Here is a 92,311-nt window from a genome sequence, read left to right on the forward strand (position 1 = left end):
AGGCGTCGACGGCGTGTTCAGCGACTTCCCAGCCATGGCCGTCGCTGCTCGGAGTTGAGCCCTAGGCCGCAGCGTCGCCGAACTGTAAGGCGGCGAGGCGCGAATAGAGCCCGCCCTTGGCGGCGAGCTCGGCGTGGGTCCCTTGTTCGACCACCTTGCCGCCGTCCATGACCACGATGCGGTCGGCCTTGAGTACAGTGGCCAACCGGTGGGCGATGACCAGGGTGGTGTGGCCGACCATGGCGCCTTCCAGCGCCCGTTGGACCAGTTGCTCGTTCTCGGCGTCCAAAGCGCTGGTGGCCTCGTCGAGCAGCAGGATCGGCGTTTCGCGGATCAGGGCGCGGGCGATGGCCAGACGCTGGCGCTGACCGCCCGACAGACTGCGGGCGCGGTCGCCCAGCGGGGTCTCGAAGCCCTGCGGCAGGGCGTCGAGGAAGCCCTCGGCCTGGGCCGCGCAAGCGACGGCGCGAATGGAATCAAGGTCGGCGTCCGGACGCCCGAAGCGGATGTTTTCTGCGGCCGAACCGGAGAACAGCGGCGAGTCCTGCGACACTAGCGCCATGCGAGCCCGCACCTCCGCAGGATCGGCGTCACGCAGATCCACGCCGTCCAGGCGGATCGTCCCGCTCTGCGGGTCATAGAACCGCAGCAGCAACCGGAAGACGGTGCTCTTGCCCGAGCCCGACGGCCCGACCAGGGCCACCCGCTCGCCGGGCGCGACCTTCAGGGAGAAGCCGCTGAGCGCCAGAGCGTCGGGGCGGCCTGGATAGGCGAAGTCGACACGCTCGAACTCGATCTCGCCGCGCGCCGGAACCGGCAGCGCCTTGGGCGCCGCAGGAGCTGCGATAGTGGGCCTGGCGGCCAAAAGCTCGGAGATCCGCTCCATGGCCCCAGCGGCCTTCTGGACGTCACCCCAGGTCTCGCCCAGGGCGCCCACCGAACCAGCGGCCATCACCGAGAGGAAGGCGAACTGGAACAGCGCGCCCCAGGTCATCTCGCCGCGCAGGCCGGCATGGACGCCGAGCCAGAAAATCACCACCACGCCGCCGAAGACGAGGCCGATGACCAGGGCCGTCATGATCGCCCGCGCGGTCATCCGGCGCAGAGAGGTCTGGAACGAGCTTTCGACCGCCTCGCCGAACCGCGCAGCGCCAGCGTCCTCGCGCCCGAAGGCCTGGACGGTCTCAAGCGCGTCAAGAGTCTCGCCGGCATGGCCGACGGCGGCGGCGAACTGATCCTGGGTCGACATGGTCAGCTTGCGGACCCGCTTGCCGAACAAGAACAGCGGCGCCAGCACGAACGGGAAGATGCCCAGCACCAGGCCGGTCAGGCTGGGGCTGACGATGACCAGCAGGATCAGCGCGCCGATCAGCGTCAGCAGATTGCGCAGCGCCACAGAGATAGAGGTAGAGAGGAGGCTCTCGACGATCTGGATGTCGGTGGTCAGGCGCGACAGCACCTCGCCCGTGCGCGTCTTTAAGAAGAAGGTCGGATCGAGGGTCAGGATGTGGGCGTAGGCCGCCTTGCGCAGGTCGGCGGTGATCCGCTCCCCCAGCTTGGTGACGAAGAAGTAGCGCAGGGCGCTGGAGGCCGCGAGCGCCAGGGCCACACCGCCGATGAGCCAGAACCAGGGATCGACCGTCGCCGCGCTGGCCTTGGGGTCGGTCAGGTGGTCGACCAGCAGCCGCACGGCGCCGGAGAGACCCAGGGTGGAAGCGGTCGCGGTTAGCAGGAAGAGGCCCGCCCAGGCGGCGTCGCCCTTGTGCATGGCCAGGAACGGCATCAGGCGGCCGAGCGCCTTGACGTTCCGGCTGCGCGCCCGGCGATCGGCCGCTTCGCTCAAATCCTGGGCCATTGCGGCGCCCGCGCTGGGGCGACCGGGGGCGGGGGCCTCGTGGGCCAGATCACTCATATAAACTAGCGCCCTTGCTCTTCCCGCGCCTTTTCCTGTATACGCGCGGCTTCCTCGCGTCCGCCATCCGTGGCGCCGCGATATATTCCTGCCGCTCCTTTACGTCGGTTGCCCTTTCGATGAAACAAGACACCCACCCCGACTATCACTTCATCACCGTGGTGATGACCGACGGCACGAGCTATCAGACGCGCTCGACCTTCGGCAAAGAAGGCGCGACGCTGAACCTGGATATAGATCCGAAGACGCACCCGGCGTGGACCGGCGGCAACCAGCACATGCTGGACCGTGGTGGTCGCGTGTCGCGCTTCAACGCCAAGTTCGGCGGCTTCACCCGCAAGTAGGACCTGCCCTGCGCGTTCGTCGCGCAGCAGGTCCTTGCGAGCAGCTACAAAAACGCCGCGTCCCGTGCGCGGCGTTTTTTGCTGTGGGTGGATGACGCCCTAGCGGCCTACTCGGCGCGCTCAGTGCGAACGAAACCCTGACAAGCGCTTGGCGCTTGCCGGGATGACACCCTGATGACGGACGCCGCTAGGCCTCAGCGGCCGAAGGCGGCCTGCAATCGGTCAAATTGGGACAGCACCGGGTTCGGGATCTCGATGGTGGTGTCCTCGACATACATCCGGCGGTCGAGGTGGCGGACGCGCTCATAGAGACGCTCTGACCGGTCTAGCAGGGCCAGCAGGCCCACCGGCAAATCTTCGGTGGTGGGACCGCGGCAGACGTCTTCGGCGCCCAATCGGTACCGGTCCTCGCAGGCGCCTTCCGGGGGCATGTCGCCTTCGCGCACCGCGCGCTGGACCAGCAGCCAGGAGGCCACCTGCATCAGGCGGGTGGTGAGGCGCATGCTTTCACCGGCATAGGCCAGGGCCGCATTGCGCGACAAAAGCTTCGACTCTTGGCGGCCGGAGCCGTCGAGATAGCCCGCGGTCTCTTCCACAAGGTCCATGCCCTCCTGGAAGGTCCTGTCGAACAATTCAGACCGCGCGAAGTCCTGGATCACATCGGCTCGCCAGGCGCCCGCAGGGGCAAATCCATCGGTCATCAAAGCACTGAGCCTCTAATAGCTTCGCCCGCTTGGTATGCGGCGCTCGGACCGGTGGGTGTGCAACCCCCGTGCCAAACCTAAACATCGGTTATCCATGATCCGCGTTTACGTTCGGTTATCCGTATACGCAGGTCAGCTTGGCCTTGAGAATAGCGCGTCGGCTTCGGCGCGGCCCGCGCGCTTACGCTCAATCTGGGCACGACACCTGGCGATCTCGGCCTCCAAAGCCTCGATACGCTCCTCCAACTCCACAACGGCGTAGAGTTCGAGATCCTCGCGCATCGCCTCCGTGAGACGCTGACCGCGTCCAACGCGGGTTTCCACCGGTTCTTCCATCAAGAGCCTCCCTTTGCCGGGCGTCCTTCGACGTCTATCTGAGCACTGAGAAACTTTACCCGCAAAACGACCGGAGGGCACACCCGTGAGCGACACCATGACCGCCATCACTGTGGAGGGCGGGCGAGGACCTGCGGAAAACCTGAAGGCGGCCACGATCCCCCGCCCAGTTCCCGGTCCCGGCCAAATCCTGATCAAGGTCCATGCGGCCGGCGTGAACCGTCCCGACCTGGCGCAGCGCATCGGCGCCTATCCGCCGCCGCCCGGCGCGCCCGATACACTGGGCCTGGAAGTCGCCGGCGAGGTTCTGGTCGCCGCCGGCCGCTGGAAGGTCGGCGACAAGGTCTGCGCCCTGCTCGGCGGCGGCGGCTATGCGGAGTATGCCGTGTGCGACTCCCGTCACGCCCTGCCGATCCCCGAGGGCATGGACTATGTGCAGGCCGCCGCCCTGCCCGAGACCGTCTTCACGGTCTTCGCCAACGTATTCGAGCACGGCAGCCTGAAGAGCGGCGAGATCCTGATGGTCCACGGCGCGACGTCCGGGATCGGGACGACGGCGATCCAGATGGCCAAGGCCGCTGGCGCGAAGGTTATCGCCACCAGCCGGGGCGCCGGCAAGGCCGCCGAAGCCCTGAAGCTCGGGGCCGATGTCAGCGTTGACGTGACCACGCAGGACTTCACCGCAATCGCCAAGGCGCAAGGCGGCGTCGATGTGATTCTGGACATGGTCGGGGGCGACTATTTCGCCAAGGGCCTGGATTCGATCCGCACCGGCGGCCGTATCGTCTACATCGCCACCCAGGCCGGCGGCGAAGTCGCCCTGCCGATCTTTAAGCTGATGCTCAAGCGCGCCCTGGTCACCGGCTCGACCCTGCGTCCCCGCGACGCCGACGAAAAGGCGCGACTGGCCGCCGCCATCGAAGCCCAGGTCTGGCCCTGGATCGCGGCCGGCAAGCTGACGCCCCAGATCGACAAGACCTTCCCCCTGACTGAAGCGGCCGCCGCCCACGCCTATCTCGAGGGCGGAAGCCACGTCGGCAAGGTGATGCTGATCGCCGAATGATCAGGCGCTCCTCCCCTCGGGGAGGAGCCGCCACGGCCTACTTCGCCTGCGCGGCCTCGAACGCCGCCAGGCGCTCGTCGGCCAGGCGTTGGCGCTCGGCGCGCATTTCGGGGTCCCAGGAATTGCGCGGCCCCACGAACAGGCCGCCGTCCACCATCAGGTGCGTGCCGGTGACGAAAGCGCTTTCGTCCGAAGCGAAGAACAGCGCCGCATGGGCGATGTCCTCGGGCAGGCCGGGCTTTTCGATCGGCTGAGTGTTCGGCGCACTCTGAGCCATGGTCTGCTTGACCATTCCAGCCATGCCTGCCGGCACCCGATCTGGCGGGGTGAAGATGTTGGTCAGGATCAGGCCTGGGCAAATGGCGTTCACCCGGATCCGGTCGCGCGCCAGATCGGCGGCCGCGACGCGCGTCAGGTGGATGACGCCGGCCTTGGCCACCGAATAGGCGATCGGCCCATACCCGGCCTGGGTTCCGGCGATTGAGGCGGTGTTGACGATGGATCCGCCACCGCGCGCCTTCATGTGCGGAATCGCATAGCGGATGCCAAGCGCCACCGAGCGCAGCAGCAGGTTCTGGGTCTGGTCCCAGCCCTCGCCGGTCATGTCCTCCATGCGGCTCGGCGTCCCGCCGGCCCCGGCGTTGTTGAAGAGGATGTCGAGCCCGCCAAATCGAGCCACCGCGCCGCTCATCAGCGCCTCGATCTGACGCTCGTCCATCACGTCGCAATGTTGATAGGCGACCGCGCCGTCGAACCGCGCCGCCAGCGCCGCGCCGGCCTCGTCGTCGATATCACCGACAAAGACCTTGGCGCCCTGCGCCACGAACACTTCGACCGCGCCCAGCCCAATTCCTGAGCACCCACCGGTGATCACCGCCACCTTGTTCTTCAGCCGACCCAAAAGACGCTCCTCACCTGGTGCGCCTCAACGAGGCGTTGCGCAAACCATCCCCTAGCGCCCCGCCCCGCGCAACGCGGATTTCGAACAACGGGTAGGTTCCGTCGCGTCGACAAGGCTCCGCGCCACCGTCCCATTTCAATAAAATGCAGGTCCGTCAAAAATTATTGACGCCGCCACCGTCGTACCACAAGTTCGAATAAACGCAGGATAGCGTTAGACGACAGGCAAAACGGGGAGGCACGAAGAACATGAATCGTAGAATCAAGTTGTTGTTGTCGAGCGCAATCGTGGCGTGCGTCGCGGGGACTGCAGCCTCGGCGCAGACCCAAGGTTCGAATATGATCGAGGAATTGGTGGTCACCGCGCAGAAGCGCGAAGAGAGCCTCCAGGACGTTCCGGTTGCAGTTTCCGCCTTCACTGACGAGACCCGCGACATCGTCGGCATCCGCTCAATCCAGGACTTCGCGACCTTTACGCCGGGTCTATCTTTCAACGCCGGCAGCGACCGGATGAGCCTGCGCGGCGTCGGTCGCCTGACCAATGTGCTGGGATCGGACCCCGGCGTGGCGGTCTATGCCGACGGCTTCTACACCGCCTCCAACAGCGAGGCGGCGAAGAGCACCCTGTTCGTGGACCGCGTCGAGATCCTGCGCGGACCGCAAGGCACGCTCTATGGCCGCAACTCGATCGGCGGCGCGATCAATGTCATCTCCAAGCGCCCGGACGACACCTTTGGCGGCGAGGTTCGCGCCAGCATCGGGAACTACGACTTCAAGCAGGTCGAGGCATCAGTCTCCATCCCGCTCTCCGAGGGCCTGCGCACCAAGCTGGGCGGCCTGTGGACCAAGCAGGACGACGGCTACTTCAAGAACGTGGCCGGCGGGCCGAGCGAAGGCGGCGTCACAGACGACACCTGGTTCGAGGTTCAGGTCGAGGCCGACCTCGGCGACAACGCCACCGCCTGGATCCGCTACTCGACCTCAAGCTGGGACCAGCGTGGCCGCACCAGCAACATGGTCAGCCCCTACTACAACACCACCAGTCCAATCTTCCTGGACGGCGACCCTAGGGGGCCGAACGCTTTCATGCGCCCGGAAGGCCTCTTCCCCTCCTCGCTCTATCTCTACAACACGCCCAATCCGGGGGTGGACGACCACCGCGAGTTCTCGACCAACACCCCATCATCGCGAAAGCTGGACGACCAGCACCAGTTGGTCGCCGAGCTATCGTGGAACCTGGGCTGGGCGGCGCTGAAATACATCGGGGGCTACAACCAGTACACCTTCACCCAGGTCACCGATTATGACGCCACCGCGCGGATCTCGTACCCAACCCCGATCGTCGGGACGACGGTGTTCCCGAGCATCACGGCCGAATATATCGAGGACAAGAAGTTCTGGAGCAACGAACTCAACCTGAGCTCCATCCACGATGGTCCCCTCCAGTGGATCGCCGGCCTCTACTATTACCGCGAGAAATTCCGTCAGCCGATCACGCTCTATGCGCCGTTCCAGGCGCAGATCGAGACGCCGCGCATCGGAGCCGCGACCACGCCCGGGTACCTCTTCCTGCCGGCCGCCCCGAACCCGGACCGCATCGTCTTCCTGAGCTTCGGTGATCTGGACACCAAGGCCACCGCCGCCTTCGGCCAGATCGACTACGCCTTCAACGACAGCTTCAAGGTCACCGCGGGCCTGCGCTACTCCAAGGATGAGAAGGACGCGCTGGAGACTTCGCGGCTGGTCTATTTCAACCCGCTCACCCTCGGCGCGCTGGGCGGCTCGATCGACGTCACCGCGGCCTCGGGCGGCAGGGGACCGGCTTCGCGCAATCTGAGCGGTGAGTGGGACGCCTGGAGCGGTACGCTGGGGGCCGAATGGTCGCCGGACACCAGCACCATGGCCTATGCGAAGTACAGCCGCGGCTACAAGTCGGGCGGGTTCAACCTCGGCGCTCTGGCCGAACGCCCCTCCGTCGAACCCGAGACCCTCGACGCCTACGAGATCGGCGTGAAGAAGAACTTCGGGACAACCCTGCAGACCAACGCCGCCGTCTTCTACTACCAGTATGAGGGCGCCCAGGTGCCGGTCACCGTGGTGCGAAACGCGGTGAACCAGCAGGAATTCATCAATATCGCGGAGTCGGAGTCGATAGGCGCAGAGCTGGAAGTGGTCTGGGCGCCCATCGATCAGATCCGGGTGATGCTGAACTACAGCTACCTGGACGCCACGATCGAAAAGGCCTGCTGCATCGTCAACTCCGCCGATCTGCTGGCCACCGACGTCAACGCCAATCCGTCTGGCCCGCTGATCGCCGGGCGCCAGGCCCAGGACCTGTCGGGCAATCGCCTGCCCTCCTCGCCCAAGAACAAGCTGGCGCTGAACGGCACCTACCGCTTCGACTTCGAGCCAGGCTCCCTGACGTTCTCGGGGACCTATTCCTGGAAGGACAAGGTCAGCTACGGCATCTTCGACTACTCGCCAGAGATCGCCCCGTCGCAGGATCAACTCGACCTGCGCGCCATCTGGGTCGGCGCCGGCGGCCGCTACACGGTGATCGGCTACGTCCGGAACGTGTTCGACGATGAGTTGCTGGACGGCATCGAGACGGGCCCGGAGAACGGCGGCTCGCTGCGAACCCTCTACATGACCCCGCCCCGGACGTTCGGAATCGAGTTGCAATACCGCTTCTAGGTTTCGCCATCCACGAGAGGGGCGCGCAGGCCACAAGGCTCGCGCGCCCTTTTTCTTGCCTGCGGAATGTTTCGGGAACACCGACCCGAAACCTCGGACCCACCCCAACGCCTTGCCGGCCAACGGGCAAATTATGTCAGGATCGTAAGATCAAAGCCGTTGACGGTGGGGAACCTGTCCCTCACGATTTAGCCAATTCATGTTCGGCCACGCCAAGTCTTCAAGGCTCTGGTCTGGCCGAAGCGATAATAATGACTGCGCAGCATTTTTCGCGCGGCGGGAGGATTTGGTGGCTGACGGCTTTCACATGCCGATTCCGAGGGGCGCACATACGCCCTGCGCCACCGTACTGACTCACCCATTCGAACCCGCCGGACTCCGGCGCACCTGGCCGACACTCGATTTTGGACGCGGCCAGACGAGATTGATTTCCCATCGGAGCCCTTCATGACCGCGACGGCCACCGCCGCCGACCGACCGCCCTTGGCGCTTTCGACCAAGCTCCTCTACGCCGTGGGCTCCACGGCCAGCGCTATCAAGCTCCGGTCCCTCGGGACCTTCCTGATGATCTTCTACAATCAGGTCGTGGGCCTGGCGCCGCAGACGGTCACCCTGGTGCTGATGATCGCCCTGATCTTCGACGCCCTGATCGATCCGTTGGTCGGACAGATCTCCGACAATTTCAAATCCAAGCTCGGCCGGCGCCACCCGTTCATGTACGCCGCAGCGGTCCCCTTCTCGCTGGCCTTCTTCCTGCTCTGGAACCCACCCCAGGGCTGGTCTGAGCAAGCCCTGTTCTTCTACCTGCTGGTCTGCCTGCTGACCCTGCGCTTCTGCGACACCTTCTTTGAACTGCCGCACAGCGCCCTCGCCCCTGAATTGGCCAAGAGCTACGATGATCGCACCAAGCTGATCTCGCTGCGGATGCTGTTCGGCGTGGTCGGCGGCCTGGGCATGACGATCCTCGCCTATCAGGTGTTCCTCAAAGAGAACCCTGATGGCAGCGGCGGCGTTCTCGCCCGGGACGGCTACTTCCTCTACTCGCTGACCGCCGCGGTGCTGATCTTCACCACGATCTTGCTCTCCACTCGCGGGACCCAGAGCCAGATCCCGTATCTGCGCGCCGCCCCCACCCGCAAGATCACCTTCAAGGCCATGGTCCGCGAGGTGTCCCAGACCCTCAACAACCGAGCCTTCGTCGTCGCCGCCCTGACCGGAATGTTCGTCGCCGTCGCCACCGGCGCCCGCAACGGCCTGGAGATCTATTTCGGTCTCTACTTCTGGGAGCTGACCCAGGGCCAATTGGCGGCTCTCGTCACCGTCAGCGTGCTTGGCGGCGCGATCGGCATGGTCGCCTCGCCTCATGTCGCCCGGCGGATGGGCAAGAAGTACGGCGCGATCTTCATGTACACGAGCGCCCTGACCATCGGGGTCGCCCCGATCGTCCTGCGCCTGATGGGATGGATGCCAGCCAACGGCACGCCCGAACTGTTCGCGATCCTGATGGTCGAGACCCTGATCAACACCGCTTTCGCGGGGGGCACCGCCGTGCTGCTGGTCTCGATGGTCGCCGACGTAATCGAGGACGCAGAGGTCAAGACCGGCCGGCGCTCCGAGGGTCTGCTGATGAGCGCCGACAACCTCGTCAAGAAAATGGTCTCCGGCGTCGGCGTGTTCATCTCCGGCACGATCCTGGCCTTCATCGGCTTCCCGGAGGGGGCCAAACGGGGCCAGGTCGATCCTGAGATCATCCAGGCCATGGGCCTGATCTATCTGCCGACGATCGGGGTGCTGTTCGCCCTGGGTATCGCGTGCCTGTTCGCCTTCAACATCGACAAGGCCAAGCACGAGGACAATCTCCGTCGCCTGGGCGAGCTGGCTGACGCCGGCGAGGCCGCAGGCGTGCTGGATGGCGAAGACGCCAGCGCAACGACCCGCGTGGGCGGAAACGCCACGCCCCTTGGTTCCAAAGCTTAAAAGGCCGCCGACATGACTGCGACCGACGCCGCCGGCCTGCCGCCGCGCCCGCCCATCACGTTCAAGACCAAGGCCCTCTACGGTCTTGGCGCTTCAGCCAGCATCATCAAGCAGCGGGGCATCACCACCTTCCTGCTGCTGTTCTACAATCAGGTCGTCGGCCTGCCGCCGACGATGGTGTCGACGGCGATCATGCTCGCCCTGGTTTTCGACGCCTTCGTCGATCCGCTGGTCGGCCAGATCTCCGACAACACCCGTAGCCGCTGGGGTCGTCGCCACCCGTTCATGTACGCCGCGGCTCTGCCGGTCTCGCTGGCCTTCTACCTGATCTGGAACCCGCCGATCGGATGGGAGAACGAGGCGCTGTTCTTCTACATGCTGGTCTGTCTGCTCACGATCCGGCTGTTCGACACCTTCTTCGAACTCCCCTCGTCCGCCCTGCTGGCCGAGCTGACCCAGGACTACAACGAGCGCACCAGCATCATTTCCATCCGCTCGTTCTGCGGCGTCGCCGGCGGGCTGATCATGCAGTTGCTGGTCTACCAGGTCTTCCTCAAGAAGAACCCGGACGGCACCGGCGGGCTGCTGGAACGTGGCGGCTGGGAGACCTATTCGATCGTCGGTGCGATCACGATCTTCACGATCATCCTGATCTCGTCCACCGCGACCCACCACCAGATCCCCTATCTGCGGCAACCGCCGGCGCGGAAGATCACCATCCCGGCCATGCTGCGCGAAGTCGGCGCCACCTTGAACAACCGCTCGTTCGTGGTGTTGGCCATCTCCGGCATGTTCATGAACGTGTCGCTGGGCCTGAAGACCGCGCTGGAGCTCTACTTCAACCTCTACTTCTGGGGCCTGACCCAGGGCCAGCTCGCGATCATGACCGTGACCGGCGTGCTCGCCAGCATCGTCGGCGTCACCCTGGCCCCGATCATCGCCGGCAAGATCGGCAAGCGCTACGCGGCCATCACCATGTTCTTCGGCGCGGTGATCGCCCTGCTGCTGCCTATCGGCCTGCGCATCATCGGTGTCATGCCCGCCAACGGCACCAACCTGCTGTTCGGCATCCTGATCATCGACTTCATGGCCAACGGCATCATGGCGATCATGACCGGCGTCATGCTGCAATCGATGATCGCCGACGTCGTGGAGGACAGCGAGGTCAAGACCGGTCGGCGCTCGGAAGGGCTGCTGTTCTAGGCCGACAACCTGTTCAAGAAGATCGTCTCCGGCGTCGGCGTTGGCGTCTCGGGCGTGCTGCTGACCTATGTGGCCTTCCCGCAAGGCGCCAAGCCCAACGAAGTCGATCCGGACATGCTGCGCAATCTGGCGCTCATCTACCTGCCGACGATCGGCGCGTTCTACGCCGTCGCGATCGCCTGTCTGTTCGCCTACAAGATCGACAAGTCGGTCCACGAAGAGAACCTTCGCATCCTGCAGGAAGGCGTTCTGGAAGCCCGCACCACCGACGCCCAGATCGAAACGGGCACGCCGGCGGCCTCCGGACCGGCCGGCGATCTCAGCCCGGTGACCCCAAGACCCTAGCGGGTCGGAGAACCTTGCTCATCGAACCTCTTGCCATCGTCGAATTCATACCGAATATTCGAACGATGGGAGATTGAGGCGCAGACCTCAGCCCCGACTCGCCTGGGGAGGATGAGATGAGCAAGGCCAGCGCGGCGAACGCCGCCGATGGATCGAGCACGCGGCTCAGCGTTCGTTCCAAAACCTTCTATGGCATCGGGTCGGTGGCCTTCGGGGTCTCGACCCTGGGCCTCTCCTCGGCTGTGCTCCAACCCTATCTCAACCGGGTGATCGGCCTGCCGGCGCTCTGGGTAGGCACGGCCATCATGCTGACCCTGATGCTCGACGCCGTCATCGACCCGGCGGTGGGGCAATGGTCGGACAAGCTGCGGACCAAGTGGGGCCGGCGCCATCCCTTCATGTACGCCGCCGCGCCGCTGGTGGCCGCCGCCTGTATCGGCTTCTGGAACGCTCCGGCGGACTGGCCGAAGGAGGCGCTCGGCCTCTATCTGATCGGCATGCTGGTTTTGTTGCGGCTCTGCGTCAGTCTCTACGAGGTGCCAAGCCAGGCGCTCGCCCCTGAGCTGACCAGCGACTACCATCAGCGCACCAGCCTGTTCAGCTATCGGTTCTTCTTCGGGGTGATCGGCGGCTTTGGCATGAACGTGGTGCTCTACCAGTTCTTCCTCAGCCCGCAGAACGGGGGGATCCTCAACCGCGAGGCCTACGGCCACTACGGCATACTGGCCGCGGTGGTCATGGCGATCTCGATCCTCGTCTCGGCCATCGGAACTCATCACCACATTCCACGGCTGGCCGTTCCGCCCCAACGCCAGGTCAAACTCTCGCAATTGCTGCGCGAGATCGGCGGCACCCTGTCCAACCGCTCGCTCGTCGTGGTGATGATCTCCGGTCTCTGCTCGGGGATCGCCACCGGCATGACCGGCGCGCTCAGCCAGTACTTCTATCTGGAGTTCTGGGGCCTGACGGCCTCGCACATCTCCTACCTCGCCCTGGCCTCGGTGCTGGCCTCGTTCGCCGGCATCGCCATCACCGGGCCGGCCTCTCGGGCCTGGGGCAAGAAGCACGCAATGATCGGTCTGTTTGGCGTGGCCACCACCACCGCAGCCTTGCCGATCCTGCTGCGGCTGCTCGGCCTGATGCCGCTCAACAGCTCGCCCTGGGTGTTCACGATCCTCTGGATCGACGCCTTCATCGCCACCACCCTGGCCATCGGCGGCTTCATCATCATCTCCTCGATGATCGCCGACGTGGTAGAGGACGCGGCCGTGGCCACCGGCGTTCGCTCCGAAGGCCTGCTGTTCGCCGCCAACGGCCTATTGCCCAAGTTCACCGCCGGCATCGGCGTGTTCCTCAGCGGCGTCCTGCTGACCGTCGTCGCCTTCCCGATCGACGCCGCCGCCGGATCGGCGCCCCCGGAGGTGATGCGCCATCTGGCGCTGATCTACCTGCCCCTGACCTTCACCGTGAACGCCCTCTCGATCCTGGTCCTGCTGTTCTACAAGATCGACAAGGACACCCATGAGCGGAACGTCGCCACGCTGGACGCGGCCGCCAGCCTCGCCGAGTAGGGAGCGCGAAACCTTCCACTTCCCTAGGCTAGCCTGTCGCGTCTACAAATCAGGAAATCACCCCGAGGAAACGCCGTGGCCGAAGCCGTACCCAAAGCTCAAACATCGGGGAAACTCAGCGTTCCCACCAAGCTTTTCTACGGGGTTGGATCCGTCGCCTTCGGGGTGAAGGACCAAGGCTTTTCCTATCTCCTGCTGATTTTCTACAATCAGGTGGTCGGCCTGCCCTCGGCGACCGTCGGCCTGGCGATCATGATCGCCCTGATCGCCGACAGTTTCCTCGACCCGATCATGGGGCAGGTCTCCGACAACTGGCGCTCCAGGTGGGGCCGCCGCCACCCGTTCATGTACGCCGCCGCCATACCGGTGGCGGTCTCCTACCTGCTGCTCTGGAACCCGCCGCTGAACTGGTCGCATGAGGCGCTGTTCGTCTACCTGATCGTGGTGGCGATCATCATCCGCAGCTTCATCACCATGTACGAGATCCCATCGGCCGCCCTGGCCCCGGAGCTGACCAGCGACTACGACGAGCGGACCAAGGTGCTGGCCTATCGGCACTTCTTCGCCTGGTTCGGCGGGCTGACCATGACGGTCCTGGCGCTGAAGGTCTTCCTGACGCCCGACGCCGAAAACCCGATCGGCCAGCTCAATCGACACGGCTACCAGACCTACGCCTATGTCGCCTCGGCCGTCATGCTGGCCGCCATCGTGATCTCGTCGGTCGGCACCCACCGCCACATCGCCCGCTTCAAGATGCCGCCCCAGCGCAAGGTCTCCGTTGGCCAGCTCGCCAAGGAGATGTTCGGCACCCTGACGCACAAATCGTTCCTGGTGCTGATGGGGGCGGGCCTGTTCAACGCCATGGCCGGCGGCTTGGTGCTGTCGCTGAACCTCTACTTCAACACCTATTTCTGGCAGCTCCCATCGGGCCAGATCGCCATCCTGGCGATGGGCAATTTCATTTCGGCGGCCCTGGCCTTCGCGATCGCGGCCCCGCTGTCCAGGAAAATGGGCAAGAAGGCGGCGGCGCAGACCACCAAGATCCTGGCCTTCACGATCGCCATCATCCCCATCGGCCTGCGGCTGCTGGGCGTGTTCCCGGACAATGGCGAGGGCGCGGTGCTGCCGCTGCTGTTCGTCCAGACCGTGTTCTCGACAGGCTTCACCATCACCTCGGCGATCCTGATCTCCTCGATGATCGCCGACGTGGTCGAGGATTCCGAATTGCGCACCGGTCGCCGCTCGGAGGGCCTATTCTTCTCCGCCGCCGCCTTCATCTCCAAGGCGGTCTCAGGCGTCGGGATCTTCGCGTCCAGCATGATCCTGCTGGCCATCGGCTTCCCGCAGGACGCCAAGCCCGGCCAGGTCGGCCAGGAGGTCGTCAACAATCTGGGGCTTGTGTACCTAGTGGTCCTGGCGGCGCTCTACGGCGCGGCCATCCTCTGCGTCTCGCTCTATCGCATCACCCGCGAGGGCCACGAAGAGAGCCTGCGCAAGCTCGCCGCCCAGGCCGAACTGGTCGAAGGCGGCGACGGTCCCGAGCGGATCGGCTGATGCAAGTTCGGCGCGCCGGGTCCCGGCGCGCCGCTCTGCTATTTCGAGATCCGAAGCGAGTTGATGTCCTGGGCGATCGCCCGGAACGCTACCTTCAACTGCGTGCCGTTGGCCGGCATGTAGACGTACTCGGCCGAGGTCGCGCAGTCGTTCATCAGCTTCTTGACCTTGGCGTCGCTGCCGACATTGAACCCGACCGTGTAGATAAACACGCCCTTTTCCTTGATATTCTTGCAGAGCTTGTCGGCCTGGGCGAACGGATCGCCGTTGGTCGCCGAGCATTTGATGTGGTCGGAAGCGTTGCCGCTACCGCTGCCGGCGTCCGAAGCGATGACACCCTTGCAGTAGGGTGTATTGAAAGCGCCGTCGGTCATCAGGATAACCACCTTCAGCGTCTGGGGCTTGTTGTAGGGCGCCGGCACGCTATCAGCGCTCACGGCGTTGACGAACGAACCCCACTCCGGCGACACCATGTACCAGCCCCACGCTAGGCCAATCTGGCCGGCTGTTGAGCTTGAATCGGTCAGACCGTCGATCCGCTGTTTCAGCAAATCCTTACTGGAGGTCAGCGGCATGATCGCCGCCGACGAACAGGGGTTATTGAGATTACTGGGCGGCTGATAGAGGCGTCCGACACCCGCCACGCCGGGTCCCGCATCCGTATAGGCCTCGCTCCCAACCCGTTCGCTTACGCAGTTGGTGCTTGCGAATAGCTTACGCGCATTATTCGAGGCGCTGACGAAGCTGTATTGCTTGCAGCCCTCTTGCAGACACTGTGATGCAGCGCTGGACCCCAGGGTGCCGCTCAACGCACCGGTCACGCCGTCGAGCGAGAACTTGTTGTCAGCGCGCCAAGTGACGACATATTCGGCATCAAGAGAGACCTTGCTGCCGTTGCTGGGGGTGATGCTCTTTCCGGTGCTGGCGAGCAAAACACGATCCCCCGTCACGAGAGCATGAGGTGTGCTCGTCGTGACCTCTACACGCGTACCATTCAGCGCGATGGAACTGATCTTGACCGGCCCGACCAGCACGCCGCGGGCGGCGTCAGCGAGGGAGCCGACGTTTACGCCGACGGCGTAGGGCACCAAGGCGACCTTGGTGTAGTACGGCTTCTGTTGATCCTTGATGACCAGGGTGACTAGGTCGTTGGCGGCGGTGCGCAGGTTGGCCATGTTGGCTGACATCGAGCCGGTCGTATCCAGCACCAGGGCGACTTCGACGTTGTTCGAGTTGCGCAGGACTTCGGAATTGGCCGTAAGGTCGGCCCGCTCCCAAAGCTTTGGCCCGACGCCCGGCGCCTCGATCTGGGCGGTGCCCACGACGGTGATCTTGTCGGCCGCGAGCTTGAAGTCGGACGAAACCAGCTTCTGCCCTTCAGGCAGCCTGAGGTTGGACACGAGAGCCGCCTGCCCGACCGTCTTCAGTTCGGCGTCGGTCATCTTGTCCGACCGCGCGGCGTATAGCGTCGCGGTGTCCAGCGCGTCCTGAAGCTCCGCCCGCTGGGTGGTGGTCAGATAGACATCGACCAGGCCCAGAGCCGCGGGCGCCAACAGCACCAAGCCGACCGCGAAGAACACGGCGGTCGCGCCACGCTCGTCACGCAAGCCAGCCTTCAACTTGACCTGCAGCTGCGCCTTCAGGCGCGACAGGAGTCGCTCCGATGGAATGTCTTTATATTGCACGCCCGGCCCCCTTTTGAGGAATCCCGGGGAGCTTGGCAGAGCACGGTAAAGGAAGCGGCGCCAGACAGGGTTAAGGCAGAGCTTATTCGGGGTCTGGCGCCGTCACGACTTTACCAGCCGCAGTTTTCGCCCTTGTTCTGGACCGTCAGCCAAGCATTCAGCGGCTGGAAGTAATCGGCCACAGCGCTGGCGTCGACGGTCTTCTCGCCGGTGAAGGTGGCGAGCGCCTCAGGCCAGGGCTTCGAGGCGCCCATTTCCAGCATGGCGTTGAACTTCTGCCCCATCTCCTTCTCGCCATAGACCGAGCAGCGATGCAGCGGTCCCTTCCAGCCGATCTGCTGGCAGGCCGCGCGGTGGAACTGGAACTGGTAGATGTGAGCCAGGAAGTAGCGCGTGTAGGGCGTGTTGCCGGGCACGTGGTACTTCGCCCCCGGATCGAAGGCGTCGGCCGGTCGGTCCCCGGGAGGAGCCAGGCCCTGGTACTTCAAACGCAGTTTCCACCAGGCGTCGTTGTAGTGGTCCGGCGTGACCTCGCCGGAGAACACCTCCCAGCGCCAGCGATCGACCATCAGGCCGAACGGCAGGAAGGCGATCTTGTCGAGCGCCATCTTCATCAGGAACGGAATGTCCTCGTCGGCGCCCGGAGCCTGATCGATCAGCCCGATCTGCTGGAGATAGGTCGGGGTCAGGGCTGACAATCCGACGAAATCGCCGATCGCTTCGTGGAAGCCATCGTTCGCACCGTTCTTGAACAGGAACGGCTGATCCTTGTAGGCGCGCTGGTAGTAGTTGTGCCCAAGCTCGTGGTGGACGGTGTAGAAGTCTTCGCCGTTGACCTTGGTGCACATCTTGATGCGGATGTCGTCGCGGTCATCGATGTTCCAGGCCGAGGCGTGGCAGACGACTTCGCGATCGCGCGGACGGGTGATCATCGAGCGCGCCCAGAAGGTCTCCGGCAACGGGCTCATCCCCACCGACGAATAGAAGTTCTCGCCGGTCTTCACCATCTTGATCGGGTCATAGCCCTTGGCGACCAGCAGCTTGTCGAGGCTGTAGCTGGAGGCCGCGCCCTTGGGCTGCACCACGTCATAGATGTTGCCCCACTGCTGAGCCCACATATTGCCCAGCAGGTCGGCGCGGATCGGACCGGTACGCTTCTGCACGGCGTCGCCGTACTTGTCGTTGAGCTGGCCGCGTACATAGCAGTGCAGGTTCTTGTAGAACGGCTCGACTTGCTTCCACAGGCGGTCAGTCTCTGCGGCGAAGGCGTCGGGATCCATGTCATAGTTTGACCGCCACAGCGCGCCGGTGTCCTTGAACCCCAGGCCGCGGGCGCCTTCGTTGGAAAGCGCGGCGAATTTCACGTAGTCCGGTTTGATCGGCTTGGCGATCGAGTGCCAACCCTCCCACACCGCCTTCAGCTCGGCCGGGTCGCGACTATCGGCCAGGATGTCCTCGGCGTCGTTCAAGGTCAGGGTCTTGCCCTTGTGCTGGAACTTGCCGCTGGAATAGGTCGAATCCATGCGGGTGGTCAGGGTCGCCAGTTCGGCCGCCGCGCCGGGTCGGTCAGGGGCCGGCGAGACCAGATAGAGCTTCAGCAGCTTCAGCTTACGAGCGGTGACCGGATCAACCGCCACGCCGTTATACTTGGCCGCCTGCATCGCATAGCGCGTGACCAGTTCGTTCTGTTCGCTGGTCGCCTTGGCTTCCAGCCACTGGGTGTCCTCGGTGATATTGGTGGCGCGCACCCAGGACGAGCGATTGACGTAGGGGCTGAAGGCCGCCAACTCGGCCTCGGCCTTATCGACGAACGCCTTGGCCTCTGCGGCCGTTGGCTTGGAGCCTTGGGCGGATGCCGGCCCAAAGGCCAGCAGAGCGACCGCCGTAGCGGCCAGCAATTGGGATTTCATAATCAGAAACGTCCCTGAGCGGAGAATGCGGCATGCGCCGCGCTGGCCGCAGAGGAGCGCCAGCTTGATCCACCGTCAAGGTTCGTGGTTAGGCGCGGGCCTCCGAGGCCGCCATGCGAATCGCGCTCTCAACCGCCGCCTGGGCGGCCGATTGACTTAGATCGAGGCCCTGGGCGACGGTTTCGCCCTCCTCGTCGAAGATCCGCCAAGTCCAGCCGGATTCGGCGTGGGCCAGGGAGTAGGCGAACGGAAAATCCGTCATAAACGCCTCCACAAATCTATGCTGCAATGCGGCATGTCGGTTCAATGACAACCACAACGCCCACCTGAGTCAAGCGTTGCGGAAAGTGCGCCGCAACACGAAAAAGTTGATCGGAGCCTATCGGGACCCTTCGCGCTAATAGTCAGGCGAGCGCCGATGGAGGAATTTCGATGTCAGATCAACCGCCTGCGGACCACCTGAAGGCTCAGGGCCGGGCGCTGGTCCGCGAAGCCGCCCTGGTCGCGGGCAAGTGGATTCCAGCCGGCGACGACGCCATCAAAGTCCACAGCCCCGCTGACGGGTCTCTGCTGGGGCGCGTGCCCAAGTTGTCCGCCGCGCAGGTCGATCAGGCGATCGACGCCGCAGCAGGCGCCTTCCCTGCCTGGGCCCGGACCAAGGGCAAGGCGCGAGGCGACATCCTGGCTCGCTGGGCAGACTTGGTCACACAGAATGAGGATGGCCTTGCGGCCCTGATCTCGCTGGAGAACGGCAAGCCGTGGAAAGAGGCGCTCGACGAAGTGCGCTACGCCAACTCGTTCATCCGTTGGTTCGCGGGCATGGCCGAACGGCTGGACGGCAAGGCCATCGAGAGCCCGAACGGCGAGGACCTGATCCTGGCCTTCCGCGAACCCGTTGGCCCGGTGGCCGCCATCACGCCCTGGAACTTCCCCGCCGCCATGATCACCCGCAAGGCGGCCGCCGCCTTTTGCGCCGGTTGCCCCGTGGTGCTGAAGCCGGCCTCGGCGACGCCCTTCACAGGCCTGGCCTTGGCGGCCCTGGCGCTGGAAGCCGGGATCCCGGCCGAGTGCTTCTCGGTGGTCAGCGGCGGACAGGACGTGGTCGGCGGACGTCTGACCGGGTCCGAACTGATCCGCAAACTCTCATTCACCGGCTCGACCTCGGTCGGCCGCAAGCTGGCGGCCCAGTGCGCTCCGACGCTCAAGCGGATGTCGATGGAACTGGGCGGCGCCGCGCCCCTGCTGGTGTTCGACGACGCGGACCTTGAAGTGGCGGTGAGCGGCACGGTGGCCGGCAAGTTCAGGGCCGGCGGCCAGACCTGCGTCTGCCCCAACCGGGTCTACGTCCAGGCCGGGATCAAGGACGCCTATCTCGAAGCGCTGACCATGCGAGTGGCCGCGCTGAAGGTCGGCGATCCCTTTGCGCCCGACACCGAGATCGGACCGCTGATCGACGAGAAGGGCGTGACAAAGGTTGAAGACCACATCGCCCGCACGGTGGCGGCCGGGGGCAAGGTCCTGACGGGCGGTCAACGAATGACCGGCAGCTACTTCCAACCCACGGTGATCGCCGGGGGTGACGACGAGTTGTTCTGCCACGAGGAAACCTTTGGCCCGCTGGTCCCCGTCTTCACCTTCGACACTGAGGAACAGGCGATCTCCCGCGCCAACGCCTCGGAATTCGGCCTGGCGGCGTTCCTGTTCTCCGACGACCTGAACCGCGCCATGCGGGTCGGACGCGCCATCGAGTCCGGCATAGTCGGGATCAATTCGGGCCTGATCTCCAACGCCGCCAACCCCTTCGGCGGCGTGAAGCAGTCGGGGTTTGGGCGCGAAGGCTCGACCTATGGGATCGACGACTATCTGCAGGCGAAGGCCCTAACCCTGGCGCTGCGCTGACACACCCCCCTTCGGTTCGTCATGGCCGGCCTCTTGAGCCGGCCATCCATAGACACCGCGGTTGAGGTTTGCCGTGATAGGCGACGTGTATGGATCCCCGGGACAAGAGCCCGAGGATGACGAGCGGAGGGGAAGAGGCGCGGCGCCCGATATCGCCACCATCAATTGACGCCTCGGCCCCTTTCGCGTCCCTTGCGACATTCTGCCAGTCGAGAGGGGCCTTATGCCGAGCGACGAGACGCCGACCGTGGGCTCACAAACGCCCCGCCATAACTGGTGGACCAAGATCCGCGCCAGCCGGGTCTCAGGACTGCTGGCGGCCGGCCTTCTGGTTGCGGCGTTCGGCGGCGGCGTACTGGCGGCCAAGGGCTTCGATGGTCTCTCGTTTGGCAAGCCGGAAGCCAGCGCCAAGCTGGAGCCCGGCGCACAAGGCTGGTCGTTGTTCGGCAAGCCGCGCGCGGCCGGCGCCGCCCGTCGCGGCATTCCCAAACCTGAAGGCTTCGCCGTCTGGCGCCACCGCATCGACACCAGCCGCGCCGAGCCGCAGGCCTGCGTCGAGCTGACCCGGCCGCTCGATCCTTCAAAGTCCTACGCCGACTTCGTGCTGGTCTCACCCGACCTCGGCTCCAGCCCCGCTGTCTCGGTAAAGGGCGCGGAGCTCTGCGTGGCCGGGACCGGCTTCACCGACCGCCGCGTCACCCTGCTGAAGGGCTTGCCCGCCAAGGGCGGCGAGACCCTGGCCGCCAACGCCGACATCGACTTCACCTTCGGCGAGAAGCCGCCCTATGTCGGCTTCGCCGGCGAGGGCGTGATCCTGCCGCGCGAGGACGCCGACGGCATCGGCATCGAGACCGTCAATGTCAGCCGCCTGCAGGTCGAGGTCTGGCGCGTCGTGGACCGTAACTTGGTCCGCAAGTCGATCAGCGCCCCCGATCCGACCGGCGAGGGCCAGTATCCCGACGACTACGGCTCCGACAGCCCGGATGACGAAGGCCGCGTAGTCTGGAAGGGCGAGCTCCCGGTCACCGCACAGGGCGCCGGCGAGCGCACCACCACCGTCTTCCCGCTCGGCGCAGTGCTGAAGGAAATGAAACCCGGCGCCTATGTCATCAAGGTCCGCGACGGCTCCGGCGGCCGGGCGATCAAGACCGGAGATAACGACGGCTATGACCCCAATCCGCCGGCCCAGGCCCGGCGCTGGGTGGTGTTCACCGACATGGCGCTGCTGGCCTACGACGGTTCGGAGGCGCTGGACGTCGTGGTCCGCTCGCTGAAGACCGCCAAGGTCATGCCCGGCGTCCGTGTGGCGCTGGTGGCCCGCAACGGTGAGGACCTGGCTGAGGCCCGCAGCGACGCCCAGGGGCGCGTGCGGTTCGACCGTCCGTTGCTCGACGGCGAGGGCGCGGCCGACGCCAAGATGGTGATGGCCTACGGCGCCGACGGTGACCTGGCGGTGCTGGACCTGGACCGCGCGCCGGTCGATCTGTCGAAGCAGGGCGTCGGCGGGCGCGCCGATGAAGCCAGCGGCACGTCGGGTCGATCGGTCGGCTCGGCCGTTGACGGCTACCTCTACACCGACCGCGGCATCTATCGCCCCGGCGAGACCGTCCACCTGAACGCTCTGCTCCGCGACCGTGAGGCCAAGGCGGTCAAGGACCGCAAGGGCGTGATCGTCGTCCGCCGCCCCTCGGGCGTGGAATTCAAGCGCTACGCCTTCGACAAGGCGCCGCTGGGCGCGATCGCCACCGACATCGCCCTGCCCAAGAGCGCCCCGCGCGGCCGCTGGAGCGCGCGGTTGGAAATCGACGGCCTGGACAAGCCCGCCGGCGATATCTCTTTCGCGGTCGAAGACTTCGCACCCCAGCGTCTTGCGGTCACCGCCGTCGGCCAAGAGCAGGTCCCGCTGAAGGGCGGTGAGACCCGCAAGATCGACGTCACCGCCCGCTTCCTCTACGGCGCGGCCGGCGCGGGTTTGCAAACCCAGGGCGAGGCGCGGCTGCGCGTCGATCCCAACCCCTTCCCGCAGTTCGAAGGCTACCAGTGGGGCGACCAGCGCCAGCCGTTCGAGGAGAAATTCCTCGAACTCGGCCAGACCGTCACCGACGGCGACGGCCGCGCGATCCTGGCGCTGTCGTCGGAGGAAGCCGGCGATACGCCCCAGCCGCTGCTGGCCGTCTTCACCGCCAGTGTATTCGAGCCCGGCGGGCGGCCGGTCCGCGAAGGGCTGAACCTCAAGGTCCGCACCAAGCCGGTCTATCTGGGCGCCAAGATCGACCAGGGCGACGCCCCCGCCGGCGGTGACCCCACGATCTCGGTGGACCTGATCGCCGCCAACGCGACCGGCCAGCGCGTCGCCGCCAACGGCGTCACCTACAATCTGATCGCCGAGAACTGGGACTATGACTGGTTCCAGCAGGACGGCCGCTGGCAATGGCGACGCACCAGCCGCGACGTGGTCGTGGCGCGCGGCACGATAAACATCGCTGCGGGCCAACCCGCGCGCATCTCGCGCCGGCTCGGCTGGGGCGACTATCGCCTGGAGTTGACCGGTGCGGGCGGCGCCAAGAGCGTCATCCGCTTCGCCTCCGGCTGGGGTTCGCCCGCCAAGGACGTCGAGGCGCCGGACTTCGTTCGCGTCAGCGCCGGAACCAAGACCTACGCCCAAGGCGACACCGTCGAGATCACCCTGAAGCCGCCATATGCCGGCGAGGCGCAGATCGCTGTCGCCACCGACCGGTTGATCGACTTCAAGACCGTTACCGTCGGCAAGGACGGCGCGACCGTGCGCCTCAAGACCAGCGCCGCCTGGGGCGGCGGGGCCTATGTGCTGGTCAGCGTCGTGCAGCCGCGCGATCCCGTCGCCTCGCCCAAGCCGCGCCGTGCGCTCGGCCTCGTCTACGTGCCGCTCGATCCCAAGGATCGGAAGCTGAGCGTCGAGCTGAACACCCCCGCCAAGGTCGACTCCAAGGCGATGCTGGAGATCCCGATCACCATCAAGGGCGCCGGCTTTGGCGGCCGCGCGCGGGTGACCCTGGCGGCCGTCGACGAGGGCATCCTGCAGCTCACCAAGTTCCAGAGCCCCGATCCGGTGAAATGGTACTTCGGCAAGCGGGCCCTGACGCTCAACTACCGCGACGATTATGGCCGCCTGCTCGATCCCAATCTGGGAGCCCCGGCCAATGTGAACTTCGGCGCGGACGGCATCGGCGGCGAGGGTCTGACGGTCACACCGATCAAGACCGTCGCCCTGTGGTCGGGCGTTGTCGAGACCGGCATGGACGGCAAGGCGGTGATCAAGCTGCCAGCGCCAGAGTTCAACGGCGAACTGCGGCTGATGGCGGTGGCCTGGACCGACACCGCAGTCGGCTCAGCCTCCAAGCCGCTGACCGTGCGAGAGCCGGTGGTGACGGACCTCTCCCTGCCCCGCTTCCTGGCCCCGGGCGACAAGGCCTTCGCGACCCTGGAACTCCACAACCTGGAGGGCAGGGTCGGCTCCTACATCGCCGAACTGACCTCGCAGGGCGGCGTCATCGCGCCGTTCCGCAAGGCCTTCGAACTGGCGCTCGGGCAGCGGATCGCCGAGCGGATCGCCTTCAACGCCCCCAATCGCGCCGGCATCGGCAAGATCGGCTTCAAGGTCACCGGCCCCGGCTTCACCACCGCCCGCGACTATCCAATCCAGACGCGGCTGGGCTGGAGCCCGATCACCCGCACGACCTTTGAACTGCAACAGCCGGGCGCGGCCTATACCCCCGCGCCGGGCCTGCTGGCCGGGCTGGCGGCCGGCGACACCACACTGCAAGTCAGCTACTCGCCGTTCCGCGGGTTCGATCCTGGCCCCATCGCCGTGGCGCTGTCGCGCTATCCGTTCGGTTGCACAGAACAGACGGTATCGGCCGCCTATCCGCTCCTCTACGCAGCCGAGGTCTCCAGCGACCCCAAGGTCAAGCGGTCCTCGGCGGCGCTGGGCGGCGCGGTCGGGCGGCTGCTGGATCGGCAGACCTTGGATGGGGCCTTCGGCCTCTGGCGGGTCGGGGACGGCGAGGCCGACCCCTGGCTCGGCGCCTATGTCACCGACTTCATGCTCGAGGCGCAGAAGGCCGGCGCCCCGGTGCCGCAGGAGGCCATCGACCGGGCGCTGTCGGCCATGCGCCAAGTTTCGCGACCGGAGGGCTGGGCCTCGGTGTCCTATCGCATGGAATATCCGCAGTGGTGGGCCGGCTCGCCCGAAGCCTCCAAGAAGGCGACAGAGCGGATGCGCAGCCGCGCCTCGGCCTATGCGCTCTATGTGCTGGCCAAGGGCGGACGCGGCGATCTGGCCCGCCTGCGCTGGTGGCACGACGTGCAGATGAAGAACGAGGCCTCGCCGCTGGCCAAGGCCCAGGTCGGCGCAGGCCTCGCCCTCATGGGCGACAAGGCGCGCGCCCGCTCAGCCATGCGTCAGGCCGCTCGCTCGCTCGGCTTCCGGGACGACAGCGACTGGTATCAAAGCCCGTTGCGCGACGTGGCCGCCGTTGTGGCCCTGGCCTATGAGGCCGGCGACGTCGAACTGGCCCGCAGCCTCCAGACCCGTCTGGAAAACGCCGTGAAGGATCCAGATTCCCTCAACACCCAGGAACAAGCGCGCCTGCTGCAGGCCGCCCACTGGATGCTGAAGGCGGCCGGCGCCATCAAGATCGACGCCAAGGGGGCCATCCCGCTGGGCGCGACCGGCGGCGCCCCCCGCTGGGCGGTCGGCAAGCTGGCCGAGGCTCAGTTCGTGAACGCCGGCAAGGGCGCGCTCTGGCGGATGGTCACGGTCACCGGCACGCCGGTGGTTGCGCCGGCGGCTGAGGAAAACGGCCTCTCGCTCTCCAAGCGGCTGGTCGGCTTCTCGGGCGGATCGGTGGATGCCGCCAGCCTGACCCAGGGCGACCGGGTGATCGTGGTGGTGTCGGGCCGTTCGGCTCAGGCGCGGACCATGGCGTTGGTGGTGGACGACCCGCTGCCGGCCGGCTTCGAAATCGAGACCGTGCTCGGTCCCGACGACGCCCAGAGCGGGCCGTTCAAGTTCCTGGGTGAGCTATCCAGCGCCGACGTCCAAGAGGCGCGAGACGACCGCTACGTCGCCTCGATGGACCTTGCCGGCAAGTCCAGCTTCACCTTCGCCTATGTTGCGCGAGCGGTGACGCCGGGCGACTTCCTCCTGCCCGGCGCCCAGGCCCACGACATGTACCGCCCAAGCCTGAACGCCCGCACCGCCGCCGACCGCACGGTGATCGCGCCCGGGCTATGAGGAGACTCTGGTCGCTTTCCTCCCCTGCGCAGCGGGGGAGGGGGACCGCGCGCAGCGTGGTGGAGGGGGCGGCCCCAGGCGCCGAGCCCGGTCTCGCCCCCGCCACCGCTTCGCGGTCCCCCTCCCCCATAAATGCGGGAGGAAAAACTCGCGTCATCACCCTCAGCCTGATCGGCCTGCTCTCGGCGCAGGTGGCGGCGTTTGCGCTGGACGCACTGCTCCCGCCCGACATGACGCGGGCCGAACGCTCGTCGCCCGTGACCCTCGATCGGCGGGGCGCCTGGCTGCGCGCTTTGCCGGTGGAAGATGGCCGCTGGCGAATCCGCGCCGATCTGGACCGCACCGACGCCACCTTCACCAAGCGCCTGATCAAGATCGAGGACGGCCGCTTCTGGCTGCACCCCGGCGTCGATCCCTTGGCTGTCGTCCGGGCCGCCGGATCGGCCGTGGCTTCCGGCCGGGTGAGTTCAGGCGCCTCGACCCTGACCATGCAGACCGCGCGCCTGCTCGAACCCCGCCCCCGGACCTTGCCCGCCAAGCTGATCGAAATAGTCCGCGCCGTGCAGCTTGAGGCGCGCCTCTCCAAGCGCGAGATCCTGGCGCTCTATCTGACGCTGGCGCCCTATGGCGGCAATCTGGAGGGGGTGCGGGCCGCCAGTCTCTCCTACTTCGGCCATGAGCCTGAAACACTGACGGCCGGCGAACAGGCTCTGCTGATCGCCCTGCCGCAGTCGCCGGAGGCCCGCAGGCCAGACCGTCGCCCTGAGGCCGCCCGCGCCGCACGCCAGCAGGTGCTCGACAAGATGGTCCGCATGGGCGCCCTGACCGAGGTCGACGCCGCCGAGGCGCAGGAGGAGCCGCTGCCCGGCCGCGCGCCCTTCCCGGCCCTGGCCTGGCACGTCGCCGGCGAGTTGGCGCGCGCCGCGCCCGACCACCAGGCCTCGGTCGTCTCGACCATAGATGCTGGCCTGCAAACGCGCCTGGAACCGCTCGCCGCCCAGGTCGCCCGCGCCCAAGGGCCGGAAGCCACCGCCGCGATCCTGGTCGTCGAGATCGAAGGCCGCGCCGTCCGCGCCGCCGTCGGCTCCGGCGGGTTGCAGCGCCCAGGCGGCTGGATCGACATGACCCGCGCCGTGCGCTCGCCGGGCTCGGCGCTGAAGCCGTTCATTTATGGCTTTGCGTTCGACGACGGCATCGCTGCGCCCGACACCCAGATCGAGGACGCCGCCCGCCGGTTCGGCGACTATCAGCCCGCGAACTTCGACCGTGTGTTTCGCGGCAAGGTCACTGCGCGCGAGGCCCTGACCAACTCGCTGAACGTCCCGGCCGTGGAACTGCTGGACAAGGTCGGTCCCGGCGCCTTCGAGGCGCGCTTCGATGCAGTCGGCGTCAATCTGGTTCGCCCCAAGGCCCAGACCCGCTCGGCAGGCTTGGCGCTCGCCCTCGGCGGGGTTGGGATCACCATGCGCGATCTAGCGGTGCTCTACGCCGCGCTCGGCGATGGCGGAGTCGCCAAGCCGCTGGCCTGGACGGAAGATCAGGCCGAGCACCGCCGTCGCCAGGGCGGACGCCGGCTGATGCGGGCTGAAGCGGCGACCCAGGTGCTGGATATCCTGCGCGAGACCCCGCCACCCGCCGGATCGACCCCCGCCGCCCTGACCAAGGGACGGCCGGTCATGGCCTTCAAGACCGGCACCTCCTACGGCTTCCGCGACGCCGTGGCCGCCGGGGTGGTGGGTCCCTATGTGATCGTGGTGTGGACCGGCCGTGCGGATGGCGGCGCGCGCGGTGGGCTGACCGGTCGCGACGCCGCCCTGCCGCTGCTGTTTGACACCGCCGACCTGATCGACGCCCCGCCCTCGGCTCCGCGCCCGATCGCGCCGCGCGCCGCGCCTGAAGCGCTCGCCAAGCTGGAGCAACGCAACGAGGGCCCCCGGCTGATCTTCCCGCCGAACGGTTCGAGCGTGCAGGTCGAGGCCTTCGGCCCCACCTCGCGGGGGCTGGCGCTGGCGGCCGGCGGCGAGAACCTGTCGTGGTATGTGGCCGGGGAGCCGCTGGCCCCCGATCCGGTCAGCGGGCGGGTGATCTGGCGACCCAAGGGGCCGGGATTCTACCGGATCACCGTCGTCGACGGTGAGGGCCGCAAGGCGACGGCCAGGGTGCGGATCAAGGGATAGAGAAGAAAGACCCCTCACCCGGCCTCTCCCCAACGGGGAGAGGAGAAGAGACATTCCTCTCCCCCGGGAGAGGTTAGGTGAGGGGGCGGCGCGCAGCGACGCTTAGCCGCCTCAGCTCTCGTCGATGATCTTTTCCAACGCCTTAGGTCCGGAGATCGCGCAGTTCATGTCCGTGACCAGTCCGTTGGCGATCGAATAGACCCAGCCGTGGACGCACAGGTCCTGGCCCCGCGCCCAGGCGTCCTGGACGAAGACGTCGGAGGCGACGTTGCGCACCTGGCGTATGACATTCAGCTCGATCAGCCGGTCGAGACGCTCATGGTCATGCAGCGACTCGAGCTCGACGCGGTTCTCGGCATAGACCTCGCGGATCGGGTGCAGCCAGTGATCGACCAGGCCGCGGCGCTTGCCGTCCACGGCGGCGGCCACGCCCCCGCAGCCATAGTGGCCCACCACCATGATGTGCTTCACCTTCAGCACGTCGACCGCGAACTGCAGCACCGACAGGTAGTTGGCGTCCTGCGGCGGGGCGAGGTTGGCGACGTTGCGGTGAACGAACAGCTCGCCGGGATCGAGGTTGACGATCTCGTTGGCCGGCACGCGGCTGTCGGAACAGCCGATCCAGAGATATTCCGGGCTCTGCTGAGCGACCAGTCGCTTGAAGAACCCCGGATCGACGGAGAGCTTTCCGGCCGCCCAGATGCGGTTGTTCTCTTTCAGGTCTTCAAGCATGGACGGCGTCCGGTTGATTGTCGGGTTGGGCGGCGATGAAGGCGGGATGCTGGGCGGCGTGATCGGCGACCGCGCGGATCGCCGGGAACGGCGTCAGATCCACATTGTAGCGGCCGGCCGAATAGACCTGCGGGATCAGGCAACAGTCGGCGATGGTGGGTTGATCGCCGAAGGCGAAGCCCTGGCCATGCCTTGCGACCATCGGTTCCAGCGCTGTGAAGCCATCGACGATCCAGCGCTGGCTCCACGCCTCGCGGCCGGGCGCATCGACGCCCAGGTCGGTCAGCGCCTTCTGAATGCGCATATTGTTCAGCGGATGGATGTCGCTGGCGATGATGGCGGCCATGGCCCGCACGGTCGCGCGGTCAAAGACGTCTTTCGGCAGCAAGGCCGGCTCGGGATGAACGTCCTCCAGCCATTCCAGGATGGCCAGGCTCTGGGTCAGGACCCTGCCATCGGCCTCCAGCGCCGGCGTCAGATGCTGGGCGTTCCTGGTCGCGACATAGTCGGCGGCGTGTTGCTCGCCCTTCAGCAGGTTGACCCCGACATAGCTGTAGTCGAGCCCCTTGAGCTGGAGCCCGATCCGGACGCGATAGGGCGCGGTGGCGCGCCAGTATGAGTGCAGCGTGAGGGTCATGCGCTCACCGTGAAGGTCAGCTCTCCCACGCCCTCGATCTCGCCCGTGACGACATCGCCGGGTTCAAGAGGACCAACGCCCTCAGGCGTGCCGGTGAAGATCAGATCGCCCGGCGCAAGGGTCCAGAGCTTGGAAGCCTCGGCGATAATTTCGGCGACGTTCCAGATCATGTCGGAGACCTCGCCCTGCTGACGAAGTTCGCCGTTGACCGAGATCGCGATGCGGCCCTGCGGCGGCGCGCCGTCCCATTTGCGGATCGCCGAGATCGGGGCCGAGGCGTCGAAGCCCTTGGCAGCATCCCAGGGATGGCCCTTGTCCTTGGCGGCGTTCTGCAGGTCGCGGCGGGTAAGGTCCACGCCGACCGCATAGCCGTAGACGAGGTCAAGCGCCTGATCGACGGCGATGTCGCGACCTCCGCCCTTCAACGCCACCACGAGTTCGATCTCATGATGCAGGTTGCTGGTTAGCGGAGGATAGGGCGCCGGCCGGCCGGGCTGAACGATCGCATCGGCGGGCTTGGCGAAGAAGAATGGCGGGTCGCGGTCATCGCCCCCCATTTCCTTGCGGTGAGCGGCGTAGTTGCGGCCCACACAGAGGATTCGCCGAATGGGGAAAACAGCGGCCTCCCCCTCGACGGGCGCGGTTGTGGGCGCGGGCGGCGGCAGGACGTAGGCGGTCATAACTGCCGCCATACGCCCGGAGGTTCATTCTGTGAACCCCCGCCGCCGCCCCTTAGGGCCCCGCGCCTACTTCGTGGCGTCGCGAAGGGTCTTGGCGTGGTCGAAATGCTGCTGAACCACCGGCGCGGTGGAAGCCGCGAAGGCCTTGATCGCCGGGACGTCGCCGTCCTGGGCGTAGCGTTGCATCAGGTTCAGCGCGCTCTGGTGAGCATCGACCTGATTTTCCATATAGGCCTTATCGAAATTGGCGGCCTTCTTGAGGTCGTCGAGCTTGGCCTGCAGGTCGGCGGGCAGAACCGTCACGACCACCAGGGTCGTTTGGCCCGCGTCAGCAATGGCCTTCTTGAGCGCGGCGGTGGACTTGGTATGCGCCGCGACCATGTCGGCGGCGAACTTCTTCACCTCGGCGTTCTTGGACGTGGCCTGGGCCAGCTTGGCGGCCTCGATCTCGAACAGGTCGCTGGCCGACGCCTTCTCGACGAAGACCGGAGCGGAGGCCTCATCTGCCGGGGTGGCGATGGTGGCGGCGGGATTGGCGTCTGGCGTCGCAGCCTGTTCCGCGGGCGTCGCGGCGCCCTTGGTCTCGGTCTTCTGGCCGCAGGCGGCGAGCGAAAGGGCGGCGATGGCCGCGCCTGCGATCAACAGGGGACGAGTCATGGGTTACTCCTGGCATTGACATACGAAGGGTCACGCGGCTCCAAACAAGCTGCGCACGTCTCCAAACTCACGGATGCGTGATGAGTTCCGGGGAGGGTGAAAACGTGACCGAAGCCAACAGCGCCGCCGCGCCAGCCAACGAAGGCCCCCTGAAAGGCCTGCGGGTGATCGAGATGGGCACCCTGATCGCCGGCCCCTTCTGCGGCCAGATCCTCGGCGATTTCGGCGCGGACGTGATCAAGATCGAAGACCCAAAGGTCGGGGACCCAATGCGCCAGTGGGGCCGCAGCCTGCCCAAGGGCTTGTCGCCCTGGTGGCCGGTGATCGGCCGCAACAAGAAATCGGTCGGCCTGAACCTGCGCACGCCCGAGGGCCGCGCCATCGCCGAGACCCTGATCGACGGGGCCGACGTGCTGATCGAGAACTTCCGACCCGGCACCATGGAAAAGTGGGGCATGAGCTATGAGGCCCTGGCCGCCCGCAACCCGCGCCTGATCATGGCCCGCGTCTCCGGCTTTGGTCAGACCGGCCCCTATGCCAGCCGCGCGGGCTATGGCCTGATCGGCGAGGCGATGGGCGGACTGCGGCACGTCACCGGCGAGCCGGACCGCCCCCCGGCCCGCGCCGGCATCTCCATCGGCGACAGCCTGACCGCCATGCATGCCGTCATGGGCATCACCATGGCGATGCATGCCCGCGAGCGCACCGGCCGCGGCCAGGTCGTCGACGCGGCCCTCTATGAGAGCGTGCTGGCGGTGATGGAGAACTTGGTCACCGAATACGACCTGACCGGCTATGTCCGCGAGCGCTCAGGCTCGGTCCTGCCCGGCATCGCGCCATCCAACGTCTATCCGTGCGCAAACGACGAGATGATCCTGATCGGCGGAAATGGCGACACGGTCTATGCTCGGCTGTGCGAGACCATGGGGCGGCCGGAATTGGCGAGCGATCCCAAGTTCGTCGATCACGCTGCGCGCGGCGCCAATCAAACCGAACTCGACCAGATCATCAGCGGCTGGACCAGGACCCAGTCTCTGGACGCCCTGCTGGAACTGTTGGAAGCCAAGGGCATCCCGGCCGGCCGTATCTTCCGCGCGCCCGACATGCTGGAGCACGAACAGTTCAAGGCTCGCGAGTCGATCGTCGAGACCGACCATCCGGTGTTCGGCAAGATCAAGATGCAGAACGCCTTCCCGAAAATGTCCGAAACCCCCGGCGCGGTCCGTTGGCCCGGGCCGGGCCTGGGCCAGCATACCGACGAGGTGCTGGCCGGCGCCGGCCTCACATCCGAGGCGATCGCCGAGCTGCGCGCCAAGGGAGTCGTCTAGGCGTCAGGCAACGCCGCGCCGAGCCTGGTGTTCGGTGCTCATTCCCGCCCCTTCAGAACTCTCGGCGTTCGTCGCTGCGCGGATCGGCCACTCTGGCCGCGGCGTAGATTTCGCCACGGCGGGCGATCTCGCGCCAGGGTTTGGCCTTGTTCAGCGCCACATCCAGGCTCGGCGCGGCCCGGTCGAGATCGGCGACCACGACGCCCGAACTCCCGTCGCCCGGACACCGCGCCAGCCAGCGTCCGTGCGGGCCGATGACGCCCGACGCCATCGCGCGGCTGCATTGGGCCGGGACGCTGACCCCGAACCAGCAATTGGTGGCCGCGGCATAGGCCTGGGCCATGACGCCAAACATCGGATCTTCGGAAAAGCTCGAGAACAGCACGACGTCGGCCCCGCGCGCGGCGTAGTCGAGAAACAGCTCCGGGAAATTGATCTCGATGCAGAGCGACAGGCCAAACGAGAACCCGCCCACTGGGAAGATGACGGGTTCCAGCCCCGGCGCGTACCAGCCGGTGACCTCTGTATTGGAGAGCCGCCGCTTGTCGTACCTAGTCGCCAGGGCGCCCTGGTCATCGATGACATAGAGGCTGTTGTGGGGACGATTGGGCGCGCCGAGCCGGTGGTTGGCGCCGGCCACCACCCAGATCGAAAGTTCGTCGGCCAGCGCCGCGGTCTCTTCAAGCTCGGCCTTCAAACCGGCCCAGTCGACAGCCCAGCCGGCCAATCTCAGCTTGCCCTCACCGGACGGATAGCCGGAGACCGCGCCCTCGGGGAATTGCACGAGTTGGGCGCCCATATCGGCCGCTTGGCGCATCAACCGGCGAACCTCGCGGCCGTTGGCGTGGTGATCAAGGCCGACCTGACTCTGGCCGACGGCGATACGCAGAATCTGGTTCATGCCCCTCCCAATCCTGGGCGAGGTTTCTGGGTGGATCGCGCGCTGTCAATGCGAAGACCAGTTGACCGCCAAGGCCCCGGCGCCGCCCATGGGGAAAACCAAGAGGAACCGCCCCCATGCCCATCGCCGCCGTCAACGGCCTTTCGCTCTATTTCGAACGGGCGGGGTCGGGTGAGCCGCTGCTGTTCATCTCCGGCACTGGCGGGGACCTGCGCAACAAGCCCAACCAGTTCGACGGGCCGCTGGGCAAGGCGTTCGACATGATCTCCTACGACCAACGAGGTCTGGGGCGTTCCGACAAGCCAGATCGCCGATACACCATGGCCGACTATGCCGACGACGCCGCCGCCCTGATGGACAGCCAGGGGTGGGATCACGCTCATGTGGTCGGGGTCTCGTTTGGCGGCATGGTCGCCCAGGAGCTCGCCCTGCGGCATCCAGCCAAGATTCGTCGGCTGGTGTTGGCCTGCACCTCTCCGGGCGGCGCGGGGGGCTCGTCGTTCGCCTTCCACGAAATCGGTCACCTGGCCGGCGAGGCCCGGGCCAAATACCTGACGCCCATCTCCGACACGCGCCGTGATGAAGCGTGGGCCGCCGCCAATCCGGACGCCTACGCCAAGCTGATCGCGATGACCGCCGCCGACCCGTTCGCCGGTGAACCCGGCCGCCGTGAAGGCGCCGAACGCCAGTTGGAGGCCCGGGCCGATCACGACACCTGGGAGCGCCTGCCGCAGATCACCGCGCCCACCCTGGTCGTCGGCGGCCGCTATGACGGCATCGCCAAACCCGAGAGCCTGGAACTGATGGCCGGCCGTATCCCCGCCGCCGAACTGCGCTTCTTCGAGGGTGGTCACATGTTCATGCTGCAGGATCGCGCCGCGGTCCCGGCGATGATCGAGTTTCTGAACCGTTAGGTTTTGGCCAGGATGCCTGCGACGGCGGCGGCGACCTGGGTGACGTCGTAGGGTTTGCGGATCACCGGAGCGTCAAAGCCCAGCGGAGCGCCGCCAGCCTCGCCATAGCCGGTGGCGAACACGAAGGGCACGCCGCGCGCGGCTAGGGCCTCGGCCACTGGCGTCACCGATAGGCCATTGAGATTTGCGTCCAACACGGCGGCGTCGATCGGCCCGTCGAGCAGGCTCATGGCTTCGGCCAGCTCATAGGCGGGGCCTACGATTTCGGCTCCGGCCTCGGCAAGCCCGGTCTCGAGCTCCAGCGCCAGCAGGACCGCATCTTCGACAATCAGCACCCGCGCGCCGCGCAGGTCGGTGGAACCGCTGATCACGGGCGCCGGCGGCAGCCGCTCCGGCGTCGGCGCCTCAGGCATCAGCTCTGGGCTGTCGACCACCGCTGCAGGCCCGGCCCGCAACCGCACGCAAACCCCAGCTCTCCGGTACTCGACATCCGCCTCGCCGTTGAGTTCACGGCCGGTGACCTGGCTGAGCAAGGTCGTACCGAACCCGCGATGCACCGGCAGGGAAACCGGCGGCCCGCCGCTTTCGGTCCAGAACAGTTCAAACCCGCCATCGGCGATCCGCGTCCAGCGAACATCGACCCGGCCGTTCTCGACCGAGAGCGCTCCGTACTTCACCGCGTTCGTCGCCAGTTCGTGCAGCGCCAGCGACAAGGCGTTGGCTGCGCGGGGCGTCAGGAAGAGCTCTGGCCCTTCCCAGCGGGTCTGGCCGGGCGCGATGCCGCCCAACTCCGCCGCCGCCAAATGCGCCACCGCCGCCCCGCGCCAGCGCGCGGCAGTCAGCAGTTCGTTGGCCGAGGCCATGGATTTCAGGCGGCCTGCGAAGGTCTTGAGGAAACTGTCGAGCGACGTGGTCCGCTTGGCGGTTTGCTGGGCCAGGGCCTGCACCGCCGCCAGCACGTTTTTGACCCGGTGATCCAGCTCGAGCATCAGGGCGCCGCGGCGATCCTCGTCGGCACGGCGATTACTGATGTCCTGGGTCACGCCGCAGATGCGCAACGGGCGGCCGTTCTCGTCGCTGACCAGAATGCCCGACGACCTGACCCAGACGACGCGCCCGTCGCTCTCGCGGACGCGGCGATACTCGACCTCGAAACGGCCCTCGGCGCGTATGGCCGCTTCCATCAACTTTCGGGTCTTGTCGCGGTCTTCAGGATGGACGCCGCGATAAAGGACCTCGCCCCGCTCGGCGGCGATCTCGCCGGCGGGCAAACCGGTGATTTCGGCCATGCGCTCGCTGACGTGCAGGACGTCGGCGACCATATCCCAGTCGTACTCGCCCAGGCGTGCTGATTGCAGCGCTAACTGCAGGCGCTCACGGTCCAGGTTCGGTTCAGCGGCGGGCGTCGCCATGGCGTGACCATAAAGCCGGGTTCGAGTCAGAGCGACAGGAACCACAAGTTGTATGCCTTCTTTTGATTGACGCATCCCAAACGGCTTTCCGCATCACCTGGAACCGCCTATTGTCTCTGACGTTCCGGCAATGCTCACATGCCACACTCAAGGCCCCCTTGAGCCCGCCCGCAGTACTGGAGAGACTGAAATGGCCACCAACGCCGCCGATTACAAAGACGAAGCCAAGGCTGCCGCCAATTCGGTCGCCGAATCCGCTCAAAAGCTGTCGAGCGAAGCGCAACGCAGCTTCAACGACGCCGCCAAGCGTTTCGAAAAGGTCGTCAGCGAGGGTCTTGACCAAATTCGCGCCCAGTCGCGCACCTATGCCGACAACGCCGGCGAACATCTCGATGAAGCTCAACGCTATGTGGTCGAACGCGTGAAGGAAAAGCCCTTGGTGGCTGCCGGCGCCGCGCTCGGCGTTGGTCTGTTGGTCGGTATCTTGCTGGCCAGCGGCCGTAACCGTTGATCCTGAAGAAGACGATCTATTACGCCGTCGCCGTCGCCGCGCTCGCCGCGGCGGCGACTGTTTGTGTGGTGTTCTTGGCGCTCGCGCTTTACGCCGCGCTCGTCCCGAACATCGGACCGGCATGGTCGGCCGCGGCCGTGGCTGCTGCCGCCCTCGCGGTGATGGCGATCCTGTCGGCTGTTCTGCTCGGAAAGCCGCATCATCCGCCGGGGCAACAACCCCAGGAGCCTGACCTGACCATGCGGGTTTTCGAACTCGCGAGGGACAAACCTTGGGTCGCGCTTGGCGCCCTTGGAGCGCTCGGCGCGGCGGCCGCCGTGGCGATGAAAAACCCAAAAATCACCAGCGCGGTGATAACGACCTTGATCGCCAGCCGCGTCGCCAAGAAATAGAGAACTAAACCGGATGCTCGGGGTTTCAATGGGACTGCGGGCTTCGGCCCCACTCCTATCCCCCAGGAACGTCCTATGTTTGAATTGCCAGATCTCGCCTATGACCACGCCGCTCTGGAGCCGGTGATCTCCAAGGCGACGATGCATCTGCATCACGACAAGCACCACAAGCGCTATGTCGACGTCACCAACCAGATCCTTGAGGAAAAGGGCCAGAAGCCCGCCAGCCTCGAAGACGTGGTTCGCGAGACCGCCGGCAAGGCCGACGCCAAGAAGCTATTCAACAACGCCGCCCAATCCTGGAACCACGCTTTCTTCTGGGCCTGCATGACCCCGACGAAGCAGACGCCGGACGGTGACTTGGCCAAGGCTATCGACCGCGATTTCGGCGGCCTCGATAAGCTGAAGGAAGAGTTCGTGAAGGCCGGCGTCGCCCATTTCGGTTCGGGCTGGGTCTGGCTGGCGGCCGAGGGTGGCGCGCTGAAGATCATCGACACCCATGACGGCGAAGACCTGCTGCCGAACAAGGGCCAGACGCCGCTGATCGTCTGCGACCTGTGGGAGCACGCCTACTATCTGGACCACAAGAACGACCGCGAGGCTTTCCTGAAGGCTTGGTTTGACGCCCTGGCCAACTGGTCCTTCGCCGCCGACCAGTATGCGGCCGCTCAAGGCACGGGCGAAGCCTGGCGCTACCCGCTCCCGGCCTAGACCTGCGGAACTGCTTAGCCGTCAAGACGTTCTAAATACCGGATACAAATTCGGAGTAACGACATGCTCGGCTGGGCCTTGACTTTCCTGGTGGTCGCTCTGATCGCCGGTGTACTTGGTTTTACGTCCATTGCGGGCGCCGCGATGGGCGTAGCCAAGATTCTCTTCTTCGTCTTCCTCGTGCTGTTCGTGGTTTCCCTCGTCATGCACATGGTTCGAGGGCGCGGCGCCTTATAGCGCGACGTCCAAGACGTGAGACTGCAACGCCCGCCCTTCACTAGGGCGGGCGTTTTAGCATCTGCGGTCCAGCGACCAGGTCCGATAGGGCGTGTAGTGCGAGCGTTCCCACGCCTGGGCGATGACCCGGATCTCAGCGTCATCGGCTTCGATGATATTAAATCCTGCCGGCACGCCTCGCTCGCGCACCGACAAGGTCCCAGCACCCACCGCATAGGTCTTGCCGTCCCCGAACGGATAGGGCCAGGCGAACGGCGCGTGGATATGCCCGGACAACACCAGGTCGACGCGGCACTCGGCCATGGCCTGAGCCGCAGCGCTTCCGCCCCAAACCTTCGCGGTCATTGGACCGCCGATCATCTCAGTCAGCGGGTGATGGCAGACCAGGATCTTCAGCTTTCCATCGGCTGCGCCGCACAGCCAATCGGTGGCCTCGCGAGTTTGCCGACGCGATATCTGCCCCTTTGACCAGTTCGCGCGAGGCTGGACGCCGCGGGCGGTGTTCAGCCCTCGCACCAGGAAACCATCGGCGATATGGGTCTGGGCCTCCGCCGGTCCGATCATTCTGCTGAAGCGGGCGAACGGGGTGAAGAACCGCTCCCACCAGGCCAGGTACGGTGCGTCGTGATTACCGGGGCAGACCAACATCGGGCCCGGCACGGTCTTCAGCCACGCAGCGGCCGCCTCGAACTCTCCCACCGCCCCGAACTGGGTCAGGTCGCCGGAGACGATGGTGAGGTCAAAGCCCCCCGCCCTGATCATCTCAGCAGCGGCCGCGACGGCGGCGACATTCTCGCCCCCGAAATGGATGTCGGACAGATGGGCGATCCTGATCACGCCGCCGGCTCCGGCGGCGGGGCAAGAATCCGAGCGACCTTCGGACGCCATTCGACCTTGGCCGTCGAAGCCAGCCGCACGGGTTCGCCATCCAGAACCGCAGGGATCCTTCCCGCCGACCAGACGCCCGCCGTCTGGCAGGGATGCGTCTCGACGGAAGGATCGACCCGCCAATCCGACACCAAGGCGTTCAGACCGATGCGGGCGGCGTCCATCACGCTCTTGGGATCGATCACCGCAGCCTCCAGCGCCTGATCGGTATCAGACATGATCTTGGAGGCCAGCGGGCACAGGAACGCCAAGGCTTCGGCCTTGCCCCTCGGCCCGCCGTCGAGGGCGTAGCGCAGGCGGCCGGAAAAGGCCCGTGCCCAGGCCCGCTGTGAGCGCCGCCAAGCCAGGGTCAGCCGTCGCTCACGCACCGCTTCACGCGCCGGCGCCCAGAGCGCCGGCGAACCGAGGATCGCCGCGACCAGGAAATTGCGGCCATCGATCCGCCCACCCCCGATGGGGCGTTCGCGCCCCGTCTCCAGCGCGCCGCGCAGAGCATCCTGCCAGGGCGTCACGCCATAGACCGCATAGGGCAGCATATTCATCGTCCCGCCCGGCAAGGGCGCGATGACCGGACCGTCCGGTCCCGCCATCTCGGCGGCCGTGCGAGCTGTCCCATCGCCGGCCAGGATGATCAGCAGATCGGGATCGGCGTCGACGGCGTCGCGCAGGCAGCGGGTCAGGTCGCCGCTCTCGGGAGCGCAAACGTTCGATTTCAGTCCAAGCTCGGACAAAAGAGCCCGCATTTCGTCAGGGGCCTGAGCCGACACGCTGCCCGAGGCGGTGTTCACCACCACTTCGACGCGGGAAATTTTGGGCTTCACATCCATGACCGTCAGCCCGCCGTTCGTCGGGCCGACCGCCACACGCAGCCTTCGGCCCCGAGTTGATCGCGCAGGGCTGGGCCCAGATGGCGACGTTGGGGCATGGTGGGTACTCCGGTTTACTTGTCCTGCCTAACGGTGAAGCCTGAATGGGGTTCCGATCGGAACTGGCCCTCAAGCAGTGCGTTGGCTCCGACGGGATATGTTCAAGGAGAGCCCATATGCTCAAGGCCCTTTCGCTTAAGCCGTTGATCGCCATAGCCGGCGCTGGTCTGTTGGCCGCCGCCTGCACCACCACGGGGAACGTGGAACGCAACGCCGCAGGCGGAGCCGCGCTCGGCGCGCTGGCCGGTGCTGTGATCGGCAACAACGTTGGCGGCGGCGACGCAGGAACCGGGGCTGCTATCGGCGCGGCGCTCGGCGGCGGCGCCGGCGCGGTTCGCGGCTGCCGCCAGGACGGCGGTTGCGGGGCTCAGCCCAGCGCCAACCATCGCCAATACTACGATGAAAGAGCCGGTCGATATTACTACTACGACTCCGGTTCGGGACGGTATTTCTGGGAAGACGGCAGCCCGCGCTGAGGGCTCTGTCTAGACTAGCTTAGCTTGGGCGGTCGGTTATGCTGACCGCCCTTTCCATTATCGCTTGGGGCTTGAAGACTATGGGGCTTGGAATGAGGACTTCGACGATCATCGCAGTCGCGATTGGCGCCGGCCTGGCCGTCTCCGGCTGCGCGACTTCCAGCAATACCCGCGACCAGATCGTCAAGGCGCCGGCCGCCTGCGAAGACGTGACCGTGCAGATTTACTTCGAGCCCGAAAGCTCTGAAGTCACCAGCGAAGGCCAGGCGGTGCTGAACCAAGCCTCGCTTCAAGCTAAGTCCTGCAAGATCGAGCGAGTTCGCGTCATGGGCCTCGCCGACGCCGTCGGCGCCCCGGCTGCAAATCTCGAGATCTCCAAGAAGCGCGCCGCGGCCGTGACCCGTTCGCTGAACTCGACCGGCCTGCCCACCCCGGAATTCGATCTTGCCGCGGCGGGTCAGACCGGCGCCGTCACCGCCGAAGGCGATGCGCGCCTCATGCGTCGCCGGGCCGACGTCACCATCGAGTTGAGCAACCCCTAGGCTCTAGGACTACTAAAAGAAAAGGCGGGCCCAGCGGGTCCGCCTGTTTGAGTCTGCATCATCGAGAAAAGGGGGTGCGGAGGCAGCAGACCGGCCTGGAGGCCGGCCTCAAGTCGGGGGGGGCGTCGCCGCCTCCGCAATCCTTAAACCCGCCCCCATTCCAATCGTTCCCGTAGCGCGCGAAAATTTTTCGCGTCTATTTCGTGTCGGCGTCGATGACCGGCATGGCGTTGAATTCCGCAAGCGTCAGAGGCGTGGAAAGTCCGGCGCCGTCCACTCGAAGCGATGCATAGGAGAGGCTGCGCGGGCCGCCGGGGCGGGGGCCTTTGGGTCGGACCAACACCTGGGCCGGCGAGCCGTCACGCCGAAGCGTCACCCGCTCCACTTCACCCAGCACCACTCCGCCACGCCCAGTGACAGTGCGCCCCACCAATTCACCCGCAGTCATTCCGCCCTGTGCGGTGTTGACCCCGTGGGCGGACGCCGAAGGAGCCTGGGCCTGCGCCGGCAGAGCGGCGGCTGAAGCGAACAGGGCGGCAGTGAACATAGCGATCATCGAACGAGTCATGCCCCTAAGATAGGGGATCCCTCCCCTCAACCGAAGCCCACGCATGCAGATGTGTTCCCACGCCCGAATGGGAACAGCCGCGAAGCCGACACGTTAGCCACTTGCGGGTCCGTTGCCCGTCTTGTCAGGGGCGAAGACCGTGATCGGCACGCATGACGACCCACACAGCCTGATCATTTCATCCGGTGACCGACCGGTGCGCCGACGCTGGATTGCGTTGGCGGTTATCCTATCGGTCGCGTTGGCTGGCGCGTTGCTGGGCCAGATGTCGGTGGTGCGCAATGACGCGTCCCGACCGACGCCGCCCGGCCCGTTCAGCCAGCTCCCCCACTAACTTCAGGAGGCGACATCCATGGCCATTCTCTCGCGCTACACTTCCCGCTCAACGCTCAACGCCACGAGCGCCCGGCAAGGGCGCTTCGGCGTTCATATGTTCTGGGTACTGGTGGTGTCGACTGCCCTGGCCGCACTCGCCCTGTTTGGAGCTTGGTCGTGGCGCGCCGACGACCTAGCCTCCACCGCCCCCAACAACGCGCGTCAGCCCGCTGACGCCGCCGCTTTCAATATGGGCGACCCGGCGGCCCAACAGACCACTTCATCGCCGAACACTCCGCCCAGCTAGACCAGCCTGGTCGGACATACAAAAGCGGCCGCCCCATCAGGCGGCCGCTTTTTCGTGGGCGTCGAACGAAGCGCCTAGAGCACAGACTGCCCTTTGACCGCCCGGACCACGAAGCTGACCACCAGCAGGACCAGGAAGATCACAAAGAGGACCTTGGCCACGGTCGCGGCGAAGCCGGCCAGGCCCATGAAGCCCAGAAAGCCGGCCAACAAGGCGAGGACGGCGAACAACAGAGCCCAACCCAGCATCAAATTCTCCCGCAAATGAAAACGCCGCGCCGGGATCGACGCGGCGCTTCAAGAACGCGAGGTGATCGCCGCCGTTCCGGCTAGGCCGCCTTGCGGGTGTTACGCGGGTGGAAGAACAGCGCTTGGCCGATCGCCGCCTTCACCGTTTCCGGCTGGAACGGCTTGGTGATCAGGAAGGTCGGCTCGGGCCGCTCCCCGGTCAGCAGGCGCTCGGGGAAGGCGGTGATGAAGATCACCGGCACGTCGAAGCGGGCCAGGATGTCCTTAACCGCGTCGATTCCGGACGAACCGTCGGCGAGTTGGATATCGGCGAGAACCAGACCTGGAGTCTTACGAGCCACCGCATCGACCGCTTCGGTGCGCGTCGCGGCGATATCGACCACGGTATGGCCAAGCTCGGTGACCAGCGCCTCGATATCGGCGGCGATGACCGGCTCATCCTCGATGATCAGCACATCAGTGGCGAGCTCAGCGTCGATCTCGGACTGGGCCTCAGCGATCAGGCGTTCGACTTCCGGGAAATCGACGCCCAGGATCTGAGCGGCCTCCGACGGCGTGAAACCCTCAAGCGCGGTGAGCAGGAAGGCCTGGCGGGAGCGCGGCGCGATGCGCATCAAGCGGCGGCTGGCGTCATCGACCCCGCCGTCATCATCGCCTGGCGCTTCGAGTTGTGCGCCGGTCGAAAGCCAGATCGCGTGGAAGACGTGATAGAGCGCGACCCGCGGGGTGAGGCTGTCCTCAAGGACCCGGTCACCGGCGGCGACAGCTTCCAATGCAACGCGAACATAGTGGTCGCCGGTCGTCTGGTCGCCCGTTAGCGCGCGCGCATAGCGACGCACATAGGGCAGATGCGGCGCCAGTCGGGCAAGAAGACTCAAGGTAAAACCCCTCCCTAGGAGATGAAAATTTTACGCCCACAGGGGAACGTTCCCCCACGGGGGCGCATCATGTGCTCCAAACGTCGCCTTTGGGAACCGGTTCCCTCAGAAACTGGTTTTCCCCATGCTATATGTGGGATCATGGAACCCTGGGTGGGATGAGGCGTTGACGGGCCACGATAACGAACCGAGGGGGCGGGCTCCGCGAAAGCCGGGCGCTGATGCCATGATAGAACAACGAGCCACTGAAGATCGGCGCCATGCGCCGGCGGCGCTGGACGAAGCCCGGCTGCGCCAGCAGGCGATCGGCGTGCGGCTGCGTCAAATGTTCGATGAGGTCGTCAGCGAGCCCGTCCCGGACGAGTTCCTCGCCATCCTTCGTCAAGCCGACAAGAAGACCGCGGAGAATGGCTGATGGCGGGCGACAGCAAGGCCCGGCCGCCAACAGATCCCGCGGTTGACGAAGCTTTCAAGCGCGAGCTGGTCAAGCTCATCCCGCATCTTCGCGCCTTCGCCAGGACTCTGGCCGGCGAGCCGGCTGGGGCCGACGATCTGGCCCAAGATGCAATGATGAAGGCCTGGGACGCTCGCGCCAGCTTCCAGATGGGGACCAACATGAAGGCCTGGACCTTCATGATCCTGCGCAACCAGTTCTATTCCGAAAAGCGTCGTTCCTGGCGCCAGACCCAGCTTGACCAGGAAGCCGCCGAACGCACCCTGGTCGCGGTGGATGATCCGGAAGCTCCGGTGGCGCTAGACGAGCTTCGCCTGAGCCTGGCTCAACTGCCCCCCGAGCAACGCGAGGCCCTGATCCTCGTGGGCGCTGGCGGCTTCGCCTACGAAGAAGCCGCAGACATTTGCGGCTGCGCCGTTGGCACCGTGAAAAGCCGCGTGAGCCGGGCGCGTCGCGCGCTCCACGCTATTTTGGAAGACGGCTCATACGAGCGGGACGGGAGCGCGGCGGGAGACGCCATGAGCTCGATTCTCGCCGACGCGGAGCGGCTGAGTACCGTTCGTTAGGCTGAGAGGATGCATGTCTCGCCTTGGGGTTCCCTATCTACCATCCGGGTCCGGCTAACCGCGGCGCTGGCCGCCGCACTTTTGCCGGTCTTGGTGCTTGGCGTTGTACAGTCGGGAATCGCCTTCCGGCGCGAAAGCGTCCAACTCCGCGAAGAACTGGCCGCAGCGTCTGAGCGCAGCGCCGCCACCGCCCGCGCGCGGATGGAAGCGGCCGACATCCTGCTCGAAACCCTGGCTCCCGGTTCCGTCGGCTTTAATTGCGCCCAGCGCCTCGCCGAGGTGACCGCGCGGATTCCCGGCTATTCGAACCTCATCCGCTTTGATCGGCGCGGTCGGGTGGCCTGCGCCGCTGGCAATGTGCCGGGCGACCCCATCCGCGCCACTCGGCCCTGGTTCCAGAGCCTGGCCGCCGGCGACAGCCTGGTGATCACCCGCGACCCCGGCGCCGCCTACGCCAACGTCCCGGCCCTGCTGGCCGCCGTGCCGGCCACCGACGCCCGTGTCGGCTTCGACGGCGCACTGGTGGCGGTGATTTCGCTGGAAAGTCTTGCCCCACGCACGGCTGACCGCTCGCTGCCCAAAGGCGCGGAGGTGGCGCTGGTCGACGGCGCCGGCGGCTATATCAACGCCACCGACAAGGAGGCATTCCCCGACCTGCCCGCCGATTGGCGCGAAAAGGCGCAAAAGCAGGGTTCGCTGGTCTGGTACGACCGCGACCTGCGCGGCAAGCAGCGGGTATTCTCGGCAGCGCCCCTGGTCGGCGACCAGCTTTATGTCGTGCTGTCGGCGCAGTCGGGCGGCCTGTTCTCGTGGGCCACGCTCAATCCACTGACCAGCATCGTCTTCCCGATCCTGACCTTCATCCTGGCGCTGGTGGCGGTGTCGGTCGTCACCGAGCGAGTGGTCATCCGCTGGATCGCCTATCTGCAGCGGATCGCCGCGCTTTACGCCCGCGGCCGCCTGAGCGTGCGGCCGGTTCACGCCGACCGCGCACCGCCCGAGATCCGCGATCTGGCCGAGACGTTGGAAGACATGGCGGACGCCATTGTCGGTCGCGACGCCTCGCTGCGCGACTCCCTGGCGCAGAAGGACGACCTGATGCGTGAGATCCACCACCGGGTGAAGAACAACCTTCAGGTCATCTCGTCCCTGCTCAGCATGCAGCAGAGGGCGCTGTCGGATCCGGCCGCCCGCGCGGCCATGTCGGATACGCGCCAGCGGATCACCGCGCTCGCACTTATCTATCGCGCCCTTTATCAGGGACCGGACCTGAAGCGGGTCGATCTACGCGCCTTCCTGGAAGAACTGACCGCGCAGCTGATCTCCGCCGAGGCGGTTCAGGGCGCGCACGTGCGCACCGAGATTCATGTCGATGATCTGGTGATCGACCCCGACCGGCTGGCGCCGCTGGCCCTGTTCGCGGTCGAGGCGGTCACCAACGCCCAGAAGCACGCTTTCGCCGGCAAGGGGGGCACGCTGAGCGTGAACTTCAAGGTGCAGGGCGACGAGGCGACGCTGGAGATCAGTGACGACGGAAACGCTCCCGAAGACGCCCTGAGCACCTCCGGCGTCGGCCGTACCCTGATGACCGCCTTCGGTCGTCAGCTCCGTGGCCGGGCCGAGGTCGTGCGGAACGAAAAGGGCGGCATCACCGCTCGCCTGGTCTTCCCGACGCCAACGGCTGAAATGGCCGTGAAACGAGCGGCCGCTGTGGGGAACCAGGCCGCAGCATAGTCGTTACGGTGCAGCAAGTTTCACCATCCCTCCAAAGAGAGAGAACGCTCATGCGCAAGCTCGTTATTCTGGCCGTACTGGCCGCAAGCCTTTCGGTCACCGCCTGCAACACCGTTTCCGGCGCAGGTAAGGACGTGAAGGCCGCAGGCGCCGCGGTTACCGACACCGCCGAAGACGCCAAGCGCTAAACATTTTAGATCTGGTGAGCCCCGCTTCGGCGGGGCTCTACTTTTTGAACTACGCCGCGACCCTGAAATCTGGGTTGCGCGCGTAGATGCCCGGGCGCCCCTCCAGCGGCTGGAACGCTTCGCCCAAACTGCCGGCGGTCTCATTGGAGCCCAGGAACAGATAACCCTCCGGGCTTAGCGCCCGCGCCAGATTTTCCAGCAGGCGCATCCTCATCGGCTCGATCAGGGCCGATAGCACATATCGGCAAAAAATCACGTCGAAGCGACCGGCGGTCGATAGATCGGCGACCAGGTTAATCCGCCGCCAGCGCACCATTTGGCGCAGGCGAGGCGAAATTCCCCACATCTCATCAGCCTGTTCGAAATACCTCACCAGATGGCGGATCGGCAGGCCGCGCTGAACTTCGAACTGCGTATAGAGACCGCTTTGCGCTTTCTCGAGTTGCCGCTCGCTGAGATCAGAGCCGAACAGCTCGACCTTCAGCCCCGGCAGACGAGCGCGCTCGTCCTCGATGATCATGGCCAGGGAGTAGACCTCCTGGCCCGAAGCGCATGCCGCCGACCAGAGCCGGACCGGCTGGCCGTCGCGCCGCTTTGCGAGCGTCGGCAGAACCTCGTCGCGGAACAAGGTGAACGGCTCGCGATCACGGAAGAACGAGGTTTCCGCATGGGCCATGGCCTCGACGATCGTCCAGGCCAATCTATCCTCGCGACGGGCGCGCAAGGCCTGCAGCAGGTCGTCGATGGAGCCGAAGCCTTCCCGGCGGGCCACAGGCCCGAGCCGGCTTTCCAGCAGATAGACCTTCTCGACATCCACCCGAATGCCCGCACGCGCCGCGCAGAGCTGCGCCACCAGTTCGCGATCCTCGGATTTCATACCAGGCCGACCTCGGCGAACTTGGCCACCAGGATGTCGCCGTCGAATGGTTTCATGATGTACTCGTCCGCGCCGCTGGCGAGCGCTTCGCGGATCCGCTCCACGTCATTCTCCACCGTGCAGAACACCACCCTGGGCGCATCGCCGCCGGGCTCCTCGCGAAGTTGCTTGAGAAATTCGAGCCCGGTCATGACCGGCATATTCCAATCCAGCAACACGGCGTCGGGCATTTCGGTGCGACACCAGGCAAGCGCCTCCAGCCCGTCGGAAGCCTCGGCGATATAGAAGCCGATATCCTCCAGGACGCGGCGCGCGACCTTGCGGATCACGCGGCTGTCATCGACGACGAGGCAGGTCTTCAAAAGGCTGGGTCTCCTCCGTGCGCTTCTCGCGCAGGGTTGGTTAAGGAGCGGTTTGACGCGGCGAAAATTCTTGGGGCCGTACGACTGCTGGCGACACTTTCAGAATTTGTCGATTGAGGCCCCATCCTGCGCGCCTACGGTCAGCCCCTGGTTTTCGAAGAGAGGCTCTCCATGATCGACCTCCACTACTGGCCGACGCCGAACGGAAAGAAGGTCACCATCCTGCTGGAGGAGCTCGGACTCCCCTACCAGATCGTTCCGGTGAACATCGGCAAGGGCGACCAGTTCACCGACGGGTTCCTGCAGATCGGCCCCAACAACCGAATGCCGGCGATGGTCGACAACGAGCCTGCTGACGGCGGCCCGCCGATCAGCGTCTTCGAGTCCGGCGCCATCATGCTGTACCTCGCCGAAAAGGCCGGCCGCTTCCTGCCGACGGACATTCGCGGCAAGTACGAGGTCACCCAATGGGTGATCTGGCAAATGGCCAATCAGGGTCCGAAATTCGGCGAGCGCGGGCATTTCAGCCGGGTTCCCGCCGGCCAGGGCGACCAGTCCTATGCGCAGCGCCGCTTCAACGACGAGGTTCACCGCCTCTACGGTGTGCTGAACAACCGCCTCTATGATCGCCGCTATATCGCCGGCGACGACTATTCGATCGCCGACATGATCTCCTACCCCTGGACCGCCAGCTGGGAGATGCAGGGCATCGACATGGGAGAGTTCAAATACTTCAAGCGCTGGTGGGACGAAATGTCGGCGCGGCCGGGCGTCCAGCGCGGCATGGCCGTCGTCGCCGGGCCCCCGGAAGACCCCGCCACCGTCAGCCCCGAGGAACAGGAGCGCCGCCGCAAGCTGCTCTACAATCAGCGCGCCCGCCCCGCGCCGGCTACTTAGGATTTGGCAAAGCCGTCATCGCCGACGAGCGGCGATGACGGCTGTCGCCTAAACCAGTTCCGCCGGCTTGATCCCAAGCTCCTTCAGCAAGGGCTCGGCATAGTCGACGCGGCCGGTCAGGGTCTTGGGATCCCCCGAGGCCAGCTGGTACACGGCCTCCGAAATGAACTCGATCGGCTGCACCCGGTCCTTGGTGGCCTCGTTGATCAAGCCATGCACCGCGACGCCGGGCGTATCGACCAGCCCAGGCGAGACGACATTGACCGCGATCCCGTCATCATAGACCTCGGAGGCCAAGCCGGTGCTGAACCGCTCCAGAGCGGCCTTGCACATGCCGTAGACCGTCCCGCCACGGCCGCCGCGATAGGGCTTTTGCGGGTGGATGCCGGCCGGCGAGGATATGTTGACGATCCAGCCCTGCTTGCGCGCGCGCATGCCCGGCAGCACCAGCTGCGACAGGTGGAAGGGCGCATAGACCTGCACCTCCATCATCAGCTTGAAGCGCTTCTCGGGAAACTCCTCGACCGGGATAAAATAGGTGATGGCGGCGTTGTTGATCAGGATATCGATGGGGCCGAACGTGGCCTCGGCTTCCTCGACCAGACGCTCACGCTCGCTGGCTTGGGCCAGATCGGCCTTGATGAAAGCGGCATGGCCGCCGGCCTTTCGGATGCGCTCGACGGTGTCGTGAAGCGTGCCGGGCAACCGGCTCTCGCCGCTTTCGGCGGTCCGGGCGGACACCACCACCTTGGCGCCCTCCATCGCCAGGCGCGCGGCGATGGATTCGCCGATGCCTCGGCTAGCGCCGGTAACCAGGGCGACGCGGCCCTTCAACGGCCCATCAGCATTGATGCGGGCTTCGCTCATCTCAAATCTCCCTAATGAAAGTCTTTGTTTTTAATTGGAATGGGCCGCCTGGCCCCTATTCGGCCGGCTCCCTTAGTCTGGAAACCGTACCGGCGCTCGCCCCTGCGGGCCAAGCGTCCACGGTCACGCGCCGCATATGGCGACGCTGGCCGGGATAGTCGTTGAGCGCGAAATGCCAGACCGAGCGGTTGTCCCAGAAGGCGACCGAACCGGCGGTCCAGGCGAACCTGCAGGTAAAGGCTTCATAGCGGGAATGCTCGAACAGGAAGTCGAGCAGCGCCTTGCTCTCGCGCTTGCTCCAGCCCTCGATCCGCATTGTGAAAGCGGGATTCACATAGAGCGCCTTGCGGCCGGTCTCCGGGTGGACCTTGACGATGGGGTGGATGAACTCCCCTACCGCGCCCTCAGCCTCGACCACCTTCATGGTCTTGCGCTCCTGGGCCGAGTGGCCTTGGGATGAATACTCCCGCCCCGCCGAATGGACGCCGTTGAGCGTCTCCAGCGTCGCCTTCAGGCCTGGCGACAGCGCGTCATAGGCGGCCGCCTGGCTAGCGAACAGCGTGTCGCCGCCCCACTCCGGAATCTCGACCGCATAGAGGATCGACCCGATCGACGGCTTTTCGAGGAAGCTCATGTCGGAGTGCCAGCCGCCGCCGAAATTGACGCGGTCCTCGGGCTCCTTGACGATCTCCATCACCTCCGGATGGCCTTCCATGCCGGCCACATATGGATGGATGTTCAGCGGTCCGAAGCGCCGGCCGAAGGCCAGTTGCTGCTCAGGCGAAAGGTGCTGGTCGCGGAAGAACACCACCTGATGCTCGACAAAGGCCTGGCGGATTTGGGCGATGACCTCGTCCGGCAGGTTCGCGCCGAGATCGACTCCGGAAATCTCAGCGCCGAGGGCGCCGGCCACCTTGCGGATCTTCAGAGCGGACATCGTCTCATCTCCCTTGGCTGCCATGATCAAACATCGCATCGGCGCAAAGGGCGAGTCAGAAGCTCTCATTTCGGTTGCAGCAAATCCCACCGGTTTCCATAGAGGTCCTCGAACACCGCCACCGTCGCATAGACCTCGCGGCGCGGCGCCTCGAGAAACTTCACCCCCGCCGCGCTCATCCGCGCATGGTCGCCGTCGAAATCGTCGGTGTGCAGGAAGAAGCCGACCCGGCCTCCCGTCTGGTCGCCGATCCGCGCGGCCTGGACGTCGCCGACCGCCTTGGCCAACAAAAGCCCACCCTGGGATCCAGGCGGCGTCACCACCACCCAGCGTTTACCGCCCCCCATGTCGTCGTCACGGGTGAGGATGAAGCCAAGCTTATCGACATAGAAGCCGATCGCCTCGTCATAGTCGCGCACGACAAGGGTGCTGAGAGCGAGACTCTGGGTCATTCGGTTACCGTTGTGGTCTGGACGGGGCGGCTGCTCAAGGTAGAGTGCGCCGCATATTAGGGGGAGTTCTCAATGCGTATTGTTCCGGCTTCAATCGCCGCCGCCGTCCTCAGCATGGCCGCGGTCAGCCCGGTGCTGGCCCAGACCGCTGCGCCAGCCAAGATTTCAGTCATTCACGCCGGCGCTTTGCTGGACAAGCCAGGCCAGGCGCCGCGCGGCGCCTCGACCATCGTGGTTCGCAACGGCAAGATCGAGTCCGTGCGCGATGGCTTCGTGACCCCGGAAGCCGCCGGCGTCGCCGGCGCCCCCGTGCTCGACCTGCGCGACCAGTTCGTGCTGCCGGGCCTGATCGACATGCACGTCCATATCTTCAGCGACGACGATAAGGTGCGCGGGCGCATGGAAGCCCCGACCCGCGATTACGAAGACAACATGGTCATCGGCATCGATAATGCTCGCCGTACGCTGGAAGCCGGTTTCACCACCATCCGCGACCTGGGTAGCGACATCCATGCCGTCACCGCCCTGCGCGACGGCATCAATTCCGGCCTGTTGACCGGCCCGACCATCGTTCCGGCCGGACGGATGATCTCGATCAACGGCGGCCATGGCGACGGTTCGAACAACTTGAACCGCGAACTGGCCCACATCGCCCACGAGAACTCGGAAAACCTCTGCAGCGGCGCTGACGACTGCCGACGCGCCGTGCGCTCGCAGATCTCGCAGGGCGCCGAGGTGATCAAGTTCGGCGCGACCGGCGGGGTGCTGTCCAATGTCGCCGGGGGCCTCGGCCAACAGCTCTTCGACGACGAGATGAAGGCCATCGTCGACACCGCCCACATGTTCGGCCGCAAGGTCGCCGCCCACGCCCATGGCAAGGAAGGCATCGACGCAGCCCTGCGCGCCGGCGTCGATTCCATCGAACACGCGACCTATACCGACGACGCCACCCTGGCCCTGTTCAAGAAGACCGGCGCCTATCTGGTGCCGACCATGCTCGCCCCGCAGGCGGCGGTGAACCAGGGCCGCGCCGGCTCGCGCTCGGCTAACTCGCTCGCCAAGGCCGAGGAAGCCAACAAGGTCGCGTTCGCCAACCACGTCATCCAGTACAAGTCCGGCGTGAAGATCGCCTTCGGCACCGACACCGGCGTCTCGGCGCACGGTGACAACGGTCAGGAGTTCAAGCTGATGGTCGACGCCGGCATGAGCCCGGCCGACGCCATCAAGACCGCCACGGTCAACGCCGCCGATCTGCTCGGCCGGTCCTCGACCCTGGGCACCCTGGAGCCAGGCAAGGACGCCGACATCGTCGCCGTCGCCAAAAGCCCGCTGAGCGACGTCACTCAGCTGGAACATCCGACCTTCGTGATGCATCGCGGCGTCGTCGCCAAGCAGGACGGCCAGCGTCAGGCCTTCCCGCCCAACGTCAACCCGTAGACGATACGCGTAAAAGTTGCCATCGCGCCCAACTAGGCTAGGTTTCAGAAAACCTAGCTTGGGAGGGCTAGATGGAGCTGATGTTCCAACCGATCCGTAAATATGCGGACTTCTCGGGACGAGCCCGCCGCAAGGAGTTCTGGCTCTTCGCGCTGCTCATCTTCCTGATCGAGATCGTCTTCATGGCGCTGATCAGCGCCGTCGGCGGCCAAGACCTGCTCATGGGCTACCCCGCCTCGGCCAACGTGCCGATGAGCGGGCCGCTCATGGCGGTGGCCCTGCTTCATTTCGCTGTAATGCTGGCGCTGCTGGTTCCCAGCCTGGCCGTGACCTTCCGCCGGCTGCACGACACCAACCGCAAGGGTTGGTGGATCCTGCTGGGCTTCATCCCGCTGATCGGGCAGCTAGTGCTGTTTATCTTCTATCTGCTGGACGGCACGCCAGGCCCGAACCGCTTCGGACCGGACCCCAAGGGGCGCTCGTCTTCCTAGGCCGGGACCGTCGCGGCGAAGGTCACCCGCTCGTCGCCGACGTCGGCGAAGATCCGCCCGCCGGCGTCCGTGGTGAACAGGTGGACATAGTAGGCCTGCACCCAGTGGCCGTGCAGGCCATCGCCCAGGCCTTCGCCGGCCAGGCCGCGCAGGACTTCGGGGCGTAGCCGCGCGCGCGGGCCGACGGCCTCCACGGCGATGGCGATCGACGCGCCTTCAGCGACGGCGCGGATGGTGGCGGTTCCGCCGGTCGGCAGCGCCGCGCCGCCCATCTGAGCCAGGTTCATCAGCAGGCGCGCGGCCGGTTTGTTCACCGCGCTCGCATCAACCTGCCAGTCGAGCTGGGCGCGCATGTGGTTGAAGACGCCCTGGGCCAGCTTGTGCAACTCGCGGGGGTCGAACGTCTCGGCCGAGGCCGAGGCCCCGAAAGCCACCCGCGTGAACGACAGCAGGTCGGTCAGCTTGCGCGCCGAACCCGCGATCAGGTTCATCGCGTCTTCCTTCATGTCCTGGGCGCTGGGATCGTCCAGCAGGTCCAGGCCCGAGACGATGGCGCTGGCCGGACTGATGAAGTCGTGACACATGCGCGCGGCCAAGAAGGCCGCCACCTCTGCGGTGCGCGGCAGGGCCGCCGGGGTCGTCTCTGGTGTGTCGCCGTCCATCATCGCCTGCAACTTGGCCTGATTTGGCGCTTTGGCAAACGCGCCCCAGCACTCTAAGGAACCGGGCATGAACGGTCCCGACCCCTTCCTCGAGCCCGGCGTGCTGGTCAAGCACCCGAGCCAGGACGATTGGGGACTGGGTCAGGTGCAGACGGTGGCGGGACACAAGGTGACGGTGAACTTCGAAAACGCAGGCAAACAGGTGATCGACGCCAACGTCGTGCGCCTGACTTTCATCGGCGAAGATCCGCGAGGCGCGCGATGAGCCGCGACATCGGCGCGGCCCTGGCCGACATCTGCGAAGAAGCCAGCGCCCTGATTCTGCCCCTCTGGCGCACAGGCCTGACGGTCTTCTCCAAGGCTGATGAAAGCCCGGTGACCGAAGCCGACCGCCGGGGCGAAATCCTCATCGTCGAGCGCCTGACCGCCATGTTCCCCGACATTCCGATCGTGTCTGAAGAAGACGCCAGCGAGTTCGGCACGCCTGACGCCATCGGGCCGCGCTTTTTCCTGGTCGATCCCGTCGATGGCACCAAGGCCTTCGTGCGCGGCGATCCCAACTTCACCGTAAATATCGGCCTGATCGAAAACGGCCGCCCTGTCGCGGGCGCCGTGACTGCGCCGGCCTCGGACGAAACCTGGTTCACCCAAGGCGGCCAGGCGATGAAACGCCAGATCGGCGGCGCGGCCGAGCCTGTCACCGTGCGTCCGTGGCCTAAGGGAGCGGCGGTCGCTCTGGTCAGCCACACGATGTCAGAAGAGACCGCGAAGAAGCTTGCGGACCAATATGGCTTCGACCTGCGCGAACCGATGGATTCCTCGATCAAGTTCTGCCGCTTGGCCGAAGGCGCGGCCGACATCTACCCGCGCCATGGACCCACCATGGAGTGGGATATCGCTGCCGGACATGCGGTGCTTCAAGCCGCGGGTGGCCAACTGAAGACGCCTGAGGGCGAGGATTTCGTCTACGGCAAGGCTGATGCGGGCTTCCGCAACGGGTGGTTCGTGGCGCGCGGCGGCTAGACCGCTCGCAAGTCCAACGGGGGCGGAGCGGCAGGCGCCGAAGCCTGCACCGTCCCCAGCGCATCCTGGGCGTAAAGAGCCTGCTGGCCCGCGCCGATGAATAGGTAACCGGCGAACCCGAGGACAAAAGCGAACACCCCGATCCACATGAACGGGCGGACGATGTCGAACACGCTGAACTGAGCCATGGACTTTCCTGGAACTGGCCGGAAGGACCTAAGGTGAACAGCGCAAACCGCCGGGGGTTGCGAGCCTCGCGCGACAAAGTTCGCGGTTTTATCGACCAGGGCGGTTCGGCGACAAGTTGCGACCAAATAGCCACACTCGCCACACTTGCGACTAATTCGCATTGCCAGCCCTAAACCATGTAACTAATAGCGCCTCTCAGTTTCATTCTCATCGAGGCGGGATATTCTCGTGGACAATCGACGGACGAGCGGCGTGCGCGCCTACGCTCGCAAAGCGCTGACCCCAGCCGCAGTGGCCGGCGTCGCGGGGCTGGCCTTCGCGCCGCAACTGGCTCTGGCGGACGACGCAGCGGCCGACGCCGCGACCGAAGTCTCCGGCGTCCAGGTCGAGGGCAAGGCCGCCCTGCAGCCCACCTCGCCGAAGTACACCTCGCAACTGCTCGACACCCCGCGCAACGTGACCGTGGTTCCGCGCGTGATCATCGAGCAGACGGCGGCGACCTCGCTGCAGGATATTCTGCAGACCTCGCCGGGCATCACCTTCGGCGCCGGCGAAGGCGGCCAGCCGCTCGCCGACCGCCCGTTCATCCGCGGCCAGGCCTCGGGCAACAACATCTTCGTCGACGGCGTGCGCGACTCTGGCGGACAGGTCCGCGAGGTCTTCAACCTGGAACAGATCGAAGTCATCAAGGGTCCGGACTCGGCCTACAATGGCCGCGGCTCGGGCGGCGGCAGCATCAACCTGACGACCAAGCGCCCGAAGCTGGAAGAGCAGATCGACGTCTCGGCCCAGGTCGGCACCGACAGTTATCTGCGCGGCGCCATCGACGCCAACCTGCCCATCGGCGAAACCAGCGCCATCCGCATCAACCTGATGGGATCGCAGGGCGACATCCCCGGCCGCAACGCCGTCGATTTCGACCGTTGGGGCGCGGCCATCGCCGCCGGCATCGGCATCGGCACCGATACCCGCGTGACGTTCAGCTACTACCACCTGACCGCCAACAACATGCCGGACTACGGCGTGCCGCTGTACACCAAGACGCCCGGCGCCCCGCGCGCCAACGCCAGCGGCGTCCTGAATGTGCCGCGCGACTCGTTCTACGGCCTCACGGCGCGCGACTTCCAAAAGTCCGAAGCCGACATCGCCACCCTGATCACCGAGCACGATATCAACGACGCGATCACGTTCCGAAACGTGTTCCGCTATTCCAAGACCCTGAACGATTACCTGGTCACCAACCCCGGCGACGGCGGCGTGGCTCAGTTCGTAGCCGGCGAGTGGTGGATGAAGCGCGGGACCAAGTCGCGCTGGAACCAGACCACGACGGTCGCCAACGTCACCGACTTCTATGGCAAGTTCACCACCGGCGGCATCGAGCACAGCTATGATGTGGGCCTGGAGCTGTCGCGCGAGACCAACCGCAACGCCTCCTACCTGATCTACACGACGGCCGGTTCGGCCTGCCCGACGGGCTTCACGAACAACGTCACCGCCGCCGGCGTCGGCGATTGCACCCGCGTCTTCGCGCCGAACCCCAGCGATCCGTGGCAAGGCGTGGTCAATCGTCCTGACGCCTCGGTCAACTATACCCAGACGGTCGGCGTCTACGCCTTCGACACCATCTCGTTCGGCGACAAGTGGTTGCTGAACCTCGGCATCCGCCATGACGAATACTCGGTCAAAGGCCTCGATGTCGCGGTGACCAGCGCCCTGGGCGTGCAGACCGGTACGACCCTGACGCCGCGCAAGGGCGACTGGAGCTTCACGAACTATCAGGTCGGTCTGGTCTACAAGCCGACCCCGAACGGCAGCGTCTACGCCTCCTACGGCACCTCCTCGACGCCGCCGACCATCAGCGGCGGCGATCAGAACGGCAGCTCCGGCAACGGCAGCGGCAACCTGATCAACGTGCTGCTGGACCCGGAAGAAGTCACCTCGGCCGAAATCGGCGTGAAGTGGGCCTTCTTCCACGAGCGCCTCTCCACCTCGGCGGCGCTGTTCCACATGACCCGCGAAAACGCGCAGGTCCTGGTCGACACCGGCATCTACGCCCAGGTCGGCGAGACCATGGTTCAAGGCCTCGAAATCGGCGTCACCGGACGGGTCACCCCCGCCTGGATGGTGTTCGGCGGCTATACCTACATGGACAGCGAACTGGTCCGCGGCGCGTTCAACGGCGTCAACCAAGGTGATCGCCTGGCCAATACGCCGGAGCACTCCTTCAGCCTGTTCACCACCTACGACCTGACCGACGCCTTCAGCTTCGGCGGCGGCGCCTACTACGTCTCCGACAGCTACGGCGGCAACCAAGGCGGCGCAGGTGGCGGGGCCAATGCGGTCTTCGCCCCGGCCTACTGGCGCTTCGACGCCTATGCGTCCTACCGCTTCACCGACACGCTCAATCTTCAGCTCAATGTGAAGAACGTCACAGACGAGGACTACATCGCCCGCACGAACGGTGTTCACCACGCTGATTACGGCCCCGGCCGTCAGGCGATCCTCACCCTCAACGTCCGCTTCTAACCTCCCCCCAGAGGAACGGACGCAAGGCCTCGCCCCCCCAGGGCGAGGCCTTTTCCTTTGGGAGCGCCCGCGCCTAAGGTCATCGCCATGATGCTTCACATCCCCCAGGTGCTCTCCAAGCCGGCCGTCGCCGAGCTGCGCGCCCTGATCGACGCCGCTGACTGGATCGACGGCAACGCCACCTCCGGCTCGCAATCGGCGCTGGCGAAACGCAACGAGCAACTTCCGGAAGGCTCAGAGGCGGCCAGGCTCGCCGGCGAGCGCGTACTGGACGCCCTGGCCCGGAGCCCGCTCTTCGTCACCGCCGCCCTGCCGCAAACGGTGTTCCCACCGCTGTTCAATCGCTATGGCGGCGGCCAAGCCTTCGGGACCCATATCGACAATGCGGTACGCCAGACCCGGACCGGAGACCTGCGCATCCGCAGCGACCTCTCGGCCACCCTCTTCCTGAGCGAGCCCGAGGACTATGACGGCGGCGAGCTGCTGGTCGAGGACACCTACGGCGTTCACGAGGTCAAGCTCGCGGCGGGCGACCTCATCCTCTATCCGGCCTCCAGCCTGCATCAGGTGACGCCAGTCACGCGGGGCGTTCGCACCGCCAGCTTCTTCTGGATCCAGAGCATGGTGCGCGAGGACGCCCGCCGCGCCCTGCTGTTCCAGATGGACATCGCCATCCAGCAACTGGCCGGCAAGGTCGGCGCCGGGGCGCCCGAACTGGTCTCGCTGACCGGGACCTATCACAACCTGCTGCGGATGTGGGCCGAGGTCTGAGGGCTTGCCTTTGCCGTGGCGCGCCGAGAAGGTGCGCCGCAAATGGAGGAAGCCCCAATGGCCTATGAAACGATCACCTACGAGACGCGCGGCCAGATCGGGATCCTCACCCTCAATCGCCCCGACAAGCTGAACGCCATTTCCGCCGGACTGCGACGCGATCTGGAGGCGGGACTGATCGCCGCCCAGGCCGACGACGGCGTTCGGGCGCTTGTGCTGACCGGGGCCGGACGCGGCTTCTGTTCGGGCGCCGACCTGACCGGCCCAGCCCCGGAACGCGACGGCCCGCCCTCGCAGAACGAGCGCCTGGACGAAGAAGCCTGGATGGGCCGCTGGGCGCGTCTGTTGCACGACTTCGACAAGCCGCTGATCGGCGCGATCAACGGCGTTTGCGCCGGGGCCGGCATGAGCTGGGCCCTAGCGTGCGACGTCCGCATCGGTTCCGAGCACGCGCGCTTCAAGACCACCTTCGCCGAGCGCGCGATTTCGCCCGACTCCGGCCTTTCGTTCCTGCTGCCGCGGATCGTCGGCTACGCCAGCGCCGCGGACCTCGTCTTCACTAGCCGCATGGTGCTGGCCGACGAGGCGCTGAAGCTTGGCCTGCTCAACCGCCTGACCGCTCACGAGACCCTGCTGGACGACGCGGTCGCCTATGGCGAACAGATGGCCCAATGGCCGCCGCTGGCCATCCGGATGGCTAAGAAGGTATTGCAGGCCGGCATGGAGACCGATCTCCAGACGGCCGTAAAGTACGAATCCGTCGGCCTGACCCACGCCCGCCGCGCGGTGAACGACGTCAAGGAATCGGCCGCCTCGTTCCGTGAGAAGCGCAAAGGCGTCTACACGGGCACCTAATTTGGGGCCATAAGGCCCAAACATCCCTTAGGAGACGCGCCATGGCCCTCGACACCGGTGATCAACCCAAGACCTTCAACTGGGAAGACCCGCTCGACCTGGCCTCGCGCCTGACCGAAGAAGAGCGGATGGTCTGGGAGTCGGCCAGAGCCTACGCCCGTGAGAAGCTGCTGCCGCGGGTGGTCTCGGCCTATGCCGACGAGCGGTTCGACCGTGAGATCATGAGCGAGATGGGCGCGCTGGGCTTCCTCGGCGCGACCCTGCCCGAGCAGTACGGCGGGGCCGGGGTCAGCCATGTCGCCTATGGCCTGATCGCCCGCGAGATCGAGGCGATCGACTCTGGCTATCGCTCGGCGATGAGCGTGCAGTCCTCGCTGGTGATGTACCCGATCTACGCCTTCGGCTCCGAAGAGCAGAAGATGAAGTACCTGCCGGGAATGGCGCGCGGCGAGATCGTCGGCTGCTTTGGCCTGACCGAGGCCGACGGCGGTTCCGACCCGGCCTCGATGCGCACGGTCGCCAAGAAGGTCGAGGGCGGCTACGTCCTGAACGGCTCGAAGATGTGGATCACCAATTCACCGATCGCCGATGTGGCGTTGGTCTGGGCCAAGCTGGACGGCGTGATCCGCGGCTTCCTGGTCGATCGCGGCTCCGAGGGCCTGACCACGCCGAAGATCCAGAACAAGCTCTCGTTGCGCGCCTCCGTCACCGGCGAGATCGCCCTGGCCGATGTGTTCGTGCCGGAAAATCAGATGCTGCCGGGCGTCACCGGCCTGCGCGGGCCGTTCTCCTGCCTCAACAAGGCCCGGTACGGCATTTCCTGGGGCGCGATGGGCGCGGCCGAGTTCTGCCTGCACGCCAGCCGCGAATACACCCTGACCCGCAAGGTGTTCGGCAAGCCGCTGGCCGCGCGCCAGTTGGTGCAGAAGAAGCTGGCCGACATGCAGACCGAGATCGCGCTCGGCTTCGAGGGCGCACTGGCGCTAGGCCGCCTGCTCGACCAGGGCGCCTGGGTCCCCGAGGCCATCAGCCTGATGAAGCGCAACAACTGCGGCAAGGCCCTGGCCATCGCTCGCGAGGCCCGCGACATACACGGCGGCAACGGCATTTCCGGCGACTATCACGTGATGCGCCACGCCGCGAACCTGGAGACCGTCAACACCTACGAAGGCGCTCACGACGTCCACGCCCTCATTCTCGGGCGCGCCATCACCGGCGAAAACGCCTTCTAGGCTGCGCGCGCAAGTATAGGGACCACAACTAAAGCGACATAAAAGTCGCGCCCCGAACTTTACGTTTACCGACCCACGTTACATTTCGTGTGAACCAAGGGGACGGGGCGATGACGGCGACGCAGCCGCCGCAGGAAACGACGACGACCATCGCGTGGCTGTTCGAGAACAGCCGCGAGGTGATGTTTGTCATCGGGGCGGACAAGCGCTTCAAGCTGGTGAACCCCGCCTTCGAGCGGGAAACCGGCTGGAACGAGGCTGAGGTCATCGGTCAGCTCGCGCGCGACTTCCTGCACCCCGACGAGGATTCCGACGTCGACGCCCACGTGGCGCGTCTGCGGGAAAACGGTTTCAGCGACAACGTCTCGCGCGTTCGCACAAAGGACGGCGCCTGGCGATGGTATGAGGGCCGAGCCCAACTGACCGACGACGGCCAGGTCATCGGCGTGATGCGCGACGCCACCCATGAGCGCGAACGCGACGCAAAGCTCGCCGAGGCCGAGCGCACCACCCGGATGCTGTGCCAGGCCGCCGGCATCGGGGCCTGGACCTACGAGCCCGAGAACGACGAGGTCGTCTGGTCCCCTGATATGCTCGCCCTCACGGGCTACGCCGTCGGTGAAATCTCCACCATGGCGCAGATCGCGGCCATCCTGCATCCCGACGACGACGTTCGGGTCCGCGCTGCGCTGATGGCCGGCATCATCAGGGGCGAACCGCAATCCCTTGAGCACCGGCTGAAGAACAAGTCCGGGTATTGGTCGCACTGGCGCCTCACCTTCCGCACCGAGCCGCGGCCCTGCGGCGAATACGCCCTGATAGGCGTTCATCAGGACATCACCGAGTTGGTGGAAGCGCGGGACGCCGCCGTGCGCGGCGAGCAGCAGATCCTGCAATTGATCGAAAGTTCGCCCTTCGCCGTGGCGATGTTCGACAAGCAACTGCGCTGCATGGTGGTCAGCGAAAGCTGGCGCCAGGCTTTCAGCCGCTCGGAAGACGATCCGATCGGGCGTCCGCTGGCCGGGGTGTTCCCAACCGCGCCCAAGCGCCTTCTGGGCGCCCAGACCCGCGCCCTCGCCGGAGAGGTGGTCACGTCGAAAGAAGACCGCTTCACCGACGGCCAGGGCCGCAAGCGGTGGGTCCGCTGGGAAGCCCGTCCGTGGCGCGACGCCGCGGGCAAGGTCCAGGGCGTGATCTGCTATGTCGATGACATCTCGGCCCTGGCCGAGGCACGTCGCCAAGCCCAGGAGAACGCTCGCCGGCTGAAGATGGCCCTGACCGCCGCCGACGCGGGCGTCTACGAGATCGACCACGCCAACAAGACTTTCTGGGCCAGCCCCGAGTTCAAGAAACTGGTCGGCCAGGAAAAGGCCGACTACGACAGCGCCCTGAACCTCAGCTATCCCCGCTTCCACCCAGACGACCTGGAGGAAGTCCGCAAGGCCTTCAATCAGCTTAGCGAGGGGGAGCGGGCCGCCGGCGAAGCGTTCGAGGCGCGCGCGATCAGTGACGCTGGCCAGGAACGCTGGATCCGCGTCTTCCATCACCTGACCACCGATCGCAAAGGCCGCTGGCTGCGGGGCGTCGGTCTCGTTCAGGACTTCGACCAGCGCAAGCGCCAGGAGCTGGCGCTGATCTCCGCGCAAAGGGCGGCCCAGTCGGCCGGCGAGGCCAAGACCGCCTTCCTCGCCAATATGAGCCACGAAATCCGCACGCCGATGAACGGGGTGATGGGCGTGCTGCACCTGCTGAAGACCGAGACCCTGTCCGAGGACGGTCGCGGCATGCTGGAGGAGGCGCTCTCCTGCGGTCAGATGCTGGCCGAGCTGCTGAACGACGTCATCGACTTCTCGAAGATCGAAGCTGGCCACCTGGAGATGAACCCAGAGCCGCTGGATCCTCGGGCGCTGATCGAGGGCGTCGCGCGCCTGCTGCGGCCACAGGCCGACGCCAAGAACCTGGAACTGATCGTCGAGGCCGAGCCGGATGTCGGCTGGGTGGTTTCCGATCCGGTCCGCCTGCGCCAGGCCCTGTTCAACCTGGTCGGCAACGCCGTAAAATTCACCCTCAAAGGCCAGGTGACCGTCCGCGCCCACCTGCGCCAGCGGGAAGCCGGACAAATGCTGCGGCTGGAGATCGCCGACACCGGGGTAGGAATTCCCGAGGTCGTGCAGCCGCGCATCTTCACGCGGTTCGACCAGGGCGACGCCTCGACCACACGCCGCTTTGGCGGATCGGGGCTGGGCCTTTCGATCACCCAGCGGCTCGCCGAAATGATGGGCGGGACCGTTGGCTTCGCCTCGACCGAGGGACTGGGCTCTGTCTTCTGGCTGGAGGTCGCCGCCCAAAGCAGCGAGCCCAGGCTGGCCGAGCCGAGCGCCCATGAAGGTTGGCTCGACGGAATGAAGATCCTGGTGGTCGAGGACAACCCCACCAACCGAATGATCGCCTCCAAGCTGCTGCAGAACCTGGGCGCGGGGGTCGAGACCGCGGCGGATGGATTGCTCGGCGTCGAGGCGGCCACCGGCGGGAGCTTCGACCTGATCCTGATGGATGTTCAGATGCCGGGCATCGACGGCATGGAGGCGGCCCGCCGCATCCGCGCACTGGGCGGCTCTGTCGCGGCCACCCCCATTGTCGCCCTGACGGCCAACGTCCTGTCGCACCAGCGCCAAGCCTATCTTGAGGCCGGCATGGATGGCGTGGTGGGCAAGCCGATCTCCCCCGGCGTCCTGCTCGCCGAGATTTCACGCCTGGCCCGGCGCGCCGAAGATCAGACCGCCGAAGCGGCCGCCTAGCCCACTTTCACAACGCCGTTCGGCGAGCTAGCCTCCATTGGTTTCGGGGGAAGCATCATGGCGGAGATCGCCGCAGATACGTCTGACCTGGCCGGGAAGAAGCCGCCTTCGTTACGCACGGTCGTGGCGGCCTCCGCGGCCGGGCCGATCCAGAGCGCATGAATCTGCCCGGCGTCTTTGGGATCCTGCTGGTCTTCGTGGTGGCCTCGACCTGCCTGTTCGGGCCGCTGGCCGCAGCCCTGGTCGAGCTGTTCCCCACCCGGATCCGCTATAGCGCCATGTCGCTGCCCTATCATATCGGCACCGGCTGGATCGGCGGCTTCGTTCCCTTCACCGCCTTCGCCATCGTGGCCGCCACTGGCAATATCTATTCGGGCCTTTGGTACCCGTTCGCCTTCACCCTGCTGTCGGTCGTCACCTGCCTGCTGTTCCTGCCGGAAACCAACGGCCGACCGCTGGACCAGTAGCTATTCGACCAAGGCCAGGGCCTGCGCAAACCGTGGGGCCCGCATGCCTTGTAGCGCCGCGTCGAAACGGCTGAGGCCGTACTCAATGCGGCCGCCTAGGCTCTCCAGCGCGAACTCCCCGGCTCCCAAGGCCTGGTGAATTTGGGCGAGGCTTCGTGCCTGCCTGCCGTCCAGACGCTCGGAGGGCCGCTCCTCGCCGACGCCGTTCAGGAAGATCATCGCGTAGAACAGGTGGTTGACCTGGCGCATCAGATAGAGCCGCGCGCATTGAGCCGCATCCGGCGCCGCGCCCAGATAGGTGCGCAGCAGCACGTCCTCCTCTTCAGCGTCAGACGCAAAGACATTGGCCAGGGTGGCCAGGTCCACATAGCGGTCGGCCAGGAACGAAGATTCCCAATCGACCAGCCATAGCCGCGCGCCGTCATAGAGGATGTTGCGCGGGTTCAGGTCGTTGTGGCTGGAGACCATATCCTGCGGCGCGGTGCGATAGGCGGCCCGCAGTTGGGCCTGCAGGCCAAACAGTTCGGCGCTCTCCTTCGGCGCCAACAGGCCAAAGCCCTGGAACCGCGCGACCAGAGCGTCGATCCCATCCAGATAGTCGACCAACGGGGGAAAGGCCGGCGCGGCGTGCAGCGCCCGCAAGGTCTGGCCCATCTCGACCAGCAGATCCGTTCGGGTTCCCGCGTACTCAAGCGACAGCGAGCGTTCCTGAATGAACTCCATGATCGCCACGCCGTCCTCGGCGTCGGCATAGCGCACGCGCGGCGCCAGCAGGGCCTCGGCGGCGATCTCCATGCAGGCATACCACCGCGCCGGATCGCGAAAAACGTCGCGCGTTCCCTCGATGCGCAACAGATAGGCGATGCCGCCCACACGAATCCGAAAGATCAACGCGCCGGACAACCCGCCGCTCAGCGGGACCACGGCGTCGAGTTCCGTCGTGCCGAAGGCGGCGAAGAGCGCTCGATCGACGGCGGCGCGGTTGGATGGTGGAATGGCGTGTGACATCGGCGGCTCCTGAAGAGCGCCTTTTACCCGGATATTATTCCTCGTCAATATTACCCGGGTTATATTAACGCAGTCCGCGCGCGGCCCTACCTGCCCAGCGTCCCACTGCGTCGGAGACCAGCACGGCCGCGACCGCGATCACGGCAGCCACCAAGCAGAGAGCCAGAGCGCGGGCTTCGCCGCCCGGCGTCTGGGTCGCTGCATAGATCGCGGCTGGCAAGGTCAGGGTCTCGCCCGGGATGGCCGCCACGAAGGTAATCGTCGCGCCGAACTCGCCCAGCGCCTTGGCGAAACCGAGGATCGCGCCGGCGGCGACGCCGGGCGCAGCGAGCGGCAGGGTGATGCGGAAGAAACGGGTGAAGCCGCTGGCCCCCAGGGTCCGCGCCACCTCGTCGACCTCACGGTCGATGGCCTCGATGGCGATCCGCATCGGCCGCACCATCAATGGAAAGGCCATGACCCCGGCCGCCAGGGCCGCGCCGGTCCAGTCGAAGGCGAAGACGACGCCGACCTTTTCCAGCCAGGCGCCCACCACCCCACGACGGCCGAACATCAGCAGCAGGAAATAGCCCGTCGCCACCGGCGGCAGCACCAGCGGCAGGGTGACCAGGGTGTCGAGCACCACCCGTACGGCGAACCGGCTGCGGGTCTGGGCGAAGGCGGTGGCCAGGGCCACCGGCATGCCGAACAAGGTCGCGACCAAAGCCACCTGCAGTGAAAGCAGGACGGCGGCGAAGTCTTCCGGCGCGAGCTCGCTCACGAAGCCGGCGCCGCCAACAGAATCTCGACCGCAAGGCCCGCCTCGACCAAAGCCTGGACATCGGCCGGAGTGGCTGGCCGCGTGAGCAGGCGGACGACCCGGCGACCGTTTCGCGCAAGATCGGCCAGCGCGGCCACCCCCGCCGCGCCGGGCGCCAGGCGCTCGGCGTCGCGACGGGCCATCGAGAGGATGACGGGATCGGCGCCGGTGTCAGGCGCCAATATGTCAGCGGCGGCCAAGGCGCGGCTGGCGCGCAGGCTCAGCAGGTCAGCCGGGCCGGAGGCGTCGATGAACTGCACCTTGCCAAGCGCTTTCGTTCCGTTGGCTAAGGCCGCGCGCAACAGGCTGGCGGCGGCCGTCATGTCGCCGCTCATCGCCGCCGAGGCGGCCGGCCCCGACAGCGCCTCGCGTAGAAAGGCGCGACGTTCGTGAAGCTCCGGCAGCGCCTGGCGAATCTCGTCCTGAAGCTGGCGGAACAGGGCGGCCACTCGGCCCGCGCCCTCCGGCACCCGCTGTTCGATGTCGTTGCGCAACATGGTCGCCAGCATCGGCGACGCGCCGCCAGTGCCAATGGCGGCCACCACCTCGCCACGGTCGATCACCGCCGGTGTGGTGAAGTCGCACAGCGGCAGACGGTCGACGACATTGACCGGCACGTGGGCGTCCCGCGCGGCGCGGGCGGCCGCCTGGGCGAAGAGAGCGTCGCTGCTGGCGACAAAGGCCAGCGTCGCGCCCCGATAGGACCCGGCGACGAAGGCCTGAGGTCCCTCAAGCCGCACAACCTTGGCCGGCGAGCCTTCGAACAGGCGCGCCTTGGCGTCGGCCGCCTCGCCTGATCCGGCGATGACCACCGTTGCGCCGGCCAGGGGAAAGAAGGCAGGGAAAGCGTCCAAAGGATCTAGCCGACCTGGCAGTCGCGATAAGGCGAGCCGGCCGCGCCATCGAGCACGGCGCCGGTTCCCTTGGCGTGGAGTTCGACGCCGTCCTTGGCGTATTTCACACCCGATCCCGAGGGAACGTGGCGCAGGCTGTAGGTGCGCCCGCCGGCGCTGATGCTCGCGCGGTCGCCCTTCAGATCATAAGCGGCCGTGAAGGTCTTGCCGCCCGCGCAGGCGTAGGTATGGGCCGCGTCCGTGGCGTCGGCGGCGAGCGGAAGCGGCGTTGAGGCGCAGGCCGCAAGAGCCAGCACCGACATCGTCGCTAAAATCCCCCGGATCATCTCGTTCTCCAGACGCCTGGCGCCGCTTCTAGCCTATCCCCGATTGGCGCACCACGCAGAGCCGCTTTACCGCGCGAGTTGAGCACTGTTAAGATCACGGCGTTTTCTCGTATCGGGAGGGATAGACCCATGGCCATGACCCTGGACGTCAACGGCAAACCCCTGAGCGTGAAGGCGGCTCCAGATACGCCCCTGCTGTGGGTATTGCGGGACGAACTGAAGCTCACCGGCACGAAGTACGGCTGCGGCGTGGCCCAATGCGGCGCCTGCACGGTGCTGATCGACGGCCAACCGACGCGGTCGTGCGTCACACCCATCGAGGGACTGGCCGCAGCGAAGATCAGCACCATCGAAAGCCTGGGCGGCGCCCATCCGGTGCAGGCCGCGTGGGTCAAGCACGACGTGCCGCAATGCGGCTACTGCCAGTCGGGCCAGATCATGTCGGCCGTAGCCCTCCTCAACCAGACGCCGAAGCCCAGCGACGCCGACATCGACGGCGCCATGGACGGCAACATCTGCCGCTGCGGGACCTATCAACGGGTCCGGGCCGCCATCAAGGATGCGGCCGGCCTGGCGCCGCCTGTACCTGTCCTGCCCGTCGCTCCGGCCAAGGTCTGACGCCCATGAACGCTCCCGTGAAACCTTCCGACGTCGCCGGCGCCACCCGCCGCGAGGTCGTGGTCGCCGCCACCCTGGCCAGCGGAGCCCTGCTGGTCGGCTGCTCGCCCGGCGACCTGCTGAGCGTCGGCGCGAAATCGGAATTCGGCGCCTTTGGCCCGTTCATCCGCATCGATCCGAACGGTGTCGTGACCGTCGTCTCCAAGCACATTGAATTTGGCCAGGGCAACCATGCGGGCCTGGCGGCCATCGTCGCCGAGGAACTTGACGCCGACTGGTCCAAGGTCCGCGTCGAACAGGCTCCCGCCATCGCCAAGGTCTACGCCAACACCGGCATGGGCGTTCAAGGCACTGGCGGGTCTTCGGCGATTTCCAACAGCTGGGACCAGCTCCGCAAGGCCGGCGCCTCAGCCAAGGCGATGTTCGTCGAGGCCGCCGCCAACAAGTGGAACGCCCCAGCCGGCGAGATCACCGTCAAGGACAGCGTGGTCAGCCACGCGGGTTCGAGCAAATCGGCGACCTTCGCCGAACTGCTGCCAGACGCCGCCAAGGTGACGCCGCCGACCACCCCGACGCTGAAGGATCCCAAGACCTTCACCCTGATCGGCACCGACCGGGTCCGGCGCAAGGACAGCCAGGCCAAGTCCGACGGCACGGCGCGTTTCACCCAGGACGTCCAATTGCCGAACATGCTGGTGGCGATGGTCGCCCATCCCCCGCGTTTCGGCGCCAAGGTCGCGTCGTTCGACGCCGCGGAGGCCAAGAAAGTGCCCGGCGTTGTCGAGGTCTACGAGATCCCCAGCGGCGTCGCCGTGGTTGCTGAGACCACCTGGGCCGCCAAGCAGGGCCGCGACGCTCTCAGCGTGAAGTGGAACGAGGACGCCGCCGAGAAGCGCTCCTCCGACGCAATCCTGGCCTCCTACAAGGACCTCGCCTCCGGCAAGACGCCCGCCACCGACAAGCTGAAATGGCAGGCCTTCGAGTCCAAGGGCGACATCTCCAAAGCCACGGGCGAGGCCTTCGAGGCGACCTATGACTTCCCCTATCTGGCCCACGCCACCATGGAGCCGATGAACTGCGTGGCGCAGGTCAGCATGGGCAAGGCGAAGTTGACCTTCGGCTCCCAGATCCCAACCCTGGACCAGCTCAACACCGCCAAGGTGGTGGCCATGCTGCCCGGGGCCGTGGAGATCGAGACCCTGTTCGCCGGCGGCTCGTTCGGCCGGCGCGCGACCTTCCAGTCCGACTACGTCGTCGAGTGCGTCGAGATCGCCAAGAAGGTCGGCAAGGACCGCCCCGTGAAGCTGGTCTGGACCCGCGAGGACGACATGGCCGCCGGCTATTTCCGGCCCCTCGTCCATCACACCGTCAAGGTGACGCTGGACAAGGACGGCTATCCCGCCTCCTGGCGCCACCGCATCGTCACCCAGTCGATCATGAAGGGATCGCCCATGGGCGTGCCCGAGCTTGACGAGACCGCCGTCGAGGGCGCCAAGGGCTCGCCTTATCTGAAGGCCACGCCCATCGTCGACGGCCAGCTGATCCAGCCAGAGGTCCGCGTGCCGGTGCTCTGGTGGCGTTCGGTCGGCGCGACCCACACGGCGTTCGCGATGGAGCACACCATCGACCAGCTGGCCAAGAAAGCCGGCAAGGATCCAGTAGAGTACCGCCGCGCGCTCTACACCAAGGCCGGGGCGAACCGGCACTTGGCCGTGCTGAACCTGGCGGCGGAGAAAGCGGGCTGGCCCAACACCTCGGCCGACGGCTGGACCCGCGGTGTCGCGGTTCACGAGAGCTTCGGCTCGGTGGTGGCCCAGATCGCCGAGGTGAAACTGGAGGGTGGCGTTCCGAAGCTGGGCAAGGTCGTCACCGCCATCGACTGCGGCACCGCCATCTCGCCCGACCAGATCGCCGCCCAGATGGAGGGCGGCACCTGCTATGGCCTGTCGGGCGCGCTGTTCGGTCAGGTCACCCTGAAGGACGGAACGGTCGAGCAGACCAACTTCGACACCTATCGGGTGCTGCGCAACACCGAGGCGCCGACCGTGGAAACCCACATCGTCCCCTCCGGCAATGCGCCGAGCGGGGTTGGCGAACCCGGCACGCCGGTCATCGCACCCGCGGTCGCCAACGCCATCTTCGCCATGACGGGCAAGCCGACATCCAGCCTACCCTTCGTGAAGGCCTAGCCATGGAAGGTAGATCCTTCCCCGATGGGGGAGGTGGCGCGCGCAGCGCGACGGAGGGGGAATGGAGGAGGAGTCAAAGTCCCCCTCACCCGGCCAAGTGGCCGGGAGCTCCCCCAATGGGGGAGCATCGCAAGGGCCTAGCCGGCGAGATCACCGCGCTCGTCGACGTCGAACAGCACGCCGTCATCGGGCGCGGCGACGCGGGCGAGCCGCTCGCCCAGGTCCTTGAGGATGTTCCGCGCCCCGGCGTCGCCGGTCAGGGCCAGCAAACCGGGCAGCAGCTCCGCGCCGATCAGCGCCGGATGTCCACGTTGGCTCTCGAACATCGGCGCGGCGGCCGGGGCTCCAGCCCGCACCGCATCGGCCAGCGGCGCAAGCACGGCATGGGGCAAGCGCGGCATGTCCCCGAGCAGCACGAAAACGCCTGCGCAGTCGGCCGCAAGTTCGGCCGCGCCGCGCCGCAGCGATACGCCCATGCCCTGCGCGTGGTCCTCGGCGTGAACGACATGCAGCCGGGCAAACTCTCCAGTTCGCTGGGCGAAGGCGCGCGCCGCCGTGGCGACTGCCTCGCCATCAGCACCGGTCACCACGATCACCCGGCCGACCGGCGCGGCGAAGGCGGCGGCCAAGGCGCCGTCAAGCAGCACCCCACCCATCCAAGGCGCCAGCAACTTGCCGCCGCCGAAGCGGCTCCCGGCCCCGGCCGCCAAAACGATGGCTTCGAACTCGCCCGCCCCTGTCGCCAACCGCTGTTCCTCTCTATGTTATCGTCAACATGACGCCCTATGACGCCCCTTCGCCGCAAGAGGCTCCGCCGCGCGGCGCGCCTTTGATCGACGGCTTTGGCCGGACGGTGAGCTATCTGCGGGTCTCGGTCACCGACCGATGCGACCTGCGCTGCGTCTATTGCATGGCCGAGCACATGACCTTTCTGCCGAAGGCGGAGGTGCTCACGCTGGAAGAACTCGACCGCCTGGCCTCCACCTTCGTGGCGCTGGGCACGCGCAAGCTGCGGATCACCGGCGGCGAACCGCTGGTGCGCAAAGGCGTCATGGGCCTGATCGAAAGCCTCTCGCGGCATCTGCGCTCCGGCGCGCTCGACGAGCTGACCCTGACCACCAACGGCACCCGGCTATCGGAATTCGCCGGCGACCTCGCCCGCTTCGGCGTGCGGCGGATCAATGTGTCGATGGACACGCTGAAGCCGGACCTGTTCCGCAAGCTGACCCGAGGCGGCGATCTCTCGAAGGTGATCGCCGGGATCGACGCGGCCCTGGCCGCCGGGATCGCGGTGAAGATCAACGCCGTGGCGCTGAAGGACGACAACGCCGCCGAACTGCCGGACCTGATCGCCTGGGCGCACGCGCGCGGCTGCGACGCCACCCTGATCGAGGCCATGCCGCTGGGCGAGATCGAGATCGACCGCACCGACCAGTTCCTGTCGCTGAAGGACGTCCGCCGCGATCTCGAGAGCTTCTGGACACTGACCGACATCGATCATGCGACCGGCGGACCCGCCCGCTATGTCCGCGTCGCCGAGACCGGCGGCCGCCTGGGGTTCATCACCCCGCTCAGCCATAATTTCTGCGAGACCTGCAACCGCGTGCGTCTAACCTGCACCGGCACCCTTCATACCTGCCTGGGCCGCGAGGACGCGAGCGACCTGCGCGCGGTGATCCGTGGCGGCGCCGACGACGCCGGCCTGGTCGACGCCATCCGACTGGCGGTCGACGCCAAGCCGCAAGGACACGACTTCCACATCGTGCGCCACGCCGCCCCCGCCGTCGCCCGGCACATGTCGACCACCGGAGGCTGAAGCCGTGGCCCGGGTGCTCCTGTTTGGTCGCCTGAGCGACGTGGCCGGCTGGCGCGAACGCGACATCGACAGCGCTTCGCTCGGCGCCCTGCGCGACCTGCTGGCCGGCGAAGACGAGGGGCTGGCCCAGGCGCTGGCCGCCCCCGGCGTCCAGGTCGCCCTGGATCAAGCCATCGTGCGCGGCGACGCGACACTTTCGGCGCGCTCCGAGGTCGCCTTCCTGCCGCCGATGAGCGGCGGATGATCATCCTCACCGGCCAGGCCTTCGACCCCGGCGCCCTGCTGAGCGAATTTTGCCAGGACCGCACCGAGACCGGCGCGATCGCCACATTCACGGGACTGGCCCGAGCCGAACAGGGCGATACGACGACCCTGGAGCTTGAGGCCTATCCCGGCTTCACCGAGGCGGCGATCGGCAAGATCGCCGATGAGGCGCTAAGGCGGTTCGACCTGCACGATTTCCATGTCGTCCACCGCGTCGGGAAGATCACGCCGGGCGAGGCCATCGTCTTCGTCGCCACGGCCGCCTCCCATCGCCGCGCGGCCTTCGAGGCCTGCGATTTCCTGATGGACTACTTGAAGAGCCGAGCTCCCTTCTGGAAGAAGGAAACCGGCCCCGCCGGCGCACGCTGGATCGAGCCGCGCGCCCAGGACCACGCCGATATCGCCCGTTGGGAGACCCCGAAGCCATGAACGCCCTCAGCCCTGGTGGCCGCGTCGATGAAAGCCAAACCATCAAGCCGGTCCGCATCGCCGTCCTCACCGTCTCCGACACACGCGACGAGGAGAGCGACACCTCCGGCCACGTCCTGGCCGAGCGCATCACCGGCGCGGGCCACGAACTGGCCGACAAGACCATCGTCCGCGACGACGTCGCCCAGATCCGCGAGCAGATCAAAGCCTGGGTCGCCTCGGGCTCGGTGGACGCCATCATCACCACCGGCGGCACCGGCATCACCGGCCGCGACGTCACGCCCGAGGCGGTTGAGCCCTTGTTCGACAAGAAGATCGACGGCTTTTCGGTGATCTTCCATCTGGTCAGCTACCAGTCGGTCGGACTTTCCACCCTGCAGAGCCGCGCCACCGCCGGCATCGTCGGCGGGGTGTTCGTCTTCTGCCTGCCGGGTTCGAACGGAGCGGTGAAAGATGGTTGGGACAAGGTGATCTCGGCCCAGCTCGACAGCCGCCATGGCCCCTGCAACATGGTCGAGCTGATGCCCAGACTGCTCGAGCAGTGAGCAAGCTGACCCACATCGACGAGACCGGCCGCGCCAACATGGTCGATGTCTCGGATAAGGCGGTCACCGCCCGCGAAGCGCTCGCAGAGGGCTTTGTCCGGATGGACGCCGCCACCCTGGCGCTCGCCCTCTCCGGTGACGCCAAGAAGGGTGACGTCCGCGCCACCGCCGAGATCGCCGGCATCATGGCCGCCAAGAAGACCTCCGACCTGATCCCGCTGTGCCACCCATTGGCCCTGTCGAAGGTCGAGGTGCGGGTCGAACCCGCCGACGGCGGCCTCTCGGTCACGGCGCGGGTCCGCACCACTGGACAGACCGGGGTCGAGATGGAGGCCCTGACCGCCGTTTCGGTCGCCTGCCTTACCGTCTACGACATGCTGAAAGCTGCCGATAAGGCGATGACCATCGAGAATGTGCGGTTGCTGACCAAGACCGGCGGCAAGTCGGGCGATTGGGCGCGACCATGACCGATCTCAAGCTCTTGTCCGTCGAGGACGCCCGGGCCCGGATGTTGGCCGAGGTGTCCGCCTTGCCCGCCGAAACGGTGCTGTTGGGCGACGCCATTGGCCGGGTCCTCGCTGAAGACGTCGCCGCAATCCGCGACCAGCCGCCTTTCACGGCCTCGGCGATGGACGGTTGGGCGCTGCGCAGCGCCGATGCGCCAGGCGCCCTGGTGATCGTCGGCGAGAGCGCGGCGGGCCACGGCTATGAGGGCGTGCTCGGCGCAGGCCAGGCGGTGCGCATCTTCACGGGCGCGGCCCTGCCGGCCGGAGCCGACACCATCGTCATCCAGGAAGACGCCGACCGCCAGGGTGACCACGTCACGGTCCCGGCCTCGGAGGCAGGCGCCTATATCCGGCCGGCCGGCGGTGATTTCCGCGCCGGACAACCTTTGCTCGCGCAGGGAACACGCATCGACCCCTGGCGCTTGTCCTTGGCGGCCTCCGCCGGGCGCTCCGAGATATCCGTCCACGCTCGACCGCGGGTGGCCATCGTGTCCACCGGCGAGGAGATCGTCGAGGCGCCGGCCGCGCCGGGCCCTTACCAAATCTACGATTCCAGCGCGCCGGCGCTGGCGGCCATGGTCGAGGGCTGGGGCGGTTTGGCCGCCAAGCTCAAACCGGTCCGCGATGAACTGGACGCGGTGATCGAAGCTCTCCGGACTGCCGAGGCCGATCTGATCGTCACGGTCGGCGGCGCCTCGGTCGGCGACCACGATCTGGTGCGCGCGGCCGCCGAGGCCCTGGGCCTCTCGCTCAAGGTCGGCAGCGTGAGCGTCCGCCCCGGGAAGCCGACCTTCTTTGGGGTGCTGGGCGATGGCCGCAGGTTGCTGGGCCTGCCCGGCAATCCGGCCTCGGCCTTCGTCTGCGCCGAGCTGTTCCTGAAGCCCCTGCTCACCAAGTTCCAAGGCGCAGCCAGCACGTTCAGCCTCGCCAGCGCGCGCCTGATCAAGCCGCTGCCCGCCAACGGCCCGCGCGAACACTGGATGCGCGCCAAGTTGACCTATGAAGGCGGCGCGATCCTGGCCGAACCCTATCGCGATCAGGACAGCTCCCTGGTCAGCGTCTTCGCCGCCGCCGACGCCCTGGTTCGGCGGCCCGGCGGAGCTCCGGCCCAGGCCCCTGGCGACCTGGTCGATATCCTGCCGCTGGCGCGCGCCTGACCACCGCCAAACTCGTCATCCTCCGGTCGTCTGCAAGACGATCCGGGGGATGACGAGTTTAAGCCGTCTCCCGCTTCGGCGTCACGACCCGGGGTTCGGACGTCCGCGCGTGGCGCAACGCCACGATCTCGCCGATCACCGACAGCGCCACCTCCCACGGAGCCTTGCCGCCGATATCGAGGCCGATTGGGGCGTGGAGCTGTTGCAGTCGGGCCTCCGGGAAACCCTCCGCGCGCAACGGCGCGAGCCGTTCGGCCAGCCGCTTGCGAGCGCCAAGCAGGCCGACATAACCTGCCGCCGAGGGCAGGGCCGCGACCAGAGCCTCGCGGTCGAGATCCAGATTGTGCGTGGCGATGGCGATCGCAGTCCATGCATCAGTTCCGATGGCGGCCAAGGCGGCCGACGGCTCATCGCGGCGATAGGCGACGCCCAGCAGGGGCGGCGGCGTCTCCGGGCCCTTGGGCCGAACCAGCGTGGTCTCAAACCCCGACTGCGCCCCGAGCGAGGCGATCGCCAGGGCGGTCGGGTCGGCGCCGAACACCACCAACCGCGGGACCGGATCATAGGCCTGGACGATCGCCCCATCCCAGGCCTCGACGTTCACGCCGCACAGACGTTTCACACCGTCGCTGACCCAGACCACCGGACGGCGCTCCTGTTCGGCCGCCAGCAACTCGGCCAGCGCCGCATCGTCCTGGCCCACCCGCTCAATGAAAATCTCGATGCGCGCCCCGCACAGCAGCTGGATGTCTGGCCAAGGGCTGCCCTCGCCGTAGACCAGCCGCCGCGGAGCTCCATCTTCGAGGCAAGCGAAGGCGTGATCGGCCACGTCGCTCTCCACGCAGCCGCCGGAAAAATAACCGGCCAGGATGCCATCGCCGAAAACCATCTGGGTTCCGGGCGGCCGCGGCCCACCCCCCTCGACCGAGGTCAGGGTCGCCAGGGCGACGGGCGTTTTTCGTTGCTGGGCTTGGCGTAGCGCCGATCGAACGTCGTCGGCCATGCCGAAAATGGGCCACTCGGGGAGAGGTTCTCGCATCTGGCGGTTTTAACCCCCTGGAAAGGTCCTAGACACCGGTTCTTTAGGCCTTTGGGTGAAGATGCCCCCTCTTGGCGTTTCCATCCAGCTCACCGGCTTCATGATTTCACCGCTTTCCAAGCTTGGCCTCGGCTCCGCCCAGTTCGGCCTCGACTCGACCACCTTGGTCCGTGGTCGGTCGCCTGTGGCAGAAGCTCGGGAGATCCTCGACATCGCGGCGCGCTCGTGCCTGCCGGTGCTCGACGTCGACGGCCACTCGGGCGTCGCCGAAGCTACGCTGGGCGAAATCATGCCGCGCCCGAATCCGTTCCGGGTCTCCATTTCGACGGTCCGTCCCGATCGCGGTCCTGACCACGTCGAGGCCGAGGCGCGCGCGACCCTGCGCCGCCTGGGCGTCGAGCAGGCTGACGCCATCCTGGTGCCGGCCGCCGCCGACCTGTTTGGCCCGCACGGCCTGGCCCTGTGGGACCGCTTGAAGGCGCTCAAGGACCAAGGCCTGACCCGCAAGATCGGGGTTTCGGTCTTCGCCTCCGACGATCCGCTGGGCGTAGCCCGCCGGTTCCGCCCCGACATCGTCCAGGCTCCGGCCTCTCTGCTCGACCAGCGCCTGCTGATCAACGGCACCCTGGCCGCCCTGGCGGGCCTGGGCATCGAGGTCCATCTGCGCTCGATCTTCCTCAACGGCCTGCTGTTCCTGCCGCCCGATCGCGCGCCGCATCACCTCAAGGCCGCCGCCAGCCGCATTTCGCGGGCGCGCCGGCTGATCGCCGAGGGTCGGTCCGATCCGTTGCAAGCCGCTCTGGGCTTTGCTCTTTCCCGTGTCGAGGCCGCGACCGTCCTGGTCGGCGTCACCTCGCCCGCGGAGCTCTCGGCCGTGATCGCTGCGGCCTCCAGCCCCCCGCCCGATCTTGACTGGGATGAAATGGCCATCGACGATCCGGTGGCGCTAGACCCCCGCGCCTGGGCCGCCGCCTAGGTTAGGGCCCGTTGGGCGTGCTGTGCATGACCCACGACAGCTTCGCCCGCTAGACGAGGCGACACCCGAAAACTCGTCATCCTCCGGTCGGCCGAAGGCTGACGAAGGTTAGTGCTACCGCTTGGCCCACACGCCGTAGGGATCGACGAACGGCTTGCCGAGCGCCTCGGCCACGGCAGGGTGCGTGACCTCGCCCTTCAGGACGTTCAGCCCCTTGGCCAAGTGCGGATTATCGGCCAACGCCCCAAGCCCCTTGTCGGCCAGGGAAAGTCCAAACGGCAGGGTCGCGTGGACCAGGGCCTCCGACGAGGTGCGGGGCGCAGCTCCGGGCATGTTGGCGACGCAGTAGTGGACCACTCCATCGACGACATAGGTCGGGTCGGCGTGAGTGGTGGGGTGCGAGGTCTCGAAACAGCCGCCCTGGTCGATGGAGACGTCGACCAGCACCGAGCCCGGCTTCATTTGCTTTAGGTGCTCGCGGCGAACCAACTTGGGGGCCGAGGCGCCGGGCGTCAGCACTGCGCCGATCACCACGTCGGCCTTCAAGACCTCTTCCTCGACCGCGTCCAGCGTCGAATATCGGGTGAGGATGCGGCCCAGGAACATGTCGTCGAGTTGACGCATGCGCGGGATGGAGCGTTCGACCACCACCACCTCGGCGCCCAGGCCCGCAGCCATCCGCGCAGCGTTCATGCCGACCACGCCACCGCCCAGGACACAGACCCGCGCCGGCGGCACCCCAGGCACGCCGGAGATGAGCAGCCCCATCCCGCCATTGTGCTTCAGCAAGGTCTCGCCCGCCGAGAACACCGCGATCCGCCCGGCGACCTCCGACATCGGCGCCAGCAGCGGCAGGCCGCCCGCGGCGTCTGTCACCGTCTCATAGGCGATCGCCGCGCAGCCGGACGCCAGCAGGCCGTTGGCCTGGTCCGGATCGGGCGCCAGGTGCAGATAGGTGAAGAGGATGTGCCGGTCGTTGAGGCGCGCCCATTCGGCGGCCTGCGGCTCCTTGACCTTCACGATCAGCTCAGCGCCGCTGAACACCGCATCGGCGTCCGGGACAATGAGGGCCCCGGCCCGGGCATAGGCCTCGTCGGCATAGCCGGCGCCGCCGCCGGCCCCGGCCTGGATCAGGACCTCATGGCCATGGGTGACGTACTCGCGCACCGCCGTCGGCGTCAGCCCGACCCTATGCTCGTTCGGCTTGATCTCGCTGGGTACGCCAACTTTCATACGGGCCGCCTCCGAGGAAGATTACCTCAAGCTTCACGGCACATTGGGGCGCAACAATGTTCCGTCAACCCAAAACGCAGGAAGCCATGCCCTGGCGATTGATGGTTCCAGCCGCGCGAGTGATCTTGCCGGAACGGCGCTTCACATAGGGTCCCGGCTGCGCGGCTTGCCATTTCAGCGGGCTGGGCAGGATCGCCGCCAACCGCGCGGCTTGGGCTGGGGAAAGCTGGTCGGCGCCGACCCGGAAGTTCTTCTGTGCGGCGGCCTCGGCGCCATAGATGCCCGGGCCCCATTCAACGGAGTTCAGATAGACTTCCATGATCCGCGGCTTGCCCCAGATCACCTCGATCAAGACCGTGAAATAGGCCTCCAAGCCCTTGCGGACATAGGAACGGCCCGGCCACAGGAAAATGTTCTTCGCCGTCTGCTGGCTGATCGTCGACCCGCCGCGCAGCTTCTTGCCCTTGGCGTTGCTGGCGAAGGCCTTCTCCATCGCATCAAGGTCGAAGCCGTTGTGCTCACAGAACTTGGCGTCCTCTGCGGCGATCACCGCCCGGACCAAGCGTGGAGAGATATTGTCGATCGAGCGCCAGCGCCGGTCGAACCCCTTGCCCTCGAACACACGCTGGACCATCAGCCAGGTGATCGGCGGCGGCACGAAGCGGTAGATCGCGGTCACCAGAACCGGACCGATCAGGCCGAACACCAGCACGAGCATCAGGACGCCTCGGACCAGCCGGCCGAACAGACCCTTTTTGGAAGAACCCTTACCCAAGTCGCTTGCCCTTACCCCACGGCGAGATGCTAGCGATGCGTCGGGCCAGGGCCATGGTCAAGCCGCCGCAAGGACGCAATATCTTGAACGTCACCGAAGCCGTTGCAGGCCGCGTCTCCATCCGGGCTTTCAAGCCAGAGACTCCGCCGGCCGAGACCATCCGCGAAATCCTGCAGGCCGCCGCCCGCGCGCCATCCGGCGGCAACCTGCAGCCCTGGCGCGTCTACGCCCTTGCCGGGGCGCCGCTTGGCGAGCTGAAGGCGAAGGTGGCCGCCAACCCGTTCGGCGAGCCCCCCGAATACGACGTCTATCCGCCCAATCTCTGGGACCCGTTCCGCACGCGCCGGTTCCAGAATGGCGAAGACCTCTATCGGACCATCGAGATTCCGCGCGAGGACAAGCCGGCGCGCCTGCGCCAACTGGCCAAGAACGGCGAGCTGTTCGGAGCGCCGGTCGGGCTGTTCTTCTGTCTCGATCGCAAGCTGGGCCCCCCGCAATGGTCGGACCTGGGCATGTACATGCAGACGGTGATGCTGCTGGCCACCGAACGCGGGCTCGACACCTGCGCCCAGGAATACTGGGCTCGCTATCCGCAGACCCTGGCCCAACTGCTGAACCTGCCGGAGGACCACATGGTCTTCTCCGGCATGGCGCTGGGCTGGCGCGATGAGACCGCGCCGATCAACACCCTGCGTTCCAGCCGCGATCCCTTCGAGACCTGGGCGGAACTGCGCGGGTTTGAGTAGCGTCAGACGTCAGCGACGCCTGCGCCGCCGTCCTCGTCGCCCCAGGCGACGCGCTTGCCGTCGGCCGTCATCGTCAGGGCGGTGATCGCCGCGCCCTTCTCGGCCTTCAGCGGCGTGATTCCCTGGGCCGCCAGATTGCAGACCCACACCCGGCCATCGTCCAGGCCGGCGGCGACCATCTGGCCGCCCGACATCCCCGCGACGCGGACCACCATGGCGCTTTCGTCAAAGCCGATCTCGGCCGCCTGCTTGCCCATCGGGCCGGTCGCGCCGGCGAACGGCCACACCACCACGCCGTTGGCGCCCGACGTCGCCAGCAACTGGCCCTTGGCCAGGAAGGCCATGCTCTTCACCTTGGCCGGATAGCCGCCCATCTTCAGGTTCTTGTCGTCGGCCACCCGCCAGCCGTGAAGCTGGTTTTCCTGCATCGCCGACATCAGGAACTTGCCGTCGGCGCTCCAGGCCAGGCCCACGTGGCTGCCCGCCCATTTCAGGATGTAGGGCTTCTGCTCGGCGATCTTGGCGTACCAGAGCCAGGCGCCGTTATAGGTCGCCGCCGCGATCCGCCGGCCCTTGGGATCGAAGGCGACGTCGGCCACCGACTTCTCATGGGTGAAAACCCGCGAGAATTTCGGGTCGGATGCGTCGCGAACATGCAGCTCGCGCCCTGCCGCAAAGGCGATCAGCTTGGATTCGGCCGATGCAGCCACCGCATCGATCCAGCGCCCGGGGACCTTGGCGATCTCCTCAGAGCCCGAGACCCGCGACCAGACGACGCGGCCGTCATCCCCGCCGGTGATCACGCCCTCACCGCTCGGATGGGCGCAGGCGCTGAGAATCGCCCCGTCATGGGCTTCGATCGTCTCGCCGCTCTCAAAGCGCACAGTCCCGTCGCCCAGGGCGAAAGCGGCGGTTCCAGCCTTTCCGAAAAGGGCTGCGGTGACATAGGCGTCGTATTGGAAAGTCATGCGCGGGTCTTACCTGCCTAACGCCGGTCTTGGCGAGAGCCGGAATCGCGTCGAAAAGCGCCCATCTCGCGGGCGCCGGCCAAACCGATGCGTTCAGCGAACGTCGCTTTGAAGGTTCGGGCTTTACAATCGCATTTTCATTAGCGATGGGTGACGGAGACTGTGCGGCGGCCCCGATCAAGGGGCCCTCAGGGAAGGAAATTCATATGGGTGCGAAGCTGGGCGGCGGAGGCGGCGGCAAATTCGACCTCGGCCAGAACAGCGACATCAACGTCACGCCCTTCGTGGACGTGATGCTGGTGCTCCTTATCATCTTCATGGTGTCGATCCCCGCGGCGACGGTGTCGATTAAGCTCGACCTGCCCCCGGCGATTCCGCCGCCCCCCGGCGCTAAGGTTGAAGAGCCCACGCTCATCAACATTCAGCAGGGTGGCAAGGTCTTCATCGGTGAAACCCCGACGAGCCTGGGCACGCTCCCGGCCGACCTGTCGCGCATCCTGAACAAGCCCGAGCCGACCGAAGAGCGCGTCTATATCCGCGCCGACCGGACCGTGCGTTACGGCGACTTCATGGCTGTGATGAACATCCTGCAGGGCAACGGCTTCTTCCAAGTCGCCCTGATCAACGAAGAGCTCTAAACAGCCCTTCGGCCAAGACGATCAGACCCGCCTGGGGAAACCCGGGCGGGTTTTTTCTTGTACGGCGGCTAACGTCCTGAGGTGGTTGTGGATCGCGGTGGCGGCAATGGCCGCCTCGCCCTGCGCGGTGCTGATCTGATTGAGCCCGCGCACAAGGTCCCCCGCGGCGTAGAGCCCTGGGACCGATGTCTGCTGGTGGTCATCGACATAAAGTCGGCCCCCGTCATCGAAACGGGCGCCGAGCCTCACGGCGAGGTCGACGCGAGGCTCGACGCCAAGCGCGGAATAAATCAGGTCGAAATCGCGCGGCTCGCCTGGCCCCAGGCAGAGCGCGCCAATTCTCTCGTTATCGAGGACCACCCGCTGGATGGCGGTCTCGATGACGTCGATTCCGGCCTCGGCCAAGGCTCGACGATTCGCCGCCGACAAGGCGGCCGCCTCACCCCCATGGATGAGAGTGATCTGATCGCTGTAGGTCTTCAGGAACAGCGCTTCACGGGCGCCCAGATCCGAGGCGCCGATCACCGCCAACTTCTGGTCTATGGCCTCATAGCCGTCGCAGATCGGGCAGATGCGAACCAGGCCGTTGCGGATCGCGGCCTGGACGCCAGGCAGGGGCGGTTCGTTGTCGGCGACGCCAGTCGCGAGCAGGACGGTGCGGGCGACCAGCGTCTCTCCGCCCGCCAAGACTCGGAAGCCGTCGTTGTCGGAAAAGATGTCCTCGACGGCGGCCTTGCGGACGGCGCAGCCGTATCGCTCGGCCTGGGCCTTCATGCGCGCCAGCAGCTCAAGCCCGCCGACCCCATCGGGAAAACCTGGATGGTTATGGCTGGTGGGTATCCAGGACGCGCGACTGTCGCCCACGTCGAAGACCATGAAGTTTCGCCGGAACCGGCCGAGATATATCGCGGCCGTCAGCCCCGCCGGGCCGGCGCCGATCACTATGGCGTCAAGGATCATCCGCTCCCAACGCGCACCCGCGGGTTCCGGCTCCGGTTTTAGGCGGCGCAGGCCTCGAAGCCCTCGCGCAGCTTGGCTTCGTCCAGATTGCGGCCGATGAACACCAGGCGGCTGTAACGGTTGTCGCCTTCCTTCCACTCGCCCTGGAAGTCGCCTTCCAGAATCATGTGCACGGCCTGGAACACCAGCCGGCGGTTTTCGCCGGCGACATCCAGGATGCCCTTGGCGCGCAGAATGTCGGGACCCTGCTCTTCCAGCACCTTGTTCAGCCAGGCGGTGACCCGCTGGCCGTGGATCGGCTTGTTCAGCGTGAGCGAGATGCCGCGTATGCCCGCCGCAGCCGCATGGTCTTCGTGATCATGATGATCGTGGCCGTGGTGATCGTGGTCGCCGTGATGATGATGGTCGTGATCATGGTCGCAATCCTCATCGTGCACGTGACCCGGCTCACCATGAGCCGGATTCAGGAATTCAGGCTGCACCTCGACGATTCGGGCCAGATCAAAGCCCCCACGGCCAAGGATGGCGTCCAGCGGGACGTTCGAGCGCTGTGCGCGGTGGATGGGAGCCAGCGGGTTCAGCCGGCGGATCGCCGCCTCGACGCTCTTCAGCTCGGCCTCGGTGACCAGGTCGGTCTTGTTCAGCACGATCTGGTCGGCAAAGGCGATCTGCTCGACCGCCTCGCGGGAATCGGCCAGCCGCAACGGCAGGTGCTTGGCGTCGACCACGGTGGTGACGCTGTCGAGCTGGGTCCGCGCCTTGACATCGTCATCGACGAAGAAGGTCTGTGCGACCGGGCCGGGATCGGCCAGTCCGGTGGTCTCGACGATGATGGCGTCGAACTTGCCCTTGCGCTTCATCAGGCCCGAGAGAACGCGGATCAGGTCGCCGCGCACGGTGCAGCAGACGCAGCCGTTGTTCATCTCGAACACTTCTTCGTCGGCGCCGACGATCAGGTCGTTGTCGATGCCCACTTCGCCGAACTCATTGACGATCACGGCGTACTTCTTGCCGTGGTCCTCGGTGAGGATGCGATTGAGAAGCGTGGTCTTGCCTGCGCCGAGATAGCCGGTGAGGACGGTGACGGGTGTCTTGTCGGTCATGGACGTCATCTAGTCATTGAAGGGGAACAAGCCAACAGGCTGCGGCCTTCGATCGCTTGACCGCAGCATACTGTTATCGAATAACACTGAACCACGGCCGCCGCCGCCCTATAAAAGAGACCTTGTGACCGCCTCCGCGCCCGAACGACAAGGACAGATGGACGGCTTCCGGGCCGACCGCGTCTATCTGGGCGCCGATCACGCGCATAATGAGCGGCGCACGTGGATCGTGGCGGGCATCTGCGTGCTCACCTTGGCGGCCCAGCTTGTTGGCGGCCTGATCTTCAATTCCATGGCGCTGATCGCCAACGGCCTCCACATGGGGGCCCACGTCGCGGCCTTGGTGGTCGCCGCGGGCGCCTATCGGCTGGCGCGCAAATTCGCCGACGATCCGCGCTTTTCATTCGGCACCGGCAAGCTCGGCTATCTGGCCGGCTTCGCCAACGCCGCCGTCCTGGCGGTCAGCGCCGTCATGATCGCCATAGAGAGCGGTCACCGCCTGCTGGAACCGGCGCCCGTCGCCTATGACGGCGCACTGCCCCTGGCCGGCGCGGCCCTGGTCATCAATCTCATCTGCGTCTGGTTGCTGCGGCCGATTCACAAGCATGCGCACGACCGCGACGGCGACCTCAACCTGTCGGCCGCCCACCTGCATCTCGCCGGCGACGCCGTGGTCTCGGCCCTGGCCATCGCCGGGCTCGGTCTCGGACTATTGTTCGACTGGGTCTGGGCCGACAGTCTGGCCGGCCTGGCCGGCGCGGTCCTCCTGGCTCATTTCGCCTGGCGACTGATGAGCCGGACCGGCGCAGTGCTGCTGGACATCAATCCCTCGCCCGAACTGACCGCAGAAATCCGTACGCGTCTGCAGTCCGAGGGCGAGCGCCTGCTCGACCTGCACCTCTGGCGCCTGGGTCCTGGACATCACGCCGCGATCGTCGTGGTCGAGTCCGCCATCCCCCAATCGGCCGAGATTTACCGCGCCCGATTGGCCGGATTACCGGGCCTCAGTCATGTAACAGTAGAAACACGGCAGGCGCGTTGACTCCTACGGGTCGCTCTGTATAAGTCCGCGCCTCTCGTCCGCGGGTTATCTCGCGGGCGCAATCCATTTTGCTACAGTCTCAAGGCGCTAACCATGTACGCGGTGATCAAAACCGGCGGAAAGCAGTACCGGGTCCAAGCCGGCGACCTGCTGGTTGTCGAAAAGCTCGACGGTGAACCCGGTGCGGAGGTCGCTTTCGGCGACGTCCTGATGCTCGGTGATGGCGAGGCCATCACGCTGGGCGCTCCGCTCGTGGACGGCGCTCAAGTCTCGGCCACCCTCATCGAAACCCGCAAGGGCGAGAAGGTGAAGATCTTCAAGAAGATCCGTCGCCAGGGCTATCGCCGCACGAAGGGCCATCGTCAGCACGAGAGCGTCCTGCGCGTCACCTCGGTCGCCGGCGCCGGCAAGACCGACAAGTGGGACGGCACCGTCGATCTCACCCCGAAGGCCCTGCTGGACGCTCGCGCCCGCAACCTGAAGAACGTGGTCGCCGAACTGGAAGCCGCCGCCCCGGCTGCTCCGGCCAAGGCGAAAGCCAAGGCTGCTCCGAAGGCCGCTGCCGCGACCGACGAAGCCCCGGCCAAGAAGGCTGCGCCGAAGAAGGCCGCCGCCAAGTCGTCCGACGACGCCGCCGAATAGCAGCGTCTAGAGAATTAGGAGAGAGCTATGGCTCACAAGAACTCTGGCGGCTCTTCGCGCAACGGTCGCGACTCAGCTGGCCGCCGTCTCGGCGTAAAGAAATTTGGTGGTGAAGCTGTCGTTGGCGGCAACATCATCGTGCGCCAACGCGGCACCAAGTTCTTCCCGGGCGACAATGTCGGCATCGGCAAGGACCATACCCTCTTCGCGACCGCCGCCGGCGCCGTGAAATTCATCACCAAGCGCGACGACCGCACCTACGTGAACGTGGTCGTGGCTGAAGCGAACTAAGGCGAGCCTCATCACCCGGGCCCGCCGCTAGGCGAACCGGGCAGAGAACTTCCAAGGGGGAGTCCGGTCGCCGGACTCCCCCTTGTTGTTTTCTAAAGGGCCCCAGGAGAGGGCCGGGAGGCAGACCATGTGCGCTATCGACTTCGAGCCGGTCATCGCGACCGAGCGTCTTCGGCTACGCAAGCCCCGCAAGGCCGACACCGCACGGCTCGCGCAGCACGCCAACGACTTCGACGTGGCGCGCATGACCACCGCCATGCCCTACCCCTATGGTCTCGACCACGCTGAGGGATTCCTCGCCCAGGTGAGCGCGCAGGACCCGGATCGCGAGGTCGTCTTCGTGATCGAGCATCCCGAGCACGGCGCCATCGGCGTGATGGGGTTCGACGGCCCCAGCAGCGACGAAACCGAAATCGGCTATTGGCTGGGCCGGCCCTACTGGGGCGCGGGCTTCGCCACCGAGGCCGCGCAAGGCGCGCTGATCTGGGCCCATCGGACCTGGGGCCGGCGCTATCTGCGCGCTGGCCACTTCGCCGACAACCTGGCTTCGGGCCAGGTGCTGTCCAAGGCCGGCTTCCTCTATACGGGCGAGGTGCGGCAACGCCCCTCGGTCGCGCGAGGCGGCCGCCCAGCCCCGACCCGAATGATGGTTTGGCTGGCCTGACGATCACGGCGTCATCCCAGGCTGCGGCCAAACGCCAGCCTGGGATGACGTGCGCGAATCCCTCACCTGCGCGGGAATCGACGCCGCTACGCTCGACCTGCGCCACTCTGTGCTACAAAAGGCCCCGATGAAGTTTCTCGACCAGTGCAAGATCTATATCCGCTCCGGCAACGGTGGCGGCGGCGCTGTGTCGTTCCGGCGCGAGAAGTACATTGAGTACGGCGGCCCGGACGGCGGTGACGGCGGGCGCGGCGGCGATGTCTGGATCGAGGCCATGGATGGCCTCAACACCCTGATCGACTTCCGCTACGCCCAGCACTTCCGCGCCGAGACCGGCACCCACGGCATGGGCCGCAACCGCCACGGCGCGGCTGGAGCCGACGTGGTGCTGCATGTTCCGGTCGGCACCCAGGTGCTGGACGAGGACAAGGAAACTCTGATCGCCGACATGGACGCCCCCGGAAAACGCCTGCTGCTGCTCAAGGGCGGCAATGGCGGCTGGGGGAACGACCGCTTCAAAGGCCCGATCAACCAGGCCCCCAAACACGCCAATCCGGGTCAGGACGGCGAGGAGCGCTGGATCTGGCTGCGGCTGAAGCTGATCGCCGACGTCGGCCTGGTCGGCCTGCCCAACGCCGGCAAGTCGACCTTCCTGGCCGCGGCCAGCGCCGCAAAGCCAAAGATCGCCGACTATCCGTTCACGACCATCGCCCCGAACCTGGGCGTCGTCGACCTGTCGACCAACGAGCGCTTCGTGATCGCCGACATTCCCGGCCTGATCGAGGGGGCCTCTGACGGCGCAGGTCTTGGCACCCGGTTCCTGGGCCACGTCGAACGCACCGCCACACTGATCCACCTGGTCGACGCCACCCAGACCGACGTGGTCGAGGCCTGGAAGACTGTGCGGACCGAGCTCGAAGCCTATGCCGACGAACTCGGCGACAAGGTCGAGATCCTGGCCCTGAACAAGATCGACGCTCTCGACGAGAGCACCGTCGAAATGCAGCGCGAGGCCTTAGCCGAGGCCAGCGGCGCCGAGGTTCGCCTGGTGTCCGGCGTCTCCGGCAAGGGCGTGACCGAATTGCTTCGCGAGGCCTACGCCCTAGTGCGCGAACGCAAGGCGACGGCCGCCCAGGCGAACCCCGAGGACGAGGCCAACACCGGCTGGATCCCCTGATGAGCGGGCTGACGGAGGCCAAGCGGATCGTCGTCAAGCTCGGCTCGGCCTTGGTCGCCGGCGAGAACGGTCCCGATACGGCATGGCTGGCGGCCTTCGCGGCCGACCTGGCGCGCCTGCGGGCGCGAGGCCAGCAGGTGCTGGTGGTGTCGTCGGGCGCCGTGGCGCTGGGCCGCCGCCGCCTGAAAATGGGCCGCCGCGCCCTGACCCTGCCCGAGAAGCAGGCCTGCGCCGCCGCCGGCCAGTCAGCGCTCATGCGGGCATGGGAAGAAGCGCTCGAGCCGCACGGGATATCCGCCGCCCAGGTGCTGCTGACCCGTGACGACACAGAAATCCGCCGTCGCTGGTTGAACGCGCACGCCACGCTGTCGACCCTGCTCGACCTGGGCGTGGTGCCGGTGGTCAACGAGAACGACACCGTCGTCACCGAGGAAATCCGCTACGGCGACAATGATCGCCTGGCTGCCCGCGTCGCCCAGATGATCGGCGCCGACGTGCTGGTGCTGCTGTCGGACATCGACGGCCTCTACACCGCCGATCCGCGTCATGACCCCGCCGCCCAGCACATGCCGCGCATCAGCCAACTGACGCCGCAGATCGAGGCCATGGCCGGGGGCGCGAACGCCGCCGCCGGAGTCGGCACCGGCGGCATGGCCACCAAGATCGCCGCCGCCCGCATCGCCCAGTCGGCCGGCTGCGCCACCGTCATCACGCTTGGCCGTCGCCCCGCCCCGCTGGCCGCCATCGAAGCGGGCGAACTCGCCACCGTCATCGCCCCCTCGGTTTCCGTCGCGGCCGCCTACAAGGCCTGGATCGCCGGTTCGCTGGCTCCGGCCGGCGCCCTGGTCGTCGACGCCGGGGCCGCCCGCGCTCTGGCCACCGGAAAGAGCCTGCTGGCCGCCGGGGTCCGTGCGGTCGAGGGCCGCTTTGGCAAGGGCGACGCCGTAGTGGTCGCCGACGAAACCGGCCGGGAAATCGGCCGTGGCATCGCCCGCTACGATTCCGGCGACGCCGACCGCATCAGGGGCCTGAAGTCCGACGCCATCGAGGCCGTTCTGGGCTTCACTTCCGGACCGCTGATCCACGCCGACGACCTGGCGTTGAGCCCGGTGGTCGCGCCAGCCTGATCGGCGATTTGCGGCACGGCCCAAAGGGGCCTACTAAACCTCAAACTGAGCATTAGGGCGCAATGGACGACGCGACGGCGAGAACGAAGGTAGAGGCGGGCGCCAAGACGACGGCGCGGCTGGAGACGCTTGTCGCCGGCATGCCCATTCCGTTCGGCGGCGACCGCGTCGCCCTGGTGCCTGACGCCCTGGCTGCTGCATTCCAACCGGGCGACCGCCTGGTCGTCGTGCAGGAAACCGGCGACCTTCTGCACATCACCGCGTCGGTCCAGGCGATCGCCGCCGGCGCTGTCGGCCGCGCCCACGCCGCCTTCGACGGTTTGGCCAATGTGTCCGACGCCGCCGTCACCCAATTCTTCGAAGCGTTCGCGGCCAATCTGGCCGATGACGCCATCTGGGGCGAGATCGCCCAGGCCAACGCGCAGGACGTGACCCGCGCCCAGGCCCGTGGCCGCTCCACCACCCGCCTGAGCGTCAGCGACGCCATGCGCGCCGACATGATCGCCGGCCTGCAGGTCTGGCGCGACGCCCCCGCTGCGCGCGGCCGCATCATCGAACGCGTCGATCATGCCGGCTGGAGCGTCGAACAGGTCGCCGCCCCGCTAGGCGTGGTCGGCTTCATCTTCGAAGGCCGCCCCAACGTCTTCGCCGACGCCACCGGCGTGCTGCGGACCGGCAATACCGTTGTGTTCCGCATCGGCTCCGACGCGCTCGGCACCGCCCGCGCCATCGTCGACCACGCCCTGAATCCCGCCCTCAAGGCGGCGGGCCTACCCGAGGGTTCGGCCGCCCTGGTCGACAGCCCCGAACACGCCGCCGGCTGGGCCATGTTCTCCGACCCGCGCCTGGCCCTGGCCGTGGCGCGCGGATCCGGACCGGCCGTCGCTCAGCTGGGCGCCATCGCCCGCCAGGCCGGCGCGCCCGTCAGCCTGCACGGCACGGGCGGCGCCTGGATGGTGGCCGACGCCAGCGCTGAGGCCGAACGCTTCAAGGCGGCCGTCTATCACTCGCTGGATCGCAAGGTCTGCAACACGCTGAACGTCTGCGCCATCGTCCGCGAGCGCGCCGCCGACCTCGTGCCGGCCTTCCTGGACGCCCTGACCGCCGCCGGCCAGCGCCGCAGCGGCGTGAAGCTGCATGTTGTCGAAGGCGCCGAGGGCTACCTGCCCGAAGCCTGGCGTTCAGCCCAGATCACGGTCGGCCGCGCTGAAGGCCCGGTCGAGGAGCCGCAGGTCGAACTGCTGCCATTGGCCGAGCTTGGCCACGAATGGGAGTGGGAAGAGACCCCCGAGCTCACCCTGGTGGTGGTCGAGACCGCCGCGGAGGCCGTGGCCCTCTTCAACCGCTACAGCCCGCAGTTCGCCGCCAGCCTGATCGCCGAAGACCCGGCCGCGCACGAGGCGTTCTACGCCGCGATCAACGCGCCGTTCGTCGGCGACGGCTTCACCCGCTGGGTGGACGGGCAGTTCGCCCTGAACCGCCCCGAGCTTGGTCTCTCCAACTGGGAGCATGGCCGGCTGTTCGCCCGCGCCGGCGTCCTGTCGGGCGACGGCGTATTCACGGTCCGCGCCAGGGTGCGCCAGACCGATCTCGACCTTGACCGCAATCCCGGCACGGCAAAGCCGCTTTGAGCCTGCGAGGACCCTGTGTGGTTCGCCGGCGGGGCTAGGCGCCGGCCCATGGCGGGCCGTCCGGCGGCCCTGCAGCTCGGCTTCGATTTGCAGCCGGGGATGCGGGTCGGCCTCTATGGCGGCTCGTTCAACCCGGCCCATGAGGGTCACGCCCACGTGGCCGAGACCGCACGCCGTCGCCTGGGTTTGGACCGGGTGATCTGGCTGGTCTCGCCGCAGAACCCGCTGAAATCGTCTCACGAGACCGCCAGCCTAGCTGAGCGGATGGAAGGCGTCCGCCGCGTGGTCAGCGGCCGCAGCATGATCGTCAGCGACGCCGAGACCCGCTTCGGCTCGCAGTACACCATCGACACCCTGCGCGCCCTGAAAGCGCGGTTCCCCGGCGTCCACTTCGTCTGGATCATGGGCGCCGACAGCCTTGCGACATTCCACCGCTGGCGTGGCTGGACCCAGATCATGGCCGAGGTTCCGGTGGCCGTCGTGTCGCGACCGTGGATCTCGCTGAAGAGCCGGTTCTCGCCGGCCGCCCGCCGGTTCGCCCATGCCAGGGCGCCGTCACAGCAAGCCAGGCTGCTCCCTGGCGCAGACCCGCCGCGTTGGGTTTTCCTGACCGGACCGCTTAATTTTCAGTCCTCTAGCGCATTACGCGAGCGTATGCGACAAGGTGGGGCTTAGCCGCCTATTTGAGGACTTTGCGAGTTGGGCTGACCGAAGCGTCTTCCTATGCTATGTCTCCTCTAGCGAGGCAACAAAGGAGCGACCCCGCTGAGCCCTGACCCCGCGCCTAGTGCGCACGAAGAAGCCCCGTTTAAGGCGGCCTCTCCCGAAACCGAGGCGAAGATCGTCGCCCTCGGAGATCTCATCCTGGCGCGTCTCGACGACGACAAGGCCCAGGATGTTGTTTTCATCGACCTGAAAGGCAAGAGCGCCGTAGCAGACGGACTTATCGTCGCGTCGGGCCGCTCGCATCGTCACGTCGGCGCTCTGGCGGATCACCTGCTGCGCGCCCTCAAGGAAGCCGGTTACGGCAAGGCTCGTGTTGAGGGTCTGCCGCACTGTGACTGGGTGCTGATCGATACGGGTGACATCATCATCCATCTGTTCCGCCCCGAAGTGCGCCAGTTCTACAACATCGAGAAGATCTGGTCGGTCGACGCCCCGCACCGGACGCAGGCCTCCTGAAGATAGCCATTCTGGCCGTCGGGCGGCTGCCACGCTCGCCCGAGGTCGATCTCGTCAAACTCTACGTTGATCGCGCGACCGCCGCTGGCCGCTCGCTGGGTCTTGGCCCGGTCGAGGTCATCGAGGTTGAAGCGAAGAAGCCGGGCAAGGCCCCGGAGGCCGAGGTGCTGCGTCAGCACCTCGAAGGCGCCTACGTCATCGCCTGCGATGAACATGGAACGGCCCGGGCGTCCCGCGCCTTCGCCGCCGAGATCGCGCGCCTGCGCGACGACGGCGTGCGCAAGATGGTGTTCGTGATCGGCGGCGCCGATGGGCTGGACCCGTCGGTGCTGGAGCAGGCCAAGGGCAAGCTCGCCTTCGGACCCCAGACCTGGCCGCACGCCATGGCGCGCGCCATGCTGGCCGAGCAGGTCTATCGCGCCGTCACCATTCTATCCGGCAGCCCCTATCACCGCGATTGAGGGCCATGGCCTCAAGGTCTATCCCAGAACGATGATGCTCCGCCGCGGCCTGGCCTTTCCGGTGATCTGCGCCCTCGCCCTCAGCCTGGGCGTGGCGGCGATCGCCTACGCCGCGGCCGATGACCGCATGCAGCTTGAGCGTCTGAACGTCCGCGAGACGGTGCTGAACGCCGAACAGGGCCGCAATCTCAACCGCATGGCCCGGCTGCTGACCGCCCTGGCGCAATTTCGGCGCGATCCCCCGCCCGCCCTGATGGTCAGCCCCCAGGACGCCACCCAGGCCGTTCGCGCCGCGATCCTGGTCAAGGCCATCACCCCCGAGCTGCAGCGCCGCGCCAAGGTCTACGCCGGCGAGGCCGCAGAGATCGCCCGCCAGCGCCGCCTAGCCGCGGTCGCCAGCGAAGCGCTGTTCACCAACGACTCCCAACTGGCCGAGCACCGCGAACGCCTTGAGGCCACCCCGCCCGGCGCGGCGCCGCTGGAATTTGGCCCGATCACGCCGCCCGTGGCCCTGCTGGCCCCCGCCAAGGGGCCGATCACTCACGGCTACGGCGAGGCGCTGACCGGCGGCGGCGAGTCCACCGGCATCATCATCGACGCCCAGAAGGGCGCGCCGGTCACCGCGCCGAGCGAGGGGCTGGTGCAATATGTGGGGCCAGTTAAGGGTTGGGGGGTCATATTGATCTTGCGTCTGCCCGGTGGCTACCATCTGGTTCTGGCTGGCCTCGATCGAGCGACCGTTGGTATCGGACAATCAGTCGCGGCCGGATCGCCTGTCGGGTGGATGACGGATGGACGACAATCCCCATCTGAACTCTATCTGGAAGTCCGCGAACGCGGTGTCCCTGTCGACCCAGCCAAGTGGCTGGGAAACAAGACGGAATAAATGCGAACCAATTCCGCCGGAATTGGTGTGGAACGTGGAACTTCGAACGCTGTGCGGCGCAGTTCCGCCGCAAGGGAGGCTTAAGGGCCTGATATGCGAAAGTATCTTCTGATCGGAGCGACGGCCTTTGTGCTCGGCGCTGGTTCCATGGCCTATGTGAGCCAGCAGGCCTACGCCTCCGCTCAGCCCAAGGCGAAGACCTACAAGATGCTGGAACTGTTCGGCGACGTGCTCGACACGGTCGAACGCCAGTACGTCACCGAGGTCGATGACAAAAAACTGATCGAGGCGGCCATCGACGGCATGCTGACCTCGCTCGACCCGCATTCCGGCTATCTGAACCCCGACAGCTTCGACGACATGCGCGACCAGACGCGCGGTGAGTACGGCGGTCTAGGCCTCGAGGTCACCAGCGAAGAGGGCGTGGTCAAGGTGATCTCGCCGATGGACGACACCCCCGCCTTCAAGGCCGGCGTGAAGGCCGGCGACTTTATCACCGCGGTGAACGGCGAAAGCGTCCTGGGCCTGTCGGTCAGCGAGGCCGTCAAGCAGATGCGCGGCAAGCCCGGCGAGGCGGTCACCCTGACCATCGCCCGCGAGAAGACGGATCCCTTCGACGTGAAGATCGTCCGCGAGATCATCAAGACCAAATCCGCCAGCGCCAAGATGGACGGCGACTACGGCTACCTGCGCGTCTCGGCCTTCAATGAGAAGACCACGGACGAAGCCCAGGCGGCCCTGGCCGACCTGCGCGCCAAGAACCCGAAGATGAAGGGTCTGGTTCTTGATCTGCGGAACAATCCCGGCGGCCTGCTCGACCAGGCGGTCGGCATCTCCGACATGTTCCTCGAAGGGGGCGAGATCGTCTCCCAGCGCGGCCGCGATCCGCGCGATATCGAACGCTACAACGCCAAGCCCGGCGACGACGCCGGCGGCTTGCCGATGGTGGTGCTGGTGAACTCCGGTTCGGCCTCGGCCGCCGAGATCGTCGCTGGCGCCCTGCAGGACCGCAAGCGGGCCGAAGTCGTCGGCCTGACCACCTTCGGCAAGGGCTCGGTGCAGACCGTGATCCCGCTGCGCGGCGGCATGGACGGCGCGCTGAAGCTCACCACGGCGCGCTACTACACGCCGTCGGGCCGCTCGATCCAGAAGACCGGCATCGAACCGGACCTGGAAGTCGCCGAGACCGGCGAGCAGGCGCAACGGATCGCCAACAAGGCCTTCCAGTTCTCGGAAGCCTCGTTCCGCAACGCCCTGAACGCCGAGGAAGGCAAGGCCCGTCGCGGCGCTCACGTGCCCGCCGAAGCCCCCCCGGAAGGCTTCGACGCGAAGAAGGACTTCCAGCTTTCGCGCGCCAAGGACGTGCTGCGTTACGGCTCGGTCGCCGCCACGCCGAAACTGCCCAAGCCCGCGCCGAAGATGGCCGCTATCGTCGCGCCGAAGGGCGCGGCCGCTGCGGCCGCGGTCTCTGCCGGCGAAGAGGCCGGTGAGAAAAAATAAACGACTGTTGGCGTCTATTCCTCGCTAGCCCTTGCGGCCGTGGGAATAGACGCCGGCGTTCACTGTATAAGTCGTTTGTTAACCATATTCGCGGACGCTCCAATGCTGGAACGTTCCGTGATCATCGATGTTTTCCAAAAAAAATCTGTCGCCCGCCATTGCCGCGCCCACCTCCGGCTTCCGAGCCCCTGAGGCGCTGATGCGCGTGCTGTCGAACCCCTATGCCGGCGCTGGCGCGGCGGCCGGGCTGTTCGTCATCACCCTGCTGATCGTCATCGCCCTGATCGGAGATCCTTCCGCCAGCTCGCCGGTCGTGCGGCTCTCTCTGGCCAAGATCAGCTCGGACGCCGCGCCAGAGGGATGGCGCGAGGCCCTGGCCGATGGCTCGGCCAAGCCCACCGTCACCGAAGATATCTTCCGCCTGTCGGAGACCCCGATCGGCGCCGAAGACGCCATGGGTCAGGCCACCATCACCGTGGCCGGCGGACAGGCCTTCCACGCCGCCGATCCCCTGCCGCCCGCGCCTCTAGCCGGCTTCCATGTCCAAGGTCCCAGCGGCCCGCTGCCGGTCATCGCCGCCAACGGCAAGACCCCGGCCGAGGCCTATGCTCGCCCGTTCGTCTCCAACGGCCGACCGAAGGTCGCGCTGGTGATCGGCGGGCTGGGCCTGAACGCCACCGCCACACGCCAGGCCATCGACAACCTACCGCCTGAGATCACTCTCTCCTTCGTGCCCTATTCCGACGGACTGCAGGGCTGGATCGACCTGGCCCGCGCAGCCGGTCACGAGGTGCTGCTGGAAACCCCGATGGAGCCCAGCGACTATCCCGACAACGATCCTGGTCCCTACACCTTGATGGCCGGCGCTCCGGGTCCGGAGACGGTCAAGAAGCTGGAATGGGTGCTGTCGCGCGCCACCGGCTATTTCGGGGTGACCAACTATCTCGGCTCGCGCTTCCTGACCTCCGACATCGGCATGAACGCCTTCGCCGGCGCCCTGCGCGGCCGTGGCCTGGCGTTTGTCGACGACGGCCAGGCCGCTCGGCGCGGCGGCGGCGTGCCGCGCGCCTCGGCCCTGCGGATCATTGACGAGCAACTTTCCGACCAGGCCATCGATCAGCAGCTATTGGCGATCGAGGCGGGCGCCCTACAGCACGGTCAGGCG

The 92,311-nt window shown here is 66.5% G+C and carries 93 protein-coding genes and 2 pseudogenes (1 of these 95 running past the window's edge); 59 read left to right on the forward strand and 36 right to left on the reverse strand.

Annotated elements, in window-relative coordinates:
• Window positions 1–58: the 3' end of a glycerophosphodiester phosphodiesterase gene (locus tag Q8M13_RS19115; protein WP_305301775.1), read on the forward strand. Its footprint begins 962 nt before the window's first position; 58 of the gene's 1,020 nt are visible here — the last part of the coding sequence; its start codon lies beyond the left edge, outside the window; it ends in the stop codon at window positions 56–58.
• Window positions 59–61: 3 nt separating this feature from the next.
• Here the strand turns inward: Q8M13_RS19115 and Q8M13_RS19120 are convergent, their stop codons facing one another.
• Window positions 62–1,912 carry an ABC transporter transmembrane domain-containing protein gene (locus Q8M13_RS19120; protein WP_305301776.1) on the reverse strand — a complete coding sequence of 617 codons (1,851 nt, stop codon included), beginning with the start codon at window positions 1,910–1,912 and terminating at the stop codon, window positions 62–64.
• Window positions 1,913–2,031: 119 nt separating this feature from the next.
• Between Q8M13_RS19120 and rpmE the strand changes: the two genes are divergently transcribed.
• The gene (rpmE, locus tag Q8M13_RS19125; RefSeq protein WP_305301778.1) at window positions 2,032–2,256 is read left to right on the forward strand and encodes a 50S ribosomal protein L31; all 225 of its coding nucleotides are present in this window, start codon (window positions 2,032–2,034) and stop codon (window positions 2,254–2,256) included.
• Window positions 2,257–2,450: 194 nt separating this feature from the next.
• Here the strand turns inward: rpmE and Q8M13_RS19130 are convergent, their stop codons facing one another.
• Window positions 2,451–2,957, reverse strand: coding sequence for a DUF1465 family protein (locus Q8M13_RS19130; RefSeq protein ID WP_305301780.1), 507 nt, complete (start codon window positions 2,955–2,957; stop codon window positions 2,451–2,453).
• Between the two features lie 135 nt (window positions 2,958–3,092).
• Entirely contained in the window at window positions 3,093–3,299 is a 207-nt protein-coding gene (locus tag Q8M13_RS19135) for a DUF1192 domain-containing protein (RefSeq protein WP_370870107.1), read from the reverse strand.
• Between the two features lie 82 nt (window positions 3,300–3,381).
• On the opposite strand from Q8M13_RS19135, the gene Q8M13_RS19140 reads away from it, so the two are divergent.
• Window positions 3,382–4,359, forward strand: coding sequence for an NAD(P)H-quinone oxidoreductase (locus Q8M13_RS19140; protein WP_305301784.1), 978 nt, complete (start codon window positions 3,382–3,384; stop codon window positions 4,357–4,359).
• A 37-nt stretch (window positions 4,360–4,396) separates the two neighbouring features.
• Here the strand turns inward: Q8M13_RS19140 and Q8M13_RS19145 are convergent, their stop codons facing one another.
• Window positions 4,397–5,260 carry an SDR family NAD(P)-dependent oxidoreductase gene (locus Q8M13_RS19145; protein WP_305301787.1) on the reverse strand — a complete coding sequence of 288 codons (864 nt, stop codon included), beginning with the start codon at window positions 5,258–5,260 and terminating at the stop codon, window positions 4,397–4,399.
• Between the two features lie 248 nt (window positions 5,261–5,508).
• Between Q8M13_RS19145 and Q8M13_RS19150 the strand changes: the two genes are divergently transcribed.
• From Q8M13_RS19150 to Q8M13_RS19170, 5 genes and pseudogenes are all read left to right on the forward strand, one after another.
• Window positions 5,509–7,953 (forward strand): TonB-dependent receptor, encoded by a 2,445-nt coding sequence (locus Q8M13_RS19150; protein WP_305301788.1) that lies wholly within the window; start codon window positions 5,509–5,511, stop codon window positions 7,951–7,953.
• 447 nt (window positions 7,954–8,400) lie between these two features.
• Window positions 8,401–9,930 carry an MFS transporter gene (locus tag Q8M13_RS19155; protein WP_305301789.1) on the forward strand — a complete coding sequence of 510 codons (1,530 nt, stop codon included), beginning with the start codon at window positions 8,401–8,403 and terminating at the stop codon, window positions 9,928–9,930.
• Window positions 9,931–9,942: 12 nt separating this feature from the next.
• Window positions 9,943–11,478, forward strand: a pseudogene (locus Q8M13_RS19160) (MFS transporter).
• A 116-nt stretch (window positions 11,479–11,594) separates the two neighbouring features.
• Entirely contained in the window at window positions 11,595–13,049 is a 1,455-nt protein-coding gene (locus Q8M13_RS19165; protein ID WP_305301790.1) for an MFS transporter, read from the forward strand.
• Between the two features lie 75 nt (window positions 13,050–13,124).
• A complete protein-coding gene (locus tag Q8M13_RS19170; RefSeq protein ID WP_305301791.1) occupies window positions 13,125–14,603 on the forward strand; it encodes an MFS transporter in 1,479 nt (492 codons plus the stop codon).
• A 38-nt stretch (window positions 14,604–14,641) separates the two neighbouring features.
• Here Q8M13_RS19170 and Q8M13_RS19175 read toward each other — a convergent pair whose 3' ends face one another.
• The 3 genes from Q8M13_RS19175 to Q8M13_RS19185 all read right to left on the reverse strand — a co-directional run bounded on the left by Q8M13_RS19175 (window position 14,642) and on the right by Q8M13_RS19185 (window position 18,460).
• On the reverse strand, window positions 14,642–16,288 hold the full coding sequence (locus Q8M13_RS19175; protein ID WP_305301792.1) for a TadE/TadG family type IV pilus assembly protein: 1,647 nt from the start codon (window positions 16,286–16,288) through the stop codon (window positions 14,642–14,644).
• Window positions 16,289–16,398: 110 nt separating this feature from the next.
• The gene (locus tag Q8M13_RS19180; RefSeq protein WP_305301793.1) at window positions 16,399–18,198 is read right to left on the reverse strand and encodes a M2 family metallopeptidase; all 1,800 of its coding nucleotides are present in this window, start codon (window positions 18,196–18,198) and stop codon (window positions 16,399–16,401) included.
• A gap of 88 nt (window positions 18,199–18,286) precedes the next feature.
• The gene (locus Q8M13_RS19185; protein WP_305301794.1) at window positions 18,287–18,460 is read right to left on the reverse strand and encodes a hypothetical protein; all 174 of its coding nucleotides are present in this window, start codon (window positions 18,458–18,460) and stop codon (window positions 18,287–18,289) included.
• Between the two features lie 170 nt (window positions 18,461–18,630).
• Between Q8M13_RS19185 and Q8M13_RS19190 the strand changes: the two genes are divergently transcribed.
• The 3 genes from Q8M13_RS19190 (at window position 18,631) to pbpC (ending at window position 27,549) form a co-directional block, all read left to right on the forward strand.
• Window positions 18,631–20,097, forward strand: coding sequence for an NAD-dependent succinate-semialdehyde dehydrogenase (locus Q8M13_RS19190; protein WP_305301795.1), 1,467 nt, complete (start codon window positions 18,631–18,633; stop codon window positions 20,095–20,097).
• A 223-nt stretch (window positions 20,098–20,320) separates the two neighbouring features.
• Window positions 20,321–25,372 (forward strand): alpha-2-macroglobulin, encoded by a 5,052-nt coding sequence (locus Q8M13_RS19195; RefSeq protein ID WP_305301797.1) that lies wholly within the window; start codon window positions 20,321–20,323, stop codon window positions 25,370–25,372.
• Complete coding sequence (gene pbpC / locus Q8M13_RS19200) at window positions 25,369–27,549, forward strand: penicillin-binding protein 1C (RefSeq protein WP_370870108.1); 2,181 nt, start codon at window positions 25,369–25,371, stop codon at window positions 27,547–27,549. The genes Q8M13_RS19195 and pbpC overlap by 4 nt, the downstream gene beginning before the upstream one ends.
• 111 nt (window positions 27,550–27,660) lie before the next feature.
• Here pbpC and Q8M13_RS19205 read toward each other — a convergent pair whose 3' ends face one another.
• From Q8M13_RS19205 to Q8M13_RS19220, 4 genes are all read right to left on the reverse strand, one after another.
• Window positions 27,661–28,281 (reverse strand): carbonic anhydrase, encoded by a 621-nt coding sequence (locus tag Q8M13_RS19205; RefSeq protein ID WP_304807766.1) that lies wholly within the window; start codon window positions 28,279–28,281, stop codon window positions 27,661–27,663.
• Entirely contained in the window at window positions 28,274–28,918 is a 645-nt protein-coding gene (gene maiA, locus Q8M13_RS19210; protein WP_305301800.1) for a maleylacetoacetate isomerase, read from the reverse strand. The genes Q8M13_RS19205 and maiA overlap by 8 nt, the downstream gene beginning before the upstream one ends.
• Window positions 28,915–29,598: a fumarylacetoacetate hydrolase family protein gene (locus Q8M13_RS19215; RefSeq protein WP_305301802.1), complete on the reverse strand. Its 684-nt coding sequence runs from the start codon at window positions 29,596–29,598 to the stop codon at window positions 28,915–28,917. Before Q8M13_RS19215 ends, maiA begins: the two co-directional genes overlap by 4 nt.
• A gap of 66 nt (window positions 29,599–29,664) precedes the next feature.
• Window positions 29,665–30,255 carry a DUF4142 domain-containing protein gene (locus Q8M13_RS19220; protein ID WP_305301804.1) on the reverse strand — a complete coding sequence of 197 codons (591 nt, stop codon included), beginning with the start codon at window positions 30,253–30,255 and terminating at the stop codon, window positions 29,665–29,667.
• 80 nt (window positions 30,256–30,335) lie between these two features.
• On the opposite strand from Q8M13_RS19220, the gene Q8M13_RS19225 reads away from it, so the two are divergent.
• Window positions 30,336–31,583, forward strand: a complete 1,248-nt coding sequence (locus tag Q8M13_RS19225; RefSeq protein WP_370870109.1) for a CaiB/BaiF CoA transferase family protein — start codon at window positions 30,336–30,338, stop codon at window positions 31,581–31,583.
• A gap of 52 nt (window positions 31,584–31,635) precedes the next feature.
• Here the strand turns inward: Q8M13_RS19225 and Q8M13_RS19230 are convergent, their stop codons facing one another.
• Entirely contained in the window at window positions 31,636–32,484 is an 849-nt protein-coding gene (locus tag Q8M13_RS19230) for a carbon-nitrogen hydrolase family protein (RefSeq protein ID WP_305301807.1), read from the reverse strand.
• 116 nt (window positions 32,485–32,600) lie between these two features.
• Between Q8M13_RS19230 and Q8M13_RS19235 the strand changes: the two genes are divergently transcribed.
• Window positions 32,601–33,398, forward strand: coding sequence for an alpha/beta fold hydrolase (locus Q8M13_RS19235; RefSeq protein ID WP_305301808.1), 798 nt, complete (start codon window positions 32,601–32,603; stop codon window positions 33,396–33,398).
• Here the strand turns inward: Q8M13_RS19235 and Q8M13_RS19240 are convergent.
• Window positions 33,395–34,810 carry an HWE histidine kinase domain-containing protein gene (locus Q8M13_RS19240; RefSeq protein ID WP_305301809.1) on the reverse strand — a complete coding sequence of 472 codons (1,416 nt, stop codon included), beginning with the start codon at window positions 34,808–34,810 and terminating at the stop codon, window positions 33,395–33,397. The genes Q8M13_RS19235 and Q8M13_RS19240 overlap by 4 nt on opposite strands.
• 190 nt (window positions 34,811–35,000) lie before the next feature.
• Between Q8M13_RS19240 and Q8M13_RS19245 the strand changes: the two genes are divergently transcribed.
• The 4 genes from Q8M13_RS19245 (at window position 35,001) to Q8M13_RS19260 (ending at window position 36,661) form a co-directional block, all read left to right on the forward strand.
• Entirely contained in the window at window positions 35,001–35,321 is a 321-nt protein-coding gene (locus Q8M13_RS19245) for a DUF883 C-terminal domain-containing protein (protein WP_305301811.1), read from the forward strand.
• Window positions 35,318–35,713 carry a hypothetical protein gene (locus tag Q8M13_RS19250; RefSeq protein ID WP_305301812.1) on the forward strand — a complete coding sequence of 132 codons (396 nt, stop codon included), beginning with the start codon at window positions 35,318–35,320 and terminating at the stop codon, window positions 35,711–35,713. Before Q8M13_RS19245 ends, Q8M13_RS19250 begins: the two co-directional genes overlap by 4 nt.
• Window positions 35,714–35,788: 75 nt before the next feature.
• Complete coding sequence (locus tag Q8M13_RS19255; protein ID WP_305301813.1) at window positions 35,789–36,424, forward strand: superoxide dismutase; 636 nt, start codon at window positions 35,789–35,791, stop codon at window positions 36,422–36,424.
• Window positions 36,425–36,487: 63 nt separating this feature from the next.
• Complete coding sequence (locus Q8M13_RS19260; RefSeq protein ID WP_082532120.1) at window positions 36,488–36,661, forward strand: DUF1328 domain-containing protein; 174 nt, start codon at window positions 36,488–36,490, stop codon at window positions 36,659–36,661.
• A gap of 54 nt (window positions 36,662–36,715) precedes the next feature.
• Here Q8M13_RS19260 and Q8M13_RS19265 read toward each other — a convergent pair whose 3' ends face one another.
• Window positions 36,716–37,498, reverse strand: a complete 783-nt coding sequence (locus Q8M13_RS19265; protein ID WP_370870110.1) for a metallophosphoesterase — start codon at window positions 37,496–37,498, stop codon at window positions 36,716–36,718.
• A complete protein-coding gene (locus Q8M13_RS19270) occupies window positions 37,495–38,412 on the reverse strand; it encodes a diacylglycerol kinase family protein (protein ID WP_305301815.1) in 918 nt (305 codons plus the stop codon). Before Q8M13_RS19270 ends, Q8M13_RS19265 begins: the two co-directional genes overlap by 4 nt.
• A 179-nt stretch (window positions 38,413–38,591) precedes the next feature.
• Here Q8M13_RS19270 and Q8M13_RS19275 point away from each other — a divergent pair, with 179 nt between their 5' ends.
• Both Q8M13_RS19275 and Q8M13_RS19280 read left to right on the forward strand, forming a co-directional pair.
• Complete coding sequence (locus Q8M13_RS19275; RefSeq protein WP_305301816.1) at window positions 38,592–38,951, forward strand: YMGG-like glycine zipper-containing protein; 360 nt, start codon at window positions 38,592–38,594, stop codon at window positions 38,949–38,951.
• A 92-nt stretch (window positions 38,952–39,043) separates the two neighbouring features.
• A complete protein-coding gene (locus Q8M13_RS19280) occupies window positions 39,044–39,493 on the forward strand; it encodes an OmpA family protein (protein ID WP_305301817.1) in 450 nt (149 codons plus the stop codon).
• 196 nt (window positions 39,494–39,689) lie between these two features.
• Here the strand turns inward: Q8M13_RS19280 and Q8M13_RS19285 are convergent, their stop codons facing one another.
• The gene (locus Q8M13_RS19285; RefSeq protein WP_305301819.1) at window positions 39,690–40,040 is read right to left on the reverse strand and encodes a hypothetical protein; all 351 of its coding nucleotides are present in this window, start codon (window positions 40,038–40,040) and stop codon (window positions 39,690–39,692) included.
• A 373-nt stretch (window positions 40,041–40,413) separates the two neighbouring features.
• On the opposite strand from Q8M13_RS19285, the gene Q8M13_RS19290 reads away from it, so the two are divergent.
• Complete coding sequence (locus Q8M13_RS19290; RefSeq protein WP_305301820.1) at window positions 40,414–40,683, forward strand: hypothetical protein; 270 nt, start codon at window positions 40,414–40,416, stop codon at window positions 40,681–40,683.
• A 74-nt stretch (window positions 40,684–40,757) separates the two neighbouring features.
• Here Q8M13_RS19290 and Q8M13_RS19295 read toward each other — a convergent pair whose 3' ends face one another.
• Together Q8M13_RS19295 and Q8M13_RS19300 are read right to left on the reverse strand one after the other, a co-directional pair.
• Window positions 40,758–40,931 carry a DUF1328 family protein gene (locus tag Q8M13_RS19295; RefSeq protein WP_305301822.1) on the reverse strand — a complete coding sequence of 58 codons (174 nt, stop codon included), beginning with the start codon at window positions 40,929–40,931 and terminating at the stop codon, window positions 40,758–40,760.
• Window positions 40,932–41,011: 80 nt separating this feature from the next.
• Window positions 41,012–41,809, reverse strand: a complete 798-nt coding sequence (locus Q8M13_RS19300; RefSeq protein WP_305301823.1) for a response regulator — start codon at window positions 41,807–41,809, stop codon at window positions 41,012–41,014.
• 226 nt (window positions 41,810–42,035) lie between these two features.
• Here Q8M13_RS19300 and Q8M13_RS19305 point away from each other — a divergent pair, with 226 nt between their 5' ends.
• From Q8M13_RS19305 to Q8M13_RS19320, 4 genes are read left to right on the forward strand one after another with little or no spacing between them, the layout of a single operon-like run.
• Window positions 42,036–42,224 (forward strand): NepR family anti-sigma factor, encoded by a 189-nt coding sequence (locus tag Q8M13_RS19305; protein WP_304807726.1) that lies wholly within the window; start codon window positions 42,036–42,038, stop codon window positions 42,222–42,224.
• On the forward strand, window positions 42,224–42,829 hold the full coding sequence (locus tag Q8M13_RS19310; RefSeq protein ID WP_305301824.1) for a sigma-70 family RNA polymerase sigma factor: 606 nt from the start codon (window positions 42,224–42,226) through the stop codon (window positions 42,827–42,829). The genes Q8M13_RS19305 and Q8M13_RS19310 overlap by 1 nt, the downstream gene beginning before the upstream one ends.
• Before the next feature lie 9 nt (window positions 42,830–42,838).
• Window positions 42,839–44,563, forward strand: coding sequence for a sensor histidine kinase (locus tag Q8M13_RS19315; protein ID WP_305301825.1), 1,725 nt, complete (start codon window positions 42,839–42,841; stop codon window positions 44,561–44,563).
• 50 nt (window positions 44,564–44,613) lie between these two features.
• Window positions 44,614–44,751 (forward strand): entericidin A/B family lipoprotein, encoded by a 138-nt coding sequence (locus Q8M13_RS19320; RefSeq protein ID WP_305301826.1) that lies wholly within the window; start codon window positions 44,614–44,616, stop codon window positions 44,749–44,751.
• Between the two features lie 49 nt (window positions 44,752–44,800).
• Here Q8M13_RS19320 and Q8M13_RS19325 read toward each other — a convergent pair whose 3' ends face one another.
• The gene (locus Q8M13_RS19325; RefSeq protein ID WP_305301827.1) at window positions 44,801–45,628 is read right to left on the reverse strand and encodes a protein-glutamate O-methyltransferase CheR; all 828 of its coding nucleotides are present in this window, start codon (window positions 45,626–45,628) and stop codon (window positions 44,801–44,803) included.
• Window positions 45,625–45,990 (reverse strand): PleD family two-component system response regulator, encoded by a 366-nt coding sequence (locus Q8M13_RS19330; RefSeq protein WP_305301828.1) that lies wholly within the window; start codon window positions 45,988–45,990, stop codon window positions 45,625–45,627. The genes Q8M13_RS19325 and Q8M13_RS19330 overlap by 4 nt, the downstream gene beginning before the upstream one ends.
• 171 nt (window positions 45,991–46,161) lie before the next feature.
• Between Q8M13_RS19330 and Q8M13_RS19335 the strand changes: the two genes are divergently transcribed.
• Window positions 46,162–46,887, forward strand: a complete 726-nt coding sequence (locus Q8M13_RS19335; protein WP_305301829.1) for a glutathione S-transferase N-terminal domain-containing protein — start codon at window positions 46,162–46,164, stop codon at window positions 46,885–46,887.
• A 48-nt stretch (window positions 46,888–46,935) separates the two neighbouring features.
• Here the strand turns inward: Q8M13_RS19335 and Q8M13_RS19340 are convergent, their stop codons facing one another.
• The 3 genes from Q8M13_RS19340 to Q8M13_RS19350 all read right to left on the reverse strand — a co-directional run bounded on the left by Q8M13_RS19340 (window position 46,936) and on the right by Q8M13_RS19350 (window position 49,143).
• On the reverse strand, window positions 46,936–47,754 hold the full coding sequence (locus tag Q8M13_RS19340; RefSeq protein WP_305301830.1) for an SDR family NAD(P)-dependent oxidoreductase: 819 nt from the start codon (window positions 47,752–47,754) through the stop codon (window positions 46,936–46,938).
• A gap of 55 nt (window positions 47,755–47,809) precedes the next feature.
• A complete protein-coding gene (locus Q8M13_RS19345; RefSeq protein WP_305301832.1) occupies window positions 47,810–48,691 on the reverse strand; it encodes a TauD/TfdA family dioxygenase in 882 nt (293 codons plus the stop codon).
• Between the two features lie 65 nt (window positions 48,692–48,756).
• Window positions 48,757–49,143: a VOC family protein gene (locus Q8M13_RS19350; protein WP_305301833.1), complete on the reverse strand. Its 387-nt coding sequence runs from the start codon at window positions 49,141–49,143 to the stop codon at window positions 48,757–48,759.
• A gap of 72 nt (window positions 49,144–49,215) precedes the next feature.
• Here Q8M13_RS19350 and Q8M13_RS19355 point away from each other — a divergent pair, with 72 nt between their 5' ends.
• Window positions 49,216–50,580 carry an amidohydrolase family protein gene (locus tag Q8M13_RS19355; RefSeq protein WP_305301834.1) on the forward strand — a complete coding sequence of 455 codons (1,365 nt, stop codon included), beginning with the start codon at window positions 49,216–49,218 and terminating at the stop codon, window positions 50,578–50,580.
• A 71-nt stretch (window positions 50,581–50,651) separates the two neighbouring features.
• Entirely contained in the window at window positions 50,652–51,071 is a 420-nt protein-coding gene (locus Q8M13_RS19360) for a DUF805 domain-containing protein (protein WP_305301835.1), read from the forward strand.
• Here Q8M13_RS19360 and chpT read toward each other — a convergent pair.
• On the reverse strand, window positions 51,068–51,802 hold the full coding sequence (gene chpT, locus Q8M13_RS19365) for a histidine phosphotransferase ChpT (protein ID WP_305301836.1): 735 nt from the start codon (window positions 51,800–51,802) through the stop codon (window positions 51,068–51,070). The two genes, Q8M13_RS19360 and chpT, sit on opposite strands and share 4 nt — an antisense overlap.
• Here chpT and Q8M13_RS19370 point away from each other — a divergent pair.
• Both Q8M13_RS19370 and cysQ read left to right on the forward strand, forming a co-directional pair.
• Window positions 51,801–51,998, forward strand: a complete 198-nt coding sequence (locus Q8M13_RS19370; protein ID WP_305301838.1) for a DUF3553 domain-containing protein — start codon at window positions 51,801–51,803, stop codon at window positions 51,996–51,998. The genes chpT and Q8M13_RS19370 overlap by 2 nt on opposite strands.
• Complete coding sequence (gene cysQ / locus Q8M13_RS19375) at window positions 51,995–52,756, forward strand: 3'(2'),5'-bisphosphate nucleotidase CysQ (protein ID WP_305301840.1); 762 nt, start codon at window positions 51,995–51,997, stop codon at window positions 52,754–52,756. Before Q8M13_RS19370 ends, cysQ begins: the two co-directional genes overlap by 4 nt.
• On the opposite strand, the gene Q8M13_RS19380 is transcribed toward cysQ, so the two are convergent.
• The gene (locus Q8M13_RS19380; protein WP_305301842.1) at window positions 52,753–52,944 is read right to left on the reverse strand and encodes a hypothetical protein; all 192 of its coding nucleotides are present in this window, start codon (window positions 52,942–52,944) and stop codon (window positions 52,753–52,755) included. The genes cysQ and Q8M13_RS19380 overlap by 4 nt on opposite strands.
• Window positions 52,945–53,173: 229 nt before the next feature.
• Between Q8M13_RS19380 and Q8M13_RS19385 the strand changes: the two genes are divergently transcribed.
• The 6 genes and pseudogenes from Q8M13_RS19385 to Q8M13_RS19410 all read left to right on the forward strand — a co-directional run.
• Window positions 53,174–55,471 (forward strand): TonB-dependent siderophore receptor, encoded by a 2,298-nt coding sequence (locus tag Q8M13_RS19385; RefSeq protein WP_305301844.1) that lies wholly within the window; start codon window positions 53,174–53,176, stop codon window positions 55,469–55,471.
• An 87-nt stretch (window positions 55,472–55,558) separates the two neighbouring features.
• Complete coding sequence (locus Q8M13_RS19390; RefSeq protein WP_305301846.1) at window positions 55,559–56,242, forward strand: Fe2+-dependent dioxygenase; 684 nt, start codon at window positions 55,559–55,561, stop codon at window positions 56,240–56,242.
• A gap of 57 nt (window positions 56,243–56,299) precedes the next feature.
• The gene (locus Q8M13_RS19395) at window positions 56,300–57,097 is read left to right on the forward strand and encodes an enoyl-CoA hydratase/isomerase family protein (protein WP_305301847.1); all 798 of its coding nucleotides are present in this window, start codon (window positions 56,300–56,302) and stop codon (window positions 57,095–57,097) included.
• A gap of 41 nt (window positions 57,098–57,138) precedes the next feature.
• Complete coding sequence (locus tag Q8M13_RS19400; RefSeq protein WP_305301848.1) at window positions 57,139–58,329, forward strand: acyl-CoA dehydrogenase; 1,191 nt, start codon at window positions 57,139–57,141, stop codon at window positions 58,327–58,329.
• 110 nt (window positions 58,330–58,439) lie between these two features.
• Window positions 58,440–61,127: a PAS domain S-box protein gene (locus tag Q8M13_RS19405; RefSeq protein ID WP_305301849.1), complete on the forward strand. Its 2,688-nt coding sequence runs from the start codon at window positions 58,440–58,442 to the stop codon at window positions 61,125–61,127.
• Between the two features lie 137 nt (window positions 61,128–61,264).
• Window positions 61,265–61,594, forward strand: a pseudogene (locus Q8M13_RS19410) (MFS transporter); the annotation flags it as partial.
• Here the strand turns inward: Q8M13_RS19410 and Q8M13_RS19415 are convergent.
• The 4 genes from Q8M13_RS19415 to Q8M13_RS19430 form a co-directional block, all read right to left on the reverse strand.
• Window positions 61,595–62,602, reverse strand: a complete 1,008-nt coding sequence (locus Q8M13_RS19415; protein WP_305301850.1) for a phosphotransferase — start codon at window positions 62,600–62,602, stop codon at window positions 61,595–61,597.
• A 64-nt stretch (window positions 62,603–62,666) separates the two neighbouring features.
• Window positions 62,667–63,362, reverse strand: coding sequence for a molybdate ABC transporter permease subunit (gene modB / locus Q8M13_RS19420; RefSeq protein WP_305301851.1), 696 nt, complete (start codon window positions 63,360–63,362; stop codon window positions 62,667–62,669).
• Complete coding sequence (locus Q8M13_RS19425) at window positions 63,359–64,255, reverse strand: NAD(P)-dependent oxidoreductase (RefSeq protein ID WP_305301852.1); 897 nt, start codon at window positions 64,253–64,255, stop codon at window positions 63,359–63,361. Before Q8M13_RS19425 ends, modB begins: the two co-directional genes overlap by 4 nt.
• A 5-nt stretch (window positions 64,256–64,260) precedes the next feature.
• Window positions 64,261–64,581: an MliC family protein gene (locus Q8M13_RS19430; protein WP_305301853.1), complete on the reverse strand. Its 321-nt coding sequence runs from the start codon at window positions 64,579–64,581 to the stop codon at window positions 64,261–64,263.
• A 129-nt stretch (window positions 64,582–64,710) separates the two neighbouring features.
• On the opposite strand from Q8M13_RS19430, the gene Q8M13_RS19435 reads away from it, so the two are divergent.
• Window positions 64,711–65,199: a (2Fe-2S)-binding protein gene (locus Q8M13_RS19435; RefSeq protein WP_305301854.1), complete on the forward strand. Its 489-nt coding sequence runs from the start codon at window positions 64,711–64,713 to the stop codon at window positions 65,197–65,199.
• Between the two features lie 5 nt (window positions 65,200–65,204).
• Entirely contained in the window at window positions 65,205–67,388 is a 2,184-nt protein-coding gene (locus Q8M13_RS19440; RefSeq protein WP_305301856.1) for a xanthine dehydrogenase family protein molybdopterin-binding subunit, read from the forward strand.
• Between the two features lie 137 nt (window positions 67,389–67,525).
• Here the strand turns inward: Q8M13_RS19440 and Q8M13_RS19445 are convergent, their stop codons facing one another.
• Window positions 67,526–68,134, reverse strand: coding sequence for a nucleotidyltransferase family protein (locus Q8M13_RS19445; RefSeq protein ID WP_305301857.1), 609 nt, complete (start codon window positions 68,132–68,134; stop codon window positions 67,526–67,528).
• 29 nt (window positions 68,135–68,163) lie between these two features.
• On the opposite strand from Q8M13_RS19445, the gene moaA reads away from it, so the two are divergent.
• Genes moaA through glp form a run of 6 tightly spaced genes read left to right on the forward strand, consistent with a single transcriptional unit; the run spans window position 68,164 to window position 72,105 of the window.
• On the forward strand, window positions 68,164–69,204 hold the full coding sequence (moaA, locus tag Q8M13_RS19450) for a GTP 3',8-cyclase MoaA (RefSeq protein ID WP_305301858.1): 1,041 nt from the start codon (window positions 68,164–68,166) through the stop codon (window positions 69,202–69,204).
• A gap of 4 nt (window positions 69,205–69,208) precedes the next feature.
• Window positions 69,209–69,448 carry a MoaD/ThiS family protein gene (locus tag Q8M13_RS19455; RefSeq protein ID WP_305301859.1) on the forward strand — a complete coding sequence of 80 codons (240 nt, stop codon included), beginning with the start codon at window positions 69,209–69,211 and terminating at the stop codon, window positions 69,446–69,448.
• A complete protein-coding gene (locus Q8M13_RS19460) occupies window positions 69,445–69,897 on the forward strand; it encodes a molybdenum cofactor biosynthesis protein MoaE (RefSeq protein ID WP_305301860.1) in 453 nt (150 codons plus the stop codon). The genes Q8M13_RS19455 and Q8M13_RS19460 overlap by 4 nt, the downstream gene beginning before the upstream one ends.
• Window positions 69,894–70,442, forward strand: a complete 549-nt coding sequence (moaB, locus tag Q8M13_RS19465; RefSeq protein WP_305301862.1) for a molybdenum cofactor biosynthesis protein B — start codon at window positions 69,894–69,896, stop codon at window positions 70,440–70,442. The genes Q8M13_RS19460 and moaB overlap by 4 nt, the downstream gene beginning before the upstream one ends.
• A complete protein-coding gene (gene moaC, locus Q8M13_RS19470) occupies window positions 70,439–70,909 on the forward strand; it encodes a cyclic pyranopterin monophosphate synthase MoaC (RefSeq protein WP_305301863.1) in 471 nt (156 codons plus the stop codon). The genes moaB and moaC overlap by 4 nt, the downstream gene beginning before the upstream one ends.
• The gene (gene glp / locus Q8M13_RS19475) at window positions 70,906–72,105 is read left to right on the forward strand and encodes a gephyrin-like molybdotransferase Glp (RefSeq protein ID WP_305301864.1); all 1,200 of its coding nucleotides are present in this window, start codon (window positions 70,906–70,908) and stop codon (window positions 72,103–72,105) included. Before moaC ends, glp begins: the two co-directional genes overlap by 4 nt.
• A 58-nt stretch (window positions 72,106–72,163) precedes the next feature.
• Here the strand turns inward: glp and Q8M13_RS19480 are convergent, their stop codons facing one another.
• Window positions 72,164–73,144, reverse strand: a complete 981-nt coding sequence (locus Q8M13_RS19480; RefSeq protein WP_305301865.1) for an XdhC family protein — start codon at window positions 73,142–73,144, stop codon at window positions 72,164–72,166.
• Between the two features lie 100 nt (window positions 73,145–73,244).
• Between Q8M13_RS19480 and Q8M13_RS19485 the strand changes: the two genes are divergently transcribed.
• Window positions 73,245–74,120 carry a bifunctional regulator KidO gene (locus Q8M13_RS19485; RefSeq protein ID WP_370870113.1) on the forward strand — a complete coding sequence of 292 codons (876 nt, stop codon included), beginning with the start codon at window positions 73,245–73,247 and terminating at the stop codon, window positions 74,118–74,120.
• A gap of 114 nt (window positions 74,121–74,234) precedes the next feature.
• Here the strand turns inward: Q8M13_RS19485 and ald are convergent, their stop codons facing one another.
• Complete coding sequence (ald, locus tag Q8M13_RS19490) at window positions 74,235–75,353, reverse strand: alanine dehydrogenase (RefSeq protein WP_305301866.1); 1,119 nt, start codon at window positions 75,351–75,353, stop codon at window positions 74,235–74,237.
• A 64-nt stretch (window positions 75,354–75,417) separates the two neighbouring features.
• Window positions 75,418–76,071 carry a monofunctional biosynthetic peptidoglycan transglycosylase gene (gene mtgA, locus Q8M13_RS19495; RefSeq protein ID WP_305301895.1) on the reverse strand — a complete coding sequence of 218 codons (654 nt, stop codon included), beginning with the start codon at window positions 76,069–76,071 and terminating at the stop codon, window positions 75,418–75,420.
• A gap of 92 nt (window positions 76,072–76,163) precedes the next feature.
• Between mtgA and Q8M13_RS19500 the strand changes: the two genes are divergently transcribed.
• Window positions 76,164–76,874 (forward strand): nitroreductase, encoded by a 711-nt coding sequence (locus tag Q8M13_RS19500; RefSeq protein WP_305301869.1) that lies wholly within the window; start codon window positions 76,164–76,166, stop codon window positions 76,872–76,874.
• 2 nt (window positions 76,875–76,876) lie between these two features.
• On the opposite strand, the gene Q8M13_RS19505 is transcribed toward Q8M13_RS19500, so the two are convergent.
• Window positions 76,877–77,842: a WD40 repeat domain-containing protein gene (locus tag Q8M13_RS19505; protein WP_305301871.1), complete on the reverse strand. Its 966-nt coding sequence runs from the start codon at window positions 77,840–77,842 to the stop codon at window positions 76,877–76,879.
• A gap of 206 nt (window positions 77,843–78,048) precedes the next feature.
• Between Q8M13_RS19505 and Q8M13_RS19510 the strand changes: the two genes are divergently transcribed.
• The gene (locus Q8M13_RS19510; protein ID WP_305301873.1) at window positions 78,049–78,480 is read left to right on the forward strand and encodes a biopolymer transporter ExbD; all 432 of its coding nucleotides are present in this window, start codon (window positions 78,049–78,051) and stop codon (window positions 78,478–78,480) included.
• A gap of 21 nt (window positions 78,481–78,501) precedes the next feature.
• Here Q8M13_RS19510 and Q8M13_RS19515 read toward each other — a convergent pair whose 3' ends face one another.
• Both Q8M13_RS19515 and Q8M13_RS19520 read right to left on the reverse strand, forming a co-directional pair.
• Window positions 78,502–79,440 carry an NAD(P)/FAD-dependent oxidoreductase gene (locus tag Q8M13_RS19515; RefSeq protein WP_305301875.1) on the reverse strand — a complete coding sequence of 313 codons (939 nt, stop codon included), beginning with the start codon at window positions 79,438–79,440 and terminating at the stop codon, window positions 78,502–78,504.
• A gap of 38 nt (window positions 79,441–79,478) precedes the next feature.
• Entirely contained in the window at window positions 79,479–80,552 is a 1,074-nt protein-coding gene (locus tag Q8M13_RS19520) for a GTP-binding protein (protein WP_370870112.1), read from the reverse strand.
• 115 nt (window positions 80,553–80,667) lie between these two features.
• Between Q8M13_RS19520 and Q8M13_RS19525 the strand changes: the two genes are divergently transcribed.
• From Q8M13_RS19525 to Q8M13_RS19585, 13 genes are all read left to right on the forward strand, one after another.
• Window positions 80,668–81,585 carry a cation diffusion facilitator family transporter gene (locus Q8M13_RS19525; RefSeq protein WP_305301877.1) on the forward strand — a complete coding sequence of 306 codons (918 nt, stop codon included), beginning with the start codon at window positions 80,668–80,670 and terminating at the stop codon, window positions 81,583–81,585.
• A 93-nt stretch (window positions 81,586–81,678) separates the two neighbouring features.
• Window positions 81,679–82,227, forward strand: coding sequence for a 50S ribosomal protein L21 (gene rplU, locus Q8M13_RS19530; RefSeq protein ID WP_305301878.1), 549 nt, complete (start codon window positions 81,679–81,681; stop codon window positions 82,225–82,227).
• A gap of 27 nt (window positions 82,228–82,254) precedes the next feature.
• Window positions 82,255–82,518 carry a 50S ribosomal protein L27 gene (rpmA, locus tag Q8M13_RS19535; protein ID WP_305301879.1) on the forward strand — a complete coding sequence of 88 codons (264 nt, stop codon included), beginning with the start codon at window positions 82,255–82,257 and terminating at the stop codon, window positions 82,516–82,518.
• Window positions 82,519–82,645: 127 nt separating this feature from the next.
• Window positions 82,646–83,182, forward strand: a complete 537-nt coding sequence (locus tag Q8M13_RS19540; protein WP_305301881.1) for a GNAT family N-acetyltransferase — start codon at window positions 82,646–82,648, stop codon at window positions 83,180–83,182.
• 127 nt (window positions 83,183–83,309) lie between these two features.
• Window positions 83,310–84,359, forward strand: coding sequence for a GTPase ObgE (obgE, locus tag Q8M13_RS19545; protein WP_305301896.1), 1,050 nt, complete (start codon window positions 83,310–83,312; stop codon window positions 84,357–84,359).
• Window positions 84,359–85,486 (forward strand): glutamate 5-kinase, encoded by a 1,128-nt coding sequence (gene proB / locus Q8M13_RS19550; RefSeq protein ID WP_305301883.1) that lies wholly within the window; start codon window positions 84,359–84,361, stop codon window positions 85,484–85,486. Before obgE ends, proB begins: the two co-directional genes overlap by 1 nt.
• A 62-nt stretch (window positions 85,487–85,548) precedes the next feature.
• A complete protein-coding gene (locus Q8M13_RS19555) occupies window positions 85,549–87,117 on the forward strand; it encodes an aldehyde dehydrogenase family protein (RefSeq protein ID WP_305301884.1) in 1,569 nt (522 codons plus the stop codon).
• Between the two features lie 15 nt (window positions 87,118–87,132).
• Complete coding sequence (locus tag Q8M13_RS19560; protein ID WP_305301885.1) at window positions 87,133–87,792, forward strand: nicotinate-nucleotide adenylyltransferase; 660 nt, start codon at window positions 87,133–87,135, stop codon at window positions 87,790–87,792.
• A 90-nt stretch (window positions 87,793–87,882) separates the two neighbouring features.
• Entirely contained in the window at window positions 87,883–88,299 is a 417-nt protein-coding gene (gene rsfS / locus Q8M13_RS19565) for a ribosome silencing factor (RefSeq protein WP_304810573.1), read from the forward strand.
• Window positions 88,296–88,760 (forward strand): 23S rRNA (pseudouridine(1915)-N(3))-methyltransferase RlmH, encoded by a 465-nt coding sequence (rlmH, locus tag Q8M13_RS19570; protein WP_305301897.1) that lies wholly within the window; start codon window positions 88,296–88,298, stop codon window positions 88,758–88,760. The genes rsfS and rlmH overlap by 4 nt, the downstream gene beginning before the upstream one ends.
• Window positions 88,761–88,791: 31 nt before the next feature.
• Entirely contained in the window at window positions 88,792–89,646 is an 855-nt protein-coding gene (locus Q8M13_RS19575) for a murein hydrolase activator EnvC (protein ID WP_305301886.1), read from the forward strand.
• A 93-nt stretch (window positions 89,647–89,739) separates the two neighbouring features.
• Window positions 89,740–91,146 (forward strand): S41 family peptidase, encoded by a 1,407-nt coding sequence (locus Q8M13_RS19580; RefSeq protein WP_305301887.1) that lies wholly within the window; start codon window positions 89,740–89,742, stop codon window positions 91,144–91,146.
• A gap of 127 nt (window positions 91,147–91,273) precedes the next feature.
• Window positions 91,274–92,311, forward strand: a 1,038-nt coding sequence (locus tag Q8M13_RS19585; protein WP_305301888.1) for a divergent polysaccharide deacetylase family protein, incomplete at its 3' end; no start/stop codon positions are given.

The sequence above is a fragment of the Phenylobacterium sp. genome (genome assembly GCF_030681155.1).
Taxonomy (GTDB): Bacteria; Pseudomonadota; Alphaproteobacteria; order Caulobacterales; family Caulobacteraceae; genus Phenylobacterium.

What these genes read in the sequence shown, in the direction of transcription:
- Q8M13_RS19260 (WP_082532120.1), top strand. Translation starts at nt 36,488, where the DNA reads ATGCTCGGCTGGGCCTTGACTTTCCTGGTGGTCGCTCTGATCGCCGGT.
- Q8M13_RS19460 (WP_305301860.1), top strand. Translation starts at nt 69,445, where the DNA reads ATGATCATCCTCACCGGCCAGGCCTTCGACCCCGGCGCCCTGCTGAGC.
- Q8M13_RS19195 (WP_305301797.1), top strand. Translation starts at nt 20,321, where the DNA reads ATGCCGAGCGACGAGACGCCGACCGTGGGCTCACAAACGCCCCGCCAT.
- Q8M13_RS19360 (WP_305301835.1), top strand. Translation starts at nt 50,652, where the DNA reads ATGGAGCTGATGTTCCAACCGATCCGTAAATATGCGGACTTCTCGGGA.
- Q8M13_RS19435 (WP_305301854.1), top strand. Translation starts at nt 64,711, where the DNA reads ATGGCCATGACCCTGGACGTCAACGGCAAACCCCTGAGCGTGAAGGCG.
- Q8M13_RS19415 (WP_305301850.1), bottom strand. Translation starts at nt 62,602, where the DNA reads ATGTCACACGCCATTCCACCATCCAACCGCGCCGCCGTCGATCGAGCG.
- Q8M13_RS19380 (WP_305301842.1), bottom strand. Translation starts at nt 52,944, where the DNA reads ATGGCTCAGTTCAGCGTGTTCGACATCGTCCGCCCGTTCATGTGGATC.
- Q8M13_RS19150 (WP_305301788.1), top strand. Translation starts at nt 5,509, where the DNA reads ATGAATCGTAGAATCAAGTTGTTGTTGTCGAGCGCAATCGTGGCGTGC.
- ald (WP_305301866.1), bottom strand. Translation starts at nt 75,353, where the DNA reads ATGAAAGTTGGCGTACCCAGCGAGATCAAGCCGAACGAGCATAGGGTC.
- Q8M13_RS19240 (WP_305301809.1), bottom strand. Translation starts at nt 34,810, where the DNA reads ATGGCGACGCCCGCCGCTGAACCGAACCTGGACCGTGAGCGCCTGCAG.
- cysQ (WP_305301840.1), top strand. Translation starts at nt 51,995, where the DNA reads ATGAGCCGCGACATCGGCGCGGCCCTGGCCGACATCTGCGAAGAAGCC.
- Q8M13_RS19130 (WP_305301780.1), bottom strand. Translation starts at nt 2,957, where the DNA reads ATGACCGATGGATTTGCCCCTGCGGGCGCCTGGCGAGCCGATGTGATC.
- Q8M13_RS19280 (WP_305301817.1), top strand. Translation starts at nt 39,044, where the DNA reads ATGAGGACTTCGACGATCATCGCAGTCGCGATTGGCGCCGGCCTGGCC.
- Q8M13_RS19350 (WP_305301833.1), bottom strand. Translation starts at nt 49,143, where the DNA reads ATGACCCAGAGTCTCGCTCTCAGCACCCTTGTCGTGCGCGACTATGAC.
- maiA (WP_305301800.1), bottom strand. Translation starts at nt 28,918, where the DNA reads ATGACCCTCACGCTGCACTCATACTGGCGCGCCACCGCGCCCTATCGC.
- Q8M13_RS19510 (WP_305301873.1), top strand. Translation starts at nt 78,049, where the DNA reads ATGGGTGCGAAGCTGGGCGGCGGAGGCGGCGGCAAATTCGACCTCGGC.
- rplU (WP_305301878.1), top strand. Translation starts at nt 81,679, where the DNA reads ATGTACGCGGTGATCAAAACCGGCGGAAAGCAGTACCGGGTCCAAGCC.
- glp (WP_305301864.1), top strand. Translation starts at nt 70,906, where the DNA reads ATGACCGATCTCAAGCTCTTGTCCGTCGAGGACGCCCGGGCCCGGATG.
- Q8M13_RS19485 (WP_370870113.1), top strand. Translation starts at nt 73,245, where the DNA reads ATGATTTCACCGCTTTCCAAGCTTGGCCTCGGCTCCGCCCAGTTCGGC.
- Q8M13_RS19190 (WP_305301795.1), top strand. Translation starts at nt 18,631, where the DNA reads ATGTCAGATCAACCGCCTGCGGACCACCTGAAGGCTCAGGGCCGGGCG.
- rpmA (WP_305301879.1), top strand. Translation starts at nt 82,255, where the DNA reads ATGGCTCACAAGAACTCTGGCGGCTCTTCGCGCAACGGTCGCGACTCA.
- Q8M13_RS19220 (WP_305301804.1), bottom strand. Translation starts at nt 30,255, where the DNA reads ATGACTCGTCCCCTGTTGATCGCAGGCGCGGCCATCGCCGCCCTTTCG.
- Q8M13_RS19340 (WP_305301830.1), bottom strand. Translation starts at nt 47,754, where the DNA reads ATGAGCGAAGCCCGCATCAATGCTGATGGGCCGTTGAAGGGCCGCGTC.
- Q8M13_RS19205 (WP_304807766.1), bottom strand. Translation starts at nt 28,281, where the DNA reads ATGCTTGAAGACCTGAAAGAGAACAACCGCATCTGGGCGGCCGGAAAG.
- moaA (WP_305301858.1), top strand. Translation starts at nt 68,164, where the DNA reads ATGACGCCCTATGACGCCCCTTCGCCGCAAGAGGCTCCGCCGCGCGGC.
- rpmE (WP_305301778.1), top strand. Translation starts at nt 2,032, where the DNA reads ATGAAACAAGACACCCACCCCGACTATCACTTCATCACCGTGGTGATG.
- Q8M13_RS19370 (WP_305301838.1), top strand. Translation starts at nt 51,801, where the DNA reads ATGAACGGTCCCGACCCCTTCCTCGAGCCCGGCGTGCTGGTCAAGCAC.
- Q8M13_RS19405 (WP_305301849.1), top strand. Translation starts at nt 58,440, where the DNA reads ATGACGGCGACGCAGCCGCCGCAGGAAACGACGACGACCATCGCGTGG.
- Q8M13_RS19155 (WP_305301789.1), top strand. Translation starts at nt 8,401, where the DNA reads ATGACCGCGACGGCCACCGCCGCCGACCGACCGCCCTTGGCGCTTTCG.
- Q8M13_RS19225 (WP_370870109.1), top strand. Translation starts at nt 30,336, where the DNA reads ATGAGTTCCGGGGAGGGTGAAAACGTGACCGAAGCCAACAGCGCCGCC.
- Q8M13_RS19255 (WP_305301813.1), top strand. Translation starts at nt 35,789, where the DNA reads ATGTTTGAATTGCCAGATCTCGCCTATGACCACGCCGCTCTGGAGCCG.
- Q8M13_RS19285 (WP_305301819.1), bottom strand. Translation starts at nt 40,040, where the DNA reads ATGTTCACTGCCGCCCTGTTCGCTTCAGCCGCCGCTCTGCCGGCGCAG.
- pbpC (WP_370870108.1), top strand. Translation starts at nt 25,369, where the DNA reads ATGAGGAGACTCTGGTCGCTTTCCTCCCCTGCGCAGCGGGGGAGGGGG.
- Q8M13_RS19540 (WP_305301881.1), top strand. Translation starts at nt 82,646, where the DNA reads ATGTGCGCTATCGACTTCGAGCCGGTCATCGCGACCGAGCGTCTTCGG.
- Q8M13_RS19320 (WP_305301826.1), top strand. Translation starts at nt 44,614, where the DNA reads ATGCGCAAGCTCGTTATTCTGGCCGTACTGGCCGCAAGCCTTTCGGTC.
- mtgA (WP_305301895.1), bottom strand. Translation starts at nt 76,071, where the DNA reads ATGCTCGTGCTGGTGTTCGGCCTGATCGGTCCGGTTCTGGTGACCGCG.
- Q8M13_RS19335 (WP_305301829.1), top strand. Translation starts at nt 46,162, where the DNA reads ATGATCGACCTCCACTACTGGCCGACGCCGAACGGAAAGAAGGTCACC.
- moaB (WP_305301862.1), top strand. Translation starts at nt 69,894, where the DNA reads ATGAACGCCCTCAGCCCTGGTGGCCGCGTCGATGAAAGCCAAACCATC.
- Q8M13_RS19230 (WP_305301807.1), bottom strand. Translation starts at nt 32,484, where the DNA reads ATGAACCAGATTCTGCGTATCGCCGTCGGCCAGAGTCAGGTCGGCCTT.
- Q8M13_RS19290 (WP_305301820.1), top strand. Translation starts at nt 40,414, where the DNA reads ATGGCCATTCTCTCGCGCTACACTTCCCGCTCAACGCTCAACGCCACG.
- Q8M13_RS19215 (WP_305301802.1), bottom strand. Translation starts at nt 29,598, where the DNA reads ATGACCGCCTACGTCCTGCCGCCGCCCGCGCCCACAACCGCGCCCGTC.
- Q8M13_RS19395 (WP_305301847.1), top strand. Translation starts at nt 56,300, where the DNA reads ATGGCCTATGAAACGATCACCTACGAGACGCGCGGCCAGATCGGGATC.
- Q8M13_RS19120 (WP_305301776.1), bottom strand. Translation starts at nt 1,912, where the DNA reads ATGAGTGATCTGGCCCACGAGGCCCCCGCCCCCGGTCGCCCCAGCGCG.
- proB (WP_305301883.1), top strand. Translation starts at nt 84,359, where the DNA reads ATGAGCGGGCTGACGGAGGCCAAGCGGATCGTCGTCAAGCTCGGCTCG.
- Q8M13_RS19580 (WP_305301887.1), top strand. Translation starts at nt 89,740, where the DNA reads ATGCGAAAGTATCTTCTGATCGGAGCGACGGCCTTTGTGCTCGGCGCT.
- Q8M13_RS19555 (WP_305301884.1), top strand. Translation starts at nt 85,549, where the DNA reads ATGGACGACGCGACGGCGAGAACGAAGGTAGAGGCGGGCGCCAAGACG.
- chpT (WP_305301836.1), bottom strand. Translation starts at nt 51,802, where the DNA reads ATGCCCGGTTCCTTAGAGTGCTGGGGCGCGTTTGCCAAAGCGCCAAAT.
- Q8M13_RS19505 (WP_305301871.1), bottom strand. Translation starts at nt 77,842, where the DNA reads ATGACTTTCCAATACGACGCCTATGTCACCGCAGCCCTTTTCGGAAAG.
- Q8M13_RS19500 (WP_305301869.1), top strand. Translation starts at nt 76,164, where the DNA reads ATGCGTCGGGCCAGGGCCATGGTCAAGCCGCCGCAAGGACGCAATATC.
- Q8M13_RS19245 (WP_305301811.1), top strand. Translation starts at nt 35,001, where the DNA reads ATGGCCACCAACGCCGCCGATTACAAAGACGAAGCCAAGGCTGCCGCC.
- Q8M13_RS19295 (WP_305301822.1), bottom strand. Translation starts at nt 40,931, where the DNA reads ATGCTGGGTTGGGCTCTGTTGTTCGCCGTCCTCGCCTTGTTGGCCGGC.
- Q8M13_RS19480 (WP_305301865.1), bottom strand. Translation starts at nt 73,144, where the DNA reads ATGCGAGAACCTCTCCCCGAGTGGCCCATTTTCGGCATGGCCGACGAC.
- Q8M13_RS19515 (WP_305301875.1), bottom strand. Translation starts at nt 79,440, where the DNA reads ATGATCCTTGACGCCATAGTGATCGGCGCCGGCCCGGCGGGGCTGACG.
- Q8M13_RS19185 (WP_305301794.1), bottom strand. Translation starts at nt 18,460, where the DNA reads ATGACGGATTTTCCGTTCGCCTACTCCCTGGCCCACGCCGAATCCGGC.
- obgE (WP_305301896.1), top strand. Translation starts at nt 83,310, where the DNA reads ATGAAGTTTCTCGACCAGTGCAAGATCTATATCCGCTCCGGCAACGGT.
- Q8M13_RS19315 (WP_305301825.1), top strand. Translation starts at nt 42,839, where the DNA reads ATGCATGTCTCGCCTTGGGGTTCCCTATCTACCATCCGGGTCCGGCTA.
- Q8M13_RS19310 (WP_305301824.1), top strand. Translation starts at nt 42,224, where the DNA reads ATGGCGGGCGACAGCAAGGCCCGGCCGCCAACAGATCCCGCGGTTGAC.
- Q8M13_RS19430 (WP_305301853.1), bottom strand. Translation starts at nt 64,581, where the DNA reads ATGATCCGGGGGATTTTAGCGACGATGTCGGTGCTGGCTCTTGCGGCC.
- Q8M13_RS19275 (WP_305301816.1), top strand. Translation starts at nt 38,592, where the DNA reads ATGCTCAAGGCCCTTTCGCTTAAGCCGTTGATCGCCATAGCCGGCGCT.
- Q8M13_RS19355 (WP_305301834.1), top strand. Translation starts at nt 49,216, where the DNA reads ATGCGTATTGTTCCGGCTTCAATCGCCGCCGCCGTCCTCAGCATGGCC.
- Q8M13_RS19235 (WP_305301808.1), top strand. Translation starts at nt 32,601, where the DNA reads ATGCCCATCGCCGCCGTCAACGGCCTTTCGCTCTATTTCGAACGGGCG.
- Q8M13_RS19305 (WP_304807726.1), top strand. Translation starts at nt 42,036, where the DNA reads ATGATAGAACAACGAGCCACTGAAGATCGGCGCCATGCGCCGGCGGCG.
- Q8M13_RS19325 (WP_305301827.1), bottom strand. Translation starts at nt 45,628, where the DNA reads ATGAAATCCGAGGATCGCGAACTGGTGGCGCAGCTCTGCGCGGCGCGT.
- Q8M13_RS19165 (WP_305301790.1), top strand. Translation starts at nt 11,595, where the DNA reads ATGAGCAAGGCCAGCGCGGCGAACGCCGCCGATGGATCGAGCACGCGG.
- Q8M13_RS19345 (WP_305301832.1), bottom strand. Translation starts at nt 48,691, where the DNA reads ATGTCCGCTCTGAAGATCCGCAAGGTGGCCGGCGCCCTCGGCGCTGAG.
- Q8M13_RS19390 (WP_305301846.1), top strand. Translation starts at nt 55,559, where the DNA reads ATGATGCTTCACATCCCCCAGGTGCTCTCCAAGCCGGCCGTCGCCGAG.
- Q8M13_RS19440 (WP_305301856.1), top strand. Translation starts at nt 65,205, where the DNA reads ATGAACGCTCCCGTGAAACCTTCCGACGTCGCCGGCGCCACCCGCCGC.
- Q8M13_RS19575 (WP_305301886.1), top strand. Translation starts at nt 88,792, where the DNA reads ATGATGCTCCGCCGCGGCCTGGCCTTTCCGGTGATCTGCGCCCTCGCC.
- Q8M13_RS19180 (WP_305301793.1), bottom strand. Translation starts at nt 18,198, where the DNA reads ATGAAATCCCAATTGCTGGCCGCTACGGCGGTCGCTCTGCTGGCCTTT.
- Q8M13_RS19400 (WP_305301848.1), top strand. Translation starts at nt 57,139, where the DNA reads ATGGCCCTCGACACCGGTGATCAACCCAAGACCTTCAACTGGGAAGAC.
- Q8M13_RS19520 (WP_370870112.1), bottom strand. Translation starts at nt 80,552, where the DNA reads ATGACGTCCATGACCGACAAGACACCCGTCACCGTCCTCACCGGCTAT.